General features: G+C 43.0%; 90 protein-coding genes, 1 tRNA gene, 1 other RNA gene and 1 pseudogene (2 of these 93 running past the window's edge). 54 read left to right on the top strand and 39 right to left on the bottom strand.

The features are described 5' to 3' along the window. Both FFF34_008085 and FFF34_008080 read right to left on the bottom strand, forming a co-directional pair. A protein-coding gene (locus FFF34_008085) for an HAD-IA family hydrolase (protein TSD67340.1) crosses the window boundary here: on the bottom strand, positions 1 to 586 show its 5' portion. The gene continues 98 nt to the left of window position 1, outside the view; the window shows 586 of its 684 coding nt (coding positions 1-586); the start codon lies at positions 584 to 586; its stop codon lies off the left edge, out of view. Between the two features lie 80 nt (positions 587 to 666). Continuing rightward, positions 667 to 1,245 carry a helix-turn-helix transcriptional regulator gene (locus tag FFF34_008080; protein ID TSD67339.1) on the bottom strand — a complete coding sequence of 193 codons (579 nt, stop codon included), beginning with the start codon at positions 1,243 to 1,245 and terminating at the stop codon, positions 667 to 669. Between the two features lie 155 nt (positions 1,246 to 1,400). Between FFF34_008080 and FFF34_008075 the strand changes: the two genes are divergently transcribed. The 7 genes from FFF34_008075 to FFF34_008045 all read left to right on the top strand — a co-directional run bounded on the left by FFF34_008075 (position 1,401) and on the right by FFF34_008045 (position 11,411). Further along, positions 1,401 to 1,982: an HDIG domain-containing protein gene (locus FFF34_008075; protein TSD67338.1), complete on the top strand. Its 582-nt coding sequence runs from the start codon at positions 1,401 to 1,403 to the stop codon at positions 1,980 to 1,982. Between the two features lie 190 nt (positions 1,983 to 2,172). Further along, a complete protein-coding gene (locus FFF34_008070; protein TSD67337.1) occupies positions 2,173 to 5,451 on the top strand; it encodes a SusC/RagA family TonB-linked outer membrane protein in 3,279 nt (1,092 codons plus the stop codon). Between the two features lie 21 nt (positions 5,452 to 5,472). Beyond that, positions 5,473 to 7,050 carry a SusD/RagB family nutrient-binding outer membrane lipoprotein gene (locus tag FFF34_008065; protein TSD67336.1) on the top strand — a complete coding sequence of 526 codons (1,578 nt, stop codon included), beginning with the start codon at positions 5,473 to 5,475 and terminating at the stop codon, positions 7,048 to 7,050. Between the two features lie 61 nt (positions 7,051 to 7,111). Beyond that, complete coding sequence (locus FFF34_008060; protein TSD67335.1) at positions 7,112 to 8,203, top strand: phosphoglyceromutase; 1,092 nt, start codon at positions 7,112 to 7,114, stop codon at positions 8,201 to 8,203. 2 nt (positions 8,204 to 8,205) lie between these two features. Continuing rightward, entirely contained in the window at positions 8,206 to 9,027 is an 822-nt protein-coding gene (locus tag FFF34_008055) for a glycerophosphodiester phosphodiesterase family protein (protein ID TSD67334.1), read from the top strand. Positions 9,028 to 9,084: 57 nt separating this feature from the next. Continuing rightward, a complete protein-coding gene (locus tag FFF34_008050) occupies positions 9,085 to 9,930 on the top strand; it encodes a metallophosphoesterase (protein TSD67333.1) in 846 nt (281 codons plus the stop codon). Positions 9,931 to 10,241: 311 nt separating this feature from the next. After that, a complete protein-coding gene (locus FFF34_008045; GenBank protein ID TSD67332.1) occupies positions 10,242 to 11,411 on the top strand; it encodes a glycosyltransferase family 1 protein in 1,170 nt (389 codons plus the stop codon). 2 nt (positions 11,412 to 11,413) lie between these two features. Here the strand turns inward: FFF34_008045 and FFF34_008040 are convergent, their stop codons facing one another. Then, entirely contained in the window at positions 11,414 to 12,079 is a 666-nt protein-coding gene (locus tag FFF34_008040) for a DUF47 family protein (protein TSD67331.1), read from the bottom strand. 289 nt (positions 12,080 to 12,368) lie between these two features. Between FFF34_008040 and FFF34_008035 the strand changes: the two genes are divergently transcribed. From FFF34_008035 to FFF34_008020, 4 genes are all read left to right on the top strand, one after another. Next, positions 12,369 to 13,691 carry a hypothetical protein gene (locus FFF34_008035; protein ID TSD67330.1) on the top strand — a complete coding sequence of 441 codons (1,323 nt, stop codon included), beginning with the start codon at positions 12,369 to 12,371 and terminating at the stop codon, positions 13,689 to 13,691. Beyond that, on the top strand, positions 13,688 to 16,669 hold the full coding sequence (locus FFF34_008030) for a glycosyltransferase (protein TSD67329.1): 2,982 nt from the start codon (positions 13,688 to 13,690) through the stop codon (positions 16,667 to 16,669). Before FFF34_008035 ends, FFF34_008030 begins: the two co-directional genes overlap by 4 nt. A gap of 7 nt (positions 16,670 to 16,676) precedes the next feature. Further along, positions 16,677 to 18,356: a hypothetical protein gene (locus tag FFF34_008025; GenBank protein ID TSD67328.1), complete on the top strand. Its 1,680-nt coding sequence runs from the start codon at positions 16,677 to 16,679 to the stop codon at positions 18,354 to 18,356. Positions 18,357 to 18,531: 175 nt separating this feature from the next. Further along, positions 18,532 to 21,240, top strand: a complete 2,709-nt coding sequence (locus FFF34_008020; GenBank protein TSD67327.1) for a PKD domain-containing protein — start codon at positions 18,532 to 18,534, stop codon at positions 21,238 to 21,240. 69 nt (positions 21,241 to 21,309) lie between these two features. Here FFF34_008020 and FFF34_008015 read toward each other — a convergent pair whose 3' ends face one another. Continuing rightward, positions 21,310 to 22,167, bottom strand: coding sequence for a sigma-70 family RNA polymerase sigma factor (locus tag FFF34_008015; GenBank protein ID TSD67326.1), 858 nt, complete (start codon positions 22,165 to 22,167; stop codon positions 21,310 to 21,312). Between the two features lie 192 nt (positions 22,168 to 22,359). Here FFF34_008015 and FFF34_008010 point away from each other — a divergent pair, with 192 nt between their 5' ends. Further along, positions 22,360 to 23,052 (top strand): adenylate/guanylate cyclase domain-containing protein, encoded by a 693-nt coding sequence (locus FFF34_008010; GenBank protein ID TSD67325.1) that lies wholly within the window; start codon positions 22,360 to 22,362, stop codon positions 23,050 to 23,052. Positions 23,053 to 23,059: 7 nt separating this feature from the next. Here FFF34_008010 and FFF34_008005 read toward each other — a convergent pair whose 3' ends face one another. The 4 genes from FFF34_008005 to FFF34_007990 all read right to left on the bottom strand — a co-directional run bounded on the left by FFF34_008005 (position 23,060) and on the right by FFF34_007990 (position 25,688). Next, positions 23,060 to 23,419 carry a hypothetical protein gene (locus FFF34_008005; protein TSD67324.1) on the bottom strand — a complete coding sequence of 120 codons (360 nt, stop codon included), beginning with the start codon at positions 23,417 to 23,419 and terminating at the stop codon, positions 23,060 to 23,062. A gap of 98 nt (positions 23,420 to 23,517) precedes the next feature. Then, positions 23,518 to 23,888: a transfer-messenger RNA gene (gene ssrA, locus FFF34_008000) on the bottom strand. 113 nt (positions 23,889 to 24,001) lie between these two features. Further along, the gene (locus tag FFF34_007995; GenBank protein TSD67323.1) at positions 24,002 to 25,201 is read right to left on the bottom strand and encodes a pyridoxal phosphate-dependent aminotransferase; all 1,200 of its coding nucleotides are present in this window, start codon (positions 25,199 to 25,201) and stop codon (positions 24,002 to 24,004) included. An 85-nt stretch (positions 25,202 to 25,286) separates the two neighbouring features. Next, positions 25,287 to 25,688 carry a DUF1573 domain-containing protein gene (locus tag FFF34_007990; protein ID TSD67322.1) on the bottom strand — a complete coding sequence of 134 codons (402 nt, stop codon included), beginning with the start codon at positions 25,686 to 25,688 and terminating at the stop codon, positions 25,287 to 25,289. 135 nt (positions 25,689 to 25,823) lie between these two features. On the opposite strand from FFF34_007990, the gene FFF34_007985 reads away from it, so the two are divergent. Beyond that, positions 25,824 to 28,256, top strand: a complete 2,433-nt coding sequence (locus FFF34_007985) for a transketolase (GenBank protein ID TSD67321.1) — start codon at positions 25,824 to 25,826, stop codon at positions 28,254 to 28,256. A gap of 431 nt (positions 28,257 to 28,687) precedes the next feature. Continuing rightward, positions 28,688 to 28,993 carry an antibiotic biosynthesis monooxygenase gene (locus FFF34_007980; protein ID TSD67992.1) on the top strand — a complete coding sequence of 102 codons (306 nt, stop codon included), beginning with the start codon at positions 28,688 to 28,690 and terminating at the stop codon, positions 28,991 to 28,993. A gap of 236 nt (positions 28,994 to 29,229) precedes the next feature. Here FFF34_007980 and FFF34_007975 read toward each other — a convergent pair whose 3' ends face one another. Then, on the bottom strand, positions 29,230 to 30,447 hold the full coding sequence (locus tag FFF34_007975) for a dicarboxylate/amino acid:cation symporter (protein TSD67320.1): 1,218 nt from the start codon (positions 30,445 to 30,447) through the stop codon (positions 29,230 to 29,232). A 363-nt stretch (positions 30,448 to 30,810) separates the two neighbouring features. Between FFF34_007975 and FFF34_007970 the strand changes: the two genes are divergently transcribed. Together FFF34_007970 and FFF34_007965 are read left to right on the top strand one after the other, a co-directional pair. Further along, on the top strand, positions 30,811 to 31,389 hold the full coding sequence (locus FFF34_007970; protein TSD67319.1) for a nitroreductase: 579 nt from the start codon (positions 30,811 to 30,813) through the stop codon (positions 31,387 to 31,389). Between the two features lie 263 nt (positions 31,390 to 31,652). Further along, complete coding sequence (locus FFF34_007965; protein TSD67318.1) at positions 31,653 to 32,453, top strand: murein L,D-transpeptidase catalytic domain family protein; 801 nt, start codon at positions 31,653 to 31,655, stop codon at positions 32,451 to 32,453. A 73-nt stretch (positions 32,454 to 32,526) separates the two neighbouring features. Here the strand turns inward: FFF34_007965 and FFF34_007960 are convergent, their stop codons facing one another. After that, entirely contained in the window at positions 32,527 to 34,071 is a 1,545-nt protein-coding gene (locus FFF34_007960) for a L,D-transpeptidase family protein (GenBank protein TSD67317.1), read from the bottom strand. An 87-nt stretch (positions 34,072 to 34,158) separates the two neighbouring features. Between FFF34_007960 and FFF34_007955 the strand changes: the two genes are divergently transcribed. Next, positions 34,159 to 34,671: a DinB family protein gene (locus FFF34_007955; protein TSD67316.1), complete on the top strand. Its 513-nt coding sequence runs from the start codon at positions 34,159 to 34,161 to the stop codon at positions 34,669 to 34,671. Between the two features lie 3 nt (positions 34,672 to 34,674). On the opposite strand, the gene FFF34_007950 is transcribed toward FFF34_007955, so the two are convergent. Then, positions 34,675 to 35,304 carry an HAD family hydrolase gene (locus FFF34_007950; GenBank protein ID TSD67315.1) on the bottom strand — a complete coding sequence of 210 codons (630 nt, stop codon included), beginning with the start codon at positions 35,302 to 35,304 and terminating at the stop codon, positions 34,675 to 34,677. Between the two features lie 38 nt (positions 35,305 to 35,342). Then, a complete protein-coding gene (locus FFF34_007945) occupies positions 35,343 to 36,464 on the bottom strand; it encodes an MFS transporter (GenBank protein TSD67991.1) in 1,122 nt (373 codons plus the stop codon). Between the two features lie 177 nt (positions 36,465 to 36,641). On the opposite strand from FFF34_007945, the gene FFF34_007940 reads away from it, so the two are divergent. Further along, entirely contained in the window at positions 36,642 to 37,352 is a 711-nt protein-coding gene (locus FFF34_007940; protein TSD67314.1) for a DNA alkylation repair protein, read from the top strand. A 67-nt stretch (positions 37,353 to 37,419) separates the two neighbouring features. Here FFF34_007940 and aroC read toward each other — a convergent pair whose 3' ends face one another. The 8 genes from aroC to FFF34_007900 all read right to left on the bottom strand — a co-directional run bounded on the left by aroC (position 37,420) and on the right by FFF34_007900 (position 45,335). Next, a complete protein-coding gene (gene aroC, locus FFF34_007935; GenBank protein ID TSD67313.1) occupies positions 37,420 to 38,511 on the bottom strand; it encodes a chorismate synthase in 1,092 nt (363 codons plus the stop codon). A 53-nt stretch (positions 38,512 to 38,564) separates the two neighbouring features. Continuing rightward, positions 38,565 to 39,917: a 3-phosphoshikimate 1-carboxyvinyltransferase gene (gene aroA, locus FFF34_007930; protein TSD67312.1), complete on the bottom strand. Its 1,353-nt coding sequence runs from the start codon at positions 39,915 to 39,917 to the stop codon at positions 38,565 to 38,567. A gap of 102 nt (positions 39,918 to 40,019) precedes the next feature. After that, the gene (locus FFF34_007925) at positions 40,020 to 41,150 is read right to left on the bottom strand and encodes a 3-deoxy-7-phosphoheptulonate synthase (protein TSD67311.1); all 1,131 of its coding nucleotides are present in this window, start codon (positions 41,148 to 41,150) and stop codon (positions 40,020 to 40,022) included. A 166-nt stretch (positions 41,151 to 41,316) separates the two neighbouring features. Continuing rightward, entirely contained in the window at positions 41,317 to 42,219 is a 903-nt protein-coding gene (locus tag FFF34_007920) for a prephenate dehydratase (protein ID TSD67990.1), read from the bottom strand. A 353-nt stretch (positions 42,220 to 42,572) separates the two neighbouring features. Beyond that, complete coding sequence (locus tag FFF34_007915; protein TSD67310.1) at positions 42,573 to 43,094, bottom strand: transposase; 522 nt, start codon at positions 43,092 to 43,094, stop codon at positions 42,573 to 42,575. Positions 43,095 to 43,189: 95 nt separating this feature from the next. Next, positions 43,190 to 44,068 (bottom strand): sterol desaturase family protein, encoded by an 879-nt coding sequence (locus tag FFF34_007910; GenBank protein TSD67309.1) that lies wholly within the window; start codon positions 44,066 to 44,068, stop codon positions 43,190 to 43,192. Between the two features lies 1 nt (position 44,069). Next, positions 44,070 to 45,128 (bottom strand): 3-dehydroquinate synthase, encoded by a 1,059-nt coding sequence (gene aroB, locus FFF34_007905; protein ID TSD67308.1) that lies wholly within the window; start codon positions 45,126 to 45,128, stop codon positions 44,070 to 44,072. Continuing rightward, a complete protein-coding gene (locus FFF34_007900; GenBank protein TSD67307.1) occupies positions 45,129 to 45,335 on the bottom strand; it encodes an RNA-binding S4 domain-containing protein in 207 nt (68 codons plus the stop codon). Positions 45,336 to 45,422: 87 nt separating this feature from the next. Here FFF34_007900 and FFF34_007895 point away from each other — a divergent pair, with 87 nt between their 5' ends. Next, the gene (locus FFF34_007895; GenBank protein ID TSD67306.1) at positions 45,423 to 46,625 is read left to right on the top strand and encodes a proline dehydrogenase; all 1,203 of its coding nucleotides are present in this window, start codon (positions 45,423 to 45,425) and stop codon (positions 46,623 to 46,625) included. On the opposite strand, the gene FFF34_007890 is transcribed toward FFF34_007895, so the two are convergent. Beyond that, the gene (locus FFF34_007890) at positions 46,626 to 47,258 is read right to left on the bottom strand and encodes an HAD family phosphatase (protein ID TSD67305.1); all 633 of its coding nucleotides are present in this window, start codon (positions 47,256 to 47,258) and stop codon (positions 46,626 to 46,628) included. A gap of 51 nt (positions 47,259 to 47,309) precedes the next feature. Further along, positions 47,310 to 48,956, bottom strand: coding sequence for a PAS domain S-box protein (locus tag FFF34_007885; protein TSD67304.1), 1,647 nt, complete (start codon positions 48,954 to 48,956; stop codon positions 47,310 to 47,312). 289 nt (positions 48,957 to 49,245) lie between these two features. Between FFF34_007885 and FFF34_007880 the strand changes: the two genes are divergently transcribed. The 6 genes from FFF34_007880 to FFF34_007855 all read left to right on the top strand — a co-directional run bounded on the left by FFF34_007880 (position 49,246) and on the right by FFF34_007855 (position 59,874). Continuing rightward, positions 49,246 to 49,833: a hypothetical protein gene (locus tag FFF34_007880; GenBank protein TSD67303.1), complete on the top strand. Its 588-nt coding sequence runs from the start codon at positions 49,246 to 49,248 to the stop codon at positions 49,831 to 49,833. 141 nt (positions 49,834 to 49,974) lie between these two features. Further along, positions 49,975 to 52,299, top strand: coding sequence for a DUF1553 domain-containing protein (locus tag FFF34_007875; GenBank protein TSD67302.1), 2,325 nt, complete (start codon positions 49,975 to 49,977; stop codon positions 52,297 to 52,299). A 5-nt stretch (positions 52,300 to 52,304) separates the two neighbouring features. Then, on the top strand, positions 52,305 to 53,759 hold the full coding sequence (locus FFF34_007870; GenBank protein ID TSD67301.1) for a DUF1501 domain-containing protein: 1,455 nt from the start codon (positions 52,305 to 52,307) through the stop codon (positions 53,757 to 53,759). 124 nt (positions 53,760 to 53,883) lie between these two features. Continuing rightward, positions 53,884 to 54,909, top strand: a complete 1,026-nt coding sequence (locus FFF34_007865; GenBank protein ID TSD67300.1) for a 6-bladed beta-propeller — start codon at positions 53,884 to 53,886, stop codon at positions 54,907 to 54,909. Between the two features lie 18 nt (positions 54,910 to 54,927). Further along, positions 54,928 to 57,084: a cytochrome C gene (locus tag FFF34_007860; GenBank protein ID TSD67299.1), complete on the top strand. Its 2,157-nt coding sequence runs from the start codon at positions 54,928 to 54,930 to the stop codon at positions 57,082 to 57,084. Between the two features lie 63 nt (positions 57,085 to 57,147). Then, positions 57,148 to 59,874 carry a Bacterial alpha-L-rhamnosidase gene (locus tag FFF34_007855; protein TSD67989.1) on the top strand — a complete coding sequence of 909 codons (2,727 nt, stop codon included), beginning with the start codon at positions 57,148 to 57,150 and terminating at the stop codon, positions 59,872 to 59,874. 6 nt (positions 59,875 to 59,880) lie between these two features. On the opposite strand, the gene FFF34_007850 is transcribed toward FFF34_007855, so the two are convergent. Beyond that, on the bottom strand, positions 59,881 to 60,327 hold the full coding sequence (locus tag FFF34_007850) for a DUF1569 domain-containing protein (protein TSD67298.1): 447 nt from the start codon (positions 60,325 to 60,327) through the stop codon (positions 59,881 to 59,883). A gap of 319 nt (positions 60,328 to 60,646) precedes the next feature. Between FFF34_007850 and FFF34_007845 the strand changes: the two genes are divergently transcribed. From FFF34_007845 to FFF34_007820, 6 genes are all read left to right on the top strand, one after another. Next, positions 60,647 to 62,176 (top strand): hypothetical protein, encoded by a 1,530-nt coding sequence (locus FFF34_007845; protein TSD67297.1) that lies wholly within the window; start codon positions 60,647 to 60,649, stop codon positions 62,174 to 62,176. Positions 62,177 to 62,279: 103 nt separating this feature from the next. Next, positions 62,280 to 62,519 carry a hypothetical protein gene (locus FFF34_007840; protein ID TSD67296.1) on the top strand — a complete coding sequence of 80 codons (240 nt, stop codon included), beginning with the start codon at positions 62,280 to 62,282 and terminating at the stop codon, positions 62,517 to 62,519. Positions 62,520 to 62,589: 70 nt separating this feature from the next. Continuing rightward, positions 62,590 to 63,624 carry a substrate-binding domain-containing protein gene (locus FFF34_007835; GenBank protein ID TSD67295.1) on the top strand — a complete coding sequence of 345 codons (1,035 nt, stop codon included), beginning with the start codon at positions 62,590 to 62,592 and terminating at the stop codon, positions 63,622 to 63,624. A 187-nt stretch (positions 63,625 to 63,811) separates the two neighbouring features. Further along, positions 63,812 to 64,936 (top strand): aminoglycoside phosphotransferase family protein, encoded by a 1,125-nt coding sequence (locus FFF34_007830; protein TSD67294.1) that lies wholly within the window; start codon positions 63,812 to 63,814, stop codon positions 64,934 to 64,936. Beyond that, on the top strand, positions 64,936 to 65,604 hold the full coding sequence (locus FFF34_007825; protein ID TSD67293.1) for a hypothetical protein: 669 nt from the start codon (positions 64,936 to 64,938) through the stop codon (positions 65,602 to 65,604). Before FFF34_007830 ends, FFF34_007825 begins: the two co-directional genes overlap by 1 nt. Positions 65,605 to 65,628: 24 nt before the next feature. Beyond that, complete coding sequence (locus tag FFF34_007820; GenBank protein ID TSD67292.1) at positions 65,629 to 66,978, top strand: Gfo/Idh/MocA family oxidoreductase; 1,350 nt, start codon at positions 65,629 to 65,631, stop codon at positions 66,976 to 66,978. A 69-nt stretch (positions 66,979 to 67,047) separates the two neighbouring features. Here the strand turns inward: FFF34_007820 and FFF34_007815 are convergent, their stop codons facing one another. Continuing rightward, on the bottom strand, positions 67,048 to 69,003 hold the full coding sequence (locus tag FFF34_007815) for an alpha-L-fucosidase (GenBank protein TSD67988.1): 1,956 nt from the start codon (positions 69,001 to 69,003) through the stop codon (positions 67,048 to 67,050). Between the two features lie 321 nt (positions 69,004 to 69,324). Here FFF34_007815 and FFF34_007810 point away from each other — a divergent pair, with 321 nt between their 5' ends. Further along, a complete protein-coding gene (locus tag FFF34_007810) occupies positions 69,325 to 71,343 on the top strand; it encodes a M13 family metallopeptidase (protein TSD67291.1) in 2,019 nt (672 codons plus the stop codon). Between the two features lie 113 nt (positions 71,344 to 71,456). On the opposite strand, the gene FFF34_007805 is transcribed toward FFF34_007810, so the two are convergent. The 4 genes from FFF34_007805 to FFF34_007790 all read right to left on the bottom strand — a co-directional run bounded on the left by FFF34_007805 (position 71,457) and on the right by FFF34_007790 (position 73,511). Continuing rightward, complete coding sequence (locus FFF34_007805) at positions 71,457 to 71,885, bottom strand: VOC family protein (protein TSD67290.1); 429 nt, start codon at positions 71,883 to 71,885, stop codon at positions 71,457 to 71,459. 46 nt (positions 71,886 to 71,931) lie between these two features. Further along, complete coding sequence (locus FFF34_007800; GenBank protein TSD67289.1) at positions 71,932 to 72,423, bottom strand: SRPBCC domain-containing protein; 492 nt, start codon at positions 72,421 to 72,423, stop codon at positions 71,932 to 71,934. A 30-nt stretch (positions 72,424 to 72,453) separates the two neighbouring features. Then, entirely contained in the window at positions 72,454 to 72,783 is a 330-nt protein-coding gene (locus FFF34_007795; protein ID TSD67288.1) for a winged helix-turn-helix transcriptional regulator, read from the bottom strand. Positions 72,784 to 73,184: 401 nt separating this feature from the next. Beyond that, positions 73,185 to 73,511, bottom strand: a complete 327-nt coding sequence (locus FFF34_007790) for a hypothetical protein (protein ID TSD67287.1) — start codon at positions 73,509 to 73,511, stop codon at positions 73,185 to 73,187. Positions 73,512 to 73,864: 353 nt separating this feature from the next. Between FFF34_007790 and FFF34_007785 the strand changes: the two genes are divergently transcribed. From FFF34_007785 to FFF34_007760, 6 genes are all read left to right on the top strand, one after another. Continuing rightward, positions 73,865 to 75,025 carry a DUF5009 domain-containing protein gene (locus FFF34_007785; protein ID TSD67286.1) on the top strand — a complete coding sequence of 387 codons (1,161 nt, stop codon included), beginning with the start codon at positions 73,865 to 73,867 and terminating at the stop codon, positions 75,023 to 75,025. Between the two features lie 20 nt (positions 75,026 to 75,045). Beyond that, entirely contained in the window at positions 75,046 to 75,972 is a 927-nt protein-coding gene (locus FFF34_007780; protein TSD67285.1) for a ChbG/HpnK family deacetylase, read from the top strand. A 5-nt stretch (positions 75,973 to 75,977) separates the two neighbouring features. Beyond that, the gene (locus FFF34_007775) at positions 75,978 to 76,358 is read left to right on the top strand and encodes a hypothetical protein (protein ID TSD67284.1); all 381 of its coding nucleotides are present in this window, start codon (positions 75,978 to 75,980) and stop codon (positions 76,356 to 76,358) included. Between the two features lie 6 nt (positions 76,359 to 76,364). Continuing rightward, positions 76,365 to 77,900, top strand: a complete 1,536-nt coding sequence (locus tag FFF34_007770; protein TSD67283.1) for a GMC family oxidoreductase — start codon at positions 76,365 to 76,367, stop codon at positions 77,898 to 77,900. Between the two features lie 773 nt (positions 77,901 to 78,673). Then, positions 78,674 to 79,771 (top strand): PAS domain S-box protein, encoded by a 1,098-nt coding sequence (locus FFF34_007765; GenBank protein TSD67282.1) that lies wholly within the window; start codon positions 78,674 to 78,676, stop codon positions 79,769 to 79,771. Between the two features lie 364 nt (positions 79,772 to 80,135). After that, a complete protein-coding gene (locus FFF34_007760; GenBank protein ID TSD67281.1) occupies positions 80,136 to 82,385 on the top strand; it encodes a bifunctional alpha,alpha-trehalose-phosphate synthase (UDP-forming)/trehalose-phosphatase in 2,250 nt (749 codons plus the stop codon). Between the two features lie 85 nt (positions 82,386 to 82,470). On the opposite strand, the gene FFF34_007755 is transcribed toward FFF34_007760, so the two are convergent. Further along, positions 82,471 to 83,568 (bottom strand): AI-2E family transporter, encoded by a 1,098-nt coding sequence (locus FFF34_007755; GenBank protein TSD67280.1) that lies wholly within the window; start codon positions 83,566 to 83,568, stop codon positions 82,471 to 82,473. A gap of 230 nt (positions 83,569 to 83,798) precedes the next feature. Further along, a complete protein-coding gene (locus FFF34_007750) occupies positions 83,799 to 85,298 on the bottom strand; it encodes a PDZ domain-containing protein (GenBank protein TSD67279.1) in 1,500 nt (499 codons plus the stop codon). Positions 85,299 to 85,657: 359 nt separating this feature from the next. Here FFF34_007750 and FFF34_007745 point away from each other — a divergent pair, with 359 nt between their 5' ends. Continuing rightward, a complete protein-coding gene (locus FFF34_007745; protein TSD67278.1) occupies positions 85,658 to 85,900 on the top strand; it encodes a hypothetical protein in 243 nt (80 codons plus the stop codon). Positions 85,901 to 85,962: 62 nt separating this feature from the next. Here FFF34_007745 and FFF34_007740 read toward each other — a convergent pair whose 3' ends face one another. The 4 genes from FFF34_007740 to FFF34_007725 all read right to left on the bottom strand — a co-directional run bounded on the left by FFF34_007740 (position 85,963) and on the right by FFF34_007725 (position 90,160). Next, positions 85,963 to 86,433, bottom strand: a complete 471-nt coding sequence (locus FFF34_007740) for a DUF2147 domain-containing protein (protein TSD67277.1) — start codon at positions 86,431 to 86,433, stop codon at positions 85,963 to 85,965. Positions 86,434 to 86,447: 14 nt separating this feature from the next. Next, positions 86,448 to 87,383, bottom strand: coding sequence for a universal stress protein (locus FFF34_007735; protein TSD67276.1), 936 nt, complete (start codon positions 87,381 to 87,383; stop codon positions 86,448 to 86,450). A gap of 139 nt (positions 87,384 to 87,522) precedes the next feature. After that, positions 87,523 to 88,404 carry a mechanosensitive ion channel gene (locus FFF34_007730; protein TSD67275.1) on the bottom strand — a complete coding sequence of 294 codons (882 nt, stop codon included), beginning with the start codon at positions 88,402 to 88,404 and terminating at the stop codon, positions 87,523 to 87,525. A gap of 10 nt (positions 88,405 to 88,414) precedes the next feature. Continuing rightward, positions 88,415 to 90,160, bottom strand: coding sequence for an APC family permease (locus FFF34_007725; GenBank protein ID TSD67274.1), 1,746 nt, complete (start codon positions 90,158 to 90,160; stop codon positions 88,415 to 88,417). A 591-nt stretch (positions 90,161 to 90,751) separates the two neighbouring features. On the opposite strand from FFF34_007725, the gene FFF34_007720 reads away from it, so the two are divergent. The 4 genes from FFF34_007720 to FFF34_007705 all read left to right on the top strand — a co-directional run bounded on the left by FFF34_007720 (position 90,752) and on the right by FFF34_007705 (position 93,762). Further along, positions 90,752 to 91,651 carry a DMT family transporter gene (locus tag FFF34_007720; protein TSD67273.1) on the top strand — a complete coding sequence of 300 codons (900 nt, stop codon included), beginning with the start codon at positions 90,752 to 90,754 and terminating at the stop codon, positions 91,649 to 91,651. Positions 91,652 to 92,105: 454 nt separating this feature from the next. Beyond that, positions 92,106 to 92,651, top strand: coding sequence for a hypothetical protein (locus FFF34_007715; GenBank protein ID TSD67272.1), 546 nt, complete (start codon positions 92,106 to 92,108; stop codon positions 92,649 to 92,651). A gap of 423 nt (positions 92,652 to 93,074) precedes the next feature. Next, positions 93,075 to 93,335 (top strand): hypothetical protein, encoded by a 261-nt coding sequence (locus FFF34_007710; protein TSD67271.1) that lies wholly within the window; start codon positions 93,075 to 93,077, stop codon positions 93,333 to 93,335. A 13-nt stretch (positions 93,336 to 93,348) separates the two neighbouring features. Further along, positions 93,349 to 93,762 (top strand): hypothetical protein, encoded by a 414-nt coding sequence (locus FFF34_007705; GenBank protein ID TSD67270.1) that lies wholly within the window; start codon positions 93,349 to 93,351, stop codon positions 93,760 to 93,762. A 77-nt stretch (positions 93,763 to 93,839) separates the two neighbouring features. Here FFF34_007705 and FFF34_007700 read toward each other — a convergent pair whose 3' ends face one another. The 4 genes from FFF34_007700 to FFF34_007685 all read right to left on the bottom strand — a co-directional run bounded on the left by FFF34_007700 (position 93,840) and on the right by FFF34_007685 (position 99,750). Then, the gene (locus FFF34_007700; GenBank protein TSD67269.1) at positions 93,840 to 94,175 is read right to left on the bottom strand and encodes a helix-turn-helix transcriptional regulator; all 336 of its coding nucleotides are present in this window, start codon (positions 94,173 to 94,175) and stop codon (positions 93,840 to 93,842) included. Between the two features lie 282 nt (positions 94,176 to 94,457). After that, positions 94,458 to 94,534 (bottom strand) — tRNA-Met (locus tag FFF34_007695). 123 nt (positions 94,535 to 94,657) lie between these two features. Beyond that, positions 94,658 to 97,009, bottom strand: a complete 2,352-nt coding sequence (locus FFF34_007690; protein ID TSD67268.1) for a TonB-dependent receptor — start codon at positions 97,007 to 97,009, stop codon at positions 94,658 to 94,660. A gap of 62 nt (positions 97,010 to 97,071) precedes the next feature. Continuing rightward, positions 97,072 to 99,750: a PKD domain-containing protein gene (locus tag FFF34_007685; protein ID TSD67267.1), complete on the bottom strand. Its 2,679-nt coding sequence runs from the start codon at positions 99,748 to 99,750 to the stop codon at positions 97,072 to 97,074. A 379-nt stretch (positions 99,751 to 100,129) separates the two neighbouring features. On the opposite strand from FFF34_007685, the gene FFF34_007680 reads away from it, so the two are divergent. Further along, a complete protein-coding gene (locus FFF34_007680) occupies positions 100,130 to 101,386 on the top strand; it encodes an MFS transporter (protein ID TSD67266.1) in 1,257 nt (418 codons plus the stop codon). 134 nt (positions 101,387 to 101,520) lie between these two features. On the opposite strand, the gene FFF34_007675 is transcribed toward FFF34_007680, so the two are convergent. Then, positions 101,521 to 102,555 carry a LacI family transcriptional regulator gene (locus tag FFF34_007675; GenBank protein TSD67265.1) on the bottom strand — a complete coding sequence of 345 codons (1,035 nt, stop codon included), beginning with the start codon at positions 102,553 to 102,555 and terminating at the stop codon, positions 101,521 to 101,523. Between the two features lie 111 nt (positions 102,556 to 102,666). On the opposite strand from FFF34_007675, the gene FFF34_007670 reads away from it, so the two are divergent. From FFF34_007670 to FFF34_007625, 10 genes and pseudogenes are all read left to right on the top strand, one after another. Continuing rightward, positions 102,667 to 104,148, top strand: a complete 1,482-nt coding sequence (locus FFF34_007670) for a carbohydrate kinase (GenBank protein ID TSD67264.1) — start codon at positions 102,667 to 102,669, stop codon at positions 104,146 to 104,148. A gap of 27 nt (positions 104,149 to 104,175) precedes the next feature. Then, positions 104,176 to 105,507 (top strand): xylose isomerase, encoded by a 1,332-nt coding sequence (gene xylA / locus FFF34_007665; GenBank protein ID TSD67263.1) that lies wholly within the window; start codon positions 104,176 to 104,178, stop codon positions 105,505 to 105,507. A 136-nt stretch (positions 105,508 to 105,643) separates the two neighbouring features. Beyond that, the gene (rhaT, locus tag FFF34_007660) at positions 105,644 to 106,723 is read left to right on the top strand and encodes an L-rhamnose/proton symporter RhaT (GenBank protein ID TSD67262.1); all 1,080 of its coding nucleotides are present in this window, start codon (positions 105,644 to 105,646) and stop codon (positions 106,721 to 106,723) included. A 33-nt stretch (positions 106,724 to 106,756) separates the two neighbouring features. Next, complete coding sequence (locus tag FFF34_007655) at positions 106,757 to 108,877, top strand: bifunctional aldolase/short-chain dehydrogenase (GenBank protein ID TSD67261.1); 2,121 nt, start codon at positions 106,757 to 106,759, stop codon at positions 108,875 to 108,877. A gap of 12 nt (positions 108,878 to 108,889) precedes the next feature. Continuing rightward, positions 108,890 to 109,203, top strand: a pseudogene (gene rhaM / locus FFF34_007650) (L-rhamnose mutarotase). A gap of 15 nt (positions 109,204 to 109,218) precedes the next feature. Next, positions 109,219 to 110,493 (top strand): sugar isomerase, encoded by a 1,275-nt coding sequence (locus FFF34_007645; protein TSD67260.1) that lies wholly within the window; start codon positions 109,219 to 109,221, stop codon positions 110,491 to 110,493. Positions 110,494 to 110,502: 9 nt separating this feature from the next. Further along, positions 110,503 to 111,858, top strand: a complete 1,356-nt coding sequence (locus FFF34_007640) for a carbohydrate kinase (protein ID TSD67259.1) — start codon at positions 110,503 to 110,505, stop codon at positions 111,856 to 111,858. A gap of 11 nt (positions 111,859 to 111,869) precedes the next feature. Then, complete coding sequence (locus tag FFF34_007635) at positions 111,870 to 112,787, top strand: polysaccharide deacetylase family protein (protein TSD67258.1); 918 nt, start codon at positions 111,870 to 111,872, stop codon at positions 112,785 to 112,787. A 252-nt stretch (positions 112,788 to 113,039) separates the two neighbouring features. Further along, positions 113,040 to 114,392: a serine/threonine protein kinase gene (locus tag FFF34_007630; protein TSD67257.1), complete on the top strand. Its 1,353-nt coding sequence runs from the start codon at positions 113,040 to 113,042 to the stop codon at positions 114,390 to 114,392. 91 nt (positions 114,393 to 114,483) lie between these two features. Further along, on the top strand, positions 114,484 to 115,343 hold the 5' portion of the coding sequence (locus FFF34_007625) for a hypothetical protein (GenBank protein TSD67256.1). 94 nt of this gene lie beyond the right edge of the window; 860 of the gene's 954 nt are visible here — the first part of the coding sequence; it begins with the start codon at positions 114,484 to 114,486; its stop codon lies off the right edge, out of view.

Below are 115,343 nucleotides of genomic sequence, written 5' to 3'. Positions count from 1 at the left end.
CAATTACATATTTACAGCCTGCATTTTGTCCTTCGCGCACGTCAACCTCGGTATCGCCAACTTTGGCTACTTCCTGCGGGTCGGTAATACCTGCTTCGGCCATCATGCGGTTTATCATGGTAGGGTCGGGGCGGCCATGCTCTACCTCGTCAGATCCTATCAGGTAATCAAATATACCTTTTTGGCGCCATTGCATACAGTCTACAATGGTATCGGCTATTACGCGCGAAAAACCTGTGTTAATGCCTATTTTAATACCGGCGTTGCGCAGTGCAAGCATAGTTTCTTCGGCATGTGGCAAAGCAACCAGGGCAGGGGTTTGCTGGTAATGTTTTACCATAAGGCTAATAAATTCCTTATGTATATTGCTTATCAATTCAGGGGTTATTTTGCTGCTGTCGGTCTCTTTTAAGTGCAGCATTTTGGTAATGGCTACCTTTTTTTCATACCCCATAAGCGGGTTCACCATCTCGGTAGGTACATTATAGCCATATTTTTCTAAGGCAGCTTTAAAGGTATTAGTTACCTCATCTTCGTCTTTGACCGTTGTGCCGGCCATATCAAAAACAATAAGTTTAATAGGCATTTTAATTAGATTTATGTTTAGCAATATTAAACTTTGTTTATTAATAATAAACTAAATTTAGGTTAAGATTAGTTTAACATTCACTCATTTTTCTCAAAGAAATATATTACCAGCATACTTGCCTTTGTTTTACCATTGTTTTTTGGCGTGTGCGGTATACGCCCATCAAACAGCATTGAGTCCCCCTGATTTAACGTATACACCTGTTCGCCAAATTGGTAGTCAACGCTTCCGGCTAATATATATTTGTATTCAAAAGCTTCGGTTTGTACCTGTGGCCGGTGCGCATCTGGCTCCAGTTCAAGTATCACAATATCAACCGTCGATTTTTTTATCGACTGCGTAAAAATGCGCTGGTAATGAAAACCTTCGGCATGTTCTTTTTCAAAGTGATGGTACTCGGCCTGGCGGCGAATGATGAGCGGGAAATTGCTGCCGCCTGATTGTATATCTTTAAAGAATACGTTCATATCAATTTCAAGCGCCCTGATAATATCTATAAGTACAATAAGCGATGGTATGGTGCGGCTGTTTTCTATCTGCGAAATAAGCCCTTTGCTCACGTTAGCCCTTGAGGCAAGTTCTTGTACGGTGATGTTTTTTTCGCGCCGGCGGTCTTTTATTCGGTTACTGATCTGTATCAGTACATCATCTTCCATCTAAAGTATATATTGGTTGAACGCCGGAAAAGTAGAGAATAATTTTAAGCCCGGCAAGGCATTTAACCAAGTTTAACGTAGTTGTAAATTATATGATGTAAATTTAATTTTATGATAATATTGGAACGTTTAATTTGGAGTAACGATTTATAGCTATGCCTTTACCTGTACATACCCCCGAAGAAATTGCCGACGAAGTTTTTGGTTTATACGAACAACATGGCGATGAAGATTATATTGGCGAGCCGGTATCGCAGCTGGAGCATATGGCACAGGCCGCCGCACTTGCCGAAGCCGAGGGCTATGATGACGAGGTAATATTAGCCGCCTTTTTTCATGATATTGGACACCTGTGCGCCGCCGGTGCCGAAGTAGGCAGCATGGATGGTATGGGAAATGTTGACCACGAAAAATTGGGTGCAGACTATTTATTGGATATGGGTTTTTCGGCAAGGGTAGCTACGTTGGTACAAAGCCATGTGGTTGCCAAACGCTACCTTACCTTTAAACATCCGGATTATTACGAGAAATTGTCACCGGCCAGCAGAGTAACCTTAGGCTTTCAGGGTGGGGTGATGAGTGCCGATGAAGCTGCCGCTTTTGAGGCTAACCCGGATAAAGATCTGATCATCCGTTTTCGTTATTGGGACGATGAGGCTAAGCTGCAAAATATCCCTGTTAACAATGTAGCGCATTTAAAGGCTATGGCCGTTGCGCATTTGCGCCGTAACCTATAGCTGTTATGTGGCAATGTTAAATTAGTTTAACTACAGCATGGTTTTATTATTACCCTTTAACTTACCGCTTAATACTAAGTACACAAAGGTTTAAAGTTTACATAACCTAAACTTAGTTTATAAATAATAAACAAACTTTACTATTGCTGCTGAATAAAATCAACTTTCACAATTAGATTTTTAAAAGCAGATGAAACAAATTTACCCTAATTTAAAACGGCTCACATTTATTATAATGTGCTGCCTATCGCCCATCTTTTTGTTTGCCCAAACAAAAATTACAGGAACTGTAAATGATGAGACCAAACAACCCTTACCAGGTGTAAGTGTAATGTTGAAAGGTACCACCCAGGGTACTACAACAGATGTTTACGGGCGCTTTATTATTAATGCAAGCCCTGGCCAGGTATTGGTTTTCCGTTTTATTGGCTTTGCCGATCAGGAAGCAGTTGTAGGCAACGGAACATCAATGGTGGTTAACCTTAAAGGCGATAGCAAAACACTTAATGAGGTGGTTGTAACCGCCCTTGGTGTTAAAAAAGAAACCCGCCGCGTTGGTTATGCAGTATCTACCGTTAACGGCGAGGATCTGACCCTGGCACGCGACCCTAACCCTATAACAGGTTTAGTTGGTAAAGTGGCCGGTTTATCAGTAGGTCCATCGGCGGAGTTATTAGGAACACCTAACGTAAGCATACGTGGTAACAGCATATCATTATATGTTGTGGATGGTTTCCCTATTAACACCGATACCTATAACATCAGCCCTGATGATATAGAAACTTATACCGTGTTAAAAGGCCCTGCTGCAGCGGCGTTATACGGTAACCGCGCATCATACGGTGCTATTTTAATTACTACCAAAAAAGGCAACAAAGCAAAAAAAGGCTTAACTATTGATCTTAACAGCAGTACGGTTGTTAACGCAGGTTTCTTAGCTTTCCCACGCACACAAAAATCATACGGTGGTGGCGAGAATACTTTTTACGAGTTTGTTGATGGTAAAGGTGGCGCACCGGGTGGTGTCGATTCGGATTATGACGTATGGGGCCCGTTCTTTAACGGCCAGTTGATACCACAATACGATAGCCCGGTTATTAACGGCGTTCGTCAGGGTACACCTTATGTTGCCCGTGGTGCAAACAACCTTAAAAACTTTTTACGTACAGGTTATCAAACCAACAACAACGTTGCTTTAACTGCAAACGGCGATAACTATACCGTTCGCTTTTCGGCTTCGCAACAACACCAAAACAGCTATATACCCAATCAGTACCTGGATATAGCTAATGCTAACATGTACGCTTCATTTAGCCCTAATCCACGTTGGAAATTTGAAGGTAACTTAAACTTTAACCGTCAGACTACCGATAACTTTCCTGACGTGCAATATGGTCCTAACAGTTTAATATACAACATTGCTGTTTGGACAGGTGCCGACTGGGATGTTAACGCGCCTGATATTAAAGCTATCTGGAAACCGGGTCAGGAAGGGATACAATCGGTATTTGCCGAGTACACCCGTTACCATAACCCATGGTTAATGGTTGAAAAATGGACCCGTGGCCATTACAAAAATGATGTTTACGGTTATTTATCTGGTAACTACAAGATCAATAATCACTTAAACGCAACTTTACGTTCGCAAATTGATACTTATAACATTTTACGTACCGAAAAAATGCCGTTCTCGGCTCACCCATACGGTCGTGAAGGTAACGAGGGAGATTATCGCGAAGACAGACGTGACCTGTTTGACCACAACACCGAGTTGATGTTGAACTATGATTACACTGTTAAAAAATTCCTTAACCTATCTGGTTTAATAGGTGGCAACATGCGTAACCTTACCTATAACTCAAGCTGGGCTTCAACAGATTATTTGAACGTTCCGGAGGTGTATGCCTTCAGTAACTCAAAAAACCCTGTACAGGCAACCAGCTTTAACTCTGGTATGCGCGTATTAAGTGCTTACTACTCGTTAGATGCTTCATTTGGTAAATATGCTACTATATCAAGCACAGGCCGTATAGATAAATCATCGGCTTTCCAGGTGCCAACCACTTATTATTATCCAAGTTTATCGGTAGCTACTGTAATATCTGATTACATTAAATTACCTGAAACCATCTCTTTCTTAAAAGCAAGGGGTTCATTCTCTAACATCCGTTCGGATGCTACTGCCACAACTATTGGCCCCGCTCCGTTTAGTTCAATAACAGTATACGGTGGTGGTACTGGTGCATCGTTATATAACAACCCGCTTGGTTATGGTAACACTTACCTGTCGCCATATAATGGCCCGGATTACTCGTTAAATACTTCTTACTCTACAAGTAAACCATACAATAGCCAAACTGCAGGTTACGCTACCGATTATTTATACCAAAACGGTATTAAAACATCAACCCGTGTAAACTACGAAGAAGGTTTTGATATCAAATTCTTACAAAATCGTTTAGGCTTAAGTGCTACAGCTTTCCAGTATATTGATGGACCGAGGATATTGCCAAATGCCATATCAACTTCTACCGGTTATACTGTTGAGTACATTAACGCTTTAAAAACCAAGAAAACAGGTTACGAAGGATCGTTACAAGGCACCCCTGTGAAAGACCTTAGCGGCTTTAGCTGGAATGTATTATTAAACATTGCTACTTACAAAGAGGTGTATAAAGAATTGCCTCCGGGCCAGGATACCTATGCTACCTTCTTTAAAGCAGGTGACCGTACCGATAAGTTATACGGTAGTGCATTTGTACGCACACCTGATGGCAAAATTATAAACGATGCTGCGGGTAAACCACTGATTAACCCGGTTGCGCAGTTTTTAGGTAACGAAAGCGCCAACTATACCTGGAGTGTTTATAACAAATTCCAATACAAGAAATTAAGCTTAGGCGTACAGTTTGATGGATCGGTAGGTGGTGTAATTGTAGACTATATGCACAACAAAACTATGCGTGGTGGTGCTAATGCCGAAACTGCCGAAGGTGCATTGGGTGCAGCGCGCTACCAGGATTGGTTAAACTTTGGTAAAGCCGGGTACAACGGATCATATGTTGGCGAAGGTGTAACTATATCTAACGGTACAGCTATTAACTACGATTCTAAAACAGGTGCGGTATTAAACTACAGCGATCTGCAATACAAAAACAACACACAAACTGCTTTTGTACAAGATTACGCAAGTAAATACTACAATGCCGATGAAGCAAACTTAATGAGCAAAACCTACACCAAATTACGCGAGGTAACATTAGGGTTTGATTTCCCAAAAACATTCCTGCGTAAAACATTCATTCAAAAAGCTTCAGTTTCTGTTTACGGTCGTAACTTATTGTATTTCTACAAGGATAAACGCTTTAAAGATGTTGACCTTGACCAATACAACTATGCTGCCCGTTCAACAGGTTTGCAATCGCCAACGATTCGCAGCTACGGCCTTAACTTAAATGTATCATTCTAAAAACTGATAAGCAGTATCATCATGAAAAAGATATTTATCACCTATATATTACCGGTAGCCATGCTACTAACGGTAACCAGTTGTAAAAAAAGCTTCGAAGAGCTTAGCTTAAATACCAACAAACCCAATAGTGTACCCGCATCATTACTATTTAACGGTGTGCTTAACAAATTGGTAGATCAGCCTGACGGCTCAAAAGAGATTTATAGCCAGTATTTCCTATATAACTACGATTATTACGGAAATAACAGGTACGATTTTGGTAGCGGCGACGATTATTACACCACCCTTAAAAACGTTTTAGCTATGGAAGACCAGGCTGTAAAAGGTGGTGCGGCAGCAGTAAACCCTTATAGCGCTTTAGGTAAATTCTTCCGTGCATATTTCTTTAGCCAAATGACATTAGAGATGGGCGATATACCAATGAGCCAGGCTTTAAAAGGCATTGACAATTTGGAGCCTGCTTATGATACCCAAAAGGCGGTAATGCAGCAATCATTAACCTGGTTAGAAGACGCCAATACAGATCTGGCTGCTTTAATTACCAAAGGCGATGCAACGTTGGCCGGCGATATTTATTACAATAACGACCTTGCAAAGTGGCGCAAGGCGGTAAATGCCTTACACTTGCGTTTACTTGTAGAGCTAAGCAAAAAAGCATCAGACGCTGATTTAAAAGTAACCAGCCAATTTGCAGCTATAGTAGGTAACCCTACTAAATACCCGGTGTTTGAAAGCTCAGCAGATAATTTGCAATATGTGTATGTTACGCCTAACAACTATTATCCTTCAAACCCAAATAACTTTGGTCAAAACGGATCGCGTAAAAACATGTCATCAACCTATGTTGGTTTGCTTACATCTTTAAAAGATCCGCGTGTGTTTGTTACTGCCGAGCCGGCTCGCGACCTTGTAGACAACAAAAAGCAAAGCGCTACAGATTTTGCATCATTCGTAGGTGCCGACCCGGGTTTAGATTTAGGTATAATGTATAATAATGCAGGTTTGCAAAAATATTCATTCATCAACCGTAAGTTCTACTTCTCAACCTTCACAGGTGAGCCAACTATTATATTAGGTTATGCCGAACTGATGTTTAACATTGCCGAAGGTATTAACCGCGGCTGGGCCACAGGTAGTGCCGAAACGTTTTATACCAATGGTATAAAAGCATCTATGGCATCGTACGGTATACCGGCTACTGGTAGCTTTACTGCTTATTTTTACCGCCCGGGTTCAACAAACGTTCAGGCTTTGTCAAACTACGATACGTATACTATTAACACCAACTTTGCTACTTATTATGCTCAGCCAAGTGTTATTTATACAGCAGGCGCAACTGGTTTAACCCATATTTTACAACAAAAATACCTTGCCTTATTCAGGCATTCAGGTTTAGAGTCGTATTACACTTACCGCCGTACCGGCATCCCCAACTTTACAACCGGTACAGGTACAGGTAATGGTGGCCGTATAGCATTCCGTTTCCAATACCCTGATCCGGAAAGAAACGCAAATAGCGACAACTACAATAAGGCGTTGCAAGCCCAATTTGGTGGCAACGACGACATCAACGGTGTGATGTGGATACTTAAATAAAACAAACTAAACCATGTATGGCCGTTAGCAATAACGGCCATACTTTTTTAAACAAATATTTATGAAGAAACTATTTTTTGCGGCCCTTTTTGCAGCATCGGTTATACAGGCCAATGCCCAAACCCACCAAACAAAAAACCTGGTAGTAGTAACGCTTGATGGTATGCGCTGGCAGGAAGTTTTCCGCGGTGCCGATTCGGCTTTGGTTAACTCAAAATACACCAGCGATAAAGAAGACATCGCCAAACAATATTTAGCGGCCACTCCGCAGCAACGCCGTAAGGTACTGTTTCCGTTCTTATGGTCGGTAGTAAGTACCCAGGGGCAAATTTATGGTAACCGCGATTTAGGTAATAAAGATGAGTTGGCTAACCAATACCGCTTTTCGTACCCGGGTTATAACGAGATATTTACCGGTTTTCCGGATGTAAGGATGAACACAAACGATGCTATAACCAACCCTAACATGAATGTGTTGGAATACATTAACAAACAAAAAGGTTTTGAAGGTAAGGTTATCGCGTTTTCGTCGTGGGAGCGCTTTCCGCAAATTTTAAATGTTAACCGTTCGGGCCTGCCTGTTTATTCCGGCTATGCCGACCTTAAAAATACCGACGCTAACGCCCGTTTAAAATACCTGAACGAGTTGCAGCATAATGTGCCCCATTACCTGGGCGACAGCACCCGTTTAGATTTTATTACTTACGAATACACCAAAGAGTATTTAAAGCAATATAAACCACGGGTAATGTACATGGCTTTTGACGAGACTGATGACATGGCACATGCCGGTAATTACAAATTTTACCTTGAGCGTGCCCGCCAGGAAGACGGTTATATTAAAGCCTTATGGGATATGATACAAAGCGACCCATTCTATAAAGATAAAACCACTTTACTGATCACTTGCGACCATGGACGCGGCAATGTGCCTATGGATAAATGGCGCGACCATGGTGCCGACGTAGCAGGATCTGAACAAACCTGGTTTGCGGTTATTGGCCCCGACACCGCACCAACCGGCGAGGTTAATACACCAACTATAACTTATCACAAACAATTGGCACAAACCATGGCGCAATTGCTTGGCTTTGATTTTAAAGCCAATGCAGGCCACGAAGTGGGCGACGCTATAAAAACAGTTATTCAATAGTTATGAGTATTCGCTTTTTAATATTGCCGTTAATACTTTTTTTAACAGGGTTGGGCGTATATAAGCCTAACCCTGTTCCGGTATCCAGGCATCAATTTATTATTGCCGCGCACAGGGGTGATCATGTAATTTACCCCGAGAACACCCTTGAAGCGTACAATGCAGCTATAGGCAACGAGTGCGACTATGTAGAGATAGACCTGCGCACCACCAGCGATGGCGAATTGGTAAGTATGCACGATGCCACCGTAAACCGCATGACAGACGGTAAAGGCTTAATTAAGGATATGACCTTTGCCCAGCTGCAAAGCTTAAAAGTAAAAAGCAGCGATACTACCGATACAAGGGTATACCGCATCCCTACTTTTAAACAGATATTGGCGCTATGCAAAAATAAGATGAACATATACCTTGATTTTAAAGAGGCAGACCCTGCCTTAGCCTACCAAATGATAAAGAGTTACGGTATGGAAAAGCAAGTATTGGTTTATATAAATAGTACAGGCCAATTCACAGGCTGGCGCAAAGCGGCACCACTAATGCCGTTAATGCTTAGCCTGCCCGATAGTGTTAAAAGTGTGCCACAAATGCAAAGTTTTGTTAAGCAATACCAGCCCGATGTTTTGGATGGTAGCTACAAACAATACACCACCGAAATGGTAGCTTATGCCTGCGAAATAAAGCTGCCTGTTTGGCCGGATATACAAAGCAGGGGCGAGGGCCCTGCCGATTGGGATAAGGCCTTAGCAGCCGGCTTGCAGGGCTTGCAAACCGATCATCCTAAAGCGTTGGTGTCCTATTTAAAGTCGAAAGGATTAAGGTAAACTTGTTTGCCTTGTGCTTATATATTAGTAAATTACATCTACCAAAATTCCTGTTATATGAGTTCACGCAGAAAATTTATAGGCACGGGTTTAACCACTTTAACCGGTGTAATGCTGCTGCCCGCTGTTAATAGTTTTGCAGTTATTAATAATCAATATAAAACCAATAATGCTGCAAAGCCAAAACTGCGCTTTGCGCTGGCGTCTGATATACATTACGGCCAGCCGGGCACAGGTTTTGAAGAGCATACCGCCAACCTGATAAAATGGCTGAATGACGACCATGCCACCAATCACCTGGATATGATCATTATCAACGGCGATTTGGTGCATAACCGCCCGCGCTTGCTGCCCGAGCTGAAAACTCAGTATTTAGATAAGTTGAAAGCGCCTTATCAAACCATACCCGGCAACCACGATTTTGCCGACGCCGCTCTTTGGAAAAGCGTATTTGGCTATGAAGACCGTTATACCATTGAGCACGGCGACATTGCCTTTGTATTAGCGAACACTGCCGATACTAACGGCGACTATGTTTGCCCCGATAATAGTTTTATTAAGGCATCGCTGGACAAGTTTAGTGATAAAAGGATAGTGTTTGTGGTGTTGCATATACCGCCAATAAAGTGGCTAAAGGAAGAAGGCTTTTTAGATTGCCCCGAAACTGTAAAACTCTTGCATAGTTACCCAAATGTTAAGGCCGTGTTTCATGGGCACGATCATTTGTTGGATGGCGTACGCTATACCGATAAGCTGCCGCACTTTTTTGACTCGCATATTGGCGGCGATTGGGGTACCGATTATAGGGGTTACCGCATAGTTGAGGTGAACGAGCAGGACGAGATATTTACTTACCAGGTAAATGCCAGCCAAAATCCAAAAATAAATTCAAACAAATTATAATTTCGTACCTTATTCAACTGATAATGTAGCGTTAACAATTTTGTTAAACTGGTAGCGTAGCTTTAGGTAATCAAAAAAATCAGATATTATGGAAGTTGGATATAGTACACTTGATTTGGTAATGCTTGCCATTGCAGCATTTGTGGTTTGGGCTGCTATGCGTACACCTAAGCTAAAAAACATGGCCGATGATGCTGGTTTAAATTTAACTGATCAACCCGATGGCAACTCTGCCCATACGGTAGCGTCATAAGCCTTTCTTTGAGATTTTTATTTTGGACTATCCTGGTTTGTAATTCCCGGCAAGCGGTATGAGTAAAGTTAGGGTGGCGTTTTTTGCCGAAATTTTAACGGAAGACTTTGACGGTGCGGTGCGTACTATCTACCAGATCATTAACCGTATAGATAAGCACGAATTTGAGTACCTGTTTATTTACGGAGCCGGCCCCGCGCAAATAGCCGGGTTTAAAAGCCTCAAAGTACCTTCGGTCGCGCTGCCCTTTAATAGCCATTATAGTATTGCATTGCCGGCGTTGGCAAAAGCCAAATTAACAGCAACCTTAAATGAATTTCGGCCGGATGTGGTGCATGTATCCACGCCATCGTATTTAGGTAAGTTTGGGGTTAATTATGCTGCTAAAAAACACTTAAGGGTAATGACTATTTATCATACCCATTTTATATCCTATTTAGATTATTATTTAAAGTACGCGCCATTTTTAGTTAAATGGGCCAAAAAAATAATGGGACAAAGCCACCGGGTATTTTATAATAATTGCGATAAAGTGTATGTACCATCCGAAAGTTTGAAGGAGGAATTAGCTTCTATTGGCATCCTCTCCGCAAAAATGAAAATATGGAAAAGGGGAATAGACAATATACTGTTTAATCCTGCTAAAAAGGATGCACGTTTAATTCGGCAGTTAACAGGGAATAATCACCCTACCATACTTTTTGTGAGCCGCCTGGTTTGGGAGAAGAATTTAGAAACCCTTTTTGAGATATACGATAGCCTGCAAAACAGCCAGCCCAACCTTAATTTTTTAATAGTGGGCGATGGTATTGCCAAAAAAGCCTGCAAGGAACGTATGCCCAAAGCTATATTTGTTGGCCGTGCTGACCATAATTATCTGGCCGAATTGTATGCCTCATCTGATGTGTTTTTGTTTCCTTCAGTGTCCGAAACCTATGGCAACGTGGTAGCGGAAGCAATGGCATCGGGCCTGCCTTGTATAATTGCTGATGGTGGTGGGTCAAAAGATTTTATAATTCAGGGAGTAAACGGTTTTAAATGCGAGCCATACAAAGCCAGCGATTATAAAGAAAAGATAGAACAACTACTTTGTAACCGCCAGCTGCGCCATCAGTTTGTATGCCAGGGCCTACAATGCAGCAACCAGCTTACCTGGCACGAACTTGCCACGGTTTATTTTAATGATGTAACCCAAATGGCAAATAAAGCGGTGCTTGAATTAGCCTGAAATTATTTGTTCTTAATAATTATACTCTCTATTACCTTGGTGGCATCCTCACAGCGGTCGGTTGCTTTTTCAAGCGCGCCTAAAATTTCGGTGTATTTGATCAGTTCAACCGAGCTTTTTTCGTTTGCCATAATTAACGATACCGCTTTGCTGTAAACTGTATCGGCATAATGTTCCAGCTGCTTTATTTTATTACAAAGCGCACTTATGGCATCACTGTTTTTAAGGTTGTTTAATGCTTTAACAGAATAATCAAGTTCTATACTGGTTTCTAATACCAAACTCGACAGTTCCTTTATTGATGGGGTGATATGGTCAGACTGATACATATGTATACGACGTGATGCTACGTGTATATGGTCGCAAACACTGTTTAAGGCCGATGCCAGCGCATACATATCATTACGTGCAAACGGCGATATAAATGCTTTTGCCGAAGCCAGGTATACCTTATGCTTAACATCATTGCCCTGCAGTTTAAGGCGGTCTATTTGGTTAAACTGCATATTTTCTTCATGCTTACTTTCGCCGCTAACCGCTTTGTAAAGCAATTGCGACATTTCTACATTAATAGTAGAAGATTGATTAAATAAATTAAAGAATTGCTGATTTTTAGGTATAAACAACCCCCACACTCCTGCTGCCATATATGCTTTTTCTATTTGCATTAAAGCTAAGGCATTACTATTAAGCGGATGTTAACATATGTTTAAAGGTTTCACCAATGTGGTAAAAACAGTAGTTGCCTATTCCCAAAGATTTTATTTCAAAAGCATCTAATTATGCCTTTTTTATTAAAAAAATAAGCATTTTTACTAATCTGCAACCTGTTAATATTATATCCTGTAATACTAACAGTTGTAAATTTTGGGCTTGGTGCATTAGTTTTAACTATAGTGTTATAGTTGTATCAACGCCTTAAATAAATCTGGATGATTTGCTTATTGAATTAAATTGATGATGAGATTTTACTTGGGGTTAAATAGCTGCTGCATACTTTTTAGCCTGTTTTTTTTAGCCTGTAATCAGCCAAAAGCCAATAAAGCAACTCATCAAACAGTTTATATCCAAAATATTAATAAAAAATTCACCCTTTACCGTAACGGCAAACCCTTTTCAATAAAAGGCGGCGCAGGCTTTACACAATTAAAAAGCCTGCGACAGGCAGGCGGTAATACCATACGCACCTGGGACACCGCCCATTTGGCTGCTGTTTTAGACTCGGCACAAGCCAATAATTTGGCTGTGATAGTAGGCTTGCCCTTGCCTACAAACATTAACATGGATGAGTTTTACAACAACGACACCAAAACTGCCAAAACTGAAAAAGACTTTACCCAATTTGTAAATAAATATAAAAATCACCCCGCTGTTTTAGCCTGGTGCCTGGGTAACGAACTTCCTTTTCCGTACAAACCAAAGTACATTTGTTTTTATACCGTTTTTAATAACCTTGTTGATATGCTGCATCAGCAAGACCCCAACCACCCGGTTACTACAACGGTAATGAATGTGCAGAAGCAAAATATTATTAATATAAAGCTGCGTACCGATATTGATTTTATATCCTTTAATATTTTCGGCGCCATACAAACCTTTAAAGCCGATCTGGATAAGGTGGATTGGTGGTGGAGCGGCCCTTATTTAATTACTGAGTGGGGCATTGAAGGCCCATGGATAGCTGAAGAACAAAATGCCTGGGGCGCTTATGTAGAAAACAGCAGCACCAAAAAGGCCGAGCAGTATTTAGATACCTATAAAAAGTATATGCCGGTTAATGATAAGCGCTTTTTAGGTTCCATGGTGTTTTATTGGGGGCAAAAGCAGGAACTTACCCCCACATGGTTTAGCTTGTTTGATGAAAAGGGTAACAAAACTGAAGTGGTAAATGTAATGCAATATTTATGGACGGGTAAGCAAGCTATGATGCATGCGCCGTCTGTTAAGTTTATGCTATTAAACGATAAGGGAGCAAGAGATAATATATTATTAAAGCCCAACACTATTGCAAATGGTAAGCTTTATTTTAATAACGCTGATACGGCAAAGCTTACGTATAAATGGGAGCTATTACCCGAAGATTGGTATAAAATCAACGGGATATTCAGCAGGAAAAAGCCGAAAGAAATTAAGGGGGCCATTACAGCTAACAGTGGTACAAGCATTAGCTTTAAGGTGCCTGCAAATGAGGGCCCATATAGGCTGTACGTATACATTTATAACAATAATGGGTGTTATGCTACAAGTAATACACCTTTTTATGTAGTTAAAAATCCATGAAACCTGCACCAGTGAAGCAACCATCAGCAAAACAGCTTTTAATATTACGATCGATGATCGTGATAGGATTGGTTTGTATGGGCTTTTTTATGCAAAGCCTACTCGAAAAGGATGTGATGGGTTACCAGGCAATTTATTGGTTATTGATATCGACGTTTGTTTACACTTTCTTTAAGATCATATATGAGTGGTATCACTACTGGTCTATTAAAGTGCCTGTTGCCCCAACCTTAACCAGGCAATACACCGTTGATATCTTCACCACATTTTGCGCAGGCGAACCATACGAAATGATATTGGAAACGCTTACTGCGATACAGGCCATTACCTACCCGCATCAAAGCTATTTATGTGATGAGGCAAACGACCCTTACCTTAAAGAGGTATGCGCTAAATTAGGTGTGCACCATATTACCCGCATAAAAAAAATTAACGCCAAAGCGGGTAATATCAATAATGCCCTAAGCCAATCAACCGGCGAATTGTGCGTGGTGCTTGATCCGGATCATATACCTGCACCAAATTTCCTGGACCCTATTGTAGCACATTTTGATAATCCGGAAATTGGCTATGTGCAAATTGTACAGGCTTATTACAACCAGGATATAGGGTGGATAGCCAAAGGAGCAGCACAGCAAACCTACCATTTTTATGGCCCTATGATGATGTGCATGAACAGTTACGGAACGGTGCAGGCCATCGGGGCCAATTGCACCTTCCGCCGTACGGCTTTAGAGTCAATAGGGGGGCATGCGGCGGGCCTTGCCGAGGATATGCATACGGCCATGCAATTGCATGCAAAAAACTGGAAATCGGTTTACGTGCCCGAGGTATTGGCTAAAGGTTTGGTGCCTGCAACCTTATCGGCCTATTACAAGCAGCAGCTAAAATGGTCAAGGGGGGTGTTCGAGTTATTGGTAACATCATACATAAAGTTGTTTACAAAATTCACCTGGCGCCAAAAGCTTCATTATGGTTTATTGCCGCTGTTTTACCTTTCGGGTTTTGTGTTTTTGTTCAACTTTTTGATACCGGTTTTAGCCTTGTTTGGCGATGTATTCCCGCTGCGGATGGATTTTTCTGAGTTCCTGGTGATTAGCCTACCCTTTATAACTGCTGTAATAACAATAAGGCATTATGTGCAACGATGGGTGATGGAAGATAATGAGCGGGGCTTTCACCTGGTAGGCGGGCTGTTGCTGATAGGTACCTGGTGGGTGTTTATTTTAGGCTTTGTTTACACCTTAATAAGGCGCGATGTGCCTTATATAGCTACCCCGAAAGATGTAAAGGACGAAAAGAACCTCAAAAACAATATCCCCAATATTGTAGTGCTGGTGATTTCGTTATCGGCAATTATATACGGGCTATATAACGACTGGAACCCTTTTACATTTTTTATGGCGGGTATAGTTAGCTTAAACTGCTTGTTTATGGTGTTTATGCTGGTAGCCAGTTCCGAATTAAAGCTACAGGTGTATTTAGAAAAGCATCCTGCATTGCTGCGTATCGCTACCTATATCAAAAGTAAAAAAAGGCTTTTCTGGTTGTTCAGGCGAAAAATGTATACCGGCGTACGCGCTGTAGGTGCCATGTTATTGGTATTTATGGTATGCGTTAGTTTGTATGTATCTACTCATTCAGACGATTACTCGGGTATCAGTTCCGGTATTACCAATAATTTTTTTAAGTCGTTTGTCCCGGCTTCTTCAAAAAAGAAAGCTTTTGTTACCCGTAGTAATTCAAATACGCTTGCCATACACAAACTTTTATACCCTGCCGGAAATAACCAGTTTTTACATAACGATACTGCTATTAAAGCCGACTCGTTAAACGGATATAAGCAGTTATTATCGGCCCCTAAATATTGGGCAGGCACCCGAGGGATAATTTATGCAAAAGGGCAATATTGGTTTAAAAATATATACCCGCTTACTAAAAAGATCATCAATCATGATTTTACGGAAATGAAGCTGGCGGGCATTAATACGGTAAAAATATATGGCCCTAACGTATACGACTCATCTACTTTTGATGCGGCCGAAAAGCAGGGCCTTAAGATCAATTATAGCTTTTGGATACCCGATGCATCCAACTTTGTTAACGATGCCGATGATTTGGAAACCCTTGCTCAAAACATTGTTAAAACAGTGCGTGCGCACCGTGCCGAACAAAGTATTGATGCCTGGAATATTGGCAACACCAGCTTTCAGCAGTTAGATAGCTACTACAGTAAATCGCAATTATTGTATGCACGCTACAACTATATTAAATGGCTAAAGCGCCTGGTCAATGATATTAAAGCTGCCGATACACACCGTATAGTTACGGTAGATGTGTTATCATCTGCCACACTGGGCCAAACGGTAGCCATGTTGCACCAGCAAATACCCCAAATAGATGCTTTTGGCGTGGTGTTGAATAGCCGTTCGGCTATAAAATATTTGGCTGACGTAAATGCGCCTATATTTTTCAGTAACGTAAACCCCGAAGCGTTTACTGGCTCCGTTTTACCATCGGGCAGTATATTTTACGCCAACTGGCAAGATCAGCAGGCAGGTACCATGGTGTCGTTAAGCGGACTAAAGGATATTTTAGGTCGTAATAAGCCATATCTGCATAAAATTAGCCAGATGTGGAATGGTAAAGTCCCTGCCAATAACCTGCCTCAAATTAAGATATTACGGCCCGCGCTTACTACTACGGCAGGAGCATCGTTACCGTATAACGCGCTAATTTACGAGTACGGTAAATGGAACCTGGCTGCATACATAAATACCGGGCTTAACTTTGAATGGTACCTTGTACGTACCGATGATTACGGTAATGCGATAGCTATTAACCCTGTTGGTACCGGTGCCAGCTTACGCGTAAACATGCCTGCCGATGTACATAACTACAAATTGTATTTAATAGCTGCAAAAGATAATAACATTACAACCACAACCTCAATATTAAATATACCGCTAAAAAACTGATGATTAAATGAAAGCGATACAAGCCAAATATTATGTATTAACAGCCGTATTACTGGTTGTTATGTTACTGGGCTTGTTCTTCGCAAGGTCCTATGTCAAATCATACCTTCGGCATGATTATGCACCTGCTGACGAACCTGTAATTGCGGTGTTTAACAAAATAATGCAGCCCAATGCAATTGCAATGGCGCATTACAAGGTTGTATGGAAAAATGCTGCGACATGGTCTGACAAAAGCGGGTTAGACAGCGCTATAGCCAATAACGACATCCTCATCACTATCGAAACCTGGCCAACAAGCAAATTTGATACTGACAATGTATTGGTAGAAGTTTTAAAAGGCGCTTTTAATGGCAAAATAAGCCAACTGGCTGCCTTAATAAATAAAAGCGATCACCAGGTTTATGTACGCTACGACCCGGATATGGAAGTCCCGGCCAGCGAGTTTCCGTGGCAGTTCCAGTCGCCCGATACTTATAACCGGTCTTTTAACTATTTTGCCCAAAAGGTAAAGCAACAAGCGCCTAAAGTGAAAATAGTTTGGGGCCCGTCGGGATATCCCGGTGATACCGAATACTGGCCGGGTAATAAATGGGTAGATGTGGCCAGTATTACTTTAGGCAGTAAATCAGAAAAAACCACCGACGCTTACCCCAAAGCTAAAAGTATCCCCGAAATGCTAAGGGCTAAGTTGCATCGCTTGCGTTTTATCGACAAACCTGTTTTAATAATCGGGTCTGATACGCTTTCAAAAACAAACTTTAAAATGCAATGGCTGGTAAACGAGGCGGCCTATATGGCTAAATACAGCGACGTAGTTTACTCGCCTGCAAATTATGCCGATACTGCTAAGACAAAGCCATCCCGCGACTATTTAAGACTTGGGGCGTTCGATCTTAATAAGCGGTTGATAGGCCAGAAGAGTATTAATGTTGAGCATATATTTACCGACTTTGGCGAAGTGCAGCGCGGAGATTTTGAAAAGAAATTCCGCGAGATCATCAACCGCCATCACGAGGCGATTGTTACGATGGAACCATGGCGTGATACCAGCGGAAAGGCAGACAACAACTTATCGCAAAACATTGTAAACGGCCGGTACGATGAAGTGATAAAAAAGTTGTTTGGCATTATAGCTACTACACAACAAACCGTTTACCTGCGCTGGATGCATGAAATGGAGATACCCATTCACCGTTATGCCTGGCAAAGCCAGGATCCCGTAGCCTATATTAAGGCATACCGCTACTTTATGCAATTTGAAGGTGGCCCGGCCAAAAACGTTAAAAAGGTGTGGGGGCCGGCAGGCGATAGGGGATCAATAGACTTTTGGCCCGGCGATGATGTGGTGGACTTTATTAGCATAGCCATATATGGCTTACCTGATAAAAATATAACTGACCCCAAAAAGCAAGAACCCTTTAGCCGCATATTTAACCGCAAATATTTTAGGATGCGCTTTTCGGATAAACCAATATTTATCACCGAATTTGGTGTAAAAGGCCCCGAAAGCTACCAGGACGGCTGGCTTGCTAATGCCGCTAAAACCATTAAGGCCAACCCTCATGTTTTTGGTATTTGTTATTTTAACCTGTATGACAACCCAAAGGCCTGGGGTAATATAAAAGCACCCGATTGGAGCATAACCCCACGATCAATGAATAAGTTTTCGGGCTTATTAAAGTAGCTTAGGTTGTATTGCATTGTGGTAAATATAAGGTTGATCTGGTTTAAATGACCCGCATACCTATATCATTTTGTAATGTTATTGTGACCCTGATAAAAATGGATAGTGCAGTGTTTTAATTACCTGAAAAACATTTATATTGTGCTTACAAATAACCTAAATTACTGTAAAGCAAATGTTTAAAAATTTACCGCTTAAAAGGGCTGTTACCGCTTTTTTAATAGCTTTTTATGCCTTTAACCTGAATGCACAAACCACTAAAAAACCCGAAGATAACCGTTTTACCAAAGTGGTTTTGGCGCAGGGCGTTGAAGAACCTATGCAATTTCAGATAATGAAGGATGGCAGGGTAATTTATGCGGAGCGGAAGGGGAAAATTAAGGTTTATGACCCTGCAACTAATAAGATAAGTGTAATAGGGGAGTTTGCAGTAAGTACCAAGTATGTAAGCAAAAAAGGTGAGGTAAGTGAAGGAGAAGATGGTTTACAGGGCGTAATTTTAGACCCTGATTATGACACTAACCATTGGATATACGTTTATTATGCACCGGCTGGCAACGTGGCCAAAAACTCGTTAGAGCGCTATATGTGGCTGGGTAAAGAGATACTGAAAGATACAAAAACAACTATACTGGATGTACCCACTCAGCGCGAAGAGTGCTGCCACGTAGGTGGGGGTATGTTGTTTGATAAAGATAAAAACCTGTACTTGAGCACAGGAGATAACACTTTCTCGAGGGCGTCAGACGGGTTTTCGCCTTTGGATGAGCGCCCGGGCATGTCGCCGGAGGATTCACAAAAATCATCGTCGAACACAAACGACCTAAGGGGTAAGATACTGCGTATTCATCCGCAGCCCAATGGCTCATACACTATACCGCAAGGCAACCTTTTTGCACCCGGCACGCCTAATACCCGCCCCGAAATTTATACCATGGGCAACCGTAACCCATGGAGGCTTACTATTGATAGTAAAACTGGCTGGTTATACTGGGGCGAAGTTGGCCCTGATGGTTCAAAGGATGATTTTGAAAAACGTGGCCCGCAATCGTACGATGAGTTTAACCAGGCTAAAAAGCCCGGTAATTATGGCTGGCCATACTTTGTGGGGGATAATAAAGCGTACCGTAAATATGATTTTGCTACCAAGCAATCCGGCGATTTTTTTGACGCGGCAAAGCCTATAAATAATTCGCCTAATAGCAGTGGTTTAAAAGAGCTGCCGCCCGCTACTCCTGCCTTTATATGGTATGCAAAAGGTATAAGCACGCAGTTTCCCTTGTTGGAGAGTGGGGGTAACAGTGCGGTTGGCGGCCCTATTTATCACCGTGCCGATTTTAAAGACCCTAAACGGCCTTTCCCTGATTATTATGAGGGTAAATGGCTAATAACCGATTGGGTGCGTGGCTGGATAAATGTTGTAGAGATAGGCGACAATGGTGAATATAAATCGATGGAGCGCTTTTTGCCTGACCTGCGACTGCGTGGCCCCATTGATATGAAATTTGGCCCCGAAGGCGACCTTTATGTATTAGAGTATGGAAATGGTTACTTCAGGAACAATCCCGAAGCTGAATTAATACGAATAGAATATAGCGGCGGTAACCGTAAGCCACAGGTACAGGCATCAGCCAATAAAGTTGCCGGAGCACTGCCTTTAAAAGTTAACCTTTCATCGGCCGGATCAAAAGATTTTGACGACGGCGATGTGTTAACCTATCAATGGAAAATAACCAAAGGCGGTAAGCTGTATAAAACATTAAAAGAGGAAAACCCATTATTAACACTTTCATCGGCGGGTACCTATAAAGTCACCCTTACCGTAAGCGATTTGAAAGGGGCCAGCAATAGCAAGTCGGTTACTATAAAGGCAGGTAACGAACCGCCTGTGGTTAAGGTAAATATTACATCAGGTAATAGTAGTTTCTATTTTCCTGGTAAAAGTGTTGGCTATAAGGTAGCTGTAACTGATAAAGAGGATGGTAGCCTGGCTAATAAGCGTATTGCGCCATCGCTGGTGTCGGTAAGTGCCAATTACCTTTCTGAGGGGTATAATTTAACTGCTATAGCCCAAAAACAACAAGGGGTTGATGCCACTGCCAAGTACGCAGCGGGTATGGCGCTGATAACAAAAAGCGACTGTAAATCGTGCCACTCGGTAAAGGATAAAGTGCTTGGGCCATCGTTTACCGCGGTAGCAAAAAAATATAAGAACGACCCTAACGCAATTGCACTGTTATCAAAAAAGATCAAAACGGGCGGATCTGGTAATTGGGGCGACGCACAAATGCCTGCACACCCGGCTTTGTCAAATAACGACCTGAGCAGTATTGTTAAATATATTATGAGCCTGGGCACTCCGCAAAAGGCGCAAAAATCTATGCCGGTAACGGGTACCTATGTTACCGCTGTGCCCAAAGGCGAAAATCAAAACGGTAGCTTTATACTGCGGGCCGCATATACCGATAAAGGGACAAAGGCGGCAGGCCCATTGATGGGCGAAAATATTGTAATATTACGCGGTACAGTAGTGCCGGTAGCACAGGTTAGCGAGGCTAAAGATATGGTATATAACCGCGATAGTACGGTAGCCGTGGTGAAAAACCCAGGCGCATATTTAAAGTTTAACCAACTTGACCTTACTGATATTAAAACTATTGAATTGATGTTATTGCCAAGGGGCAGGGCTACAGACCCGCCCGGCACTGTTGAGGTGCATTCTGGTACTGCTGATGGTAAGTTGTTAGCATCTTTTACAGGTAGTTATATAAACTTGCAAAGTGTAAAATTGAACTTAACCGGTGCCCAGGGCATTAACGATGTATTTATTGTATTTACAGGCACACCCTTGCGACTAAATAATATAAAGTTTAGTGACGAATAGCAAAGCTTCCCAAAAGCAAAAAAGCTCAGCCATTATTGGCTGAGCTTTTTTTATAGCATAAAATCAATATTATAAATAAGATTGCAATAACCTCGATTTTGAATTAGAACGCAGGCGCAATAGTGCCTTGTCTTTAATCTGACGGACACGTTCGCGGGTTAGCTGGTACTTTTCGCCTATTTCTTCTAAAGAGTGGGCGGCTATGTTATTTAAGCCAAAGAACAATATCAATACTTGTTTTTCTCTGTCAGCTAATATATTTAACGAACGTTTTATTTCTTGTGTAAGCGAATCGGTCATCAGTTCGCTATCGGTATCAGCTTCTGAATTTTGCAGTACATCCAATAAAGTGTTTTCTTCGCCTGTAATAAAAGGCGCGTCAACAGAAACGTGTCTGCCGGCGTTTGATAACGAATCGGATATTTTTTCGACAGTTGTTTCCAGCTCGGTAGCCAATTCTTCGGGCGTAGGCGGGCGCTCAAACTGTTGCTCTAACTTAGATGAAGAGTTGCGTATTTTGTTTAACGAACCTATTTGGTTAAGCGGTAAGCGCACAATGCGGCTTTGCTCGGCCACAGCAGTTAAGATTGATTGGCGTATCCACCAAACGGCGTATGATATAAATTTAAAACCCTTAGTCTCATCAAAACGTCCGGCGGCTTTTATCAGGCCTAAATTACCTTCGTTTATCAAATCGCCAAGGGTAAGGCCCTGATTTTGGTATTGTTTAGCAACCGATACCACAAAACGAAGGTTGGCTTTTGTAAGTCGCTCTAAAGCAGCCTGGTCACCTTCGCGTATTTTTTGAGTTAAAATAACTTCCTCCTGCGCCGTTATCAGATCTACTTTGCCTATCTCTGTTAAATATTTATCTAATGATTGCGACTCGCGGTTGGTGATGGATTGGGTTATCTTTAATTGCCTCATGTTTTGCAAAGATAATCAAACAATTGTGTATAGCGTGTAATTCTTTTATATGAGTGATCAGCATAGGTGTTGCGGCACATCAAATATATTCACATTACTAAGTCAGCGCTGTGTCATCACTAAATTATTCGCGGTTTTTTTAAAATGTTTTAAAAGTTGGCTCGTCTGCTTAAGTAACGAAACACACAACTCATGGAAAACAATTACTTAATGTTAAACACCTACATGCCTGCAGCCAGTGCTGTAGCAGTAGACCAGGAAAAAGAGGTGGCCATACTTTTTCTGGATATCCGCAATTTTACAGGGCTTATGGAATCGCAGCCCGGTCAATCGGTGATACAGTTAGTAAGGCGTTTATATACCGCCTTTAATCAAATTGTAAAAAATACGCAGGGCAGGGTGATAGAGATTGCCGGCGATAATCTTTATGCCGTTTTTGGTTTGCAAAGTAACCTGCGCCAGGCGGTAAATAATGCTTACCAGGCTGCAAAGCTTATGTTTCAGACCGTAGATATCTTTAATGATGCCTATACAACTTTTAATAATGATCCTTTAGAGATAGGTGTTGGGTTACATGCAGGTAAAGTATTTGTAAGTGAATTTGGTTTAGATGGGCCGGCGCAATTATCAGTAATGGGGCTTCCTGTAAATATTGCGGCCAGGCTGCAAGCCAAAACCAAGGAACTGAATAATGATTTGCTAATGTCTGAATACGCCTATCAAATGCTTGAGTCGCATCCTACTGCGCTTATTAAGCAAACGACAAATTTACAGGGAATATCGCAGGGGCAACAAGTACGTTTGGCAGGTAAACCTTATAATAATAATTACTCCTTAACAGGTTTGCAGTTTAATATGGATTACTTATTAGCGATATCAGGATGAGTTATTATTATTGGTTGTCGGGGATAAAATTTACCTGGTTCTCTTCAAAAACTACATACACGCGTTGCCACGGGGCATCGTCAACAAGTTTCCATTTATGGGCTGTGCCGGTGATATCCATGGCTATTAGTAATTCGCCTGGTTTTAAAATAAATGTTTCGCCGGGCAGGGTCTCAAACTCTAAGGTGCCCGATAACGAAATAACATATTGAGTAGTAGGGGCGTTGTGCCAATCGTAAAATGAGTGCGGCGGCGACTCCTGAAACCTGATGTGCGACGCTTGGCTTAACACACCCTCGTTAACGGTTCCGGTTTCTACGTGCGAATGCCCGTCGGCACCTGTATATAATCTGTATGCTTTTATCATTGTTCATTTGCTTTCTGTAAGCTTTTGTTTAGGCAATGTTCGCTATAAATTCTCACGCTGTAAATAAAAAAGCCTGCAATTATTAATCGCAGGCTTTTTTGTGGAGCCGGAGGGATTCGAACCCTCGTCCAAACATGGTATAAGATAAGCTTTCTACATGCTTAGCTGTTATTTAATTGTAGGGACTAGGGAAGGTTAACCGCTTACCTGTACCTTAATCCTTAGGTGCTTTGTTTCGCCTGCTTACCACACCTTTAAGCAGGCTATTTCCGTTTTTCGATGCCCCGGTTGCCGATCCAACAGAACAGAAAACCGGCGGGACAAAAGCTATGCTAATTCTAAATTAGGCAGCTAAGGCGTAGTTATTTTCGCCATTTGTAAGTTTGAGCGTTCAGATTTAAGCGCTAATTCACCCAACGCGCTGCATGCTTACCTATTTATCTCCATCCTGTCAATTCCGGTCGACCCCATTTTGTAAGTCTTAAGTCCGAAGTGTTAAGTTCTGAGTTAAACCAGTACAAATATACAAATTTAATGCCGTTTCAGCCCTGACTTTCGACTTATTACTTTTGACTTAAGACTTTATAATTCCCGACCCGGGTATTCCTGTAAACCTTTTTCCAGGCATTCCATAGCTTTGCCCAGGTCATCGTTGTTTAGTACATATGCCATTCGTACTTCATTTTGGCCTGCTCCGGGCGTGCTGTAAAAGCCGGTTGCGGGTGCCATCATTACCGTTTGGTTATTGTAGCTAAAGCTCTCCAGCATCCATTGGCAAAACTTATCGGCATTATCAATCGGGAATCGGGCAACCACATAAAATGCACCACCCGGGTTAGGGCAATATACACCCTCCATCTTGTTAAGCGCATTTACCAAAGTATCGCGACGTAGGGTATATTCGTGACTAACAGCTTCAAAATAGCTATCAGGTGTATCCACAGCCGCTTCGCCAGCAATTTGCTCAACCATGCCCGGCGATAGCCTTGCCTGCGCAAATTTTAACCCAGCTGCAATAACAGCCTTGTTTTTGGTAATAAGGCAGCCTAAGCGTGCACCACAAGCACTATAACGCTTGCTTACAGTGTCCATCACAATTACGTTTTCGTCCAACCCCTCAAGGTGCATGGGCGATATAAAATTGCGGCCGTCGTAACAAAATTCGCGGTAAGCTTCGTCACTAAACAGGTACAAGTCGTATTTTAAAGCCAGTTCCTTTAATGCATCCAGTTCCGCCTGCGAGTATAGGTAGCCGGTAGGGTTATTAGGGTTGCAAATAATGATGGCCTTGGTTTTAGGGGTGATCAGCTTTTCAAACTCGCTTATAGGCGGTAACGCAAAGCCATTATCAATGTATGATAAAATGGGTTTTACTACTACATCTGTTTGGTTGGCAAAGCCATTGTAGTTGGCATAAAATGGTTCAGGTATTATTACTTCGTCGCCATCATCCAGGCAACTCATCATGGCAATGGTAATAGCTTCCGATCCGCCGGTGGTTACAATAATGTTTTCGGGGGTGATGTTATAGCCTAACTTGTTATAGTATTCGGTTAGTTTTTTACGGTAACTTAAAGTACCCTCGCTGGGAGTGTAGGCCCATACCTTAAAATCAATATTTTTAATGGCATTAAGCATGCTTTCGGGCGTTTCAATATCCGGCTGGCCAATATTAAGGTGATATACTTTTTTACCTTCCAGCTTAGCTTTATCGGCAAATGGGGTTAGTTTACGTATAGGCGATGCGGGCATTCGCTGCCCTTTTTGCGAAATTTTTGGCATGGGGCAAAATTAGTAAAAAAAACAGCCCATAAAAAAAGGCATCTGCAAGGATGCCTTTTTAATTATTTATGCTTTGTTAAAGCTATTACTTGCTCGATGCCGCCGGTTTGGCAACTACCTCGCCCACAATATTTAAATACTTGGTAGGCGTTTTAGCATTTGATGTTACCACAATGGTTTTGTTAAATGCCGAGGCTACCGCCGCGTTATAAGTGATCTTAATAGATCCTTTAGCGCCTTTTAAAACCGGGGTTTTAGTGTAATCGGCAATGGTGCAACCGCAGGTAGGCCTTACTTCAGTAAGTATAAGTGGCTCGGTACCAACGTTGGTAAATTCAAAAATTGTAGTAACAGGTGTGCCTTGTGGTATTTTACCAAAGTCGTGTTTTTCTTCGTTAAATTTAAACTCGGCTTTTTGGTCGTCTTGTGCAGAAGCGGTAAAAGCAAAGCCTAAAATTACGGTGCAGATCAATATTAATTTTTTCATAGTTGCGTGTTTGATTATTACAAATATAAAAGGTTTAACCTAAAATCAAAACTATTGTAAAAACTCGGCGTTTTATATGTACCATTACTAAAACCGAATAGAATTTTATAATTTTACCGCCTAATCAAATATAATATGCCCGAAACTGCATTACACACTGGCAATACCACAAATGCTGCCGAACTCAGTTTTGACGATTTCAGAAAAATTGTTATCGGCGACTACCGTGTTGGCTTTGAAAGCCGACAGGCCAGTCTGATAGGCAGGAGGGAAGTGCTTACAGGTAAGGCTAAGTTTGGCATTTTTGGCGATGGTAAGGAAGTTGCGCAATTGGCTATGGCCAAGGCTTTTAAAAATGGCGACTGGCGTGCAGGCTACTACCGCGACCAAACTTTTATGTTTGCTACCGGCATGAGCAATTTGAAGGAGTTTTTCGCTCAGTTATATGCCAACCCCGATGTTGAAAAAGACCCCGCATCGGCAGGCAGGCAAATGAATTGCCACTATGCCACCCGTTATGTAAACGAAGATGGCAGTTGGGCAAACCAGGCTGAAACCATGAATTGCGGGGCCGATATATCTACCACAGGCGGGCACATGCCACGCTTGCTGGGTTTAGCTTACGCATCAAAACTATACCGCCAAAATAAAGAACTGGCCTACTTAAAGAATTTTTCGGTTAACGGTAACGAGGTTGCTTTTGGCACCATCGGTAACGGTTCAACATCCGAGGGGTTATTTTTTGAGACATTTAATGCTGCCGGTGTGCTGCAGGTGCCTATGGCTATCTCTATATGGGATGATGCCTACGCTATATCGGTACCGGCAAGGCTGCAAACTACCAAAGAGGATATATCCGAGGTTTTAAAGGGCTTTCAACGCGATAGTAAAGGCAAGGGATACGAGATATTTAAAGTGCGCGGATGGGATTATGTAGCCCTTTGCGAAACTTACGAGCGTGCCATTAAAATATGCCGCGAAGAGCATGTACCGGTAATGATACACGTTACCGAAATGACCCAGCCGCAGGGCCACTCTACATCAGGTTCGCACGAGCGTTACAAGTCGAAAGACAGGCTTGCCTGGGAAGAAGAACATGATTGCCTGCTGCAAATGCGCAAATGGATGATAGAATCGGCTATTGCTACTGCCGAGGAAATTGACAAGTTGGAAGCAGCGGCAAAAAAGCATGTGCGTGATTGCCAGCGCGAAGCCTGGAGCGATCTGGAAAACGAGATAAAAGCCGAAATGGAGCAAACCGTGCAGGTTATTTACCGCATGGCCCAGGTATCGGCGCATGCCAACGAATTACAAAGTCTGATCACATCCTTAGAAAGCTGCATAGATCCGGGCCGTAAAGACACCATTACTACCATACGCAAGGCATTGCGTTTAACCATAAACGAGAATACCCACGAAAGACAAGCGCTTGTTGATCTGCTAAATGCCGAGAACGTTAAGAACAAGGAACGCTTTAATTCCAAACTGTTTACAGGTACGCCGCAATCGCCTTTATATGTGAAGGTTGTAGCCGCCACTTATGACGATGATGCCAAAGTAATGGATGGCCGCGAGGTATTAAATGCCTGCTTTGATGCCAATTTTGAGCGCGATAAAAGCATTGTTGCCTTTGGCGAAGATGTGGGTGCTATAGGCGATGTAAACCAAGGCTTTGCAGGCTTGCAAAGCAAGTATACCGACCTGCGTATTACCGATACCGGCATACGCGAAGCAACCATTATAGGGCAGGGCATGGGCCTTGCTATGCGTGGCTTAAGGCCAATTGCCGAAATTCAATACTTAGATTACCTGCTGTATTCTATCACTGTTTTAAGCGACGACTTAGCCAGCTTGAGCTACCGCACGCTTGGCGGGCAAAAGGCACCGCTTATTGTGCGCACACGCGGCCACAGGTTAGAGGGCATATGGCACTCGGGATCGCCGCTTGGTTTTATATTGAACTCGCTTAGGGGGATGCATATTTGCGTGCCACGTAACATGACCCAAGCTGCCGGTATGTACAATACGCTTTTGCGCGGCGACGAACCCGCCTTGGTGATAGAAAGCCTTAACGGTTACCGTATTAAGGAGAAGCTGCCGGCCAATATAGGTGAGTTTACCGTACCCTTAGGTAAGGCCGAGATACTAAGGGAAGGTACCGATGTTACAGTTATCAGCTATGGCTCAACCCTGCGTATAGTGATGGAGAGTGCCGAAGAGTTAGCCAAAATGGGTATGAACATTGAGGTGATAGACCCGCAAACCCTTTATCCGTTTGATACAGAGAATGTTTGTGGTAACTCCTTACGTAAAACCAATAAGCTATTAATAGTAGACGAAGACCTGCCGGGTGGTGGTTCGGCGTTTATACTGCAAAAGATACTGGAGGTGCAAAACGGCTACTATGCGCTTGACGCTCAGCCTAAAACGCTTTCGGCTGCCGAGCACAGGCCACCTTATGGCTCAGACGGTGATTACTTTAGCAAGCCATCGCACGATGATGTGATAGAGGCGGTTTACAAGATGATGAGCGAAGCCAACCCGGGTAAATATCCGGCGATATTTTAGGCAAAATCAAAGTTCATAAAAAATAAAAAAGCCCGGTGAGTAAATGCTGATCGGGTTTTTTGTTGTATAATTTAGGCCATTACATCCTTAAGGTAACTTTTTGTTTTTTTTTGCGATTTTTTACTGCTTTAGCTATAGCTGTTTTCGTTTTTTTTGTTGCCCGCCTGTTCACTAATATAAAATTATTTTTCACCTAAATGCAATTTATTTTGCATTCGCGCAGCACCGAAATACCCGGGACCGGTTTTTTGAAAAGAGCACGGGTAGTGACAAAACAGTGTCACAACTATTTTAAATATTAATACCGACCTTTGATAGGTTGGTCTCCAAACGGAAAAATTCAATTATTGATGATGAAAAAATTTACATTTATGGTATGCCTGTTGATCTTGTGTATGACAGGCAGCGCTTTGGCACAAAGTAATAACCAAATGGTAAGATTAGCGAAAATTCAGGTTGACCCTGCCCTGTTAGACCAGTATAACGCGGCACTTAAAGAGCAGATGACCACGGCGGTAAAAACCGAGCCTGGTGTGTTAACCTATTACGCGGTAGCGGATAAGACTGATCCGTCGCACATTACCATTTTAGAGGTATATGCCGATACCGCCGCGTACAAGGCACATATAGAAACACCGCACTTTAAAAAGTACAAGGCCATCGTTCAAAACATGGTCAAGTCGCTGGTGTTAGAAGATGTAGACATTATTGGCGTAGCCAAAAAGCCGCATATGTAAATTTCAAATTGGTGGAATTACCTTCGTTCGGAAGATTAAAATATTGCAGGGAAGGTGCGATTCCTTCCCTGGGGAAGGAGGAGGTAGGGGTTAATCAAGGCGTTGAGTCCAATTATAACTATTGCTCATATGAACCCCTCCCTGCCTTTACGCTCATTTCTAACCGCACCCCTCCCCGGGGAGGGAATTAAAAAGCTTCGAATAGCTGTAGAGTTTTCGCCAATAAACCAAGGAGATCAATCCTCAACCAATTTCCCTTCTGCAAATCTATTGATCATCATGGCGGCAACAGTATCGCCGGTCGCGTTTAGCAGGGTAGCAATGGGGTCTATCAGGGTGCCAATAATTATAGCAGGTGGTAATGCTTCAGGCGGGAAGCCATAAGCCGAGATAAATAGCAGCTCGCCTATATAACCGCCGTTAGGGATGCCGCCCTCAACCATACTTACTAAAACTGTCATCCCCAAAGCCAGCAGTATAACCTGCGGACTGTCAAACCCTTTGCCAAACATGGCAAACACTACGGCCATTTTTAATATGGAGGATATGCTGGAGCCATCTTTATGTAGGGTGCCCCCAAGCGGTATAGTTACCCCGGCAATTACATCACTAATGCCCATTTTTTTGGCGGCATCTAAATTGGCCGGTATTGTGGCAATACTGCTGCAGGTTGCCACCGCAGTAGCCGAAGGGATGATGTTATTTTTCCAGTAGCGTTTAATGCCGGTTACGCCGCCTGCAATAAAGGCATATAGGCTATAAAATACAGCGTATAAAAACAAGCTAACACCATAACCAATACCCAGTGTATGGGCATAGGTGCCAAACAGGCTTGGCCCAAAAACAGCCACCTGGTAAGCAAAGTAAGCACCCAGGCCAATTGGCCCTGCTTTCATGATAATGACAAATACTTGTTTAAAAACCTCGTTGCCCGAATTTAAAAAACCGGTGAATGCTTTGCCTTTGTCGCCCGCCCTTAATGCGCCAAAACCTACCAGTATGGCAAAAATGATCATGGCCAGCATGTTTTTACGGGATAGCAGGTTAAAGAACTCGCTGGTGGTAAATAGCTGTGTAACGGCATCGCCGGTTAACTTTTTACCCGCCTCTGCTGTGGTGCCGGCGGTGGCTGTAGTTACTGTGGCACCCAAAGGAAATATCCACAGTGCGATAATGGTTAATATTGCCGCTACTATAATAGTACCCAAAAAAACGCCCGCCATAATACCCATTATACGGCTTAGCTTTTGTGTGCCTTGCAGGTTGGCTATGGCAGACGAAATAGCAAAGAAAACAAGTGGGATAACAGCCACAAATAACAGGTTCAGGAAAATATCGCCGATGGGTTTTAGTATTTCGGCCCTTTCGCCCAGCACAACGCCGGCAATACTGCCAATAATAATGCCCGTTAACAGCCAAATTATCCCGCTATAATTTTTTATCCAGTTATTCATACGCTATAGGCCGGTTAATGGCGCCCGTGAAATTAAATAATTTTATTGCATTAAATAGCGGGCAGGGGCGAATGCCTGTTCTGAAAATTATAATTCCCTCCCTGGGGAGGGGTGCGGTTAGCAATGAGCGTAAAGGCAGGGAGGGGTTTAAATGAGCGACGGTTAATAGCTGAACGCCTGGTTTAACCCCTACCTCCTCCTTCCCCAGGGAAGGAATCGCACATCCGCTGCACCTATTGGTAAAATTGTTATCTGAAAAGGACGGGTCTTGTTTGAGCTAAAAAAAAATTGTTACTGACAACACCAGCAGAGGCTGTTTCTTTCGGTCAAAATCCCTAATTTCGCAGCCATATTAAAACACCTATGGATACTACATTTTCAGCAATCGCCGATAACATAAAAAAACGCCGCACTATTAAACCCTCTACCATGAATGGTAATAAAATACCTAATGGCCACATAGCATCAATATTGGAGCTTGCGGACTGGGCACCCAACCATGGCAATACCGAACCATGGCGTTTTATAGTTTTTGAAGAACCATCTGTTTATTGCGCGCAACATGCCGAATTATACAAAGCGGCTAACCCCGGCGAAAGCTTTAACCCAACTGTTTATACCAACTTAACCAACCAGGGCAATAACTCGTCGCACGTGGTAATAGCTTACCAAAAGCGTGGCGCGCTGCCTAAGATACCTGTATTTGAAGAGGTGATAGCAGCATCGTGCGCGGTGCAAAACCTGTTATTAGGTGCTACAGCCCTTAATATCGGCGCTTTTTGGAGCACAGGTGGTATGGTGTTAAAACCGGCATATGCCCAGCACTTTGGCTTAGGCGAAGAGGATAGCATACTGGGTGTTTTATTTTTAGGTTATACCGACGTACAGCCCGAAGGTAAACGCAACATTCCTGTTGAGGATAAAATTGTTTGGCATAAATAAGCACCGGGGGTTAATAAACTTTTAAAGTATATAATGAGCAAAGGGGAGGATGGTAACATTTTCCCCTTTTTGTTTGGATAAATGGTTAGTGTTATTTAACTTTACTGAAATAATATTTCATTTAAGTATATCGTTAGATTGTCGTGACAATAAAAGCGGGTAATTTTCGTATATTTGTTCTACTAATCACAATTAGTTCCAGTAAATAAACCCTAAATCTGCGGTACCTTTTTAATTGATTATTGTATTAAACCCAAATAATTATGAGAAAACACTTGTGGTGGATTTTTGGCGCAATGTTGCTGTTTTCAGTATCTGTTATCAGCTGGAGACCGGCTGGTGCCAACAAATCAAATAACAAAAGCATTACACATACATTAACTGCTAAAGAAGTGTTTACGCAGTATGTATCAAATATATATCAAACAGCCAACCTGCAACAAACCGGGCTGGATGTTGCGGTATTTCAAAAAGCGGTTACCGGCTACTTAAACCTTAAATTGGCTAATAAACTACCTGCCAATAGCAATATTATCACCGTTATTGATTTTAACCGATCGAGCCGCGAAAAGCGCATGTGGATTGTTGATATGCTGAACAAAACCCTGGTATTAAACACATGGGTAGCGCACGGGCAGGGCAGTGGCGATGATATGGCCAACCGCTTTAGCAACAATAACGAGTCGCACCAAAGCAGCCTGGGTTTTTACCTTACGGATGATGTATATATAGGCAAACACGGCCAATCGTTACGATTGGATGGTTTGGATAATGGCATTAACAGTGCTGCACGTGCCCGTGGTATAGTGGTACACGCTGCAGATTATGTATGCCAAAATACCATTAACCAAATTGGCCGCTTAGGCCGCAGCTTTGGTTGCCCTGCTATATCGCCAGAGGTTGCACAAACGGTTATCAATACCATTAAAGGCAAAACAATGCTATTTATTAATGGTAACGATGCCCGCTATAGATCTAATTTGCTTGACGAAACCGCACCTGAGAAGTACATAATGCCCGACTCTGCATTAACCGCAGATTCTACAACAATGGCAAAGCTTTAATTATATAACGCTTACAAAAAAGCCCGTTAACAGTTAATGTTAACGGGCTTTTCTTTTTAGTAATGTGCTGTAATTACAAGGCGGCTATTTGGCTGCTGGTTGGTAAAAACTTTTGCAGGTGGCCATACAATACCACATCTAAACCATAAACATCCGGGCGAAACTGGATGGTGCCGCTTTCGTCGGCCCAGCAGGTAACATAGGTAATGTATACCGGTACTTTTTTAGGTAGGGCTATGTCAGTAGGTTTGTCATTATTCTCGCTCATATCCTTCACAATGGTGTCGTAGGTTTCACCGGCACCAAATAGGGATTGTGCCAGATCCTGTGGTTTCTCTAAACGTACACAACCGTGGCTTACAGCACGTACTGTTAATCCGAAAGCACTTTTTGCAGGGGTATCGTGCAGGTAAACGCTGCTTTTGTTAGGGAACAGGAATTTGATCTTACCTAACGAGTTATCGTCGCCGGGGCGTTGTTTAAATTCGTATTTATCAGCTGTAGCATCGGCCCATTTAATGGTTTCAGGGTCGTCTACCTTTTTGCCATTTTGGTACACATCTATACCTTTATTTGAAAGGTAGTAAGGGTCTTTTTGGGCTTCAACGATGATTTCTTTAGTAGCAATACTGTTAGGAATGTTCCATACCGGGTTTACCTGCGCCTCGTATATCATACTGTTTAGCTGCGGGGTTTCGCGGGTAAAGGGGCGGTCAACTTTATCGCTTTCGTCATATTCAACAAGGGTATTGGCATTATCGGTGTTACGGCCTTCGCCCACACAAACTTTCATGTTCAGGGTCGATTTGCCGTTCTCCATCACATCTAAGCGATAGTCGGGTATGTTCACTATTACATACTTAGGTTGCGTTGGTTTGTTTTTCCAGCGCAGGCGCTCCAGGTTAACCACTAAATAACGGGTGGTTTCTTCTTTGCTCATGCCCGGCGCAGTGCTGCCTGTAACCAGTGCCTTTTGCAGGGCAAGGTATTGCGGGTCTTTAGGCTGTATGCTATCCAGGTACTGCTTCATATCTTTTATATAGAATATTTTTGACATGCTTGCACTATCGGGGCGCAGGGTTTCGGTAAAGTAACGTGCGTATATTTTACGCGGACTAACCATACCATACTGCAACGCGTTTGAATAGTTTATCAGCGAGTTGGCTGTTAATATCTCCAGTTTTGCAATATCATGGTAAGCCTCATCTAAGGTTTTTATCCCTTTTTTATCCTGGAATTTATCAACCAAAGCTTTTATCTGGTCGGCTTTAAACATTTTGGGATCAAGGCCGTGCTGGCTCACTTTTTCAAAATAGTTGGCAGTTAAATCAACATCACCATTAAAAATATGATCCATTACAAAAGCCGGGTCATAATCGTTTTGCTCGTAGTAAGCGGTTATTAGCTGCGGGTTATCCATTTTAGATCGCTCTTCAACCAAAACCTTTTTAAAAACTTCGGCGAGGCCTTCGGGTGTTACATCTTTAAAAACCTTGTTTTTGGTTTTCAGGTAAAGCTGGTTGCCCATGTCTGACCGGCTTTTTTTCTTACAGCTTTGGAAAGTTAGGGTAAAGGCCGAAAGAAGTACAATGAGGGGTAGTAAAAGAATTCTTTTCATATTTGAGTGTATCGGTATTTAATATTATAAATTTGGTTTACACATAACAATACCTATACCACAAATAGTTTTACACACTTAAAGCACATGGCAACTAACCAACCCGAAGTATGGCTGCGCGGCCCTTTAAGTAACATGCCCGCTTTGCTGCAACCTGTTGCGCACGCGCTATTACAGGCGCGTGAAGAACTGACGGCACTTATGCAAGGCTTTCCGGATGAGTTGTTATATCAAAAGGTTGCGGGAATGGCATCGCCGGCTTTCCATTTGCAGCACTTAACCGGCGTACTCGACAGGTTATTTACTTATGCACGTGCCGAGGTTTTAACCCCCGGGCAATTAAGCTACCTGTCGGCAGAGGGTAAACCGACCAATAAAATATACACAGTTACCGAATTAGTTAGCAATTTTAACACGCAGATTGATGCGGCATTATTACAGTTAAGCAAAGCTGATGAAGCCACCTTAACCCAATTTAGGGGCGTAGGCCGGGCGCAGTTGCCATCAACCGTGTTGGGCCTTTATGTGCACAGCGCCGAGCACACTATGCGGCATTTGGGCCAATTGATAGTTACGGTAAAGGTGCTGATGAGCGAATGATTGTTATTGTGCGATGATACGCTCAATCTCGCTATAATCCGTACCGCGGTAGGTTACCTCGGCATCAGGGTGTTTGCTTTCCGGATCGAACAGAAAAGTTTCAATACCCAGCTCTTTAGCAAACTTTATCTCAGATTTTGGGTCGTCGCCAATTACCAGTACATCGCCAAGGGCATAGCCATTCTCCTGCATTATTTTGTTAAATATATCCCCCTTGGTTTGGTCCGATTCTTCGGGGTCTACCACATAAACCTGCTTAAAATCAGCGGCAATATCCAGCATTTTTACCTTGCTCATTTGCAGCTTAGTAAAGCCTGTGGTCACCAAAAACTTATCAATGGCTATATTACGCAGCGTATCGTACTCATCATAAGGCTGCATAGGCAAATCGTAAGTGCAGTTTTTCAGCAGCTCAAGGCCCTTGGTTTTAAGCTCGTTGCTAAAGCCAAAATCATCTGCTACTTGCTGATAGGGGCGGCGGGTAAGCTCGTGCTTGGCCTCTTCGGCAGCCTGCCGGTCCTCTTCGGCCAACTCTTCATCTATCATGGTAAATAAGCGGCCAAACAGGTGGTCGGCTATCTGGCTAACCGGATATATGGTGTTGTCGAGGTCTAAAATTAAAACGCGTTTCATTATTAACAATTAAGGTAAAAGCTGCCCTGTTGGTTCGGTTATTTTTCGCTTTTGTATAACACAAAATAGCCGGCAGCGGTAGCAAAGCTTAAAACGCCAAGCAACCACCAAAGCAAATTAAAACCACCATAGGCTATAACCTGGCTCCCCAAAGCTGGTGCCAAAATTTGCGCCGCCGACCACGACATGGTATACAATGCAGCATATTGCCCGCGGTTATAATCGTTTGTGCGGGCTATCCAGTAAGCATTCATAAAAGGCATGCTCATTATTTCGCCCAGAGTTATAATTACTACTACCAATACCGCTGTAGCCACACCGGCCGGTAAAATGTTAAGCAATACAAAGCCTATGCCTGCTATAATAACCCCACTTGTTATATAGATAAGCCCGTGCCTTTTGCGCTCCAGGTAGTGTATCAGTACCATTTCTACGGCTACTATCAGCAAACCATTTAAAGCCAGCAACAAACCTATCAGGCGTTCGCTGAAGTGCCATTTAAGGCGGTAAAACACCGGTTCCATAATAAAAAACTGGAAAAAGCACAAGCCAAACAGGGTAGATAAAAGAATGAACATCATGTAGGCCCCATCCTTATACGGCGATGCTACCTTTACATTTTTATCTTTTACTACCTCGCTTTTTTTAATAACCGAGCGGGGCATCAGCTTTAGTAATATCAGCGCGGCTATAATGTTGGTGCAGCCATCTACCCAAAACAAATAACTGTAACTAAACGATGCCAGTACCCCACCCAGGCCACCACCAAAGGCCCAGCCAAGGTTTACGGCCAAACGGTTGAGCGAGTAGGAGCGGGTTTTATTTTCAGGCGTGCTGTAATGCGCCACCGCTGTTGAGTTTGCCGGGCGAAAGGCCTCGTTGCAAAAGCTTAATAAAAATGTACCTATAGCCAAGGTAATAAATGTATGCTGATAACCTAATAGAATAAACAGCAGGCCACCGCTTAGCAGGGTGCCTATCTGCAAATCGTAAAAGCCAAAGCGGTCAATCAGTTTACCGCCTGCAAAAGCACCCAGTATTGAGCCCACACCAAACAAGGCCATAATAAACCCTGCCTGCGTAATGCTAAAGCCCAGTTTTTCTACACAATAAAGGCTTAAGTAAGGCACTACCATAGTACCACTGCGGTTTATCAGCATTACCAGGCTAAGGTACCAGCTGTTAGGCGATAAGCCGCGGTAGGCGTTTTTATAAAGGCTGAATATCGACACGGTTTAGGGGTGTAAGGGTTTAAAATCAAAAATAGGATTTGAGATTTACTGTTTGCATTTTAATGCAGGAAAATATCATAAATTTAATAATCAAACCACACCGCGATGACCGTTACCGAAATAATGACCGAACTGCAGGAAAAAGGCAGCGACAGCATTAAAAAGATATTGCTGAAACATGGTGTTAAGGAGCCCTTTTTTGGTGTAAAGGTGGAGTATTTAAAACCGATACAAAAGAAGATAAAAAAGGACTACCAGCTGGCGAAAGATCTGTTTGCCACCGGCAATGCCGATGCCATGTACCTGGCCGGATTGATTGCCGACGATGCCAAAATGACCACAGACGACCTGCAAACCTGGGCGGAGCATGCCACATCTAACAACATTAGCGAGTATACCGTACCATGGGTAGCCGCTGGTAACCCCAACGGCTTTGAACTGGCGCTAAAATGGATCGATAGCCCTGTTGAACATGTTGCCGCTACAGGATGGGCCACTCTAAGTAATCTGGTGGCACTGCAACCCAATAACGAGTTGGATATGGAAAAATTGAAAAGCCTATTGCAACGCGCCGAGTTGGATATCAAACACAGCGAAGACAGGGTTTGCTACCACATGAACAACTATGTTATTTGTGTGGGCAGTTACGTAGCTGCTTTAGCTGACGAAGCCATGGCAATAGCTGGCAGAATAGGGGTGGTAACTGTTGATAAGCACGGCACAGCCTGCAAAGTACCCCTTGCTACCGATTATATTAAAAAGGTATGGGATAAACGTGGCGGCATTGCAACTAAAAAGAAAGAGGTGAAGTGTTAACGGTAGAGACGCATACCTTGCGTCTCGTTTGTTTGAATGCATATCAGAGACGCAAAGTATTGCGTCTCTACAGTTTTGAATTTCGGTTACGTAGCCAGTGGTCTGCTAAAACAAGGGCGGCCATCGCTTCAACAATTGGTACGGCGCGGGGTACTACACATGGGTCGTGGCGGCCTTTGCCCGATATTTCGGCGGCGTTACCTTCGCTGTTTATGGTTTGCTGGGCTTGCATAATGGTAGCAACCGGTTTAAAAGCCACCTTAAACTCAATAGGCATACCGTTGCTGATGCCCCCTTGTATACCACCCGAAAAATTGGTACGGGTGCCTACATCACCGGCAGCGTTTTTAATAAATATATCGTTATGCTCCGATCCGCGCATCTCGCTGCCGCTAAAACCCGAACCAAATTCAAAACCATGCACAGCATTAATGCTTAGCATCGCCTTGCCTAAGTCGGCATGCAGCTTATCAAACACGGGGTCTCCAAGGCCCACAGGGCAGTTTTTTACATAGCAGCTAACCTTGCCACCAACGGTATCGCCTTGTTTGCGTATATCGTCTATAAAGGCTATCATTTCTTCGGCAGTGGCCGGGTCGGCACAACGCACAATGTTTTTTTCGCGCTCGGCTATAAATTCGTTGGTATCCTCAATAAATACGTTCGGCGCATCTATACGGCCAACGCTGCTTACATGCGCAACAATTTCAATGCCTTGTGTTTTTAGCAATAGTTTGGCTATTGCCCCGGCTGCAACGCGCGCCGCGGTTTCGCGGGCAGACGAACGGCCGCCGCCACGATGATCGCGAATGCCGTATTTGGTTTGGTAGGTGTAATCGGCATGCGATGGGCGAAATACATCTACATTATGCCCGTAATCTTTAGATCGCTGATCTTCGTTAGGGATGATCATGGCGATAGGCGTACCGGTGGTTTTGCCTTCAAACGTGCCCGATAGTATCCTGAACTCGTCGCTCTCTTTACGCTGGGTGGTAATTTTTGATTGTCCCGGTTTGCGCTTGTCCAGCTCGCCCTGTATGTAATCCAGGTCTACCGTTAAGCCCGCGGGGCAGCCGTCGATAATTACGCCAATAGCCTCGCCATGCGATTCGCCAAATGTTGTTATCCTGAATAATTGACCGAATGAATTACCTGCCATACCCCCTAGCCCCCTAAAGGGGGATTTATTTGTTAAATGTATAAATTATTTTATTAAAGCACTTTTGCTCCCCCTTCAGGGGGATGGGGGGCAAACCCTACACTTTGCAGGTGTTGCCAAAACGCCGGGTACGATTTTTCTACCACATCGGCATCTTCTATCTCCACCTCGGGTATCACAGTTGCCAGCGGCGCAAAAGCCATGGCCATACGGTGGTCGTCGTAGGTGTTGATAAAAACCCGTTGCGGTAATTGCTTTTCGCTGCAATCCAGCTTATAAACCTGCCCTTTTTCTATCAGCTTAACGCCAATTTTTGCCAGTTCGGTTTGCAGGGCTAATATACGGTCGGTTTCTTTAATTTTTAAGGTTTCCAGCCCGGTAAATGTCGCGTCGTGGCCCAATACGGCGCAAACCACAACAACGGTTTGTGCCAGGTCGGGGCATTCCTTCATATCAAATATCTTACGATAGATGGGCTTTACCTCTTTGGTTAAATACACGCCGCCATCCTTAAACTGTGATGTGATGCCAAAGTTGGCCATTATCTCGGTTATTACACTATCGCCCTGCAAGCTGTATGAGGTAAGGCCGGGTAAAAATAGTTCGGCTTCATCGCTTAAAGCGGCTATAGCATACCAGTACGATGCCGCGCTCCAGTCAGGTTCCACATGCAGCGATGTATCTGCAAAATCCTGATGTGATATGGAAATGACATTATCGGCCCAGGTGTGCTGTATATTTGCCTGCCTAAGCATAGCTAACGTCATTTCTACATACGGGCGCGAGGTTAGCTCGCCTTCGATGTGCAGGTCCAAACCAAAAGGCAGTTTGGCAGCGATGAGTAACAGGGCAGTAATATACTGACTGCTTATATTACCCTTAATACTGATCTTACGAGTTTGCTGCTCAAAACTACCTTTTAATTTGATAGGGGGGTACCCCTCATTTTCTTCATATTCAATATGGGCACCCAAACCTCGCAACGCGTCAACCAATATCCCTATCGGCCTTTGCTTCATCCTCTCGCTGCCTGTTAATATAATTTCCTGATGGCCTATGGCATAATATGCTGTTAAAAAACGCATAGCTGTACCGGCAGGGCCTATGTTTACAAGTCTTGAGTCTTGAGTCTGAAGTCTTGAGTCTGCAATTTCGTTCCCTATCTCTTCAACTTCATGTGCTTCATCTGTACCAACAACAACTTTAGGGCTTTCAACTTTCGACTCCCTGAGTATAGCTGCTAAAGTAACCGTATCGGCCGCGTCAGATATATTCTCAACCTTTACCTTGCCATCGCTCAGCGCCTCAATAACCAATGCACGGTTGCACTCGCTTTTTGAGCCGGTGAGCTGTACCGTGCCCGATACCGTTTTGCTTTGCTTACTTATAATGATATTATGCTTCATTTGAAAAATTGTTATGCCTCACCCTGCTGCCCTTTCCAAAGGAGAGGGTTATAAACTTTTTAATAGTCCCTCTCCTTTGGAGAGGGGTTGGGGAGAGGCTGCTTACGCATGTGTTAATTTTTCTGCCGCCTGGCCTGCTTCGCTTTTGTTCATTATCTCGGTCTGCTTGCGGATAGATTCGCTGTGCATCAGCTCAAGCAATTTTTCGGTAAACTCGGTGCTTAGTTTTAAAGCTTTGGCGTAGCTGGTACGTTTGTGCAATATCTCGTCCCAACGGTTAACCTGTAAAATGGTAATGTTGTTATCCTTTTTGTAGTTGCCTATTTTCTCTACTATCTGCATACGCTCGGCCATTTTTTGGATAACCAGGTCGTCAATTTTATCAATCTGGCTGCGCAGTTCGTGCAGTTTATCATTCAACACCACATCTTTAACCTCGGGCTTGCGTAGGGCCAGGTTATCAATAATGTTTGCTAAGGCAGCCGGGGTAACCTGCTGTGCAGCATCGGTCCAGGCAACGGTAGGGTCGATATGTGATTCGATCATCAAGCCCTGCATATCCAGATCCAATGCCTTTTGCGATATGTAACCAATCAGGTCGCGGTTGCCGGTAATGTGGCTTGGGTCGTTAATAATAGGCAGATGTGGTGCAAGGGTTTTCAGGCCGATGGCAAGGTCCCACATCGGTTCGTTACGGAAAGCTGATTTTTCGTATGATGAAAAACCGCGGTGAATAGCCGCCAGCTTAGTGATACCGGCATTGTTAATACGCTCTAAAGCGCCAACCCATAAAGACAGATCGGGGTTAACCGGGTTTTTAACCATTACGGGTACATCCACACCACGCAGCGCGTCGGCAATTTCCTGTACAGTAAAAGGGTTAACGGTTGAGCGTGCACCTACCCAAAGGATATCTACACCTGCTTTTAAAGCTTCTTCTACGTGTTTAGCGGTAGCTACTTCAACAGCGGTTGGCAAACCTGTTTCTTCTTTAGCGCGGTTTAACCACTCTAAACCAATGCTGCCAATACCTTCAAATTCTCCGGGGCGGGTGCGTGGTTTCCAGATGCCAGCGCGCAGCGCGCTAATTTTACCTGTTTTAGCTAATAAATGCGCGGTGGCAACTAACTGGTCCTCCGTTTCGGCACTGCAAGGGCCGGCAATTACAAGGGGCTGTTTACCGGTTTTGTTTATCCAGTTGTTAAGGGGTTCTATGTTTAAATTAAGTTTCATATCGTTGTTATTGTTGTGATTTCACCGATTTAGGGTGATTTTACAGATTGTTTTTTTATGTTGATTTTTTGATTGCTGTTTTTTTGTGATTTCACCGTTTTGAGATGATTTCACCGATTTCCATTTTCCCGGATTTACCGACTTCGGTCTCTGCCGACTCATCCCGCTATTCTATTTTCTTTACCGTTATATATCTTTTAGTTTTTTCGGGTACTAAGGGCTTTGCGGTAGTCTCTTCTTCGTGCCTTATGTATTCGCCCAAAATGTTAAAGTTGTGCGTATATTTTAATATTTGCCTTATGGCCGAATCGTAGTTGCGGGCATCATCCCACTCAACATCTACGTAAAAATTGTATTCGTTGCGTTTGCCCAATACCGGCATGCTTTGTATTTTACTCATGTTCATGTTTTCCTGGGCAAATATGTTTAGCACCTTAGCTAACGAGCCTACCTGGTTACTCACCTGGAAACATAGTGATGCTTTGTTGGCCCCGGTTTTCTTTTTGGCGTTTTCGTGATTGGTCAGTATCAAAAAGCGGGTAAAATTCTTTTTGTTAGATTCTATCCGGCGTTCCAGCACATCCAGCCCGTATAGGTTAGCAGCCAGGGTATTGGCAATGGCCACGGTATCTGTAAGCTGTTCATCGCGGATGCGTTTTGCACAGGCAGCGGTATCGTTGCTTTCAACAATTTTTAGATGCGGGTATTCGTCAAAAAAATCGATGCACTGGCGTATGGCAATAGGGTGCGATGTTACATATTTAATGTCATCAAACTTTACACCCGGTAAAGCCATCAGGTGCAGTTGTATGGGCACATAAACCTCGCCCACCACCGGAAAACTGTAGCTCATCATCAGCGAGTAGTTGGGCAGTATGCTGCCGGCAATGCTGTTTTCAATAGCCATTACCACATAATCGGCATCGTTGTTTTGCAGCGCCTCAAATGTTTGCTTAAAAGAGTTGCACTCAACAGTGTGTATTTTTTCGCCAAAATACTTAAACGCTGCCTCTTCGTGGAAGGATGCGCGTATGCCTTGTATGGCAACTCTTGGTTTTTCGGTTTTCATCATTGTGTTAAAGCAAAAAAGTCCCGGCTTATTAGGCCGGGACTTTTTATTTTTGTATGTTTTGTTAGTACATATCAGTCCCGGCTCTTACTGGTAAAGTAAAAGTAGAAACCATAAAAATATGCACGTGAATTGTTCATTGTTTTTGTTATGCCGTAAATGTACAAGTAAAAATCATTTTGTCAATAGATAATTTTATTTTTTATTAAAAAAATAACGCTAACAAAATATTATTGGGTAAAAGGTGCGGTTTGCTTACTTTGGGGTAACAAAAAGTTAAAGGAAAATGCCTAATCCGCCCATCCAAGCGTCAACGCTTGGATGTAAAAAGAATGTAAGCGTCCTCGCTTACATTAATCAATTACTTTTAAAGGGCTTTCAGGATTCGCGCTGCTGTACCAAAACTCATGTGCCGAACCTACAAAACCAGCTTTAACAGGATTTTCATGTATGTAATCTATTTTTTGATCGATCACGGCCGGGCTGTACAGTAATATAGGATGATTGCCGTTTTGCCAAAATTGATGGTTGGTGTTTAAAGGGTTAATTTTGCCGGCCCAGTTGAAGGTACTTATCATCCACTTTCGGCGGCTTTCCTGCTCGTTATTCATTATCAGCTTGGCCAGTTCTTTTGATGTAAAAGTTTTAAAATCTCTCAATACATCACCTAACGAGCCTTCTGATACATTGGCGACCAAATGAATGTGATTGGTCATTATCACATAAGCATAGATATTAAGTTTTTTATGCTGCTGACAATGGGTTAAGCTCTGTACTATGAAATCATTATATAACCTGCGTGTAAAAACGTCTATCCAGTTTACAACTGTTAGCGTAACAAAATATAACTCGTCTGTTGAGGCGTTTCGGGACATTAAATAAATATGGGAATTTATTTTTTTATGTAAGCGTGGACGCTTACATTTTTTAGGGGGTTCAAGCGTGGACGCTTGAACCGGCGCATATTAACTCACCCTTCCCGCTGCAATTCCTTAGCCGTTTTTGTACTACCGTCGTGGCTCCAACCGGGTGGGTTAAGCACATATTTAAGTTTATTGGCTATGCCGGGGGCGTTTTTTACATCGTGCAGCAATGCTTTCCACTCGTGGAACAGCACGTTTACCGGCCCCAGATCGTCGGGTTGTTTTGTAAGGCCGTACTTAACGGGTTCGTCGGCATCCTCGGTTTGGAAAGTGCCGAAAAGCCTGTCCCAGATGATCAGCAACATCCCCATATTTTTATCCAGGTAACGCAGGTTTGATGCATGGTGCACCCTATGATGCGATGGGGTTACAAATATATACCCATACCATTTTGGCAGCGGTATGTGGTATTGGGTATGTACCAAATTGCCGTATAGCTGCGTAACCAAATAAGCATATAAAATATCAATAGGGTGAAAGCCCATAATTGCCAGCGGCAAATAAAAAAAGGTGCGGTACAACGGCTCAAACACGGTAGAGCGGAAACCCGTTGTAAAATTGAAATGCTGTGATGAGTGGTGCGTTACATGCATGGCCCAAAAAAGGCGGCAATAGTGGCCCACATAATGCAGTACCCAGTATAAAAGATCCTGCACTACTACCAGCACAAACCAGTAGGCTGCAACATTAGCAATACTAAACAGCCTGAACTTGTAAAAATAGCTCAGTATAAAAAAAGTGCTGCCATTTACCGCAAGGTTTAGCAAAAAGGCAAGTGTGGTTAAGTAAATGTTGGTTAGGGTGTCGCGCTTTTCGTAATAGTGGCGGTTTTCGCGGTAGCTAAACCACATTTCGGCCAGGGTTAGCAGCACCAGCAAGCCAACCAGTATTACTACAGCTTCGGTACGTGCGTTCGGATCGGGCATGTTATAGTTGAGCGTAATATTTTAAGCTATCGCAAAGTTCGTCTTCTGTACAAATATTGTCAATGCTAAAATCGCCGATATGTTTTAGTAAGGTACAATTAATTTGGCCCTCCATGTTCTTTTTGTCCTTTTGCATCAGGCTGTATAAAACAGAGTGGCAGGTGTCGGGGATGTCGTATTTAGGGTATAACTTGGTTAATACCGCTACAATTTCGGCCAGTTGGTTATCTGGCAGGCCCGCTTTTTTGTTAGATAGCCATGCCTCGCATATCATACCAATGGCAATAGCTTCGCCATGGGTTAGGTGGTCATCATCGTTTAACAAGGAGTTGGTTTCAACGGCGTGGCCTATAGTGTGCCCAAAGTTAAGCGCCTTGCGTATGCCTTTTTCGTGCGGGTCTTCAATAACTACCGCGTTCTTTATCTCTACCGACCGGTGTACCAATTCTATAGAAGGGATGGTAAGGTCGCTTGTTTTAAGTTCGTTCCAGTAATCGGCATCGCATATCAGGCCATGTTTCAGCATTTCCGCCAGGCCCGATAGTATTTGCCTTGGCGGCAGGGTCTGCAAAAAGTCGCCTACCATAAATACCGCTTTGGGTTGGGTAAACGTACCAATAATGTTTTTTATGCCATTTACATCTACCCCAGTTTTACCACCTACGGATGCATCTACCTGCGAAAGCAGGGTAGTGGGCATTTGCACAAAGTCTATCCCCCGTTTGTAGGTTGATGCTATAAAGCCGCCCATATCGGTTATTACACCGCCGCCTAAGTTTAACATCAGTGCTTTGCGGTCGGCGCCAAAATCTATCAGCATTTGCCAAACGCCAATGCAAAAATCAATGGTTTTGCTTTCTTCGCCGGCGTTTATCTCTATCAGGTCAAAATTGCCTAAGGCATCTAATTGCGCCTGTATCAGTGGCAGGCAATGCTGCCCGGTGTGCTCATCTGTAAGTACAAACACACGCGAATATTTGCCCTGTTTAATAAAGTTAAACAGTTGGTTCACGCTATCTTCAAAATATATGGGGTAGTTATCGCTAAGTATGGTTTCCATTTATATCACCTTGATCTGCTGACCTCTAAACGTTACTATATCGCCGGGCACCACTTTAAGGCGTTTGCGGTAATCTACCTCGCCATTATGTTTCACTTCGCCCTCGCTTACAACTATTTGTGCCTCGCCGCCGGTTTGCACCAGGCCGGTAGCCTTAAGCAGCTGTATCATCTGTATATAGTCGCCGTTTACCTTAAATTCGATCATGGGTGGCAAAAATAAACTATTCGTGCAATAATGAGTTATCATTTTATAATTTTGCAAACTTCATGGAGTTAATAGTCATAGCACTACATGCTCAAACAGAACAATAAATACATGAGTCCGAACGACAAATTATCCTTCGAAAATACCGAGATCGCTTTCCGCCATTCATCCAATACCGACCTTAACCGCGCCTACTGGCTGTTTAAGGTAATAAACGTTAACTTTTTAGTAAAAATAGGCCCGCCAATAACCAACTTCGCTGTAAAAGTAGGTTTGCCTATTAAGGGACTGATAAAGGCCACCATATTTAAACATTTTTGCGGCGGCGAAACCATTGCCGAGTGTAATAAAACTATAAAAAACCTGGCCGACGGCAGTGTAGGTACTATTTTAGATTACTCGATTGAGGGCGAGGACGATGAGACCGTATTTGATAACACCCGCGACGAGATCATCCGCACTATTGAGCGTGCCGCTAAGGATAAAGCGGTGCCGCTTACCGTATTTAAGGTAACAGGTGTTAGCCGTTTTGCCTTATTGGAAAAATTAGACGAAGGCTTAAAACTAAGCGTTGATGAGCAGCTGGAATGGCAAACCGCGCAGGATAGGGTATTGGCTATTTGCGAAATGGCTCATTCTGTAGGTGTACCTGTGATGATAGATGCGGAAGAAAGCTGGATACAAAAAACAATTGATGACCTTGCATTAAACATGATGCGCTTTTTTAATAAAGAAAAGTGCATAGTATATAACACCTACCAGCTTTACCGCCACGATAAACTGGCATCGCTGGTGGCCGACCATACTATAGCAACCACCGAGGGCTTTATTTTAGGGGCCAAAATTGTAAGGGGCGCTTATATGGAGAAAGAACGCAAACGCGCCGAAGAGCGTGGCTACCCATCGCCCATACAACCCGATAAGGCCGCTACCGACCGCGATTACAACGATGCTTTGGTATTTTGTGCCGATAGCGTAAAAGATTTAGCCTTTGTTGCTGGCACACATAACGAAGATAGCTGCCGCCTGCTTGCCGACTTGCTGAATGACAAGAAAATAGACCACAAAAACCCGCATGTATACTTTTCGCAATTGCTGGGCATGAGCGATAACCTAAGCTTTAACCTGGCTAACGCTAACTACAATGTAGCCAAGTATGTACCTTATGGCCCAATAAAAGCAGTGTTGCCTTACCTGTTCCGCAGGGCACAAGAGAATACGGCTATTGCAGGCCAAATGAGCCGTGAGCTTAGCTTGATAGTAAAAGAAAAGAAACGCAGGAGCAAGTAATTAAACTAAATGTTCGCGCTTAGCAAATTTTTGCAGCGTATCGGGTGCAGTCATCAAAAAAGTTTGGATACCTAATTGTGTGGCACCCTCTAAATGTTGTGGGCTATCATCAATAAACAGGGTTTCTTCGGGCTTTAGGTTGTTCTCATTTAACACCTGCTCAAAAATGTGCAGTTCGGGTTTGCGCTTGCCCACCAGGTGCGAGTAGTATGTTTTCTCGAACAAATGCTCGTTATCATCAAAACCAAATTCTTCCTTCAGGTACTTCATAATGTACTGGTAGTGTATATCGTTGATATTGCTCAGTAAAAAAGTACGGTATTTGGCTTTAAGCTTCAATAAAAGCTCGTGGTTCCCTTCTGGTATGCCTAAAAGCAGGCTGTTCCAGGCATCGGTAATTTGCTGGTCGGTAATGGCGGGATTACCTATTTTTTGTTTGATGTAGGCTATAAATTCGGGGCCCATTACTTCGCCGCGGTCAAATTTGTCAAATATAGGGTCCTGCTGGCGGTGGCCGTAAAACTCGGCGGCATTGCTTATGCCAAGTTGCTCAAACGCTTGCTGCGCCTTGCGGAAATCAATATTAAATATAACGTTGCCGTAATCGAAAATGATGTTTTTGATATTTTGCATGCTGTAAAACGTATGCGCAAATATGTGTAAATAATTATTGAGGAGGCCTTATCAGGAAGCTTTTTTTACACCGGCTACATCTTCAAAAACGGGCTGTTTTTCTATAACGTCGTTAGATTTATGGCTTATCTGCCTGATAATATCATCTAACTCGTTGGTAGATATGGTTAAATAATTAAATATCTCGTCTTTCTCAGTTTCGCTGGTGGCATTTTTAAACAGGGTAATGAGGCCCATTATACGCGCCAAAGGCGCCCTTACCATGTGCGATTGCATCCAGGATATCTCGCGGAATATTTTGTTTTGGTCTTCAACCGTTTTTAAATAAATTTTACGTGCAGTAACATCGCGCCCGGTAATACAAACGCCGGTTACCTTACCATCGCTGTAAACAGGCGTTAGGGTATAACGTATCCAATATACCAATTCGTTTGTTTTCCGGTGCTTGCGGTCATAATCTATAATCTCGCCATTATAAACCCTGTTAATCAGGTTATGAAAATACGGCCTGCGTGAAGGCTCTACAAAGTCGAAAATTATTTTGCCCGTTTCAAACTCCGTAAGCTCTTTATTAAAGGTCATAAACTCCTGTGCCTTTGAGTTGAATAGCTTAATACGGCAGGCAGGGTCTAATAAAACAAAACCATCGGTCGAACTTTCAAAAATGGCTTTCAGGTTAGTTTCCGATTCTTTTATTTTTAAGTTGGCATTAAAAATCTCCAGTTCGTCGGCAAGGCTATCGGTTATATCGGTAGCTAACACCAGGCGTATGTCGCGGCCATCCAAATGCAATGGGTTACTTTCAATTTTTACATATATATAGTCGCCGTTCTTTTTTATATGTTGCGAGTGCCCGTCAAAAAATATATTTAACTCCTTATTTTTTTTCACCAGATCCTCTACACTGGCAACTTGTTCGGTAGGCCGTATATCCCTAATGGTCATGGCTAAAAATTCGCTTTTGCTATAGCCGTAATGCCTTACGGCGGCATCGTTAACATCCAAAAAGTATAAAGTTTCGGTATCAAAAAGCCACATGGGCAGTGGGCTTTTATCAAAAATATTTTTATAACGCTCCTGCAGGTTGCTTTTGTTGATGATAGTTATTTGCAGGCTTTTAAATATTTTATTGATAAGGGCTACAAATACCAGGCTTAAAAATACCAGGTTTGAACTGAATGCCAGCCACGCAGCGCCGCTGTATTGCTTTATTAGCATGCTGTTAAAAAGCCTGTACTCTATTACAAAGTAAAAGCATATTAATATGGCAATGTTGGTTAATATAGACCGGTAGGCATATAAAACAGGCGATATGAGGCTGATGATGATAGTGATGGCAAACAAATAAAAAATACCCGGCCCCACATACCCCAGGTTATTAATTAAAACCACCGCCAATACATAAAACAAAGCTGTAATTAAAACCTTACGTTTTTTTAAAGATAGCTTATTAGAAAAAGTGATGAACACCAACAGCAGCACGCTTAATATATCAGTAATACCAACGGCTATTAAACCATCCCTAAAAGATAGGTATATACCCGGCACGGCCGCTATTAAACTTAGGGGTAGGCAATAAATTAAAAAGTTTAAAAATAGCTGGTCTTTCCAGTAATCTAATTCTGTTTCGGCATCATTTAAATGGGGTAAAAGTTTGCCTTTTATCAAATGCTCATACCGCGCCAGCCATCTTTTCATTATATACAATTGAGCATTTAGTTTATGTATACGTTGTTAATTATAACAGGGTTATTCTTTTTGGGAATATTTTTTTAATATTTAATTAAAGCATGTTACAATTAGTATAAATATACCGTCAGAACAAATAGCTTGTATCACATTTAGTGAAATTTACTTTATAAAATATAATTTAAACCACGTATTAGCTTTTTAGTTAATTGTATAGGATGAAGCACTTATTTTAAGGGTATTTTTTGACATATATGTTTTTATATATATGTTTACTTAAACCTTATTAATAATATTCATGAACTATACCCAGGAAGAATTGCAGCGCTCATCTCACGAGTCGGCTTTTCAATTATACGCTACTTACTATTTGTACGCCATAAGGGCACGCAATAAAGAAAAATACATACAAGCTATTACCTTACTGGGTTTTTTGGTGCCGGTGATGGTTGCGGGTTTAGTAATATCATACAGTTATACAGGCACATTTGCTAAGCTGTATTTGCAGTTGCTGGCCCCTGTTGCCCTGGTGCAATTAATACTATCGGCCCTGGCATTAATATATAAATGGGATGATAAGCGTAACTATTACCTCGAGAGCGCTATAAGCAACAGGCAACTGTACGACCAGTTTACCCACCTGGCCAAATTCCCGCATCCCGAAATGAAGGACAACACCCACGATTTTGAGATACTGATTTACAAGAGCCGCGCCCGCGAAGACCAGGACGATAAATACCCGCTTACCGATAAAGAGCTTAGGCGCGGTATGCGTTATGCGTTGCGTCAGTACCAAAAGGCATGCTCGGGCTGCGGAGTAGTACCCACATCAATGGAATCTACCGATTGTAATGTATGCGGTAAGTTTAACTTTTACAACGTGTAACATTTTTGTATATAATTAGCTGTTAAAGCCTGTTAGCTTATTTTTATTTAAGCGGCAGGCTTTAATTGTTTTAATCACACTTATTTTTTTATAATTTTAAACTAATTATACACTTAAGTACCTTTTAGCTAATCTGTTTATATGTCTCGAAAGTTATATTATATGTGGCTGGTTTGCATAGGCTGTGTTTTATATAGCCTTTCGGCTTGCCATCGTTCGGTATCGGGCGCAGATGGGGAAGAAGAAGTGCCTGATAAGATTAGCTACAACTTTAATGTGCGACCCATTCTGTCAGACAAGTGTTATAAATGCCATGGGCCAGACGCAGGCCACCGCGAGGCCGACCTAAGGCTGGATATCCCCGAAAGTGCCTATAAAGCCTTAAAGGATAACCCCACTGCGCATGCCCTGGTACCCGGCGACCCAATGATGTCTGAAGTGTATCGCCGCATATCTACCAAAGATACCTCGGAGCAAATGCCTCCTATATCATCAAACCTGAAAAGCCTAAACCCATACGAGGTCGAGATCATAAAAAAATGGATAAAGCAAGGCGCTAAGTACGAAAAACACTGGGCCTTTGCCGCGCCAAAGCCACAGCCTGTACCACAGGTTGATAACAAGGAATGGCCTAAAAACCCCATCGACAATTTTGTACTGCAAAAAATGGAGCAAAAAGGTTTGGAACCCAGCCCCGAAGCAGATAAAGAGCGTTTGCTTAAACGCATAAGTTTAGACCTTACCGGCCTGCCGCCAAGCCTTAAGCTGATGGACAGCTTTATGGCCGATAAAAGCGCTAATGCTTACGAAAAAGTGGTTAACCAGTTAATGGCTAACCCTGCTTATGGCGAAAAAATGGCACTGCACTGGCTGGATGTTGCCCGCTATGCCGATTCGCATGGGTACCAGGACGATAACTACCGAACCCAATGGCCTTGGAGAGATTGGGTTATACATGCCTTTAACACCAACTTACCTTACGATAAATTTATTACCTGGCAACTGGCCGGCGATTTGATGCCCAACGCTACCAAAGAGCAGTTATTAGCCACAGGCTTTAACCGCAACCACAAAATAACCGAAGAAGGCGGCGTGATTGACGAGGAGTACCGCGTAAGCTACGTTACCGACCGTACCAATACCTTTGGCAAGGCCATGTTGGGCATTACACTGGAGTGCGCCCATTGCCACGACCATAAGTACGATCCCTTTTCACAAAAGGAGTACTATCAGGTGTTTTCGTTTTTTAACAGTGTGAAAGAAGCGGGTCTGCAATCAACCGTTGGTGGGCCCGAAACCTTTGCTAAAAGGCCCATGATGCAAATAACCAATGCCGACGTTAAAAGCGTGTTAAAGTTTATTAATAAGCAGGATACCGGCAAACTCATTGTATCTATTATGGGCGATAGCGAGGTGGTGCGTAAGTCATACATCTTAAAACGCGGCAATTACGATACCCATGGCGACGAAGTGCAGCCCGGTACGCCAAAATCTATATTACCCTTTGATGCCAAATTGCCTAAAAACAGGCTGGGCCTTGCCGAGTGGATGTTTGATAAAAAGAACCCACTTACCGCGCGTGTATTTGTTAACCAAACCTGGCAGGAGTTTTTTGGCAAGGGCATAGTAAAAAGCTCGGGCGATTTTGGCATGCAGGGTGACCTGCCTACCCACCCCGAACTGCTGGACTGGCTGGCAGTTGATTTTATGAACCATGGTTGGGATATGAAACGCCTGGTAAAGCAAATTGTAATGTCGGCAACTTATAGGCAGTCGGCGGCAATAACGGCTAAAGCATTAAAAACCGACCCTGAAAATACATACCTGGCACGCGGGCCGCGCTACCGCTTACCCGCCGAGTTTGTGCGCGATATGGTTTTGGCAAGCAGTGGCTTGCTAACGCGTACCATTGGCGGCCCAAGTGTAAACCCTTACCAACCACCCGGCCTTTGGGAAACCGCAACATCGGGCCGGGGTATATTGGCTAATTATAAGCAGGTACACGGGCCAAATTTATACCGTCGTGGCATGTATACCTTAATTAAGCGCACGGTTCCGCCTGCATCATTAGGTATTTTTGATGCCAGTAACCGCGACCAGTGCGAAGTAAAACGCCTGCGCACCAACACCCCGCTGCAGGCGCTTGTAATGCTAAACGACCCTACCGTTTTAGAGGCATCCCGTGTGCTGGCGGCCAAATTATTGCAGGATAACAGCCAAACCAAAGATAAAATTATAAAAGCGTTCCGCCTGGTGTTGTGCCGCAAGCCCAACGAGCGCGAACTGGCGCTTTTAACCGATTATTACAACAGTGAGCAACGATCTATAAGCCAAAAGGATGCAAATAACTTGTTAAGCGTGGGCGAATACCCTGTGCCGCTTAACATGAATAAGATAACCCTTGCTGCCATGATGAAAGTGGTAGATACCTTGTATAATTTAGAAGAAGCGATAACTAAAACCTGATAGCTATGGACAAGAATTTTTTAGAGCACGGCCTTAATATCAACCGCCGCCGATTTTTGTCGAGGCTTAGCCTGGGTATTGGCAGCGCGGCATTAGGTTCGTTGCTTATACCTGATCTGTTTAGCGGAGGCGGCGAAAGCGAGGCTGATTTTATACCGGGCATACCCAATTTCGCGCCAAAGGCTAAAAGGGTCATCTATCTTTTTCAGGATGGTGCGCCATCGCAGTTAGAAGCCTTTGATTATAAGCCCAAACTGCGCGAAATGATGGGGCAGGAGCTGCCTGCATCGGTAAGGGGTAACCAGATACTTACCGGGATGACCGCCAAGCAGGCATCGTTCCCGCTGGTAGGTTCGTTTTACGATTTTAAGCAGTACGGCGAATCGGGTGCCTGGGTAAGCGACCTCTTTCCGCACATTGGTAAAATAGCCGATGATATCTGTATCATCCGCACCATGAATACTGATGCTATTAACCACGACCCGGCTTTAACATTCTTCCAAACCGGCGCGCAGCAGGGCAACAGGCCCAGCATGGGCTCCTGGGTGAGTTATGGTTTAGGTAGCGAGAATAAGAATTTACCGGCTTTTACCGTATTACTATCAAAAGGGAAAGGTAACGGGCAGGGCGTATACTCTAAACTGTGGAGCAATGGCTTTTTAGATTCTATACACCAGGGGGTGCAATTTAGCAGCAGCGAAGACCCTATACTATACTTAAAAGATCCTAACGGTTTAGACCGCCACGAACGCCGAAAAATGCTGGATAATATTGCCGCCCTTAACGATATCAGCTATAAGGAATTTGGCGACCCCGAAATAAACGCCAAAGTGCAGCAGTACGAAATGGCCTACCGCATGCAAACCGCCGTTCCCGATATTATGGATGTTTCAAAAGAATCGGACAATATCATAAAAATGTATGGGCCCGATTGTTTGGTGCCCGGTACTTACGCCGCCAACTGCCTGCTGGCCCGTAAACTATCCGAAAACGGGGTAAGGTTTGTGCAGTTGTACCACCAGGGCTGGGATCAGCATGGTAACCTGCCGCAGGAAATGGCCGGTCAGGCAAAAGATGTTGACCAGGCGTCGGCAGCATTAGTTACCGACCTTAAGCAACGCGGCCTGCTTGATGAAACGCTGGTAATATGGGGCGGCGAATTTGGCCGTACCAACTACAGCCAGGGCAAGTTAGAAAAAGCCAACTATGGTCGCGACCACCACCCGCGCTGCTTTAGCATATGGATGGCCGGCGGCGGTATAAAACCCGGTATAGTATATGGCGAATCGGACGAGTTTGGGTATAACATTGTGAAGGACCCGGTGCACGTACACGATTTTCATGCCACTATACTGAACCAGTTAGGTATCGACCATAAAAAACTAACCTACAAAAGCCTGGGCCGCAGATACCGTTTAACAGATGTTGCCGGCAACGTGGTAAAGGGGATAATAACATAGAGGTTAGAGATTAGAGATTAGATATTAGAGTTTAGAGTTTGGATTTTAAAATTTAGGTTTTAGAGTTTAGAATTTAGGCTTTAGATTTTAGAATTTAGCGTTTAGCATTTAGAATTTACCAATAATGGAAAGAAGATCATTTATTAAACAAACCGCGCTTGTATCGGGTAGTTTTTTTATCGCTAAGGATATGCTGGCAAAAAATGAAGGTCCGGTTTACGGCCATGGTAACATGCGTTACCGTATGGATAAGGATTGGAGCAAAGCCGATTCGCAAAAAAATCCGGTTAACGATTGTCACGAGATGGTGCAGGATGCCAAAGGCCGCATATTGCTGTTAACCAACGAGACAAAAAACAATGTGCTTATCTACAATAAATCGGGCAAGCTGCTGGATACCTGGGGTACTGAGTTCCCGGGGGCACATGGGTTAACCTTGTTTAACGAGAATGGTACCGATGTTTTGTTTATAACCGATACCGTAAAGCACCAGGTATATAAAACCACTATTGATGGTAAAATACTAATGACCATTGATGTACCGCTGGAAACCGGCGTTTACAAAAAAGCCGAAGAGTTTGTACCTACCGAAGTAGCGGTAAACACCAACGGCGACTTTTACATTGCCGATGGTTACGGTGCGCAATACGTTACCCATTACGATAAAAATGGCAAGCTGATAGCCTATTTTGGCGGCAAGGGCGAAAGCGACGAACATTTGGATAATGCCCATGGTATAGTGATAGACCGCCGCCAGGGCACACCAACGCTGCTGGTTACCGACCGCACCCGCCACTGCTTTAAACGCTTTACAATGGATGGCAAACTGCTTGAAATTATAAAGCTGCCCGGTGCCTGTGTTTGCCGCCCGGTTATAAAAGGCGACCATTTATACGCCGCCGTACTGCGCTCGCCCGAACTATCGGCCGAGAATAGCGGTTTTACCACCATATTGGATAAAAACAACAAAGTGGTATCAAACATAGGCGGTACCGAACCGGTATATACCGATGGCGTTTTGCAGCCAATGGCGCAAGCCGAAAAAATATTTTTAAACCCGCATGATGTATGCGTGGATAACGACGAGAATTTATACGTAGCGCAATGGGCATCGGGCAAGGTGTACCCTTATAAATTTACAAGGGTTTAATTAGTACGGTTGTAATTTATGAGAACCAGCCACAAGGGTTTTGCCGATAGCGTACTTTTTGCACTCAACATATTCATCATCATTTTATTGCTGGCCGGCGATAGCCTGGCTGTGCCGCTATGGCTGCAGCCGCTTGGCCGCATGCACCCGTTGGTGCTTCATTTCCCTATTGTGATACTGATGCTGGCCATGCTGATGGAGTACTTCCGTTTTAATGCCGCATTTGTTAACGAAAAGCTATACCAAACCTTTACAGATTATTTGCTGGTATTAGGGGTAATATTTTCGGCAATTACGGTTATTATGGGGCTGTTCCTATCGCGCGAGCCGGGGTACGATGGCAGCCTGCTGCAGTGGCACAAATGGTTTGGCGTAAGCGTGGTTTTTGCAGGCTCGGGCTTGTACTTTGGGCGCAATACTGTAAGGTATAACGCGGCCATAGCTAAGGTGGCGGCCGTTGTAATTGTTTTATGCCTGATAATTGCCGGGCACTTTGGTGCCGACCTTACCCATGGCGAAGATTTTGTTTTAGGGCCTATCCTGAAAAAGGAAGACGATAAAGTGCCTATTGATAAGGCCCTTGTTTTTAAAGATGTAATTGAACCTATTTTTAAAGCCAAATGTATTAGCTGCCATAATCCCGATAAACTAAAGGGCAGCCTGCTGTTAAGCACAACAGCCGGTGTATTAAAAGGCGGTAAAAACGGTAAGCTGTTTGTACCCGGCCAACCCGAAATTAGTTTATTGCTACAGCGTGTGCATTTGCCCGAGGATGATAAAAAGCATATGCCGCCCACCGGCAAGCCGCAGTTAACCGATAAGGAAATGCTGATACTTTACCTTTGGGTAAAAAGCCACCCGGATATTAAAAAGAAGGTGATAGACCTGCCCGCTACCGATTCGTTACGCTTGTTGGCTGCTACGGTACTTAAACCTGCCGAAAGCGAAGAGGAAACTTATGACTTTGCCGCTGCCGACGAAAAGGACATCAAAAAGCTGAATAACAACTACCGGGTGATATATACACTTGCGCAGGAGTCGCCGGCATTGGCGGTAAACATCTACAATAAAAGTACCTACAACGTAAAGGTTTTGCAGGAGCTTGATCCGCTTAAAAAGCAGGTGGTATCTTTAGATATGAACAAGATGCCTGTAAAGGATGCCGACCTTAAAACCATAGCCCAGTTTGAAAACCTGCGCCATCTTAACCTGAATTTTACAGATGTCACCAATAATGGCTTAAGCGCTTTAACCGGATTAAAGCATTTAAAAACACTGTCGTTGGCGGGTACCGGTATCAACGGGGGAGCTGTAAAAGCATTAGGCGGCATCAAAACCTTAAAAGAATTGGCTGTTTGGGGCACAGGCATAAACGACGAGCAAATGGCCCAATTACAAAAGGCCAATAAGGGCCTTAAGCTGATACAAGGTTTTAAAGACGATGGCAAACCCATTAAGCTAAATAATCCGCAGCTTAAAAACACCTCGGTTATATTTGACGGCTCTGCCGAATTGCAATTGGCTCACCCGATTAAGGGGGTGCAAATACGCTATACAACCGATGGCACCGGGCCCGATAGCGTTAAATCGTCCCTGTATAAACCGGGCATTATGCTCACCCAAAACACCACCATAATGGCACGTGCCTACAAAGCCGGTTGGCTGGGCAGCGATAACGTGCAGTTTAGTTTCTACAAAAATACCTACACCGCCGATAGCATACGCTTTAGCACCCCGCCCGATGATAAGTACAAAGGCGATGGCCCAAAAACGCTGATAGATAAAGAGCTTGGCGGCACAAATTTTGGCAACGGCAAATGGATAGGTTCTCAAAAGGATGTGGCGGTAGTAATGCTGTTTAAAAAACCTGTTACCGCACAGTCGGTTGCCTTAAACACCATGCGCAATATTGGCAGCCAGATATTTTTGGCCCAAAGTATTGAAGTGTGGGGCGGGGCAGACGAGCAGCACCTAAAGCTGTTAGGCAACCTAAAAGTGGCCCCGCCTAAAAAGGATGACCCGTTTGGTGTGGTTGGCCTTACCTGTAAGCTAAATACAAAACAGGCGGTATCGTGCATAAAGCTAATAGCAAAACCTCTTAAGGTGGTACCTGGATGGCACCCTGCAAAAGGCAAACCCGGCTGGGTGTTTATAGACGAGGTATTTGTAAATTAGCCGTTATTACTACAAAAAAGCATACGGGTGGTCAATAAACTTATTTTTTCGGTGTTGCTGCTTATGGCGGTAACAGGTGTATCTGCGCAGGTTTCGGTAAAGCAAACCAGCGTAGATGAGCAGGCTAACCCGGTAGGGATAGATAATGTGCAGCCCGTGTTTGCCTGGCAGCTTAGCGCGGTAAAACGCAATGTAAGGCAACAGGCATACCGCATATTGGTGGCCGATGACCCCTTGTTGCTTAGTAAGAATGAAGGCAATATATGGGACAGTAAAAAAGTGCTGTCCGGTGCATCTATACAGGTGCCTTATAAGGGCGTAAAGCTATCATCAGCAAAAAGTTATTACTACAAGGTTAAGGTATGGGATAACGATGGCCGTGCATCTGCCTGGAGCAAGCCAGCCAAATGGCAAATGGGCCTGCTAAGCCCTGCCGATTGGAAAGGTGCCCAATGGATAGCCTATAACCGCATGCCCGACTCGTTGTACCTAGTGCCCGCGCTTGAAAATCCTGCCGACGAAAGATGGAACAAGGGCAAGGATATTTTGCCCCTGCTGCGCAAAGAGTTTGTTTTAAATAAGGCGGTAAAGAAAGCGACCATATTTATTACGGGCATGGGCCAATTTGACCTAAGGCTGAACGGCGCGAAGGTAGGCGACCACTTTTTAGACCCAGGCTGGACAAAGTATGATAAGCATGCCCAGTATGTTACGTTTGATATAACCGATAGCTTAAAAAAAGGCAGAAACGCGCTGGGGGTAATGTTAGGTAATGGCTTTTACTACATACCCGGCGATAGGTACCACAAACTGAAAGGTGCCTACGGCTACCCAAAAATGATATGCAGGGTGCTGCTGCAATATGCTGATGGCACACAGCAGAATATAATAAGTGATAATAGCTGGAAAGCCACGCCCGGCCCGGTTACCTATTCGAGCATATATGGGGGCGAGGATTACGACGCTACCCTATACCGCCAGGGGTGGGACAAGCCGGGCTTTGACGACCACAATTGGCAAAAGGCCATAACGGTTGATGGCCCGCCGGTGTTAGAGGCGCAAACGCAATACCCTTTAAAAACCTTTGATGATTTTGCCGCGGTAAAGGTTAGCCAGCCAAAACCGGGCGTTTGGGTATATGATATGGGGCAAAACGCCTCGGCAATACCTTACATTGCCTTAAAGGGCAAAAGCGGTGCAACCGTTAAAATAACCCCAGCGGAATTACTGGACAATAACGGACTGGTCTTGCAAGCCCCGGTTGGCCAGCCGGTGTACTTTAACTATACCCTTAACGGCGCAGGCACACAGCACTGGTCGCCGCAATTTATGTACTATGGCTTTAGATACATACAGGTAGAAGGTGCCGTACCCACGCAACAACCCAACCCCGACCTGTTGCCGGTAATAACCGATATAAAAAGCCTGCACACCCGAAACAGCGCACCGGCAATTGGCTCGTTCAAGTGCTCAAACGATTTGTTTAACCGCACCTTTAAACTGATAGACTGGGCCATACAAAGCAACACAGCCAGTATATTTACAGATTGCCCTCATCGCGAAAAACTGGGCTGGCTGGAAGAGGCGCACCTGGTGGGTAGCTCGATAAGGTATAATTATGATATAGCCACCCTATGCCGCAAAGTGGTAAAAGATATGATGGTGGCGCAAACACCCGATGGCCTGATACCGGATATAGCGCCCGAGTACGTACAGTTCCAATCCGGCTTTCGCGACTCGCCTGAATGGGGCAGCAACGGCATTATTATGCCCTGGTATTTATACCAGTGGTATGGCGATAAACAGATACTTGCCCAAAGCTATGATATGATGACCCGTTATGTGGCCTATCTTGAAAAACGCGGCGATAAGCATATACTTAACTTTGGCTTGGGCGATTGGTATGATATAGGGCCAAAAGATCCTGGAGAATCGCAATTAACGCCAAAGGGCTTAACAGCTACAGCTATTTATTACTATGATTTAACCCTGCTTACCAAAATTGCCGGGATATTGGGTAAGGCAGATGATTCACAAAAATACGCGGCCCTGGCTGCCGAAGTGAAGCAAGCATTTAACAATAAGTTTTATAACTCGCAAACCAACCAATATGGCAGCGGCAGCCAAACTGCAAACGCTATGGCGGTGTACATGGGCCTGGTAAGCGGGGGCGATAAACCAAAGGTTGTAGATAACATTATTAAAGATATACGCCTGCACAACAACGGTATAACCGCCGGCGATATAGGCTACCGCTATTTGCTGCGTGTGCTGGACGATGCGGGCCGGTCTGACGTGATATTTGACATGAACAGCCGCAGCGACGTACCGGGTTACGGCTACCAATTGGCGCAGGGGGCCACCGCACTAACAGAATCGTGGCAGGGCAACCGCATATCATCAAACAACCACTTTATGCTGGGCCACTTAATGGAGTGGTTTTATAGCGGGTTAGGCGGCATAAGGCCCGGGGCGGATGGTTTAGCCTTCAAAAGCATCATCATCAGGCCCGAGGTGGTTGGCGATGTTAAATACGCCAGTGTGAGCCACAGATCGCCCTACGGCATCATCAGTAATAGTTGGGAAAAGGCGGGCACAGGTTTTAGCATGCATACGGTTATCCCGGATAATACTACAGCGGTTATATACCTGCCTGCCAATAAACAAAGCCGGATAACCGAGGGTGGCAAAACCCTTAGCAACCGCACAGGCCTAAAAGTATTAGGTTATGAAAACGATAAGCTGTTGATACAGGCAGGGTCGGGCAGTTACAGTTTTGTTGTTAAATAGCGGCGGCTAAACATTAAACTGCCGCAGGTGGTGGTCAGTATGCTTATATACAAATTGGCCCACCTGCTCGCGGGTCATGTCGCCAAAAAACCAATGTACCAGCCCCGGGTTCGAATAAGTGGCGTAGGCTTCTGTGAGGGCTATCCACCGGGCCTTTTCGGCGGCAACATCTCCGGTGGTTTGGCTTACTATAAAGTGCGGGCTGGTAGGCGCGTTGTGGCCCATGGGCGTTTCGTCCTTCAGCATGTTTTTTAATGCCCACTTGCCCAAAACGCGGCCCAGCAAAGTACGTTTGTATACGGCATGGCCCAAATACATCTCTTCGGCCAAAACACAATGTTTCAGCATCTGATAAATGTTCATTTTGCCCCATAGCGGAGTGCTGTTTTCGTTAAGCTGGTTTATCCTGTTAATAAGCTGGTCCCTGGTGTCTTTGTCAAATACTGTTTTCATTGTGGCTATTGGTTATTACAAAACTATAATAATAATGGTACCCCGGGTAGTCGGATCATGACAATATAAGAGGGCAAATGCGACAAGCGGTCGTCGGGCTATCTGTGGTATCGGCCACTCTTTATTTTTCAACGCCAAAAAAAAATACCCTTTGTTACTTGTTTATATCAAAAAAAATATTAAATTACTTAGACCGACCGGAACAAAAAAATGCAAAATTTTGTGTGTAAACTGTAATTTAAAAGAATATTTTTAGCTGTAAAGACGAAAACGGAGAGGTGGCGTTATGGTTGGTAAAGTTTGTTCAACAAAATAGCATATGCGGCATATTTTACTTTTTTGCTTTTACATTTTTACAACGCACATGACCTTTGCAAGCCGCGCTTACTACGTCAACAACAACGGCGATGATACCCAGCCGGGCACCCGCAATAAACCATTTAAAACCATCCAAAAACTAAATAGCATTAAATTACAGCCCGGTTCAAAGGTGTATTTAGCAGGTAACCAAGTGTTTACAGGCCCGCTCATATTAACGGCAGATGAAAGCAGCACTACAAGCAAGCCAATAACCATCACCAGCTACGGCGGCGGGAAAGCCACTATTGATGGGGGTAAGGGGCAGGCGATACTGGTAAACAGCAACTATACCATACTTAGCCACCTTAACGCGAAAGGCGCAGGCCGCAACGATGGAAACACTACAGACGGCATATTGCTGGCAAACACCCAGGGCTGCACGATTGAGGATGTAACGATAGATGGATTCCAAAAGGCTGGTTTAGAGGTAAATAACTGCACGGATGTAAAGGTGCTAAAAGCAACTGCGAGGAATAATGGCAGCGCTGGTATCAGCATATCAGGCACCCACGAAACCTCAAAAAACATAGTTATAAAGGATTGCCTTGCCGACAATAACCCCGGCGACCCAACTAATCTTACTAACCACAGCGGTAACGGTATTCTGGTAGGCGGTTCAGATTCGGTGCTGATAGACCACTGCGTAGCCACCAATAATGGCTGGGATATGCCGCGTTTAGGTAACGGCCCTGTAGGTATATGGGGGTACGAAAGCAGCCATTTAACCATACAGTACTGTATATCATACAATAACAAAACCCACGCGGGCGCATCTGATGGTGGTGGGTTCGACTTTGATGGCGGTGTCACTAACTCGGTTATACAGTATTGCTTGTCGTATAATAACGAGGGTTCGGGGTATGGTTTGTTTCAGTACGAGGGGGCTTCGCACTGGGCTAATAACACCATGCGGTACTGTATTAGTGTAAACGATGGCACCAAAACAACTGGAGCAGCCGGTATTTTGGTTTGGAGTTCGACCGTTGATAGTGTTGATCTGCACAGTTGCATGATTTATAATAATTTGATAATCAATCAACAAGCCCCAGCTGTAAGCTTTCATCAACTAAGCAAAAACGAAGGCTTTTTATTTGCCAATAACATCATTATGGCTAAGGACAGCCTTGTAAATGGTCCGTCATCAGGCGAACGCTTTTTGGGCAATATTTGGTGGGGGATAGATGGTGGAATACCGAAATTCAGGGAGTTTGATAACCTTGCCGATTGGTCGGCAGCTACAGGGCAGGAAACCCTGAAGGATAAGCTTGTTGGCTTGCAAGCCGATCCGCTATTAAGAGGGCCGCTTACCACTACCTTAACCGACCCATACCAGCTTGATACTTTAAGCGCTTACCAACTACAGGATAGCTCGCCGGCCATAGATAGAGGGCTGAATTTGAAGGCTTTATTTGATGTTATACTGCCCGATCAAGACTTTTTTGGCAAACCCAATAACACTAAGCCGTATCCAGGGATTGCAGGGCATTAGGCAGTATTACACCACATTAACAGGCAACTGTAATGTTACAATCTGGCATGCAATAAACAGAAGCGTTTCTACGTAATAACAGTAATCTACCACTATTTGAAGTATGCATTACAGGATAAAATTTGCCGATGGAACGACTCATTTAGTACAGATAACCGCTGCGCTATTTAAAAAATGGAAGGTTTGGAAAGTAGAGTTTGCAGATGGTAAAGCTGCCATGCTCCTAAAATCGGGTAACGAATGGCTGCAGCGAAATGAGGATATACTTGATGCATACCTGTTAAACGCGTTAGGGAAGCTGATAGACGATGCCATCATCAGCAAAAAGGGGCTTTCGTTTTAGGCAATACGAATTTGTTGGCTTTACATTTAATGCAGTACTTTAGCTAATTAATATATGCGCTACCGGCACCATGTTACAAAACAGGTTACCCACTATTAAAGAGATCGCCAAAAGGCTTAATGTATCTACATCTACGGTGTCTCGTGCGCTGCATAATCATCCAAGTATCGGTTTGGTAACCACCATGCGCGTGCATGAAGTAGCTAAAGAGCTTGGTTACGAGGCCAATAAAACTGCCATCTATTTTAAAGAGCGTAAAACATATACAATAGGGGTTATCATTCCTGATCTTTCCGAACCCTTTTTTTCGGCAGCTTTAACAGGAGTAGAGGATGCGGCAGAAAAAAGTAACTACAATGTTATAATAGGCCAGTCGCTTGATAGTTTTGAACGGGAAAAGAAGATAGTGGAGAATATGAAAGACCATCGGGTTGATGGTATGCTGGTATCCCTAACCAAAGAAACCGCCACTTATGACCACTTTGATAACCTGCAGAAATATAATATCCCAATAGTGTTTTTTGACAGGGTGCCTAACCGTAAAGATATTAACTATGTAGCCTGCAACCTGGTATCGGGCATGTTGCAAGCCATAACCAAATTGGTTAGCATGGGCCATAGCCGTATTGGTTTAATAAATGGCCCGGCCAAGCTGGCTGCAACTTTGCAACGATTGGAGATTTACATACGCTGCCTTAAAGAAAACAACTTATCAGTTGAACAGGATATCATCGTATCTACCACATTGGCTAAAGCCGATAATATTAAGGCCATTAATAAACTTTTAGCACTTAACCAGCCACCTGCCGCTATCATTGTGTTTAATGACTATGTATTGCTTGATTGTATTGCCGCTGTTAAGGCAGCCGGGCTGGTGGTTAACCAGGATATCAGCTTTATTAGTTTTGCTAACCTGCCCATATGGGAGTACATGGATAGCGTGCCTTTGGCATCTATAGAGCAATTTGCCTACAAGCAATCTTCAATGGCTGCCGGCTTTCTATTTCAACTGATCAATAACTCCACAAAGGCAGATACCACAGACACCCCCCCGCTGCAACATATCATCGATTCGGAGATGATCGAGTATACTGCTCATAAATAATCTTAACCGCTTGCTTCACTGCATTTATGCAAAAATAGCGCAACCGTTTGCGTAGGGTTATGCAAACGGTTGCGTAGCGTAATACTGCATGTACAAGCGGATATGCCTTTGTTTACAAGTGTTTTTTATACCATTTTTACTCTTAACAAATGGTTTTATCAGGTTCCCCAATAGTTAAATAAGGATAGTGCAAGGTTCAGAAAACATAGCGGAGGTAGTGTCTCACTTTAAGTGCTCGGCAGATGCCGGTTCGCAAAAACCGTATGGCTCGGGGCATATTAATGATACATTCAGGTTAAAGAATATAGTCGCGGGTGGCCCTGATTACCTATTGCAGCGCATCAATCATCATATTTTCACCAATGTAGAGAAGCTGATGGATAACATGCGCATGGTAACCGAGCATATAAAGCACAAAATTATGGCGCAGGGTTATGGCGATCCGCAAAAGGAGGTGATGACGCTTATACCTACAGATAGTAACCAATTTTTTTACCGCGATAGTGCCGGTGACTATTGGCGCATGTTTTTCTTTTTAAGCGATACTAAAAGTTATAATGTGGTAGAAACACCCAAGCAGGCTTATGAAGGCGGGCGTGCTTTTGGCAAGTTTCAATCTATGTTGTCGGATATCCCGGCAGGCAAAATATATGAGGTGATACCTAATTTTCATAATGTACAATTCAGGCTTAAGCAATTGAGCGAAGCGGTGCATAACAACCCAAAGGGCCGTGTAGCATCTGTAAAGGACGAATTGGATATCATACAATATTATGCAAGTGAGATGCAATACTTTCAGCAACCCCAAAATGCTGCAATATTGCCAAAACGTGTTATCCATAACGATACAAAGTTTAATAATGTATTACTAAACAGTAAGGACGAAGCCCAATGCGTTATCGACCTGGAAACGGTGATGGATGGTTACGTAGCTTATGATTTTGGTGATGCCATACGCAGCATTATTAACAGCACAACTGAGGATGAGGCAGATCTGGAAAAAATTCAACTGAATATGCCACTGTTTAATGCTTACGTACAAGGCTATTTAAAAGAAGCCGCTACATTCCTTACGGATGCTGAGGTGGAATCGTTGGTGAAAGGGGTGTTGTTATTGCCCTACACGCAAACTGTACGCTTTTTAACCGATTATATTAACGGGGATACCTATTATAAAATAAAATTTGAAGGCCATAACCTGCAGCGTACAAAAGCGCAATTGCAACTGTTTAAAAAACTGACTGCAGCTTCTGCCCAAATGCACCAAACAATACTAAGCGAAATGGCTAAATATAAACCAAACCAAAACTAATGCAGAGGGTAGCTATGGAGTATATACCTTGCCTTAATGATTTGGACAACTCGGATGATTTTTCACGGGTGTTAGATGGCCTTGAACGGCGGCCTATGCCATTTGCGCCCTGGGCGGCAGATGAGCAGCAGCCATCAGTATCATTTACTATAGCTTACGATACAAATCATATGTATTTGAAATATTTTGTAAGCGAACGCACCTTGCGGGCGCAGTATAGCCAATTTAACGACCCTGTGTATGAAGATAGTTGCGTGGAGTTCTTCATCGCTTTTGATAATGACGAAAGCTATTATAACCTTGAGTTTAACTGCTTTGGCACCTCCAGGGTTCAATACGGGCTGCATAAATTAGGGCGTGCTTTTATACCTGTCAACATGCTAAAAACTATTGAACATCAAACGCTTATAAAAAGCACCGAGGGCGATGATATAGAATGGGAATTGGCCTTATGCATCCCCAAAAACATTTTTACGTTTCACCCGGCTTTGTGTTTTGAGGGAAGCACTGCCAGGGTTAATTTTTTTAAATGCGGAGACAGTTTACCCGAACCCCATTACTTATGTTGGAATAACATCCATAATGAAACGCCGGAATTCCACCTGCCCCAATTTTTTAAACCGATAACCTTTAGTACGCAGCAAATGGCGGCGTCAATTCAATTATAATTATTAATAAAAAAGCAAAAAATTATGGATCGCAGACAATTTGTTAGGAACACCGCTGTTGGATTAGCCGGTTTTACCATACTACCTTCAGGGCTACTGTTTGGTAAAAACGCCGATAAAGTTCGCTTAGGTTATATAGGCGTTGGCCTTCGTGGCCGTAGCCATATTAGCGAAGGTTTGTTGCGCGACGATGTAGAGATAATTGCTATTTGCGATATACAGGAAAGCTCATTAAAGTATTGCCGTGCGCAATTTGTAAAAGCACAAAAGAAACTCCCTGCCGAATACACAGGCGGGCTTGACGCTTATAAAAAACTGCTTGACCGTAAGGATATTGACGGGGTAATAATAGCTACCCCATGGCAGTTTCATAAAGAGCAATCTATAGCTGCCATGCGCGCAGGTAAATACGTTGGTTGCGAGGTTATAGCCGGTATAACCGAAAAGGATCACTGGGATATACTGCACGCCCATGAAGAAACAAAAATGCCTTACATGACACTGGAGAACGTTTGCTACCGTCGCGACGTGATGGCCGCTTTAAACATGGCCCGCCAAAACGTTTTTGGCGATTTGGTGCACCTGGAAGGTGGCTATCAGCACGACTTACGTGGTGTATTGTTTAACGATGGTAAAAGCTTTAGTGGTAAGGGTGCTGAGTTTGGCCCTAATACCATGGGCGAGGCCCAATGGCGTACCCAATGGAATATTGACCGCGATGGCGATATTTACCCTACGCATGGTGCCGGCCCGGTGATGAATTATATTGATATAAACCGGGGTAACAGCTTTACCAACCTGATATCGTTCTCGTCAAAATCCATCGGGTTGCATAACTATATTGATAAGGTATCTCCCGGAAATAAAAACTCAAAGATCAAGTTTAAAAATGGCGATGTAACTACTACAATGATTAACTGCGCCAATGGCGAAACGGTTACCCTTAGCCACGATACCCACTTGCCCCGCCCATACTCGTTAGGGTTTAGGGTGCAGGGCACTGAAGGTATCTGGATGGACGTAGCCGAATCGGTATACATCGAAGGGAAATCAAAGAACTACGACGAGTGGGATAAAGCCAGCGAGTGGTTTGAAAAATACGACCATCCGCTTTGGAAAAAGTTTGAAAAATATGCCGAAGGAGCCGGCCATGGTGGTATGGATTGGTTTGTTTTTAACGGCTTTGTAGAAGCCCTAAAACAAAAGAAACAAACACCGATAGATGTTTACGACTCGTTAACCATGAGTGTGATAACGCCGCTATCCGAAAAATCAATAGCAGAAGGCAATATGCCGCAAAAATTCCCCGATTTTACAAAGGGTAAGTGGAAGGAACGTAAAAACACCTTCGCACTGGACGATAGTGGTTTGTAGACCACGGTTTAACAAGAAGCCTTTTCATATTTGAAAAGGCTTCTTGTTAACTACTTATACGTTTAAGTGTTACCGGGTAATGATATCTATTTCAGCATAGCCGGTCTCATTGGTGTTTTCTGTGTTTTTCAGCGCCCTGAATTTAATATACCTTGCCATTTGCGGCGTAAATTTTATCGTTTGCCACAAAGGGTTGTTCTTAATGTTAGGGAATTCGCCCTGGCTAACCAGTCTCCAGTCGCTATTGTTTTCTGAGATATATAATTCGTAACCCGAGATAATGCCAGGGCTCCATGTGCTTTGATCAGGTAAATACCTAAAACCAGCAAGATGTTCATCTTTACCTAAATCCAGCACCAGGTCTTGCGGTAGTTTTTTGTCTTTGCTTTGATGCCAGGCTGTAGCCGGGTTACCATCTAAAATAGCACTTGATTTTTCATCGTCACTGCCAATTACTTTCCAATCTTTTCTAACAATATCAAACCTTTCATGTGTTTCAGTGCTGCTTTTATGTGTATTTGGATCATAAACAATGGCCCTGATCTCAGGTTTGCCAACAGCGGGAAAAGGCTTAGTATATTTTTTATTTTTAGGGGTGGGAGAGGTTCCGTCTGTCGTATAATAGATCACCGATTCATTATCTGCCGGTGTTATTGTTATGTCACCTGCCTGGTTCCTGATAATGGTAGGGGCGGTAAGTATTTGTGGTGCAAAATATACCCCTGCATTAGCAATAACCAACGAGGCTTTAGCATCGGTTATTTGCAGGCGTACCTTAGTGGCTTTTACTGTAGGGAAGCTTAGTATGCGCTTGTAACCAATGGTTGTGCCTTTTGCCAATTCCTGCCAGCGGCCATTAACAAGTGCCTGTATGGCGAACGATTTTACCCTTTGTCCTAAGGGGATATACTCTTGCACCAAAAAGCGGTTAAATTTAGTAGATCGGCCTAAATCAATTGTAAGCGATGCGGCTTTTATGCCATCGTCTGTGGCCCAATAGGTGTCTTTATTGTCGTCAATAGCGTTGGCGGCAATAAAGCTTTTATCGCCTGAGCGTACGTTAGAAGCTTTAGCAGGTTTGTTTTTTGCCAGATTTACCGCAAATGCAATTTTAACTGCTTTAGCAAATTCCAATACATTTTTTTCATCAGTGTGGTTTATCAGCCCGTTAGGCATTATAGGGAAATTAAGCAGCAGGCTACCGTTATGCCCTATGGAGTTGTAAAATATCTCCATCAGATCAGGTACAGATTTTACTTTAGTATCTTCGCTGGGGTGATAAAACCATTCGGGCCGTATAGATGTATTTACTTCCGCAGGTACCCAGGCATCACCATTTTCAACCCCATAGTGCAACATATCATAAGGTACATCACCGATGGCATTTAGCAGGCTCCAATTAGTTGCGCCAACGGCTCCGCCTTCTGTACCTACCCAGCGTAGGTCGGCCCGGTTTCCGCCATCGTTCCATATAACAATATTGGGTTGCAGTTTACGTACAAGCTTATAAGTATTTTCCCAATCGTAATAAGTTTTACGGTCGATAGTGCGGGTTTCATTAGCCCCACCATAGTATCCCGAGCCACCATTTGCACCATCAAACCATATCTCGAAGATGGGGCCATAGTTGGTAAGCAATTCTCTTAGCTGATTTCTAAAATACTGTATGTATTCAGGCTTACCGTAATCGGCCCGGTTCCTGTCCCATGGCGATAGGTAAATGCCAAGTTTTAAACCATATTCCTTACAGGCATCAGCCATTTCGCGTATCACGTCGCCATTGCCATCTTTCCATGGGGCATTCTTTACCGAGTATTCGGTGTATTTTGAAGGCCACAAGCAAAAACCGCAATGGTGCTTGGCGGTAATGATAATGCCTTTCATGCCCGCCTGTTTGCAAATGCGGGCCCATTGGCGGCAATCTAACTTAGTGGGGTTAAAAAGCTTAACATCTTCATTACCATACCCCCATGATTGGTCGGTATAGGTATTTAACGAAAAATGCACAAATGCATAATACTCCATTTGCTGCCACCTTAGCTGGTTTTGTGAGGGGATAGGCCCTACAGGTGCCGGAGCGTTTTTTTGCGCATACCCATAAAAGCAACATAGGGAAAAGGCAAGCGTGAACAGATGAACTTTGCAGGTTTTAGACATTTTAAACTACTTTTTACTTTTAACAACTACTTTCGAGGGTGGCTACGCAACCAAATATACAAATTAGCGTCAGAGTACCGGGGTGGAAAAAATAGCGGATGATTGGCTCACTGTATCTGCTGGTTAATGCTTTTTAAATCCGGTTGGGTGGCAGTAAAGATTTATTATCTTTAAGCAATTCTTTAGTTTATGAAAAAAATATTTTACCTGTTTTTAACCGTAGTGCTTTTTAGCGTTTGGGCTAATGCCAATGCCCAAAAGAGAGTTTTTGTTGATGTACCCGGATTAGACCCCGCCATTAAACCGGGCGATAACTTTTTTAGATATGTTAACGGGCGCTGGTACGATACGGTTAAGATTGATAACGACCAGGCTGGTGTTGGCTCATATTCGTTCCTTAATATTCCGCAAAAACGCTTGCTGCAAAATATATTGGATAGCGTTTCAAAGGCAAAGAATACGAATGGGAGTATTGAGCAAAAGGTTGGGGACTTTTATGCGTCGGGCATGGACATGGCGACTATCAACCGCCGCGGATTTGGGCCGGTGAAGCCTATACTGGTACGCATTGATGCCATCAGCAATGTTGCCGGGTTGCTTAAATTTATAGCCAACGAGATGACATCTGGGAACCGCTCTATAATCAGCTTTGGTATTTCTCCTGACAATAAAAACAGCGGTATCAATATAGCCCATGTGTACCAGGGCGGCACCGGCTTACCCGAAAAAAATTATTATTTCAAAACAGATTCCGCTACGCTTCATGTTCAGCAAGCTTACAAAGCCTACCTGCGCAATCTGTTTCAGCTAACCGGTAGCAGCCGTGCCACTGCAATGAAGAATGCAGCTATCGTTTACAGTATCGAAAAGCAACTGGCAGCAGCAAGTAAATCTAACATAGAGCTGAGAGATGTTAATGCAAATTTCAATAAAATGGCAGTTGCTGCTATCGGCAAAGCACAAGCTAACATAGTCTGGGCTACCCTGCTTACCCATATAGGTGCCCATACCGATTCGATAGATGTGGCCCAGCCCGGTTATTACGAAAAGCTGAACACAATGTTAAAGTCCGTTAGCATAGCCAACTGGAAGCTTTATTTAAAAGCGGCAACGCTTCAAAACTACGCCGATAGGCTTAGTCAGCCTTTTGTAGATGCTTCGTTTGCGTTTAACAAAGTGTTATCGGGAGAAGATACACAGAAGTCCCGCAGACAGATAATGACCGCGAATGTTGATAACAACTTAGGGATGGCTTTAGGGCAACTATACGTAAAACGGTATTTTAACGAGGATGCAAAAAACCGGGTGCTAACGCTGGTTAACAACCTGCAAAAGTCATTCGAGAACCGCATTAACCATTTAGACTGGATGAGCGATAGCACCAAACAAAAGGCAAAAGAGAAGTTATATACAATAACAAAGAAAATAGGCTATCCGGACAAATGGAGAAACTACGACAAGGTGCAGATAAACAGGAATGAATTTTTTGAAAACCTGTTGTCGCTGAATAAGAACGACTATCAAACCGATTTGGCAAAACTGAATAAGCCGGTTGACAAAACAGAATGGGGAACCACACCATCTACGGTTACGGCATACTACAACCCATCGGCAAACGAGATAGTTTTCCCTGCCGGTATATTACAATATCCTTACTTTGATTTTACGGCAGATGATGCCATTAACTATGGCGGTATCGGCATGGTGATAGGGCACGAAATGACACATGCCTTTGATGACCAGGGCGCCCAGTTTGACAAAGACGGCAACGTAAAAAACTGGTGGACCAAAGAGGATTATAAGAAATTTAAAGAAAAGACCGCTCAACTGGCTAATTTGTATAGTTCATTTACTGTTTTAGATACTGTGCATGTTAAAGGCCCCCTTACATTAGGAGAAAATACCGCCGATAATGGTGGTGTTGCTATTGCCTTTGATGCATTTAAAATGACCGAACAGGGGAAGAGTGACGATAAGATAGATGGATTTACACCCGACCAGCGTTTCTTTTTGTCGATAGCCAGGATATGGAGGGTGAAAACAAGAGATGCTTTTCTTCGCACCTATGTAAACACCAATCCGCATTCGCCGGCTACATGGCGGGTAAACGGCCCTTTAATGAATTTTGAACCTTTTTACCGGGCTTTTAACTTAAAGCCAGGCGAAAAAAACTACAAGGCACAAAACGAAAGAATAAGGATCTGGTAATCACATAGTGGTGTAACAAAAAAAGACTTGATTATAAAAGAGTAAAATAATTGGGCTCTTTGTAGAGCCCAATTATGAATATTCACAAAAGTATTGTTAATACTTTAACGACATTATAATGTAGGATCAAATTCCACTATCCATTCAATGCCATATTTATCTCTAAACATTCCGGCGTAAGTACCCCATGGACTGTCGCCAATCGGTCCTTCAACTTGGCCACCTGCAGATAATCCGTTGAATATATGGTCTGCTTCTTCACGGCTTTCTGCACTAACCACTATTTTAGACCGGTTTTCGGTTTCATTCACCGGGCCCATAAATTCGGGTACATCATTGGCAAGTAATACATTGTGTTTACCAAGCGGCAAGGCAATGGTCATTATCTTGTTCGCTTCGTTTTCCGGTACCTTAAATTCATCGCTTGCCAAGTCGCTAAAGCGAACGATCTTGGTGAATTCTCCGCCAAAAACTGATTTGTAGAAAGTGAACGCTTCTTCGGCATTTCCGTTAAAGTTGATCCATGGGTTAATTGTTCTCATAATTTTTATTTTAAATGTGATTGTAAATTTTCTTTGTTTATTTATTTTACGATAGGGTGGCCAACAGTCCTTCCAGGTTTTTCAAGGTCATGGTGAAGCCGATTTTGAAGCCTTCTAATAATTTTTCCAATCGCTCGAACGATTCATTATAAACGACAATGTCTACTTTGGTTATGCCATTTTGCTCGCTAAAATTGTAATCCCATTCAGAACCCGGCATTTCACGGTTTTCGTTTTCATCCGCAAACGCGTTATACATCTTAAAATTGGTTTTAGGGGTAATCGAGGTAAATTCCTGCACCGACCAACGTGCCACCCCGTCCGGGCTTATCATAGCGTAAAACCGTCGCCCGCCAACTTCAAAATTCATATACCTGGTTTTGGCGCGCATAGGTGCAGGTGCCCCCCATTGGTCCAGTAGTTCGGCTTTGGTAAAGGCATCCCATACTAAAGCCTGCCCGGCGTTAAATTCCTTGGTTATATATACGGTCTTCGCTGCTTTATCAACGTTAAAATCAAATAGTAAATCGTTGTTCATTGTTATTGATGGTTAGTTAATTTATTGGTATCAATGCCACTTAGTGGTTTCTTCCTTAATCGTTGTTAATAGTTGGTCAAGCTGGTTAAATTGAGTTTCCCAGTTTTGTCTGAATTGGGCTAACCAATGGTCAAATTGCTGCATTTTTTTAGCGTTAAAGTGATAATGTATTTCTCTACCGTTTTGCTCGGGCTTAATCAAATCGCATTCGTGTAATACTTTAATATGTTTTGATACTGCCTGTCGGGTCATATCAAATTTCTCGGCCATCGCATTTGGCGTTAATGCCTGTATAGCCAGTAAAGTTAAAATAGCCCGACGTGTCGGGTCGGCTATGGCCTGGAATATATCTTGTTTCATTTTGTCAATCATTAATACGCAACCATGAGGTTGCAAATATATGTGCAACTTTTGAGTTGCGCAAATTTATTTGAAATTAATTTGATTGAGGTGTTAACGGATATGATGTAGCGGGGGGTAATACAGACCTGCGCAGTGCCCCGGGCAATACCATCAGCTTTTTGATAGCTATATATCGGGCTTTCTGGCACAGTATGTAGAAGACCTGACGATTGACGACTTTAAATTGAAATGGATAAATTGACGGGTGGATTTTTTATCGAATGGTATAGAAGTCAATCAGTTTAAGGGCCTTAAAATAACACGTTTTGACAGTACGGGTGCACAAACCGCCAGGGTACTTATCCGCTGAAATTGCAGTACGGTTTAGGCCTTAAAACTGACGATAATAGTGTTGTGCTTTAATTAAGATAGTATAGCTGATTGCCCTCGTAAACCCGTCGCTCCGCAAAAATCAGGTCTTCAATGGTGATTTTCCCGTCCATCCAGTCACGTGCATCCATTGCCGCCCGCCATAAATTGTCGTCGGGGTTGTACTTTAATAAGTCATCCGGGGTTAAATACTTTGAATTTATCCAGGCCTTTGAACGATTGTCTTTGATAACTTCTATCATGATAATGATTTTAAGCCGGTTATCGCCGCCAAAGCAATCAATCGGGTAACAGTTATATAAATTCTGCTCTAATTTTTCTATTGAATCTAACATTTCAATTTCACTTCTTCTCATTCTTAATATTATATTTAGTATCAATATCATCACCGGCGTTTTGTTAAAACGTCAACAATTTGACTCCTCTTTACGGAAATTAAATAAAAAAGGTTGCAATTATTTTAAGATTCCACTGTAACTTGTGACATTTTAACCTGGTCACGAGCACCATTGAAATGTTGCAGAAATAAGTTATTCGTCATATATAACGCCTGTATTAGCTTCACTACTTGTTTTAAACCGCGACCATCCAAGCAATAGGAAAATACTTTTTTAAATTCTTTAAAAAGTTTTCTATATTTAACTTATAAATTATAAACCATTCACCAGTTCCAATGCCGGTGTATTCATACCAACATTACTAAAATACCATGAATCCAAAAAAGGCCGTGGGCATTGCCGGCACAGCTGATGATGTTAACACATCGCCATTCACTTATGAGCGCCTTTATTCATTAGATGCGCTGCGTGGATTTGATATGTTTTGGATACTGGGTGGGGAAGAGATATTCCACACCCTAGCAAAGGCGACCGGTTCCCCGTTCTTGGCCAGTATTGCCAACCAGTTCACTCACCCGGACTGGAACGGTTTTCATTTATACGATCTGATATTTCCGTTGTTCCTATTCCTGGCCGGGGTAGCAACGCCATATTCAATCGGACGTGAACGCGAGAAAGGTGCAAGCCGTCCGCAGCTGGTGTTACGGATCATCAAACGTGCGGTGATTTTGATATTGCTTGGATTATTGGTAAACAACGGTTTAAAATCATTGAAAACGGTTGACGAGATACGCTTTGCCTCTGTATTGGGCCGTATTGGTATAGCGTACATGTTTGCCAATATCATCTATCTGTATGCCAGCCGCAATTGGCAGATAGTATGGTTTACAATTTTTATCATCGGTTACTGGCTATTACTAAAATTCACATCAGCACCAGGCTTTCCGCATGGCGATCTGACCATGCCGGGTAATTTCGCCTCCTATATGGATAGGCTTATCCTGCCCGGTAAGCTTTACCTGAAAATCCATGACCCTGAAGGCTTATTCTCTACCATTCCAGCTATCAGCACCGGATTACTCGGTGTACTGGCAGGTACACTCCTAAAGACCGGTCAACAATCTAAAAGTCGTAAAGCTTTGATTTTAGCGATTGCAGGTTCCGTATTCCTGTTGATAGCGCAGGTTTGGAACCTTGACTTCCCTATCAATAAAAACCTATGGACAAGCTCTTTTGTAATGCAGGTAGGTGGGTTAAGTTTACTTCTGCTGGCACTATTCTATTACATAATTGATGTTTTAGGCTTTAAAAGATGGGCTTTCTTTTTTAAGGTGATTGGAATGAATTCAATCCTTATTTACATATCCGGCAAATTTATAAACTGGAATTATGCTAACAACGGCTTCTTTGGTTGGCTTGGAGAACTGGTCGGCAATCCGTATAATATCGTAGTCATGGCTATCTGCTATATTATGGTTAAATGGATGCTCCTGTATTTCCTTTACCGCAAAAAAGCCTTTTTAAAAGTGTAATTCCCTAATCCTATAGCTACATGAAAAACACAAAATATATCGTCTGTTTATTATTAAGCGTTACCATTTTACAAACCGCATCTGCGCAAATGCCTGCCCAGGTTTTACCTAAATTGATGCTGCGCTTAGATGACATTGGCATGAACCACGCTGTAAATATGGCAATGAAAAAAATGGCCGATACCAAAATGCCTTTCTCTGCATCGGTGCAGTTTGCGTGCCCTTGGTACCAGGAGGCAGTAGAGATATTGAAAAAGAATCCGCAGGTGAGTATTGGCGTTCATTTAACACTCACATCCGAGTGGAAAAATTATCGCTGGGGACCTGTAAGCGGTAGTGGTACAGTGCCGAGCTTAGTCGATCGGGTGGGTTACTTTCCACAAAGTACCGATGCTTTTTCCAAAAGCGGTTACAAGATAGCAGAAGTGGAGAAAGAACTATCGGCGCAGATCGAGCGCGCGCTGGCCTCGGGCCTTAGAATATCTTATATCGACCCGCACATGGGTATAGCTTTGTCAACGCCCGCCTTGCGTGCGCTTACCGAAAAGTTGGCTCGAAAATATAAATTAGGCATATCAACATTAAGCGAAACGGTCTACTTCGGCGAAACCTACAAAGAGATGTGGGGCGAGCCTGTTGTTAGTAAAAAGAAAGCGTTTTTGGCATATGTTACCAATAATCTAATCCAAAACAGGCCCAATCTTGTGGTGATACATGTTGGCCTGCAAACGCCCGAAATGAATGCGCTGTTTGATATGAACAGCAGCATGATGAATACCAGGGAAGGTAAGCCACTTACTGCACTACACCGTGAAACAGAACTAAATATGCTGTTATCGCCGGAGTTTAAAGCACTGGTAAATAAAAGGTTCACATTAACGAATTACACTGCGTTAATCAAAGATCGTGGTCTGAATAGCATGAAGCTGGAAGTGGTTAAAAACTGAAGCATATGGAACGCAGGTTATTTATAAAACTGTCCGCTTTTACTGCTGCAGCACTTACCCTGCCACTAGCGCAGGGCTGTAGCAATGGGTCTATGGAGACGGCAGTGGCGCAGCCTTTTCTTTTTTCACAGATCGTTGATGTTAAAACGATAAATGAAGCAGGGTTAGCCTATCGTGCAAATCATATAAGTGAAGATAATAAGGAAATATTAACGCAATTGCTGTTAGGTGAGCACAAGGGGCTGGGAAAGGAAGCGATACAAACCAAGCTTGATAAACAAGTTACGGCAGATTTTAGACAAGGCAAAACCATAGTACTTAAAGGCTGGGTAATGTCCATTACCGAGGCAAGGCAATGCGCGCTTTATTCCATCATAAAATCATAACCGATTATGCATATCGATGCGAGAAAAATAGATAACAACAGTATTATTGAAGGCGATATTTGTATAGTTGGCTCAGGCGCGGCAGGCATAAGTATGGCGCTGGAGTGGCTGAACACGCCCTATAAAGTAATATTGCTTGAAGGTGGCGGATTCGAGTATGAAAAGCAAATGCAGGACCTTTACAAAGGCAAAACGACCGGCCAAAAATATTACCCGCTGGAGTCGGCAAGACTACATTATTTTGGTGGTACTACCGGTCACTGGTCGGGCTTTTGCTCCACATTTGACCCGATAGATTTCAAGGAACGTGATTGGGTACCACACAGCGGATGGCCTCTAAACCGGGAAGACCTTGACCCTTATTATGCACGAGCCCACAAAAATCTCGACCTTGGCCCGTATGAATACGATGTAAAGTATTGGCAAAAAAAAGACCCCGAACTAAAGTCGCTGCCCTTTGATGGTGATGCGGTATTCAACAAAATGTGGCAGTTTAGTCCGCCAACACGTTTTGGCACCAAATACCGTGATACAATTGTAAAAGCACCCAACATTCATTTATATACTTACGCGAATGTTACCGAGATCACAGCTAACGAAAATGCCTCTGCCATAAAAGAGGTTACCGTAAAAAATTTGGATGGCAAGCAGCATACCGTAAGAGCTAAACAGTTCATCGTCGCCTGTTGTTCGATTCAAAACGCGCGCTTGCTGCTGGCATCGAATAAACAGGCACCAAAAGGATTGGGTAACCAAAATGACAACGTTGGCCGTTATTTTATGGAGCATCTGGAGATAAAATCGGCAGAATTATGGCTGACAAGACCGGATGTGCTAAAACTTTACCACTGGGAGTGGGAGATAACCAAAGCACGCGCTGAATTGGCCATTAGCGAAGAGATGCAGCGAAAGCATCAGCTACTGAACGGCACCGCCTCCCTTATCCCTTTAGAGGTCGCCCGTAAGCAACCCGCCTTTATCGATATATGGACGGCGGATACTGCGGCGACAAAAAGAAACATGGTCAAATTAGACGATATAGGGAAAGAGGGCGCGAAAAAAGAAGGTCATCGAGCCTTCCAGTTGTTTACCCGTGTTGAACAGGCCCCAAATCCCAATAGCAGAGTTACCTTAGACACCGAAAAGGATGCCTTGGGTGTACCAAGGGCGACACTGCATTGGGAATTTACACCACTGGAAAAGCACAGCCTGCGCGGTATCTATAAAATAATTGGCGAGCAGTTGGGTATAACCGGCGGCGGCAGGGTGCGCCTGATGGACTACCTGCAGGATGAGAACGACAATACCTGGCCATCGTTCACCGGGGGAGGCTGGCATCATATGGGTACAACCCGCATGGCCGAGGACCCCAAGAAAGGCGTGGTTGACGCCAACTGCAAAGTGCATGGCATTGCGAATTTGTACATGGCAGGTGCATCATGCTACGCAACTGCCGCTGCGCCAAATCCAACACTTACCTTAACAGCGTTAACCATCCGGCTGGCAGATCATTTAAAGGAAAAGGTAAAAGGGAAGCTTTAGAACTTTAATCAAATGCTGTATTACAGCTAATAAATCTTAAAAACACCCCCAAACTAAAAAATAACCCGGGTGGGCGTTTGGGTGTCAGAAATAGTGTATTTGTAAGAATTGAAAAGAATCACTAAAAAAGCTGCAGGATGTATTTGTTTTTTGGCGGAGAAGCTAGGGGCCACAATCGAACACTTAACATCATTTTTGACATTTTTGGATAATTTAAAAATAAAAAAAATGATGAATTTGGTAAATAGACTCGCACAATGATTCCACATTTGAGTTCATTAAAATATTTAATCTTCTAGTTGAAATATCTTTACAACTACTTTTCCCCTTAGCATGACCGTATTAAGAATTTCATAAGAAGACTTTATTTCTCAGTATCTTAGTCTTGACATTGCGCCTTTGAAAGTTGTGTTATTTAAAAGTTCAGCTATTGCTAATGTGGTTTTCTTTGTGCTGTTTTAGGAAAGGATAGCAACCATAAGGCAGTTGATGTTTAAATATAAGCAAAAAACATGTTCCCTTTTGGTAATTTCCAAAAACGATTGCCTTGGTAATCTATATTTCGATGTGATTTGTAGATTGTTACAATACATTGCAGCAAAGTTAAGCTTAGTGTTTCTGAAACGTGCAAGAACCTGAGTATAAATCCTCTGACCAGAGGCACAATATATTTATACCTTTTCCCTTTGAACTTAATGAAGACTTTTGTTATTTTATTTAAGAAACCTAGTCGAATAGCCCAATTGCCGTCAATATATATAAATATCAAATGAATGGATACTACTAAAGACATAGCTGTTATTTTCTTAAATGGCACATTTGACTTCGACCCTTTCGTTCAAATATCTCCAGATTTGATTTGTATTGCCGGGTACGATGGCTATTTTAAAAAGATCAATCCCGCTGTGTCAAAAACTTTGGGTTATACTATCGAGGAGCTACTATCAAAACCAATAAATGATTTTGTTTATTTCGAGGATAAGGATAATACCATTGAAAGCAGAGAGACTGTTAAAAGATCAATTCCACTGATAAATTTCGAAAACAGGTATATAACTAAGTCGGGTGAAATCGTATGGCTTTCCTGGACATCGGTCGGCATAGAAGAACAGCAGTTAGTCTTCGGATTAGCCAAAAATATCACACACAAAAAACGGCTTGAAGAAGATAGGAACATATTGATTTCTAATCTTACCAAAGCGAATGATGAACTTAAGCAATTAACTTATGCTACCAGCCATAATTTAAGAGCACCAATAAATAACGTGTTTTCTATTTTTCACCTGATCAAAGAAAAAAAGATTGAAGACACGGAGATAGCGGATTTGTTGGATATGTTGGAGGAATCAACAGGTAGTCTCCGCAATACTATAAACAACTATGTAGATAGCTTGATACAAAAAAAGAGCCTAATCATAGAGGTTGGTACACAAAGTTTTACGGAATCGCTAAATACCGTAATTAAGTCGTTAAAATCGTTAATAATTGATACTAAAACAGTAATTAGTTCTGATTTTTCCGAGATTGATGTAATAAACTTTAATAAATCATACCTTGATAGCATACTTCTTAATCTCGTCTCTAATTCAATCAAATACGCAAAACCGAATACCCATCCACAGATATTATTAAAAAGTAAAAAAGGAAATGGAATAGTTACCTTAATATTTAAAGATGAAGGGCTTGGATTTGACATGGAAAAGAACAAAGATCGAATTTTTGGATTTAATCAAACCTTTCATGAAAATGAAGATAGCAAAGGAATTGGATTGTATTTGGTTCATAACCACTTAACATCGCTGGGGGGCTACATTGATGTTGTTAGCCGCATTAATGAAGGCACAACATTTACAATTACATTTAAAGCCTAGTTCCAATTTTGGGTTTGCAGTTTTGAGGTGATCGATAGGAAAGGTTGCCCTGCTGCAGGCACATCCGAATATTTATGAAACTCTATCGAAACAACGCTGTTGTATTGATAGGCCCAGTTTGTGACTTTGAGTTACACTTGTCAAAGGCTTGCTGAAATGTGAAGCGTCGATGTGCCGATAAAGGTTGGCACTTAATCATACACTAAAGATTTCCTTATTGACTTGTCAACTTAAAACGGTTGTAAGGTGTTAAATTCATGCAACTGCAAAAAGTAATAGACGAACTTAATTAATACACTCAACTTCCAGTGCCCTGGTGAATAGCATGTAAACGCCGGTCTTGCAAGTGATTTATTTGACTACAATGAAAAAAAAGTTATTTATTATTTCTAATCGCCTACCTTTAACGATTGAACAAAATGAGCAGGATATTCAACTACGACAATCATCTGGTGGACTGGTTTCTGCAATCAGTGCTTTTCTAAAAAAAAGCAGTCCAGATACTTTCAGCGAACAAATCTGGGCCGGCTTTCCGGACTGCAATTATGACATTTGGCAACGCGCTCGAGGCGCTATTCAATCTACAAGAGATTATACTTATCTGCCGGTTTTCATTGAGGAGGAATTATATCAGCGGTACTACCAGGGTTTTTCAAATTCGCTCATTTGGCCACTTTTCCACTACTTTCCTTCCTTTGCAGAATATAACGACGATTATTATAATGCATATATTAGGGTTAATGAACTGTTCGCGGAAGCCGTAAGCCAACAGGTTAATAACGGAGATATGGTTTGGATCCAAGACTATCATTTGCTTCCTCTCGCAGCAATGTTGAGGAGATATCATCCGACTATTTCAATCGGCTTCTTTTTACATATTCCATTTCCGTCTTACGAGCTATTTCGTCTTATGCCTAAACCCTGGCAACATCAGTTATTAAAGGGAATGGCGGCGGCTGACCTGATCGGGTTCCATACGATCGACTATGCAGCAGATTTCCTGGCCTGCATAGCGAATGTATTAAAAATAGAACATGACGGACAATTCTTTAGGTTTGAAGAACGACTGGTCAAGGCAGACGCCTTTCCGATCGGTATTGATTTCGACCAATTTCACGAAGCGGCCGGGTCCGAAGAAGTTTCGAGGATACGGCAGCAATATATAGCTTTAAAAGGGCCGCAAAAGATGATCTTCTCGGTGGATCGGCTCGACTATACCAAGGGTTTGCATAACAGGCTTAAGGGTTATCACCGGTTCCTAACGCAGCATCCTGAGTATATCGGTAAGGTCATGTTCGTCCTTGTCGTCATCCCATCGCGTGATGAGATCGATAAATACAGTGAAAATAAAAGAATAATCGACGAGTATATTGGTAACCTGAACGGTTCCCTTGGCGATATATCGTGGCTACCTGTACGCTACCATTATAATCATCTGCCTTTTGAGGAGCTTGTCGGTTTGTATACTGCTTGCGATCTGGCACTGATCACTCCGCTACGCGATGGGATGAACCTGGTTGCAAAAGAATACGTGGCGAGCCAAAATGATGGTAAGGGTGTTTTGATTCTGAGTGAAATGGCAGGTGCCGCCCGGGAACTTACAGATGCGTTGCTCATCAACCCGAATGATACAAAAGAGATGGCAGATGCTATCAAAACGGGAATAGAGATGAGCGAATCCGAACAACGGGACCGAATGGCCGCTATGCAGAAAGTTGTTAAAAAATATAATATTAATGCCTGGGCCAATGATTTTTTTGCTACGCTCGGTGAGGTCATCAAACAACAAGGAAGTTTAGAAACGAAGTTTCTTGACAATTTCTCAAGCGTGGGATTGCTTGACGCCTATGCACGGTCAAGCCGACGACTTTTATTATTAGATTACGACGGCACGTTGATCCCTTTTTCTAAAGAGCCGTCCGAAGCAATTCCCGATCCAATATTACTACAAACGCTCAAGGATCTTTCGGCTGATAAGAGAAACCATATTTATATTATTAGCGGCAGAGATAGCGAGAGCCTGGAGAAATGGCTCGGGCATTTAGAGGTCGGACTTATTGCGGAACATGGTGCCAAAATAAAAAATATTGGCCGGGGATGGCAAAATGAAGCTTTCCGGGCTGACGAAGACTGGATGGCAAAGATCCGGCCGCTAATGGAATTGCAAAGTGACAAATGCGTCAGGTCATTTATTGAAGAAAAAGAATTTTCATTAGCCTGGCACTATCGAAACGCAGAGTTAGTACACGGGGGTCTGATGGCAAAAGAGCTTTTTAATAGACTTTTAAACGCGACTGCTAACTTGCCGGTGAACGTTTTAGCCGGGAATAAGGTAATCGAAGTTCGCCCTAATGGCATAGATAAGGGTAGTGCGGTCACTAAGCTGATATCGGAACAATCATATGATTTTATTTTATGCCTGGGAGACGACAAAACGGATGAAGATATGTTTAAAATATTGGCCAGTGTGGATGTCGCTTATACCATTAAGGTTGGTCAGGATGCTTCATTTGCAAAATACAATATCCAGTCACCACATGTGGTTAGAACCTTTCTTCAAACTATAGTAGACTATCCGGAATTACCGCCTACTGCGGTAAAATTTATGCGATAAACAAATGGGTTTTGTGAGTAACCTGCAAAATCAGAATTACAGCCTAACGGAAGTTATTTAAGAGTTTTTATTTGATTCGTTACACTTATTTGAACCAGGACTTTATTTTTTCGGTCACTGGTTTTTCTTTTTTGCCATCCTCGCCATTTCCTATCAGGTAGCCATAAGGTTTTAACGGTTCAACATGGTCGCAAACGATCTTTATCATTCCCAGGACCGGAATAGCCAGTATCATACCACCTACGCCCCATACTGCTTCACCTAAAACCAACACCATTATGGTAAACAGCGGGCTTACATCTACGTCCTTACCCACAACCAGCGGCTGCAGAATATAACTTTGAATAAACTGCACCAGGCTATAAGTGATCAATACGCTAATTACCATGTTGCTACCGCCGCCTTGTGCCAATGCCATCAATACGGTAAGCCCTGTGCCCGTGATATTACCTACAAATGGTATAATCTCTAATGTTCCGCAAAGAATGGCAAAGAATATTGCATTGTTAACCCCTACAACGGAAAAACCAATGCTATACATTATCCACAGGCAAAAAATCATTTTAGCAAGTCCTGAAACGTAATTTTGAGCGACTTCTGTGGTTTGCGTAATGATATGTTTTGTATTTGCCTGATCTTCCGGCTTTACCAATTTTAACAGGAACTTTTTAAAGTGCGCCCGGGAATTAATAAAGAGAAATATATAAATTAGTAACAGAACGGCAGTAGTCACGGAGCTTAACAACGTAGCGACGAACCCTGCTATATAGGTTGCTGCACCGCTTGCTCCGGATGATCCTTGCTTTTTCAGCATTTGATCCTGTTGCTGTTTTGATACCCCAAAACTATTATTAACAAAATTTTGTACCTGCCCAACATATTTATTGAATTGTTGTTCAATCTGATCCAGATTAGTCTGCAAATTAGAAACTCTCCAGCTTATAAGAAAAAGAAACGCCGTTACTACCAAAATAAGGGTAAGCACACATATAACCGCCGCCACAGTTCGGTTAACACCTTTTTTCTCCATCCATCTGCTAAAGGGCAGGAAAAGCATAGCCAATATGCCCGCAAGCGCAATAGGAGTTAAAAACCCTGCTGAAAAATACAGGCCTCCAAATATCAGGAACAGTAATAGCAGTGTTGATACACTGCGTGGAAGGAAATCATTTACTTTATTCATTTCTATCAAATTATAGCCATTCCAAGCTTTTAGGAAGGTCAAGACGCGCAACTCCGATCCGGTAGTCAGGCATTATTTCTGATTTAAATTCCGATATCTACCTGGTGTTAGTGACCCGGAATAAACTATTTTAAACACTTCTTTAACTATTAATGCCCTTAATGGTTCTGGGAAGATAAAGTCTTCGTGCTTGTCCGCCTGAAATAAGTCATTATATATCCAGAAGTTAATTAAGCGCCAAGTGATAAATTAAAAACAATACGGGAGCCGTCCGGCGTGACACATTCAAAACGGAGGATACCATTGCCTGCTACTTTGAAAGCTGCGGCCATATCGTTGACGCTGTTAATACGGCTGCCGTTGATACTTAAAATGATTGCGCCCCGTTGAATGCCGATTTGTGCAAAAAGACCTTCGGGGTCAACGCCCGTCACGGCCAAACCGGTGGTCATGCGGTAATGCTGTTTAAAAGCATCGCTCAAGGGTGCAAACGTGGCGCCCAACTGTAATGATAACGCAGGAAGATCAGCAGCTTTTCTAGCCTCTGGCGCTGCTTCCTGCGACTTCAGCGTAACGGTTGTAGTGATCGTTTGATCTCCGCGTTTTACTGAAAGGCTAAGCTCATCGCCCGGATTGTGCCTGGCAATCCTTTCGGATAATTCGACGGATGATTCGATTTTCGCATCATCGATCTGCTGGATGATATCACCCGGTTTCAAGCCGCCTGCTGCAGCGGCACTGTTAACCTGCACATCAGTCACATAAGCGCCCTGTACGCTACCTGGTTTAATACCTTGCCTTATCATGAACTGATCTTCAGTAGCGGGTGACGGAAAACTTACGCCCAATAAACCGCGTTTTACCGTGCCATATTTGATCAGGTCGTCCACGATTTTTTTTGCCAGATTAACCGGAATAGCAAAACCGTAGCCTTCGTAACTCCCGGTTTGTGAAGCAATGGCCGCATTGATACCGATGAGCTGGCCATTGGTATTTACTAAAGCGCCGCCGCTGTTGCCGGGGTTGATAGCTGCATCGGTTTGAATGTAAGCTTCAACAGCCGAACTCATGGCCGAAGCTGTGGCAGGTTGGCCGCTTTCCGGCTTACCAATGATGCCGATACTTCTTTCTTTGGCGCTCACAATGCCCGCGGTCACCGTTGTGTTAAGTGAAAACGGATATCCCGCAGCTAAGACCCATTCGCCAATCTGTACGTTATCTGAGTTGCCGATACCGATGGGTTGAAGATCATTAGTGGCAATCCGGATAACTGCCAGGTCGGTATTCGGGTCGCGTCCGATCAGTTTTGCGGGGAAAATCCGTTTGTCAGTTAAGATCACCTCTATCTGCGTAGCCCCTTCTACTACGTGGTTATTGGTTACGATGTAACCGTCTTTACTAAAGATAACACCTGAACCTGAAGCCATAACCTGCGACGCAGGTTGCTGAGACCCATAGTAGGGATCGTACAGATCATTGCCTGCTTCTCTATTTAACTTTACTTTAATGTGAACAATGGACCGGGTAACAAGTGCTGCTGCCTGCGTAAATTCCGGGGTATTTGCAGTCGACCGGCCGCCCACCGGAGTTTTGGCAAAGTAAATGGATTGGGCTCCCGTATCGGCTGGATTATCAGCCGCCGCATTGGAAGACCCCATTATTTTAAAAGTAGAGAAGCTCACCAGTCCTGCAACAGCAGCGGTGATCACAATCAATCCAACTTTGTTCATAGCATCGCGTTTTATTTTGAATGGCTAAATTTCCTTAGCATGGTATCCAATACTGCTTTTATCCTGTCTATGGCTGCATGAACGGAGTTCTCGACCATGCTTAAAGGCGTTTATTGCCTCTGATGTGATGAATAATTAAGAATAATTATACCGGAATTGAAAGCCTTATTATAATACCCTACTTTTAAGCAAATTGTTTGCAGACACGGAGATAAACACTTATTTTATAATGAAGCAAATCATTTTAAAAATCTGTAAACAAATGCAGGTGTTAGTTGTCTTATGAATATCCTCTCTCTTAGCGCCCGTTTTTCTCTGCAAAACTTCCGCTGTCCCTGTAGGTTATAAAAACTATCTTTATGAAAAAGTTAAGCATATTCATGATCGCAGCCGGTCTACTACTCGTAATTTGTGGTAACGTATTTTACAAACAGCACGAAAATCCCGACGACAGCGGTGGATCCGCCTCAATTACCACCTTGAATGGAAATTGGTCTGTGAAAATTCCGGCTTATATGGGCGGTGTCATATTGCTTTTCGGATCAATATTTTTTTATATTGATTTGGATACTGAAAATAAAAGAAACAGTGTTGTTCGTTAACATTTTAAAATAAAACTAAAATGCTTTTCCCGAAATCCGGGAAAGTATTTTTTGCGGAAAATTCATGGAATACGGTGGAAAGTCATCGTCTTTCCGATCCACTTAAAGTGCCAATAACCCCTTACTTTTAAGTAGTCTCCTTTATCAATGGCCGCAGAGGCGTTCCATTCTTTTCCATGTTTGGAATCATATACCTTCCCGTTTTCCCACGTGCCTTTGCTTGGATTGTAATTTAAATTTCTTAAAATACTCATGCCTAAGATGGTACGGTTGCGTAATTTGGGATCAGGATTACGCTTATCCTTCCAGTAGTTCATTGGCTTGCCTTCGGTATCGCTAAACCAAATGATCTTTGCTTTGAAATCATTATTTTCCTTAAATACCTTGATACGAAGTGTTTTCTCTTGATTTTCCCAGTTGCCGCAGATACGGTCGCTTGCTGCTGTAGTTTGGGCAACAACAGCAGAGAAATAAAACATTGATATGAATGTTACAACAAAAGGAAAGAAACTGCTTTTACGGTTAGTAGACATATGACATTGGACGTTTATAAGGCGTAATGGTTTAATTTCGAGATGTTGACATAAGCCAACTTTAAAGTTTCTGATGATTGTTTCTCTGCATAGTTTCCGCCTTTGACAAACAGTACTGCTGTTTCCGTATTACGAATCATACGCTGGATGAAGCTACCGAAAAAGAACTCTTTTAAAGTTCGATTGGTATCACCACTTAAGACGATCAACTTCGCTTTTTCTACCGTCGAAAGGTCGGATATCTCTTTAGCGGATTCTAACGTATAAACAGAACGCCTGGTAACTGATTCGGCTAACATTTTGAGACTGCGTTTAATACGTTCTGAAAGATCTCTTATGGATTTTAATAGCGTCAGATCCTGTTGCTTTACTATACCTACAACAGTTACAACCGCATTGTTCTTTTCTATAATGCTTTTAGAGAGCTGCAGTTTTGCGATCGGATTTTCCTGACTCATTACCGGAAAGATGATACGATCGAAGGCATTCACTTCTTTATTAGCTGGAACGATCAGTACATGGCTTATCGTGTTTTGCAACAGCTTATATGGCAGACTATCAATCAGGTAAGATTGTTCAGAGAGATCAGGTTCCGTTCCTATAACGATAACATCTATTTGTAATTCTTTGGCTTTTTCGGCAATTATCACACTTTTATAACCAGCAACAATTTCTAAGCTGCAATTGACTTCATGACTGTATCTGATTGATTGAACGATTTTTTTAAGTAATTTACGGTTCCGTTCCCAACTGTCTTCCATTATGGGTTGCAACGTTGTTAATCGGCCCATTTTAGGATAATAATCCATAAGGTCTTGCACGTATAATAGATGCAATTGAGCTTTTTGCCGCTTTGCCATTTGAATGCCGGTATTTAAAGCATTCAATGAGGTTTTGGAAAGGTCAACGGGTACAAGGATATTTTTTATTTGATTTTTCATAAGAATCATAATTAGTGGTTAAATATTGGCGAATGATCAGATAGCCATTCATTGGAGTATGATCAATATACGGAAATGAACTTGTAAATGCAAATTTATTCCAGAAAATACACAATAAATTCAGAGATTTCTTTACTTACTCTTATTATTAGCCCTTAAGCATTTCTGCCAAAGGTGTTTCTCCCTTTATCCCGAAATCCATCGTACGTATAGGGAAAGGTATCATAATATCATTTTCATCATAGGCCTTTTTAATACGCATGATGGCCTGGCTTTTGACGTCTAGAAAATCCCTCTGCTCAGTCGTGCCGACCCATAGCCTGATCACATAGTTGATGGAACTATCACCAAATTCGGTATAAAAAAGCGTGATCTCATCATCGGGTGAAAGACTCTTGATGCCCTGCACCGCCCGCAGAGTGACTTGTTTAACCTTTTCAAGATCATCGCCGTATGAGATGCCTACAGAAAGATCCATTCTTCTTTTGCCTAACAGGGTAAAGTTTTCTATTGGATTTTGAAAAACATCTTTGTTGGGAATGATAACCATTTGGCCCTGAAAAGTACGAATTACCGTGTCGCGCAAATTAATCTCCTCAACTTTACCCATGTAATCTTTGATCTTAACAATATCACCCACCTGGATTGGGCTGCGAAATGAAATGAATATTCCGGAAATGAAATTAGCAGCTATATCCTGAAAGGCAAAAGCAAGCGCCAGGCCAAGGATACCGGCACCAGCCAAAACAGATGTCACCGCCGTATCCAGGTGTAATATACTCAATACCGTAAAGATAGTGAGACCAATAAAAGTGACATAGATGATTGATACGAGCAGATTGTTTAGCGCCGCATGTTGTGATATCCTTTTCACTAATTTTGCTGCTGTCTTTCTGATCAGTTTTGCGATAAAGAAGCCAATGACAAGCACGATAGCCGACAGTATAATGTTTGGCAGCAATTTGATCATATCGTGCATCCACGTTGCCAGTTTCTGTGAAACTAATTGATAAGCTTTTTGAATATCCATGTTATTTCGATTACATAATGAGCCTGACGCCTCCCAATTCTGAAACGTGGTAAGGAAATTTGTCGCTGGGAGCACCAATGAACATGAAATTTTTTGGAATTTCCCATTTCTGGGAAAGTTCATCGATGATATCCGGGCCAAATTTGCCTTCAATCTCTACAAACTCAATATCTATGTCGGGGTAAGCCCTGTCCAGCACTTCTATATCTTTTTTTAAACTTTCGTTATTACTTAGACTGTTGATAATATGCACGATCTTTAGCCGCATGGTCGATTCATTTTCTTCCACATAGATCATTACCCTGTTTAAGATCGAAACATTATCGCCACGGGTAAAAAATACCAGTTCCTGCGCATTGAGTTTTACCAGAGAGCGGTGGAGACGAAAATTCTTTAAGACCAGGTTTCGCAGCGGAACACTTACATGCTTGACCGAATAAATTAGCCACCTGAGTATCCGCGCCCGATTCAGCATAATCAGAATGAATAGCATTGCAGGTACCAGGTATTGAATAAATACGTAAAATGATAGCAGGTTAAGTTCGATATTACCCAAGAAAGCCGCAATAACAAAAGCTATAGCGATGACCACGGAAATGACAGGTGCATATTCCAGCCGGGGAAGTTTGCTTCTTTTAACTTTAAGCAATAAATTACCTACACCGAACAGCGCCATTACCAGTAAAAATGAAAAGGTGTAAACCCCGGCCAGGTTGGCTAAGTTCCCTTTTGTTACCAGCAGGATAGATACACAGAGGAGAAAAAAGCCGATGACGATGCGGTAGTTTACGCCTCTTCGATTTTTAGCCAAAAAAAAGTTTGGGAGTATCCTGTCCAACGTAATGCGTTCTGCAAGCCCTGTGACACCCACATAAGAGGTTAAAACTGCCCCGCTTAAAACCAAAACGGCGTCAATAGAGATAATATAGCTTAACCAGCCACCACCCGCAGTTTGCCCCATAAAAGAAAGCAGCGACTCCCGGTGGTTATTAATGGAAACCATCGGGATAATGCTAAGGGCGAGCAAGGCGATAACCGGATTGAAGAAACTAACGACCCACCACATATTGCGCAGTGTTTTTGTAAAAACGCCTTCCTGTTGCTCCTCGACAAAATTGGCTGAGCTTTCAAAACCGGATATTCCCAGCATGGCTGCAGAAAAACCGAGAAACAACGCCGTTATTAATCCACCGGATGTTACAGGCATAACCCAATTAGCCTGAAAGATGGCTAAGCCATTGTTAAAAAGAAACCAGCAACAGGTTAACACCAACAAGCTCAAAGAAGCTAAATGCGTTATAAAAATGATCACGGCGACTAATGCAGACTCGCCAATACCGATTATGGCGAGCATCATAAAAATTAAAAGGATCATTATTGTTGCCGGGATGAGTGGCAGGGAATGAACGATGTCATGAAAATAAAACATCGCCTCATAAGCAGAGATTACCGCCGTAGCCATGTAGGATAGAATAGTTAAGCAGGCGGCAAAAGAAGCTGTACGTTTCGATGCCGTGTTTAGCAGTACATTGTAGGCTCCGCCGTTCAATGGCAAGGCACCAACTACTTCACCGTAAATTCGGCGAAAAAGAAATAAAACCAGCGCAACAATCAAAAGCGATATCCAGGCATATTGCCCGGCATAAGCAATGGTCAGCGCGGATACATAAAGACAGGAAGAACTGATATCATTACCACAGATCGATGTTGCCTGTAATTCATTAAGTTTATGGTTGGCAACATGTAGTTCTTTCATTTTACAGGATTATCGGACGGTCAGTGTCAATTCAGGTGATTGGTAATGCTTCTGAGCCATTGTTGTAATTTTACAACATCAGTTTTTCTTAATGGTTTTGTTAAACCGGCCAGGTCAACGCTTTGCGTATCGACCGATAACGAATTTGCCGATCTTATAATGACGGTGCTTAAACCTAAATTTGTTACAGCGGGATTAAGCACTTCAGTTCAGCTAATATAAGGCTGTCCTTACTATGCGCTGTAGTACCTGGTAATCATCTAAGCTGGTTTGTAAACATAAGGCTTGGCTTCCGCCTCTATTATTGGAGTAGCCAATGCCGAGTCGATTAGCAACTGATTAATATCCCTCAAAGTCACATCATAGCTATTAGTGAGTTAGAAAGGCAACGAACAGCACAAAAGCAAGCAGCAACACCCTAATGGTTTGGTACGTAGGTTTTGCCCAATCCGGATAAAAGCCGGGAATATTCAGTTGCTCTTTTCGATTGTAAACAAGGGGAGGACTCAACAATGGCATTTAAGCTATTGTTAACTAAATAGAAACATATAAAACGTTAGATTGTCAGTTTAGTAAAGAGATAATCGACGAATGAAGAATTTCAAAACATATTTAATGCTTCTGTTGGGCATGGCGATCTTCGGAAGCGCCACTCCGCTGAGTAAACTGGTCACAAAAGACTTTCCCGTATTTGTAGCGGGTGGATTCCGTGTTTTACTCGCTTTTTTGGTACTGATGCCATTTGTTAAATTTTCAAGTATAAAGAAATACAAAGGTAAGGACGCGTGGCTGCTGATCGGGATCAGTGTGGTAGGAGTTTTAGGCTTTACAGCATTCATGCTTTTTGGAATGCAAATGATCTCAGGTGTAACCGGCAGCGTGATTATGAGTGCGACGCCCGCGCTTACCGCTGTTTTATCAGTCTTGTTTTTCAAAGATGAATTTAACTGGAAGAAAGGTTTTGCGATTGTTTTAGCTGTGGGTGGGGTCGTAGTGTTGCAACTTAGTAATAATGGAGAACACAAGGGCAAACATGAGTTATTAGGTGTCATATTGGTTGTCGCCGCAATCTGCTGCGAGGCGGGTTATACACTGATGGGTAAAGCGCTCACAAAAGATTATCCCCCTGAAGATATTGCAGCTTTTTCCGCAATTATTGGCTTTATTGGTTTTATTCCTTTTATGATCTGGCAGTTTCACGATTTTACAATTTCAGCCGTGACTGTAAAAAGCTGGGTCTATCTTGCGCTTTACGGTGCAGGTACAATGGGGCTTGGCTCTGTACTTTGGTATAAAGGAGTTCAGCAGGTAGAAGGCAGTACGGCCGCCACTTTCATGGGTGTTATGCCAATAAGTGCTTTAGTTTTGTCTTATCTATTGTTAGGCGAACGGTTCAGATGGGTCCATGTCATTGGCTTTGCCCTTGTGTTTTTAGGGGTTTTACTTATCATCAGCGTTCACAAGCAAATGATGGAGAAGAATAACAATTGAAAAGCTAAGCGAAGTATTGGCAGGATACCGGAATACTTAAACAGGGCTGACCAGTCACAGTTGAGACCTTCGACACAGGGAAGCAGCTAAGAAACATAAAGATTAAATTTAGTATTTCGAGCATGATCAACGCAGATGCGGCGAACCTCTGTTCGCGGTTTCGCGCCTCAAAAAGCGCCCCGCATTTTGCGCCTATTTAAAATTCAACTACAAAATGCGGGGCGAAAAATCGGGCTCCGCATTTGCGGAGCCCGACTGGAAGTTCTAAATTTAAACAACTGTTTCATCATCCTAATTATAACGTATTAACTTTTGATAAATGTCCCGCCAATAGGCTTGTCTTTGTTCATCTGCCTCCTTGTATTTTGGGTCAGAATGTTCATAATGCCGATAATCATCCGCTTGCATGACGGCTAATTGCAGTTTGTCAATACAAGATGGGAACAACGGGTTGATGGTAGGTGCCGATAATGCCCTCAGTACGTTAACCGACGCGACCAGCAAAGGCGGGCGCATCGTTTTCCCTCATTACAATAACGCGGATCTGCCGATAGGCATGCTCATGGGCACCTGCAGTGCAACGGTCAGCGAGCTGTGTATTGGCGGCGGCAGCGGACTATCCAATGCCACGACGATGCTGAGTTTTTATACCGCTGCCAATAATTCGACGGCCGTTGGTACAAGCCGGATGACGATAGATAAAAATGGGAACGTCGGGATAGGGACGGTCAACCCCGATCAAAGACTGACCGTTAACGGGACGATACATTCAAGTGAAGTTAAAGTGGATATCAATATACCGGTCCCGGATTATGTTTTTTCATCAGTTTACCCGTTGAAAAGTTTAGCTGAGGTCAAAAAATACGTGGATCGTTATCATCATTTACCGGAGATACCTTCGGCGGAACAGATTGGAAAAGATGGCCTGGACCAGGGTGCGATGCAAATGAATTCGAAAGTCCCTTTACTGCCCTGGCTTCGGGGGCTACCTTTGCGGTAACAGATGATCGGCTTAACCAGGTGCTTTTTCTTTCAACTGAAAAGAAGAGCAATTGAAAAAATAAAAATCAGATATGTACATTAGTGCCTTAAACGTACTTGTTAAAAGTACCTTATCGTGCGAGACGGTAAGCGGGTTACCGGAGCAGAGCGGAAATAAAAGACTGGTAAAATTGGAGTAGCCTATAAGAATGCTAATCAGGGAGGGGGGGTTGGCCAGCCTGGGTTCGTAGAAAGTTTCATTCCAATTTGGGGAGACGGTAGAGCGGGAATAGATGATATACAAAATGGTCGATATTGGTCAGGTGCATTTCACATCGCATTAGCTGTTAGTGATGTTTTTTTAGTAGAGTCAATAGCAAAGGGGATTGGCAAAGGAGCCTGGAAATTAGGTTCCCATTCGTGGAGTGCCACAAGTAAATGGATGAATAAAGCAGGTTATGAAGGAGTCAAACATCATTGGGCGATTTCTCAAAAAATTGCTAAGCAATATGGATTAGAGGCGGTTGCAAATCAACCTTGGAATATTAAATTATTTGCTGATCAAGCTACTCACATGATGTTAGGCCATGGACAAACTTACAAAGGAGTTGAAGGAGCAAGTGCATTAGGACAACTGTGGTATGGCACCCCAACATGGTTCAAAGCATTTACAATAGGAACCGGAGGTGATCTTGTTCCTTAAAACTTATAAAATTATGCAGTATCCAATAATTCAATTATTTGAAAATGATAAAAATATTTATGCGCAATCTAAAGGACCTGAGCAAGCATCTGTATCTTTATTTCACATATTTGTCAATTCGATTATATTAGATTCTCAAGGATATAAACGTAAAGTAAAAGAAATACGTAAAGTTGGCTGGGCTAATTTTTGGGGATACCATCCTTTAATTAAAGGTAGAACTGCTAAAATCGAATATGAATTTTCAGAGCAGGAGCACTTGTCTTTAGATAATTTTAAAAGTTTGGTGACGGAAAGATTATTAGCTGGCGTTAATAAAGGTTTTTGGTATGCTAAAAAAGATATTCCATTTTTGGTTAATAAAGTGAGTGAATCATATGACTACAAATCTGTTGTTGAATGTTTTATTAAGGATCTTTATAAATAGAATATTCCGCTGCCGCAGCTTAAATTAAGCTTCCAACTATAACTCACAGCTCGGCCAGAAACAGCCGGGCTTTTCTATTAATGAGCGTAAGCCTTACCAGTTTTAGCATCCCTGATAATGGCATTAGCCAGGAATATGAGCTTATCTTTAGTCGATGGTTCCAGTTCTTCAATTTCATCAATAAGCTTTAAGGTCTGCTTATCAAAAGCGGCTTTATCACTACCGCCAGCCAAATAATCCAAAGATACCTCTAAAGCATCCGCAATCTTTTTAGCCACGTCAACAGAGGGTGAAACCTCGTTGCGTTCATAGCGCCCGATAATCTCACGGGACACCCCGGCCTCTTTAGCCAGGTCTGCTTGTGAGATCTTTTTTGCCTTACGTAATGCAGTAATCTTGTCGCCAATGTTCATAATAATGCACAAAAGGATGTTAAAACCTATTGATTACATCAAATGTAGAGAACAAAAGTTAATAAATAAAATAATCGTTCTCTTAAACAAATCATTGTTTACTTTTGTGCAGAATAGTTCTACCTTATCTCTTTCGTGGCCCCCAAATCTAAAAACAAGTTTCAGGGTGCCGGATAGGTGTTCTAAAGGGTGTATTTATAAGTACTGAGAAGGATCGTTAAAAATTAAAAAACCCTCTAAATCAATGACTTAGAGGGTGAAATAAATGATATTTTCTATCATTTGTGCGCCCACCTGGGCTCGAACCAGGGACCAAAAGATTATGAGTCTTCTACTCTAACCAACTGAGCTATAGGCGCTGAAAATATTTGCTATTTTCGAGGTTGCAAATATGTAAAATTGCAGCCGGAATTACAAAAATCATTTCATTTTTTAATCATCACTTATAATCGCCTGTTTTATAGGCTATTTATTTGTTGCAATTAAAAGTTTGTGCGTAAAGTTACACCATATGTTTTAGGGTTACCCAGGTGCGACGCGCCAAAATCGTAAGCATAATCAATATAATGCTTATTACTAAGGTTACTTCCCCATACAAAAACATCGTATCTTTTAGTGCTTACTCCTAAACGGGCATTAAACACGCTATAGCCTTTTTGTTCTATTTGGTTAGCCAAATCAAAGTATTGCTTACCAAGGTAGCGCCATTCGCCGCGTGCTATCAGCCTGGTTTGTGCATTATCTAAGGCGTAGCCATATTGCAGGGCAAGCATTGATGTTACATCAGGCGTATATACCTGATGGTTGCCTTTTAAATTAACTACTGCACCATTGTTTGGAACTTGTAAATCGGTATAACGGGCATGTGTATAGCCAAAACTGTACGATATATCTAAGCCTTTTAACACGGTAGCGGCAATTTCGGCCTCAGCGCCTTTGCTGCTAAGCTTACCGGCGTTTTTAGTCACAGTAATGGCATCGGGTAAAATTAAAGTAGGCACCTGTGCATCGTTCACTAAAATGTAGAATAACGATAAGTTAAAGCGTAAACGGTTATTAAAAAACTGGTTTTTTGAACCTACCTCGTAATTATTGCTATACTCTGGTTTGTAGGCCCGTAATGGCGGCGAAGAAGGATCAGAACCCAGCTGACTAATGCCTCCGGCCCTAAAACCACGACTGTAAGACGCATACAGGTTGTTATTTTCCGATGCATGGTAGGCTATACTAAGCTTTGGTGTAAAGGCTTTAAAACTTGCGGTAGACGATGTATCGTTTTGTGTAGTAATAGGGTCTGCACCATCGGGCTGAAATTCGCCTCTAACCATTTCTTTTTTATGCTCGTAGTCATAACGCAATCCGGCTGTTAGGTCCCATTTTGGGTCGATAGTGTAAACCAGTTGGCCAAATACAGCTGTGCCATAACTGTGTTCAATATTACTGTTAATACTGGTAAAATCAGTTAAAGGTGAACCTACCGCGGCCGCATCTGCGCCAAAGTGGGTGCCCGATTTGGTTGGGCTGTAACGGTAAAAGCCGTATAAGCCTGCCGTCCATTTTAAATTGCTTGCCGAAGCAGGAGAGGAGAACCTGAACTCCTGCGTAGCTACTTCAACCTTATTAAATTTAGGGCCATAATTATTTACTACAGTTACCGCATCTATAGGCGAAAAGTCACCATCAATTGGCACCGTGTAATAGCGGTAATTTTTTTGATAGGTACTTACCGAAGTGAAGTTTACATTGCTTCCACTGTAATTTGCCGCTAATGATGCGTTAAATATATTATCTATCATTTTGGTGGTGGCGTTTTGATTTACCTCAAATGGTGAGGATATCGCATCGCCCGGCGAGCTTGATAGCGCGAACGGGCCATTATTGCGGTTAGCGTAGTTTTTTACATTCAGCGTTAGCGAGAAATCCTCTGTAGCTAAGTATTTCAGGTAATAATTACCCATAAACGAATGTTGTTTATCCAGCTTAGTATTGTTAAAGGTATTGGTATAAAACCCGTCAAAGCCGTTGTATAACCCTGCCACACCTAAATATAATTTGTCTTTTACCAATGGTGTGCGCAAGCCAAGGCTATAACGCTGCTGGCCGTAGTTGCCAAAATTCACCTCGGCAAAGCCGGTAGTTTGATTAGTTGGCTGTTTGGTTACTATATTTATTACACCACCCATGGCGTTACGGCCATAAAGCGTACCCTGTGGGCCGCGTAATACTTCTACACGCTCCACATCAAACAACTGGGGGATGTAGGTATCTAAGCCAAATTGGTTAACTCCATCAATATACGTAGCAATCGCAGGGTCGTACGATGTTGTGGCTATACCACGCACACCGGTAACGTTACGGTTATCACCCGGATTGGCTGAGTACAAGTTAGGTACGATTGCAGTAATATCCTTTAAATTCCATACACGATAGTCCTGAACCTGTTTAGCCGATAGGGTAGATATACTGATAGGTACATTTTGTACCTCTTCTTCGCGCTTTTGGGCGGTTACAACCACTTCATCAAGGCTGGTGGCTGCATCTTTTAGCTGTATAGTGATGTTTTGATCCTGACCAACGGTTACGGTTTGGTTTATAGTAGCAAAGCCAACGCTGCTTATGTGCAAAATGTACTTACCTGCAGCTACTCTGTTGAATGTAAATGTACCGCTTGCGTTAGTGGCGGCATTGTAATTGGTATTTAGCAAACTCACTGTTGCACCAGCTACAGGCTGCGATTGTACATTGACAACCTTGCCTGATAAATTAGATAACGATTGAGCTGAAGCTGAGCAAAAAAATGCCAGCAATAATAAAAGTGTAGATAGTTTTTTCATGGTAAAAAATAAAGCGGATATGGCGTTTGGGCCATATCCGCTGCAAAAATAACAGATTATTATTATTTAAGTGAGTATATCCAGTTAATGATGGCTTTTGTATCAGCAGCTTTTAAAGATGGATGTGCAGGCATATCTACATCGCCCCATACACCATGGCCACCTGTAACAATTTTTTTGCTTAAATGAGCTGTTGATGCTGCATTAGCAGGGTATTTTTTTGCTACATCAGTAAACGACGGACCAACCGATTTTTCGTTTACCTTATGGCAAGCTTTGCAATCCATAGACATTACTAAGGCCATACCTGCTTTGTTAGCATTTAACTTGGCCAATTTAGCTTTCATATCAGGTGAATCCTGACCTGCTAAAATGCTAATAGTTTTGCTTTTTGAAGAAGCTCCCTGGTCGTCTTTTACCTCAACAGATACGTTGTAGTTGCCTTTTTTGGTATAAGTATAAGTAAGTTTAGGCAGGGTAGTTACTCTTTTAGCGCCATTGCCTAAATCCCAACCGTAGGTCATTTTGTTTTTCTCAGGGTCGGTAGCATCTACTGTAAACACAACAGGTAACGGTAATTTACCATATGCTTTGCTTGCGGTAATGTTTTTAACTTCAGGTGCGCGGTTACCTGTATTATAATCTAAACGTGCTATGCCGGCATCTTTGTTTTTAGCAAACCAGCCGCTACCATACTCTAATACATAAATTTTACCATCAGGGCCGGTTTCCATATCAATTGGGTTATTGAATTTGGTGCCTGCCATAAATGGCTCCATTTTATCAAGGTCACCGTTTGGCTGTAGGGTCAACAGTTTAATAAAGCCGCGTATCCAATCGTAAAATATTACTTTATTATCAAAATAATCTGGCATACGTGTAGCTTTCGGGAACATATCAGTATGGTAAATAGGCCCTGCCATAGCATTACGGCCACCTGTACCTACTTGCGGGAACACATCCGACGCAGCATAAGGATAATAAATAAGCGCCGGTTGTGCCGGTGGCAGATCCCTTAAGCCTGTATTATTTTTTGAGTTATTTACAGGGTGCATAGGGTCGAACGCCGGGCCGCTGATGCCTGTTTCATAATCATACTCGTGGTACGGAATGTTGTTGGCAATAAAATACGGCCAGCCAAACATACCCGCTTTGCGGGCCTGGTTAAACTCGTCGTAGCCACGCGGGCCGCGGGTGTCTAAACTATCGTTTTGCGCATCGGGCCCAACCTCGCCCCAATATAACCAGCTGTTTTTCTGATCTACCGCAATACGGTAAGGGTTACGGTCGCCCATTACGTATATCTCGGGTCTGGTTTTTTCGGTACCCGGTTTAAATAAGTTGCCTTCAGGGATAGAATAAGTTCCATCTTCCTTCATTTTTATCCTTAATATCTTCCCGCGTAAATCGTTGGTGTTACCTGCCGAACGCCTTGCATCATGGTTTAAAAACTCAGGCCGATCATCTAACGGAGCAAACGCGTGAGTGTTTATTTTCCTTTTACCCGGCTCATCAAATGGCGTACTGTTATCACCTGTTGAAAGGAACAACATACGATCAGGGCCGAACGCTATTGAACCACCGGTATGGCAGCATATTTCGCGCTGAGAGTAAAGTTGTAATACAACCTTCTCTGTTTTATTGTCAATAGTATCACCTGTCATAGTAAAACGCGATAAGCGGTTTACCGATGTATCTGCAGGGCTATAATATATGTATACGTAATGGTTGTTTTTAAAATCAGGGTCAAGCTGTAAGCCTAACACACCTTCTTCGGCATTTACACCTTTGGTATGTGTTTTCCAGTAAACATCCAATAAATCGGCTTGCTTAATTGTTTTGGTGCTGTTTTTAAACAGCATTATCTCGCCGCGGCGCTGTGCTACCAATATATCAAGGTTAGGTAATACGGCCATTTCGGTAGGCTCAAACAGGCTACCTGTTAATAATTGGGTTTTAGCAAAACGGTTTGCTTCGGGCACACGTACGGTAGTTGCCTTAGCATAGTTTAGTTTCTTGTTATCGCCAATGGCATATTGTATACCGCCTAACAGGTGCTTTAAATAAGCAGGGTCGCTGTACGACTCATCGGTATGGCCCATCTCAGTATAAAACGAACGACCGTTCTCGAAGTTATGGTACCAGGCCATAGGGTGATTGGCACCGTTAGCACCACCTTTATAGCTACTCTCGTCTATCTTTATTAATACATGGATATCTTTTGATATCTCTTTGTAGTTATATAGTTCGTCGGTACGTATCCAGGTATCAGGTAACGAACGGGTAGAAGGGTGGTTTTTATCAACCACGTTAAATTTAGCTTCCTGTATAGCAGGGTGGCTTAAAAAGTAAGCGCCAACAAGGCGGCCATACCATTTCCAATCGTACTCTGCATCGGCTGCAGCGTGTACACCAACAAAATTACCACCTGCCTGCATGTAGCGTTCTAGGTCGGCCTGTTGGTAATTGTCAAGCATGTAGCCGGTAGTTTGTAAAAATACCACTGCCGAATATTTGCTCAGGTTACTCTCGGTAATTTTAGAGGCATCAGATGTAGTATCAACTAAAAAGTTGTTTTCGGCGCCCAGTTTAATAATGGCGGCCGAGCCTGCTGCAATAGAGGCATGGTGGTAACCCGATGTTTTGGTGAAGACCAAAACCCGCGGCTTAACCGGTGCGCTGCTAAAAAAGCTGAAAAGCAGTATGCAAAGCGCAGGTAGCAAGGTAAATTTCAATCGCATAAATAAATTTTATAGGTTTTACTAATTGGTTTTTAGCGGCACAATTTTCATTGTGTGTTTTTAACGCAATAAATATAAGGTATTAGGTTGTAAACTAAAACATATATACTACAACAAGTATAAATAAAAGCCTTGTTATAACATTGTTACAGTTAAAATAGGCTACGATAGTATTATAAATTATCATGTTTTATTTAGATATTGGTACCGCCAATTATTATTAACGGCTTTTGAAGCTGATAAAACAAATATTTATTTAGCATTAAAGCTTATTTTTTGTCGCCTTAACCGGGCTTACATATTTATAATATTTTTATAACCATGCTCAACCTGATAGTTGGGCTATTGCTTTACATAAACACTTAAACCTAAATAAACCATGAGTACTACTATTGAACGTAACAAACTATTTGTAGCAAGCTGTTTAGCATTGCTGGTCACCTCGTTATCATTTGGTATAAGGGCCGGCATCATGAACAAGCTTGGCACCGATTTTAATTTAAATACTGAGCAATTGGGCGTTATAACAGCCGCTGCATTTTGGGGCTTCCCTTTAGCTATTATTATAGGTGGCTTTATAGTTGATGTTATAGGCATGAAAAAGTTGCTGGTGCTGGCTTTTGTTTTTCATTTGGCAGGCATATTATTAACCGTATTTGCAACCGGCTATTGGACGCTCTTTATATCAACTTTACTAATAGGTATAGGTAACGGTACCGTCGAGGCTGCCTGTAACCCATTGGTGGCATCGCTGTTTACAGATAATAAAACCACCAAATTAAACCACTTCCATTTATGGTTCCCTGGTGGTATTGTAATAGGTACGTTGCTGGTACTTGGACTAAATTATATTAATGTGAGCTGGCAGGTACAGGTTGGCTTAATGATCATTCCAACGCTTATTTACGGTTACCTGTTTTCTACGCTGCAATTCCCGGTTACCGAGCGTGTAGCATCAGGCTATTCTACAAAAGATATGTATAAAGGTACTTTTACCTGGCTATTTGGATTTATGTTTATCTGCATGTTTGGTACAGCCATCACCGAATTATTTACCGGCCAGTGGATAGATGTTTTATTAAAGAATGTTACCAGCAACGCCATACTGATACTAACGCTTACAACCGGTGTAATGGTTGTAGGCCGTGGTTTTGCGGGGCCTATAGTACATAGGTTTTCGCCGCAGGGTGTGTTGTTAATATCGTCTATTGTAGCTACCATAGGCTTGTATTTGTTAAGCACGCTTACAGGTAACTCTATATTTTTTGCGGCGCTTATATTTGGAATGGGGGTATGTTACTTTTGGCCTACTATGATAGGTTTTGTTGCCGAATACATACCTAAATCGGGCGCACTTGGCTTAAACCTTGTAGGTGGGGCCGGTATGTTTGCTGTATCTATATACGGTATTTTCATGGGCAAGCACTACGACGAACTGGTGGCTAAACACCTGCCTGCCGGTGCAACCGCTACCGGCGAGGCGCTTGATAAAGCTAAAAGCCTTGCCGGCCCCGAAGTACTACAATTAACCCTTATTATTCCTATTATATTGGTAGTGGCGTTTACACTGCTTAATATTTACATGAAGGGTAAAAAGAAACAAGCTAATGCTACGCCGGTATTCCAGGCAGAGTAATATTACTTAGCTAATAAAAAGGGCTATCTGTTAAAATTAACAGATAGCCCTTTTTTATTTATATATATAGCGTATACCGCAATCGATTGTGAAAAACTGTGCTTTATTACGTTAACAGCCAATATAATTATTGCTTAACCTATGCTTTTTAATGTAGACGACCGTACGATAAGCTTTGGTTTTATGCTGATGGTTTTAGGCACAACCGATACATCTGTATTTTTCATTTCATCAAAATACAGGTTGGCTATGGTTTTGCCCATGTATATGCTAAACTGATCTATAGTGGTAATGGATGGGCTGGTGATCTCTGTAAAATCTTCGTTTGAATAGCCGCATACCCCCAGCTGCGCGGGTACCTTAATATGCATCGCAGTGGCTACTTCTAACACACCCAGCGCCGAAAAATCTGACGTGGATGCAAATATCGCGTCGGGTGGGTTGGGTAAGTTTAAAAGTCTGCGTGTGGCATCCGCGCCTAATTCTTTGGTCCAGGCGTTGGCCAGTATAATATCTTCTGCTATCGCTATATTGTTTTTTCGCAATGCATCCAGGTAACCTTGTTTACGCTGTTTAAATATGTTTAGGTTTTGCGGGCCTTCCAGCAGGGCTATGCGTTTGTATCCTTCTGTAATTAAATGGTCTACTGCTTCGTATGATGCCTGCTGGTTATCGTTTATTACTTTTAAGGTTTCCAGTTCGTCGGTTACGCGGTCAAACTGTATTAATTCAATCCGGTGGTCAACAATGTTTTGCAGGTGTTTGTAATCGGTGGTTTCAACCGATATTGATATCACAATACAATCTACATGCTGGTTTATTAAGGTGTTTACACACTGCACCTCTTTGTCGTACGATTCGTTGCTTTGGCAAATAATAAGGTTGTACCCTTGTATGTAGCTGGCTTCTTCTATACCGGCAATTACATTGGCAAAAAAGTTTTGGTTAATGCGCGGCACCACTACGCCAATGGTTTTGCTTTTGCCCTTGCGGAGGTTTGATGCAAGGGTATTCATTTTGTAATTCAGCTCTTCTGCTGTTTTTAATATCAGCTTCCGGGTCGACTCCTTTACCGTGCCGCTGTTGCTTAAAGCCCTTGATACAGACGATGGCGCAATGTTTAATTTTGCAGCAATATCGTAAATAGTAGTTCTTTTTTTAGGTGTCATGGCGGTGCACAAATATGTAAAAATAAATTTTAACAATCGATTGCTTTTTTTTAAAAGATGTTTAATTTAGCCTTCTCTTAAACCAGTTAAAAAATCTAATCTTTTATAAGTATGTTATTGTTGGGTATCGATATCGGTACTTCGTCGGTTAAAGTATCCGTTGTTGACTCTGGTTCGCAAAAACTGGTGGCAACCGCGCAATACCCGGATAGCGAATCGCCTATTAAGTCATTACAGTCGGGCTGGGCCGAGCAATCGCCGGATATGTGGTGGGATCAGGCACAAAATGCCATACAACTTTGCCATGCCACAAAAAGCTATAACCCGCACGATATATCTGCAATAGGTATAGCCTATCAAATGCATGGCCTGGTATTGGTTAACCAACAAGGCAAAGCCCTGCGCGATAGCATTATTTGGTGCGATAGCCGTGCGGTTGAAATAGGCAACAAGGCGTTTGAAACCATAGGCCAGGAGCAAAGTTTATCGCACTTACTCAATTCTCCCGGTAATTTTACAGCCTCAAAACTGGCCTGGGTAAAAGCTAACGAGCCTGAGGTTTATAAACAAATATATAAAGTAATGCTGCCCGGCGATTTCATTGCCATGAAGCTTACCGGCGACATCAGTTGTTCTGTATCTTCTTTATCCGAGGGCGTGTTTTATGATTTTGTTACAGACAGCTTTTCGGCCGATGTATTAAATTATTATCAGTTTGATAAACATCTGTTCCCGCAAATAAAGCCTGTTTTTTCTCAACATGGGCAGGTATCGGCACAGGTAGCACAAAGCCTTAAATTAAAAGTAGGCATCCCGGTAACTTATAAGGCCGGCGATCAGCCTAACAATGCATTGTCTTTAAACGTGCTTAAACCCGGCGAAGTAGCTGCAACGGCAGGCACGTCAGGCGTTATATATGGTGTTAGCGATAAGTTAACCTACGATAAGCAATCGCGCGTAAATACCTTTGCCCATGTTAACTATGCTACCAACGATAAGCACTTGGGCGTATTACTTTGTATTAATGGTACAGGCAGCCTATACCGCTGGATAAAAAGCATCTATGGCTCATCGTTAAGTTATAAACAAATGAATCAGGAAGCACTGAAAGCGCCGCTGGGTAGCGATGGCCTGCAAATATTGCCTTTTGGTAACGGTGCCGAACGGATGCTTAACAACAAGCAAATAGGTGCGCATATCCACAATATCGATTTGAATTTACACACCCCTGCGCACATTTTCCGTGCGGCGCAGGAGGGTATTGCCAGCGCGTTTAGGTATGGGCTGGACATTATGCGCGAAAATGGCATGTCGCCCTCTATTATACGCGCAGGCAAGGCCAATTTGTTTTTGAGCGAATTATTTGCACAAAGCTTCGCCGATTTTACAGGCGTACCGGTTGAATTATATCAAAACGATGGCAGTGTAGGCGCGGCTATTGGCGCGGGTATAGGCGCAAATATTTATAAGGATGCATCAGAAGCGTTTACACAGTTTGAACCCGTACAATTAGTTGAGCCGTCCGGTCAAAATGTTGAACCCGTATACCAGGAATGGAAAGCTTTATTAGAAAACCAACTATCAAAAAAATAATACAAAACAATTAAATACTAATACATCATGTCGAATATCATTACAGGCGAAAAGGAATTTTTTAAAGGAATAGGGGCAATTAAATACGAGGGTTTGCAAAGCGATAACCCATTGGCGTACCGCTGGTACGATGCCGATAAGGTTGTAGCAGGCAAAACCATGCGCGACCATCTGCGTTTTGCGGTGGCTTACTGGCACTCGTTTGTGGGTAGCGGCGCCGATCCGTTTGGTGGGCCAACCCACCTTTTTCCATGGGATGAGAAAGCTGATGCTGTTGAACGTGCCAAGGATAAAATGGATGCCGCGTTTGAGTTTATCACCAAGCTGGGCTTAGGCTACTACTGCTTCCATGATGTAGATGTTGTTGATTATGGCAACGATGTTAAAGAAAACGACCGCCGTTTACATGCATTGGTTGATTATGCTAAAGAAAAGCAAGCTGCAAGCGGCGTAAAACTGCTATGGGGCACAGCCAACCTGTTTAGTCACCGCCGGTATATGAACGGCGCTTCAACCAACCCGGATTTTCATGTACTGGCACACGCCGGTGCACAGGTTAAAGCGGCTTTAGATGCTACAATTGCCCTTGGTGGCGAAAACTATGTGTTTTGGGGCGGTCGCGAGGGTTACATGTCGTTACTAAACACAAATATGAAACGCGAGCAGGAGCATTTGGCTAAATTCCTGCATACGGCTAAAGATTACGCGCGCAAAAATGGCTTTAAGGGCACATTCTTTATCGAGCCAAAACCATGCGAACCAACCAAGCACCAGTACGATTATGATGCAGCCACAGTGTTAGGCTTTTTACAAAAGTACGATCTGATAAATGACTTTAAATTAAACCTGGAGGTTAACCACGCTACTTTGGCGGGCCATACCTTCCAGCACGAGCTGCAGGTAGCTGCCGATGCCGGTTTATTAGGATCGATAGATGCTAACCGCGGCGATTTGCAAAACGGATGGGATACCGACCAGTTCCCGAATGATGTGAACGAAGTAACGGAGTATATGCTTATCATTTTAGCGGCCGGCGGCTTCCAGGGCGGTGGTATCAACTTTGATGCTAAAATACGCCGTAACTCTACTGATCGTGCTGATCTGTTCTACTCGCACATTGGTGGTATGGATGTATTTGCAAGGGCGTTAATTACTGCTGATAACATTCTGCAAAAATCAGACTATAACAAAATAAGGGCCGATAGATATGCCTCATTTGATAGCGGTGCCGGTAAAGATTATGAAAACGGCAAGTTAACACTGGAAGACCTGCGCCAATACGCTATTAACAATGGCGAGCCTGCTACCATAAGCGGTAAACAAGAGTATTTAGAAAATGTAATTAACCGTTACATATAAGCAAGAGAGAGAGTTAAGTAGTTGATAATATGAGTGCCCGGGAAACCGGGCATTTGTTTTTTGTAACAATGCCATGTAAAGTGGTGCTTATATAAATAGAATTGTATATTCGTTTTCCTGCTAATTAAACCTAACAATGGAAATTATTTTTGGCGTTATCTTCCACTTTATTGGTGGCTTTGCTTCGGGCAGTTTTTATATTCCCTATAAAAAAGTAAAGGGCTGGGCCTGGGAAAGTTTTTGGATTGTAGGCGGCTTATTTTCGTGGCTTATTGTACCACCGGTGGCGGCCTGGCTAACCATTCCGCACTTTGCCGATATCATAAAAACCACCAACGGGCAAATATTGGCGCTAACTTACTTTTTTGGGTTGCTATGGGGGATTGGCGGCCTAACCTATGGGCTTGGCGTAAGGTACCTGGGTGTATCATTAGGCAGTACCATTATATTGGGCTTGTGCGCTGTTTTTGGTTCTATCATCCCATCGGTGTATTATAACTTTTTCCCTAAGGCGGGTAAAGATACCTTTAGCATGCTGCTGCACAGCCATTGGGGGCAAATGGTGTTGCTGGGTATTGTTATTTGTGTAATTGGCATTATTATTTGTGGTAAGGCGGGCACACTTAAAGAGCAGGACCTGGCCAAAAACCGCACAGCTGAAGCAGATAATAAAGATTATCGTTTTGGCTTGGGCATATTTGTAGCCATCGTATCGGGCGTATTAAGCGCTTGCTTCAATTTCGGTATCGAAGCCGGTAAAGTAATGGCCGATACAGCCAACGAAACCTGGAAAGCTGCTCATCCGGGGCAGGGGAATTTCCTGTTTCAAAACAACGTAACCTATATTGTTATTTTATGGGGAGGTTTAACCACCAATTTTATATGGTGCATGATTTTAAATGCCCGTAATAAAACATTTGGCAACTATACCGATAAGCAGAAGCCATTATTAAAAAACTACTTATTTTGTGCACTTGCAGGTACAACCTGGTTTTTACAGTTCTTTTTTTACGGCATGGGCGAAAGCAAAATGGGTAATGGGGCCAGTTCGTGGATACTGCACATGGCCTTTATTATACTAATTGCCAACACCTGGGGTTTATTATTAAACGAATGGAAAGGCGTGAGCAAAAAAGCAAAGTACACGGTTATTGCCGGTATAGCTACCATTATACTATCGGTATTGGTGGTAGGCTACGGCAACTCAATTAAATAAATTAAAACACAGTATTATAATTAAGAAATCAGCATGTCTGCCAATAAAACAGCTTTTAAACACGTAAGTTATCTTTGGGATGATGAAAAAGCGGCGGCTTTAGCCGGCGACGAAGTAGGATTATTAATATACCGGTCTAACCTGTTAGGTGCCGATCTACGGCTTACCAACTATGGCGGTGGTAACACATCCTGCAAAGTAATGGATAAAGACCCGCTTACCGGCCAGCAGGTAGAGGTGATGTGGATAAAAGGCTCGGGCGGTGATATAGGCACCTTAAAAAAGAGCGGCCTGGCAGCATTGTATGTAGATCGTTTACGTAGCCTGAAAAATGTTTACCGGGGTATTGAATTTGAAGATGAGATGGTAGAGTTGTTTAACCACAGCATATTCGACCTGGCATCAAAAGCACCATCTATTGATACACCCTTGCATGGCTTTTTACCCTTTAAACATATAGACCACCTGCACCCCGACGCAGCAATTGCCATAGCGGCGGCAAAGGATGGCGAAAAAATAACAAAAGAACTTTTTGGCGGCACTATTGGCTGGGTAGGCTGGCAAAGGCCGGGCTTTGACCTTGGCTTGCAATTGAAGCAATGCCTTGACGAAAACCCCGGCATCCGCGGAATTATGCTTGGCTCGCATGGCTTATTTACCTGGGGCGATACCGCTTACCAAAGCTATATGAACACGCTGGAAGTAATTGAAAAATGCGCGGAATATTTAGAACAGAACTATGGCAAAAAAGGCCCTGTATTTGGCGGGCAGGTATTGCAAAGCCTTAATGAAGCTAACCGAAAAAAACAAGCGGCGGCTTTAGCACCTGTGCTACGTGGTTTCTGCTCGTCCAAAACAAAAATGGTAGGGCATTTTACAGATGATGCCAGAGTGCTGGAGTTTACCAATTCCGCTGATCTAAGCCGCTTGGCACCATTGGGTACCAGCTGCCCCGATCACTTTTTAAGGACAAAGATAAGTCCGCTGGTATTGGATCTGAAAACCGATGAGGACCTTATCGATGTAGACGCTATTAAAGCTAAACTGCAACCCGCATTTGAGGCCTACCGCCAAATGTATACCGATTATTATAACAACTGTAAACACCCCAACAGCCCCGCCATACGCGATGCTAACCCGGTGGTGATATTATACCCAGGGGTAGGTATGTTCACCTTTGCTAAAGATAAACAAACAGCCCGTGTAGCCGCCGAATTTTATATCAACGCCATCAATGTAATGAAAGGCGCCGAGGCCATATCAGCATACACCTCTTTACCTCGTCAGGAAGCCTTTGATATAGAATATTGGTTACTCGAAGAAGCTAAATTGCAACGCATGCCGAAGCCAAAACCACTATCGGGGCAAATTGCGCTGATTACAGGCAGTGCCGGAGGGATTGGTAAAGCCATAGCTAAAAAGTTTGTAGCAGAGGGTGCCGTTGTGGTACTGAACGACATGAATGCCGACCGCCTTGCCGGTGCCGCAGATGAATTTAAAGGGCTGTACGGCAAAGATGCTTACACTACCGCGCAAATGGACGTAACCAGCAGCGAGCAAATAAAAGCGGCTATGGACACCGCTGCGCTTGCCTTTGGTGGCGTAGATATTGTGGTGAACAATGCAGGGCTATCCATATCAAAAGCTATTGGCGATACCACCGAAAAAGATTGGGACCTGCTATATGATGTGTTGGTGAAAGGCCAGTTTTTTGTAACACAGGCTGCTACCACAGTAATGAAAAAGCAGGGCATTGGCGGCGATGTGATAAATATTGTGAGCAAAAACGCGTTGGTTAGCGGGCCAAATAATGCGGGCTATGGCAGCGCTAAGGCGGCACAACTGCACCTAAGCAGGCTAAACGCTGCCGAACTGGGTGCCGACCGTATACGTGTAAACGTAGTAAATCCTGATGCGGTGATCAGTGATAGTAATATTTGGGCCGGTGGCTGGGCAGAGGGAAGGGCAAAGGCTTATGGCATTACAGTAGAAGAGTTGCCTGCTTACTATGCCAAACGAACGCTTTTAAACGAAACCATACTGCCCGATGATATTGCCAACGCGTGCTTTGCCTTTGTAGGCGGTTTGCTCAACAAATCAACCGGCAATGTGCTTAATGTGGATGGCGGCGTAGCTATGGCATTTGTACGCTAAACAATAACGTTAATGGACCGTGTAGCATTTAAAATGAGGTTACTGCCGGGGTATGCCGCCGAATACAAAAAGCGGCATGCTGAGATATGGCCCGAGTTATCGGCACTAATAAAAAGCACTGGCATTAGCGAGTATTCGATATTTTTAGATGAAGATACCAACGCCTTGTTTAGCTTTTTAAAAGCCGAAGACCGCGATAGGTTGGATAGTTTGCCGCACAAGCCATAATGCAAAAATGGTGGGCATACATGGCCGACATTATGGAAACCAACCCTGATAACTCGCCGCTAAGCACCCAGCTAAAAGAGGTTTTTTATTTACCCTGACCAATTATATCAGTTATGCAGATAGATAAATATAAAATAGAAGAACTTAACCAGCAGCAATTAGCCGCTCATCAGCGCAAGTTTGAGTACGTGGCCGAAGATGTTGAGGATATTACCGGTGTTTTAAAAAAACTCGCTGCTTTTAATGTGGCTATACCCAGTTGGGCCTTAGGTACCGGTGGTACCCGCTTTGGCCGCTTTAGCGGCGGCGGCGAACCTCGCAGTTTAGAGGAAAAGCTGGAAGATGTAGGCCTTATCCACGCGCTTAACCGTTCCAGCAATTCTATATCGCTGCACATACCATGGGATATACCTGATAATGCGCCGGCAATAAGGGCACTGGCGACCGAGCTGGGCCTGCATTTTGATGCGGTGAACTCCAATACCTTTCAGGATCAAAAGGAGCAGCAGCATAGCTATAAATTCGGCTCGTTGCATCATGTGGATAAAGCGGTAAGGCAGCAAGCGGTAGAGCACAATATACAAGTAGTAAAATACGGTGTCGAGCTTGGCTCAAAGGCATTATCGGTTTGGTTGTCCGATGGATCTAACTTTCCAGGGCAGCTTAACTTTAGGCAGGCTTTTCAAAATACTTTGCAAAGTTTGCAGCAGGTGTATGCCGCCCTGCCTGATGATTGGAAGATATGGATAGAGTACAAACCATACGAACCTAACTTTTACTCCACCACTATAGGCGACTGGGGGCAATCGTACCTGCTTGCCAGTAAATTAGGCCCAAAAGCCAGTACACTGGTCGATCTGGGGCACCACTTGCAGGGCACCAATATCGAGCAGATCGTATCTATCCTACTAATGGAAGGCAAGCTGGCCGGTTTCCATTTTAACGACTCAAAATACGGCGATGATGACCTTACTGTGGGCAGTATCAACCCATACCAGCTGTTTTTAATATTTAACGAATTGGTTGAAGGCATGGATGCTCGTGGCATGAACCACGCTACAGATATCGGCTGGATGATAGATGCCAGCCATAATGTTAAAGACCCCATTGAAGACCTCTTACAGTCGGTACAAGCCATTAAAATAGCTTACGCGCAGGCTTTATTGGTTGATAAAAAAGCGTTGCTTACAGCGCAGCAAAACAACGATGTGGCTCTTGCCCAGGAGATTTTACAGGCAGCCTACCGTACCGATGTTCGCCCGCTTATTGCACAGGCAAGTTTGTTGTCGGGCGGGGCTATAGACCCAATAGGCACTTACCGGCAACTAAACGTAAGGCAGGGACTGATAAAAGAACGCGGCTTTAAAACCGTTGCTACCGGGCTTTAATATAAACAGATGAGCAAAAAACCGGTAGTTGCCATTTTTGATGCAGGTAAAACCAATAAAAAGCTTTTTCTTTTTGATGAGCAGTACCGCATTGTGTTTGAACGCACCGCGCGCTTTGCCGAAATAACGGATGAGGACGGCTTTGCCTGCGAAAATGTTGACGCGCTAAAATTAGCGGTTTTAGATGCCCTGCACGAAGTAGGGGCCTTGGATGAGTTTGAGGTAAAGGCCATCAATTTTTCGGCATACGGGGCCAGCTTTGTTTATGTGGATGAAAAGGGCGAACCTGTAACGCCTTTATATAATTACCTTAAACCTTACCCGCCACAGTTGCAAAAGCAATTTTATGATACCTACGGCGGCGAGTTAGAATTTGCGCACGCTACGGCATCGCCGGTATTGGATAGCCTTAATTCGGGCATGCAATTGTATCGTTTAAAATATGAAAAACCGGATGAATTTAACCGGATTAAATACGCCCTGCATTTGCCGCAATACTTAAGCTACGTTGTAACCGGCAAGGCGGTAACCGATATTACCAGCATTGGCTGCCATACCAACCTTTGGGATTTTACAAAAAACGATTATCACCATTGGGTAAAGGCTGAAGGGGTGCTACCCAAGCTGCCGGTTATTACGCCAGTAAGCCAGGTTTATAAAGCGCAAAAAGGTATTAAGGGCTGTGCCACAGGTATAGGTATGCACGATAGTTCGGCAGCGCTGATGCCTTACCTAGTTAATTTTAACGAACCTTTTATGCTGCTGTCTACCGGTACCTGGTGCATCAGCTTAAATCCATTTAACCAGCAACCGCTTACCACAGCCGATCTGGCTGCCGATTGTTTAAATTATATACAATACAACGGCAAGTCGGTAAAGGCATCGAGGCTGTTTACCGGTTACGAGCACGAGCAGCAGGCCAAAAGAATTGCAGTTCAGTTTGGCCAGTCGCCGGCTACCTACCGCAATATGGCATACAATGCCTCGTTGATGAAGAACTTGCCCAAGATAGACAAGGATAAGGAGTTTGAGTCTATCGATCTGGCTATATATAAAAGCGGCGAACAGGCGTATCACGGTTTGATACAACACCTGGTAAAAAAGCAATACCAGTCTTCAATGCTGGTGATAGCCGATACGGGTATAAAAAGGATATTTGTTGATGGGGGCTTTAGCAAAAATAAAGTATTTATGAATCTTCTGGCAGCGGCATTCCCGGGTATTGAGGTTTATGCGGCGTCTATGGCGCAGGCATCGGCACTTGGCGCGGCCTTGGTTATACACGATACCTGGAACAAACAATCCCTGCCTAACGATCTCATCAAGTTAAAATATTACTCCTCAAAACGCCTGGTTAAATTATAATTTAAAGCACCATGAAAACCCTTGCCTGCTGCATATTATCCTGTATCATCACTATAAGCTGTTTTGCCCAAAAGCTTGATTATACGATAGCGCCCTGGTTAAATAATAAAAAGGCGGCCGTATCATTAACTTTTGATGATGGCATAAAGGGGCAGTACCTGGTAGCATTACCCTTGCTAAACCAATATGGCTATAAAGGCACTTTTTTTATGACCGTAAAGATCATCAACGACCAGCACATCAGTTGGGGTCTGGTACGCAAAGCAGCTTTAGATGGGCACGAAATAGCTAACCATGCACTAACACATCCGCATTTTACAGGCTTGCCTTTAGATTCTATCGCTTACGAATGTGCGCAATCAAATCAATTGTTTAACCAGTATATCCCATCACAAAAGGTAATTACGCACGCTTACCCCTTTGGCGACGGCGGAGGGAATACGGCAGGCGACCGTGCTATACGTAGGGCAGTCAGTCCGTATTTTATAGCTGCCAGGGTCACACGCAACAAACCTTACGCGTATAACCCCTACGATTTTGCTAAAACCAACGACGACTATTACAATATTAACAGCCTGATGATAACCGATTCGGCCAGTTTTGTTGATTTTGGTAAAAATACCGATGAGACCATTGCCGCAGGCGGTTATTTGTGCGTTACCTACCATGGCGTAGCCGATGGATGGATAATTACACCGGCCGATGTATTTAAAAAGCACCTGGATGAGCTAAAGAAGAGGGAAGCCGACCTATGGATAGCGCCGTTTAAAAATGTAATGCAGTACCATAAAGAACGCAACAGCGCGCGCCTCACGGCAGTAATAACAACTAAAAAAAGCTGGAAATTATCGCTTACCGATACACTCGGTAACCAGCAAAATTGGGATCAGCCTTTACCATTAACCTTAATACAGGTGCCCGAAGGGTAAAAAACATCATACAAAAAGGTAAGCCGGTTGCTTTTATAATGGAGAACCATTTGGCTGTGTTTAACGTGTTGCCGGGCCGCGATAAGATCACCCTAAACTTCTATTAAGCGGCATTTATGCGGCAAGTATTAATTATTTTTAATAAAGTGTAAAATAATATATAACAAAACTGTGGTTTTGATGTAATTTAACACTGTACAATATTGTCGGGCTTACAACGTATTGTTTTGGCAATTTGACCTTTTAAAATTAATGAGCAAAGTATTTACAATTACCGAAGGCCTTGAAAACCTGGGGGCATTAAAAACCGGCGGACAAGGATCAGTTTATAAAGGCAGGCGCATGGGGCCTATATACAGCGCCATAAAATTGATACCTACCCCGGTACAAAGCGAAAGCGACGAAGATAAAAATTACCGCAGTTTTAAAAACGAGGTAACCAAATTGCAAAAGGTAAACGAAGACCCAAGCCCCAACGTAGTTAAAATATTTAGCTGGGGTGTTACCGAAAGCGGATCGTTCCCATTTATTGAGATGGAGTATATTGAAGGCCCCGACCTTTGCGACCTGCTGCACCCGCCGCATGTAAAAATATTCGAAATTAAGGAGGTGATACGCCTGGCCGAGCAATTGGCCAACGCGCTTGCCCATTGCCATAAGGTAGGGGTAAAGCATGGCGATGTTAAAAGCAACAACGTAAAATACAACCAATATACAGGCAACTATGTATTGCTTGATTTTGGCCTGGCTATAATGACCGAAGAGCAGCGCCGCACAAGCATACGCCATGCCGGCGCTATAGAGTTTATGGCGCCCGAGCAGCACGAAGGCAAAATGCTGCTGCAAACAGATGTGTATAGCTATGGCGTTATATTATATGAATTATTAACCGGCGAGGTGCCTTTCCCATTACAGGGTAAAGGCGATGCAGGGCGCAACGCCGTAATGGTAGCGCATATGGAAACCGAGGTGCCCGATGTACTGCCCGCCCGTAAAGCCATGTTGCCCGATAGCTGGTCTGATGATAAGAAAGCGATGGAAATGCAGGTGCCTGCCTGGTTGCTGCAAATTATAGCCAAATGTTTAGAAAAAAAACCCGAGCATAGGTTTGACAGCGGTATTGAGCTTTATGATGCCGTATTAAACGGCAGTTTACGGTCCGAAACGTTAGATCAAAAAGGAGGGCTAAGCAAAGCCGCCCTGCGTAACGAGAACGAACGCCTTCATGCCGAATTATTAAAATATCAGCAAGCCGAGATAGCCACACCGGAGCAGGTAAATGATGAAGGCCGGGTGAGCCTGTCTAAGCCTTATTATTACACGCTTATAGTGATGATATTGCTGTTTATGGGTTTTTCGGTATATGCTACCTTTTTTAAAAACCAGGGTAAAGGCGCGCCGGCTATAACCGACTCGTTGGCAAACAAAAAAGATACGACGGTGGCCGATACCCCTACAAGGTATGATGCAGGCTTGCAGAATGAAAAGCCGGCGGTAGACTCGGCTAAGATAAAAAGGGATAGTATAGCCGCGGCTAAAAAACTGATACCCGAGCCATTACCGGATAGCGCCGACACGCAAGCAGATACAACAAAGGCTAATTAACGGCGTAAGCTTAGGACAAAATAAACAGATAAAAACATCTGTATAAGTTATGTGTTCACATCACATACCTTACGCAGTTTAATACAAATAAATGGCATCAACACCTAACTTTTGGCAACGTATAGGCATACAAGATTGGTTTTTAACTAACGAGAGTAGTGAAAAGGCCAAAGCTATGGCGCTAACACCCGATACAGTTTATAGCTACATCGTCGAAAAGTTTCGCGAATCTATAAAGGAGCTTTCGTTTGCCGATAGGGTAGTGTTCTATCACGAATTCATCATCAGCTTCAACGCCGAAGATTACAAAGAATTTATTGCTAACAAGCAGGGCATATTCGGCCTTATTGTTCACGAAACGGTAGAAAAGTTTTATGAGATATTAAAAGAATACAGGGCTACAGGTAAAACGGTAAAACCATCAGGATCTAAATGGGTGTTTAGGCTGGTATCGCACCCCGACTATGCCCGTGGCGATAAGGGTTTTATTGGCAAATTACTGCCCGACAATACCGATCAGAAGAAGCAGGAAAATCTGCGCGTAACCTTTATACCGCGCCAAACAGGTATTGCCCAAACCTTTGATGTTGACCAGGATATACTGAAAGGCTTTTCGTACTACAGCGAAGGCTATTTTGAAATACCTTACGAAGAAACGCTGGAGAGTATACCTGAGCAGGAAGCTAAAGGAGGCAACGGTAACATTGCACGACTGGAAACCATAGTGCCCGAAAAGCAGTATGCCGGTAAAAAGATAGAATACCTGATGAAGGACGAGCAGATCGTTATATCGGGCAGTGACGAAACGAGAGAAGACTCGAACATATTTACTATCCCTACCGAGTGGGTGAACTCGCCGCATTTGCAAATAAAGTACAACAGTGCCGATGGCAAGTTTTACCTGGCATCGTTTGGCGAGCTAACTACCCTAAACGAAATGCCTGTTGAACA

Origin of the sequence: Inquilinus sp. KBS0705 (assembly GCA_005938025.2) — a bacterium.
Classification (GTDB): Bacteria; Bacteroidota; Bacteroidia; order Sphingobacteriales; family Sphingobacteriaceae; genus Mucilaginibacter.
Note: the sequence above shows the minus strand (reverse complement) of the source record. Positions and strands in the feature narration are given on the sequence as shown.

Bases quoted from the DNA above. Each gene is read 5' to 3' on its own strand.
- FFF34_008080 (TSD67339.1), bottom strand. From the start codon at position 1,245: ATGGAAGATGATGTACTGATACAGATCAGTAACCGAATAAAAGACCGC.
- FFF34_008075 (TSD67338.1), top strand. From the start codon at position 1,401: ATGCCTTTACCTGTACATACCCCCGAAGAAATTGCCGACGAAGTTTTT.
- FFF34_008070 (TSD67337.1), top strand. From the start codon at position 2,173: ATGAAACAAATTTACCCTAATTTAAAACGGCTCACATTTATTATAATG.
- FFF34_008065 (TSD67336.1), top strand. From the start codon at position 5,473: ATGAAAAAGATATTTATCACCTATATATTACCGGTAGCCATGCTACTA.
- FFF34_008060 (TSD67335.1), top strand. From the start codon at position 7,112: ATGAAGAAACTATTTTTTGCGGCCCTTTTTGCAGCATCGGTTATACAG.
- FFF34_008055 (TSD67334.1), top strand. From the start codon at position 8,206: ATGAGTATTCGCTTTTTAATATTGCCGTTAATACTTTTTTTAACAGGG.
- FFF34_008050 (TSD67333.1), top strand. From the start codon at position 9,085: ATGAGTTCACGCAGAAAATTTATAGGCACGGGTTTAACCACTTTAACC.
- FFF34_008045 (TSD67332.1), top strand. From the start codon at position 10,242: ATGAGTAAAGTTAGGGTGGCGTTTTTTGCCGAAATTTTAACGGAAGAC.
- FFF34_008040 (TSD67331.1), bottom strand. From the start codon at position 12,079: ATGCAAATAGAAAAAGCATATATGGCAGCAGGAGTGTGGGGGTTGTTT.
- FFF34_008035 (TSD67330.1), top strand. From the start codon at position 12,369: ATGATGAGATTTTACTTGGGGTTAAATAGCTGCTGCATACTTTTTAGC.
- FFF34_008030 (TSD67329.1), top strand. From the start codon at position 13,688: ATGAAACCTGCACCAGTGAAGCAACCATCAGCAAAACAGCTTTTAATA.
- FFF34_008025 (TSD67328.1), top strand. From the start codon at position 16,677: ATGAAAGCGATACAAGCCAAATATTATGTATTAACAGCCGTATTACTG.
- FFF34_008020 (TSD67327.1), top strand. From the start codon at position 18,532: ATGTTTAAAAATTTACCGCTTAAAAGGGCTGTTACCGCTTTTTTAATA.
- FFF34_008015 (TSD67326.1), bottom strand. From the start codon at position 22,167: ATGAGGCAATTAAAGATAACCCAATCCATCACCAACCGCGAGTCGCAA.
- FFF34_008010 (TSD67325.1), top strand. From the start codon at position 22,360: ATGGAAAACAATTACTTAATGTTAAACACCTACATGCCTGCAGCCAGT.
- FFF34_008005 (TSD67324.1), bottom strand. From the start codon at position 23,419: ATGATAAAAGCATACAGATTATATACAGGTGCCGACGGGCATTCGCAC.
- FFF34_007995 (TSD67323.1), bottom strand. From the start codon at position 25,201: ATGCCAAAAATTTCGCAAAAAGGGCAGCGAATGCCCGCATCGCCTATA.
- FFF34_007990 (TSD67322.1), bottom strand. From the start codon at position 25,688: ATGAAAAAATTAATATTGATCTGCACCGTAATTTTAGGCTTTGCTTTT.
- FFF34_007985 (TSD67321.1), top strand. From the start codon at position 25,824: ATGCCCGAAACTGCATTACACACTGGCAATACCACAAATGCTGCCGAA.
- FFF34_007980 (TSD67992.1), top strand. From the start codon at position 28,688: ATGGTAAGATTAGCGAAAATTCAGGTTGACCCTGCCCTGTTAGACCAG.
- FFF34_007975 (TSD67320.1), bottom strand. From the start codon at position 30,447: ATGAATAACTGGATAAAAAATTATAGCGGGATAATTTGGCTGTTAACG.
- FFF34_007970 (TSD67319.1), top strand. From the start codon at position 30,811: ATGGATACTACATTTTCAGCAATCGCCGATAACATAAAAAAACGCCGC.
- FFF34_007965 (TSD67318.1), top strand. From the start codon at position 31,653: ATGAGAAAACACTTGTGGTGGATTTTTGGCGCAATGTTGCTGTTTTCA.
- FFF34_007960 (TSD67317.1), bottom strand. From the start codon at position 34,071: ATGAAAAGAATTCTTTTACTACCCCTCATTGTACTTCTTTCGGCCTTT.
- FFF34_007955 (TSD67316.1), top strand. From the start codon at position 34,159: ATGGCAACTAACCAACCCGAAGTATGGCTGCGCGGCCCTTTAAGTAAC.
- FFF34_007950 (TSD67315.1), bottom strand. From the start codon at position 35,304: ATGAAACGCGTTTTAATTTTAGACCTCGACAACACCATATATCCGGTT.
- FFF34_007945 (TSD67991.1), bottom strand. From the start codon at position 36,464: ATGCTGATAAACCGCAGTGGTACTATGGTAGTGCCTTACTTAAGCCTT.
- FFF34_007940 (TSD67314.1), top strand. From the start codon at position 36,642: ATGACCGTTACCGAAATAATGACCGAACTGCAGGAAAAAGGCAGCGAC.
- aroC (TSD67313.1), bottom strand. From the start codon at position 38,511: ATGGCAGGTAATTCATTCGGTCAATTATTCAGGATAACAACATTTGGC.
- aroA (TSD67312.1), bottom strand. From the start codon at position 39,917: ATGAAGCATAATATCATTATAAGTAAGCAAAGCAAAACGGTATCGGGC.
- FFF34_007925 (TSD67311.1), bottom strand. From the start codon at position 41,150: ATGAAACTTAATTTAAACATAGAACCCCTTAACAACTGGATAAACAAA.
- FFF34_007920 (TSD67990.1), bottom strand. From the start codon at position 42,219: ATGAAAACCGAAAAACCAAGAGTTGCCATACAAGGCATACGCGCATCC.
- FFF34_007915 (TSD67310.1), bottom strand. From the start codon at position 43,094: ATGTCCCGAAACGCCTCAACAGACGAGTTATATTTTGTTACGCTAACA.
- FFF34_007910 (TSD67309.1), bottom strand. From the start codon at position 44,068: ATGCCCGATCCGAACGCACGTACCGAAGCTGTAGTAATACTGGTTGGC.
- aroB (TSD67308.1), bottom strand. From the start codon at position 45,128: ATGGAAACCATACTTAGCGATAACTACCCCATATATTTTGAAGATAGC.
- FFF34_007900 (TSD67307.1), bottom strand. From the start codon at position 45,335: ATGATCGAATTTAAGGTAAACGGCGACTATATACAGATGATACAGCTG.
- FFF34_007895 (TSD67306.1), top strand. From the start codon at position 45,423: ATGCTCAAACAGAACAATAAATACATGAGTCCGAACGACAAATTATCC.
- FFF34_007890 (TSD67305.1), bottom strand. From the start codon at position 47,258: ATGCAAAATATCAAAAACATCATTTTCGATTACGGCAACGTTATATTT.
- FFF34_007885 (TSD67304.1), bottom strand. From the start codon at position 48,956: ATGAAAAGATGGCTGGCGCGGTATGAGCATTTGATAAAAGGCAAACTT.
- FFF34_007880 (TSD67303.1), top strand. From the start codon at position 49,246: ATGAACTATACCCAGGAAGAATTGCAGCGCTCATCTCACGAGTCGGCT.
- FFF34_007875 (TSD67302.1), top strand. From the start codon at position 49,975: ATGTCTCGAAAGTTATATTATATGTGGCTGGTTTGCATAGGCTGTGTT.
- FFF34_007870 (TSD67301.1), top strand. From the start codon at position 52,305: ATGGACAAGAATTTTTTAGAGCACGGCCTTAATATCAACCGCCGCCGA.
- FFF34_007865 (TSD67300.1), top strand. From the start codon at position 53,884: ATGGAAAGAAGATCATTTATTAAACAAACCGCGCTTGTATCGGGTAGT.
- FFF34_007860 (TSD67299.1), top strand. From the start codon at position 54,928: ATGAGAACCAGCCACAAGGGTTTTGCCGATAGCGTACTTTTTGCACTC.
- FFF34_007855 (TSD67989.1), top strand. From the start codon at position 57,148: ATGGCGGTAACAGGTGTATCTGCGCAGGTTTCGGTAAAGCAAACCAGC.
- FFF34_007850 (TSD67298.1), bottom strand. From the start codon at position 60,327: ATGAAAACAGTATTTGACAAAGACACCAGGGACCAGCTTATTAACAGG.
- FFF34_007845 (TSD67297.1), top strand. From the start codon at position 60,647: ATGCGGCATATTTTACTTTTTTGCTTTTACATTTTTACAACGCACATG.
- FFF34_007840 (TSD67296.1), top strand. From the start codon at position 62,280: ATGCATTACAGGATAAAATTTGCCGATGGAACGACTCATTTAGTACAG.
- FFF34_007835 (TSD67295.1), top strand. From the start codon at position 62,590: ATGTTACAAAACAGGTTACCCACTATTAAAGAGATCGCCAAAAGGCTT.
- FFF34_007825 (TSD67293.1), top strand. From the start codon at position 64,936: ATGCAGAGGGTAGCTATGGAGTATATACCTTGCCTTAATGATTTGGAC.
- FFF34_007820 (TSD67292.1), top strand. From the start codon at position 65,629: ATGGATCGCAGACAATTTGTTAGGAACACCGCTGTTGGATTAGCCGGT.
- FFF34_007815 (TSD67988.1), bottom strand. From the start codon at position 69,003: ATGGAGTATTATGCATTTGTGCATTTTTCGTTAAATACCTATACCGAC.
- FFF34_007810 (TSD67291.1), top strand. From the start codon at position 69,325: ATGAAAAAAATATTTTACCTGTTTTTAACCGTAGTGCTTTTTAGCGTT.
- FFF34_007805 (TSD67290.1), bottom strand. From the start codon at position 71,885: ATGAGAACAATTAACCCATGGATCAACTTTAACGGAAATGCCGAAGAA.
- FFF34_007800 (TSD67289.1), bottom strand. From the start codon at position 72,423: ATGAACAACGATTTACTATTTGATTTTAACGTTGATAAAGCAGCGAAG.
- FFF34_007795 (TSD67288.1), bottom strand. From the start codon at position 72,783: ATGAAACAAGATATATTCCAGGCCATAGCCGACCCGACACGTCGGGCT.
- FFF34_007790 (TSD67287.1), bottom strand. From the start codon at position 73,511: ATGAGAAGAAGTGAAATTGAAATGTTAGATTCAATAGAAAAATTAGAG.
- FFF34_007785 (TSD67286.1), top strand. From the start codon at position 73,865: ATGAATCCAAAAAAGGCCGTGGGCATTGCCGGCACAGCTGATGATGTT.
- FFF34_007780 (TSD67285.1), top strand. From the start codon at position 75,046: ATGAAAAACACAAAATATATCGTCTGTTTATTATTAAGCGTTACCATT.
- FFF34_007775 (TSD67284.1), top strand. From the start codon at position 75,978: ATGGAACGCAGGTTATTTATAAAACTGTCCGCTTTTACTGCTGCAGCA.
- FFF34_007770 (TSD67283.1), top strand. From the start codon at position 76,365: ATGCATATCGATGCGAGAAAAATAGATAACAACAGTATTATTGAAGGC.
- FFF34_007765 (TSD67282.1), top strand. From the start codon at position 78,674: ATGGATACTACTAAAGACATAGCTGTTATTTTCTTAAATGGCACATTT.
- FFF34_007760 (TSD67281.1), top strand. From the start codon at position 80,136: ATGAAAAAAAAGTTATTTATTATTTCTAATCGCCTACCTTTAACGATT.
- FFF34_007755 (TSD67280.1), bottom strand. From the start codon at position 83,568: ATGAATAAAGTAAATGATTTCCTTCCACGCAGTGTATCAACACTGCTA.
- FFF34_007750 (TSD67279.1), bottom strand. From the start codon at position 85,298: ATGAACAAAGTTGGATTGATTGTGATCACCGCTGCTGTTGCAGGACTG.
- FFF34_007745 (TSD67278.1), top strand. From the start codon at position 85,658: ATGAAAAAGTTAAGCATATTCATGATCGCAGCCGGTCTACTACTCGTA.
- FFF34_007740 (TSD67277.1), bottom strand. From the start codon at position 86,433: ATGTCTACTAACCGTAAAAGCAGTTTCTTTCCTTTTGTTGTAACATTC.
- FFF34_007735 (TSD67276.1), bottom strand. From the start codon at position 87,383: ATGATTCTTATGAAAAATCAAATAAAAAATATCCTTGTACCCGTTGAC.
- FFF34_007730 (TSD67275.1), bottom strand. From the start codon at position 88,404: ATGGATATTCAAAAAGCTTATCAATTAGTTTCACAGAAACTGGCAACG.
- FFF34_007725 (TSD67274.1), bottom strand. From the start codon at position 90,160: ATGAAAGAACTACATGTTGCCAACCATAAACTTAATGAATTACAGGCA.
- FFF34_007720 (TSD67273.1), top strand. From the start codon at position 90,752: ATGAAGAATTTCAAAACATATTTAATGCTTCTGTTGGGCATGGCGATC.
- FFF34_007715 (TSD67272.1), top strand. From the start codon at position 92,106: ATGGTAGGTGCCGATAATGCCCTCAGTACGTTAACCGACGCGACCAGC.
- FFF34_007710 (TSD67271.1), top strand. From the start codon at position 93,075: ATGAATAAAGCAGGTTATGAAGGAGTCAAACATCATTGGGCGATTTCT.
- FFF34_007705 (TSD67270.1), top strand. From the start codon at position 93,349: ATGCAGTATCCAATAATTCAATTATTTGAAAATGATAAAAATATTTAT.
- FFF34_007700 (TSD67269.1), bottom strand. From the start codon at position 94,175: ATGAACATTGGCGACAAGATTACTGCATTACGTAAGGCAAAAAAGATC.
- FFF34_007690 (TSD67268.1), bottom strand. From the start codon at position 97,009: ATGAAAAAACTATCTACACTTTTATTATTGCTGGCATTTTTTTGCTCA.
- FFF34_007685 (TSD67267.1), bottom strand. From the start codon at position 99,750: ATGCGATTGAAATTTACCTTGCTACCTGCGCTTTGCATACTGCTTTTC.
- FFF34_007680 (TSD67266.1), top strand. From the start codon at position 100,130: ATGAGTACTACTATTGAACGTAACAAACTATTTGTAGCAAGCTGTTTA.
- FFF34_007675 (TSD67265.1), bottom strand. From the start codon at position 102,555: ATGACACCTAAAAAAAGAACTACTATTTACGATATTGCTGCAAAATTA.
- FFF34_007670 (TSD67264.1), top strand. From the start codon at position 102,667: ATGTTATTGTTGGGTATCGATATCGGTACTTCGTCGGTTAAAGTATCC.
- xylA (TSD67263.1), top strand. From the start codon at position 104,176: ATGTCGAATATCATTACAGGCGAAAAGGAATTTTTTAAAGGAATAGGG.
- rhaT (TSD67262.1), top strand. From the start codon at position 105,644: ATGGAAATTATTTTTGGCGTTATCTTCCACTTTATTGGTGGCTTTGCT.
- FFF34_007655 (TSD67261.1), top strand. From the start codon at position 106,757: ATGTCTGCCAATAAAACAGCTTTTAAACACGTAAGTTATCTTTGGGAT.
- FFF34_007645 (TSD67260.1), top strand. From the start codon at position 109,219: ATGCAGATAGATAAATATAAAATAGAAGAACTTAACCAGCAGCAATTA.
- FFF34_007640 (TSD67259.1), top strand. From the start codon at position 110,503: ATGAGCAAAAAACCGGTAGTTGCCATTTTTGATGCAGGTAAAACCAAT.
- FFF34_007635 (TSD67258.1), top strand. From the start codon at position 111,870: ATGAAAACCCTTGCCTGCTGCATATTATCCTGTATCATCACTATAAGC.
- FFF34_007630 (TSD67257.1), top strand. From the start codon at position 113,040: ATGAGCAAAGTATTTACAATTACCGAAGGCCTTGAAAACCTGGGGGCA.